The 115,343-nt window shown below is 32.6% G+C and carries 88 protein-coding genes (1 of these 88 only partly in view); 66 read left to right on the top strand and 22 right to left on the bottom strand.

All coding sequences use genetic code 11. The features are described 5' to 3' along the window. The 8 genes from QBK95_RS01090 to QBK95_RS01055 all read left to right on the top strand — a co-directional run. A protein-coding gene (locus QBK95_RS01090) for an MFS transporter (RefSeq protein ID WP_280929642.1) crosses the window boundary here: on the top strand, positions 1–715 show its 3' portion. Its footprint begins 662 nt before the window's first position; 715 of the gene's 1,377 nt are visible here — the last part of the coding sequence; its start codon lies off the left edge, out of view; it ends in the stop codon at positions 713–715. A 1-nt stretch (position 716) separates the two neighbouring features. After that, entirely contained in the window at positions 717–1,382 is a 666-nt protein-coding gene (pgmB, locus tag QBK95_RS01085) for a beta-phosphoglucomutase (RefSeq protein WP_280929640.1), read from the top strand. A gap of 83 nt (positions 1,383–1,465) precedes the next feature. Further along, positions 1,466–3,772, top strand: coding sequence for a maltose phosphorylase MdxK (gene mdxK / locus QBK95_RS01080; RefSeq protein ID WP_280929638.1), 2,307 nt, complete (start codon positions 1,466–1,468; stop codon positions 3,770–3,772). 105 nt (positions 3,773–3,877) lie between these two features. Beyond that, complete coding sequence (locus QBK95_RS01075; RefSeq protein ID WP_280929637.1) at positions 3,878–5,743, top strand: glycoside hydrolase family 13 protein; 1,866 nt, start codon at positions 3,878–3,880, stop codon at positions 5,741–5,743. Positions 5,744–5,768: 25 nt separating this feature from the next. Beyond that, complete coding sequence (locus QBK95_RS01070; protein WP_280929635.1) at positions 5,769–7,154, top strand: alpha-amylase family glycosyl hydrolase; 1,386 nt, start codon at positions 5,769–5,771, stop codon at positions 7,152–7,154. Between the two features lie 254 nt (positions 7,155–7,408). Continuing rightward, complete coding sequence (gene pfkA, locus QBK95_RS01065) at positions 7,409–8,395, top strand: 6-phosphofructokinase (protein WP_280929633.1); 987 nt, start codon at positions 7,409–7,411, stop codon at positions 8,393–8,395. Positions 8,396–8,443: 48 nt separating this feature from the next. Continuing rightward, complete coding sequence (gap, locus tag QBK95_RS01060; protein ID WP_280929631.1) at positions 8,444–9,445, top strand: type I glyceraldehyde-3-phosphate dehydrogenase; 1,002 nt, start codon at positions 8,444–8,446, stop codon at positions 9,443–9,445. Between the two features lie 81 nt (positions 9,446–9,526). Continuing rightward, positions 9,527–10,399: a BadF/BadG/BcrA/BcrD ATPase family protein gene (locus tag QBK95_RS01055; protein ID WP_280929629.1), complete on the top strand. Its 873-nt coding sequence runs from the start codon at positions 9,527–9,529 to the stop codon at positions 10,397–10,399. Between the two features lie 28 nt (positions 10,400–10,427). Here the strand turns inward: QBK95_RS01055 and QBK95_RS01050 are convergent, their stop codons facing one another. The 6 genes from QBK95_RS01050 to QBK95_RS01025 form a co-directional block, all read right to left on the bottom strand. Next, complete coding sequence (locus tag QBK95_RS01050) at positions 10,428–10,769, bottom strand: hypothetical protein (RefSeq protein WP_280929627.1); 342 nt, start codon at positions 10,767–10,769, stop codon at positions 10,428–10,430. Between the two features lie 76 nt (positions 10,770–10,845). Further along, positions 10,846–12,024, bottom strand: coding sequence for a PAS domain-containing sensor histidine kinase (locus tag QBK95_RS01045; protein WP_280929625.1), 1,179 nt, complete (start codon positions 12,022–12,024; stop codon positions 10,846–10,848). A 175-nt stretch (positions 12,025–12,199) separates the two neighbouring features. Beyond that, positions 12,200–12,787: a DUF4202 domain-containing protein gene (locus QBK95_RS01040; RefSeq protein ID WP_280929623.1), complete on the bottom strand. Its 588-nt coding sequence runs from the start codon at positions 12,785–12,787 to the stop codon at positions 12,200–12,202. Between the two features lie 55 nt (positions 12,788–12,842). Next, complete coding sequence (gene nirD / locus QBK95_RS01035; RefSeq protein WP_280929621.1) at positions 12,843–13,220, bottom strand: nitrite reductase small subunit NirD; 378 nt, start codon at positions 13,218–13,220, stop codon at positions 12,843–12,845. Positions 13,221–13,247: 27 nt separating this feature from the next. Next, complete coding sequence (nirB, locus tag QBK95_RS01030) at positions 13,248–15,767, bottom strand: nitrite reductase large subunit NirB (RefSeq protein WP_280929619.1); 2,520 nt, start codon at positions 15,765–15,767, stop codon at positions 13,248–13,250. A gap of 157 nt (positions 15,768–15,924) precedes the next feature. Beyond that, positions 15,925–17,235, bottom strand: coding sequence for an alginate export family protein (locus QBK95_RS01025; protein WP_280929617.1), 1,311 nt, complete (start codon positions 17,233–17,235; stop codon positions 15,925–15,927). 253 nt (positions 17,236–17,488) lie between these two features. Here QBK95_RS01025 and QBK95_RS01020 point away from each other — a divergent pair, with 253 nt between their 5' ends. Beyond that, positions 17,489–18,172: a response regulator transcription factor gene (locus QBK95_RS01020; RefSeq protein WP_280929615.1), complete on the top strand. Its 684-nt coding sequence runs from the start codon at positions 17,489–17,491 to the stop codon at positions 18,170–18,172. Positions 18,173–18,188: 16 nt separating this feature from the next. Here QBK95_RS01020 and QBK95_RS01015 read toward each other — a convergent pair whose 3' ends face one another. After that, complete coding sequence (locus QBK95_RS01015; RefSeq protein WP_280929613.1) at positions 18,189–19,016, bottom strand: type IV pili methyl-accepting chemotaxis transducer N-terminal domain-containing protein; 828 nt, start codon at positions 19,014–19,016, stop codon at positions 18,189–18,191. Positions 19,017–19,472: 456 nt separating this feature from the next. On the opposite strand from QBK95_RS01015, the gene QBK95_RS01010 reads away from it, so the two are divergent. The 9 genes from QBK95_RS01010 (at position 19,473) to QBK95_RS00970 (ending at position 31,650) form a co-directional block, all read left to right on the top strand. After that, positions 19,473–20,882 carry a CmpA/NrtA family ABC transporter substrate-binding protein gene (locus QBK95_RS01010; RefSeq protein ID WP_280929611.1) on the top strand — a complete coding sequence of 470 codons (1,410 nt, stop codon included), beginning with the start codon at positions 19,473–19,475 and terminating at the stop codon, positions 20,880–20,882. Positions 20,883–20,999: 117 nt separating this feature from the next. Next, positions 21,000–22,097, top strand: coding sequence for an ABC transporter permease (locus QBK95_RS01005; protein ID WP_280929609.1), 1,098 nt, complete (start codon positions 21,000–21,002; stop codon positions 22,095–22,097). 12 nt (positions 22,098–22,109) lie between these two features. Next, positions 22,110–22,973, top strand: a complete 864-nt coding sequence (locus tag QBK95_RS01000) for an ABC transporter ATP-binding protein (protein ID WP_280929607.1) — start codon at positions 22,110–22,112, stop codon at positions 22,971–22,973. An 11-nt stretch (positions 22,974–22,984) separates the two neighbouring features. Further along, positions 22,985–23,806: an ABC transporter ATP-binding protein gene (locus tag QBK95_RS00995; RefSeq protein WP_280929605.1), complete on the top strand. Its 822-nt coding sequence runs from the start codon at positions 22,985–22,987 to the stop codon at positions 23,804–23,806. A gap of 24 nt (positions 23,807–23,830) precedes the next feature. After that, entirely contained in the window at positions 23,831–24,163 is a 333-nt protein-coding gene (locus QBK95_RS00990; protein ID WP_280929603.1) for a hypothetical protein, read from the top strand. Positions 24,164–24,420: 257 nt separating this feature from the next. Continuing rightward, a complete protein-coding gene (locus QBK95_RS00985; protein WP_280929601.1) occupies positions 24,421–25,821 on the top strand; it encodes an MFS transporter in 1,401 nt (466 codons plus the stop codon). A gap of 108 nt (positions 25,822–25,929) precedes the next feature. Beyond that, positions 25,930–26,256, top strand: coding sequence for a hypothetical protein (locus QBK95_RS00980; RefSeq protein WP_280929600.1), 327 nt, complete (start codon positions 25,930–25,932; stop codon positions 26,254–26,256). A 433-nt stretch (positions 26,257–26,689) separates the two neighbouring features. Next, complete coding sequence (locus QBK95_RS00975; protein ID WP_280929598.1) at positions 26,690–30,211, top strand: nitrate reductase; 3,522 nt, start codon at positions 26,690–26,692, stop codon at positions 30,209–30,211. Between the two features lie 2 nt (positions 30,212–30,213). Beyond that, positions 30,214–31,650, top strand: coding sequence for a rubredoxin (locus QBK95_RS00970; protein WP_280929596.1), 1,437 nt, complete (start codon positions 30,214–30,216; stop codon positions 31,648–31,650). Between the two features lie 20 nt (positions 31,651–31,670). Here the strand turns inward: QBK95_RS00970 and QBK95_RS00965 are convergent, their stop codons facing one another. Further along, complete coding sequence (locus tag QBK95_RS00965) at positions 31,671–32,189, bottom strand: lipocalin family protein (RefSeq protein WP_280929594.1); 519 nt, start codon at positions 32,187–32,189, stop codon at positions 31,671–31,673. A gap of 421 nt (positions 32,190–32,610) precedes the next feature. Between QBK95_RS00965 and QBK95_RS00960 the strand changes: the two genes are divergently transcribed. Together QBK95_RS00960 and QBK95_RS00955 are read left to right on the top strand one after the other, a co-directional pair. Continuing rightward, the gene (locus tag QBK95_RS00960; RefSeq protein WP_280929592.1) at positions 32,611–33,144 is read left to right on the top strand and encodes a hypothetical protein; all 534 of its coding nucleotides are present in this window, start codon (positions 32,611–32,613) and stop codon (positions 33,142–33,144) included. Between the two features lie 297 nt (positions 33,145–33,441). Continuing rightward, a complete protein-coding gene (locus QBK95_RS00955; RefSeq protein ID WP_280929590.1) occupies positions 33,442–33,915 on the top strand; it encodes a hypothetical protein in 474 nt (157 codons plus the stop codon). A 23-nt stretch (positions 33,916–33,938) separates the two neighbouring features. Here QBK95_RS00955 and QBK95_RS00950 read toward each other — a convergent pair whose 3' ends face one another. From QBK95_RS00950 to QBK95_RS00900, 11 genes are all read right to left on the bottom strand, one after another. Then, positions 33,939–35,393, bottom strand: a complete 1,455-nt coding sequence (locus QBK95_RS00950) for a S41 family peptidase (RefSeq protein ID WP_280929588.1) — start codon at positions 35,391–35,393, stop codon at positions 33,939–33,941. Between the two features lie 183 nt (positions 35,394–35,576). Next, positions 35,577–36,884: a carboxypeptidase-like regulatory domain-containing protein gene (locus tag QBK95_RS00945; RefSeq protein WP_280929586.1), complete on the bottom strand. Its 1,308-nt coding sequence runs from the start codon at positions 36,882–36,884 to the stop codon at positions 35,577–35,579. A 212-nt stretch (positions 36,885–37,096) separates the two neighbouring features. Continuing rightward, positions 37,097–38,500 carry an ATP-binding protein gene (locus QBK95_RS00940; RefSeq protein ID WP_280929584.1) on the bottom strand — a complete coding sequence of 468 codons (1,404 nt, stop codon included), beginning with the start codon at positions 38,498–38,500 and terminating at the stop codon, positions 37,097–37,099. 123 nt (positions 38,501–38,623) lie between these two features. After that, positions 38,624–39,631: a GTP 3',8-cyclase MoaA gene (gene moaA, locus QBK95_RS00935; protein ID WP_280929582.1), complete on the bottom strand. Its 1,008-nt coding sequence runs from the start codon at positions 39,629–39,631 to the stop codon at positions 38,624–38,626. A gap of 10 nt (positions 39,632–39,641) precedes the next feature. Continuing rightward, positions 39,642–40,556, bottom strand: coding sequence for a bifunctional molybdenum cofactor biosynthesis protein MoaC/MoaB (gene moaCB / locus QBK95_RS00930; protein ID WP_280929580.1), 915 nt, complete (start codon positions 40,554–40,556; stop codon positions 39,642–39,644). Between the two features lie 2 nt (positions 40,557–40,558). Beyond that, positions 40,559–40,996, bottom strand: a complete 438-nt coding sequence (locus QBK95_RS00925) for a molybdenum cofactor biosynthesis protein MoaE (RefSeq protein ID WP_280929578.1) — start codon at positions 40,994–40,996, stop codon at positions 40,559–40,561. Positions 40,997–41,008: 12 nt separating this feature from the next. Continuing rightward, positions 41,009–41,248: a MoaD/ThiS family protein gene (locus tag QBK95_RS00920; RefSeq protein WP_280929576.1), complete on the bottom strand. Its 240-nt coding sequence runs from the start codon at positions 41,246–41,248 to the stop codon at positions 41,009–41,011. Further along, on the bottom strand, positions 41,239–41,811 hold the full coding sequence (gene mobA / locus QBK95_RS00915) for a molybdenum cofactor guanylyltransferase (RefSeq protein ID WP_280929574.1): 573 nt from the start codon (positions 41,809–41,811) through the stop codon (positions 41,239–41,241). Before mobA ends, QBK95_RS00920 begins: the two co-directional genes overlap by 10 nt. Then, positions 41,808–42,140, bottom strand: a complete 333-nt coding sequence (locus tag QBK95_RS00910; protein WP_280929572.1) for a winged helix-turn-helix domain-containing protein — start codon at positions 42,138–42,140, stop codon at positions 41,808–41,810. Before QBK95_RS00910 ends, mobA begins: the two co-directional genes overlap by 4 nt. 142 nt (positions 42,141–42,282) lie before the next feature. Further along, positions 42,283–43,461 carry a molybdopterin molybdotransferase MoeA gene (locus QBK95_RS00905; protein WP_280929570.1) on the bottom strand — a complete coding sequence of 393 codons (1,179 nt, stop codon included), beginning with the start codon at positions 43,459–43,461 and terminating at the stop codon, positions 42,283–42,285. 150 nt (positions 43,462–43,611) lie between these two features. Further along, positions 43,612–44,145, bottom strand: a complete 534-nt coding sequence (locus QBK95_RS00900) for a hypothetical protein (protein ID WP_280929568.1) — start codon at positions 44,143–44,145, stop codon at positions 43,612–43,614. Positions 44,146–44,507: 362 nt separating this feature from the next. Between QBK95_RS00900 and QBK95_RS00895 the strand changes: the two genes are divergently transcribed. The 4 genes from QBK95_RS00895 to QBK95_RS00880 all read left to right on the top strand — a co-directional run bounded on the left by QBK95_RS00895 (position 44,508) and on the right by QBK95_RS00880 (position 50,088). Next, positions 44,508–46,829 (top strand): patatin-like phospholipase family protein, encoded by a 2,322-nt coding sequence (locus QBK95_RS00895; protein ID WP_280929567.1) that lies wholly within the window; start codon positions 44,508–44,510, stop codon positions 46,827–46,829. A 53-nt stretch (positions 46,830–46,882) separates the two neighbouring features. Further along, entirely contained in the window at positions 46,883–47,335 is a 453-nt protein-coding gene (locus tag QBK95_RS00890; protein WP_280929565.1) for an Xre family toxin-antitoxin system antitoxin, read from the top strand. After that, the gene (locus QBK95_RS00885; protein ID WP_280929563.1) at positions 47,335–47,790 is read left to right on the top strand and encodes an RES family NAD+ phosphorylase; all 456 of its coding nucleotides are present in this window, start codon (positions 47,335–47,337) and stop codon (positions 47,788–47,790) included. Before QBK95_RS00890 ends, QBK95_RS00885 begins: the two co-directional genes overlap by 1 nt. A gap of 225 nt (positions 47,791–48,015) precedes the next feature. Then, on the top strand, positions 48,016–50,088 hold the full coding sequence (locus QBK95_RS00880; RefSeq protein WP_280929562.1) for a M13 family metallopeptidase: 2,073 nt from the start codon (positions 48,016–48,018) through the stop codon (positions 50,086–50,088). 69 nt (positions 50,089–50,157) lie between these two features. On the opposite strand, the gene QBK95_RS00875 is transcribed toward QBK95_RS00880, so the two are convergent. After that, positions 50,158–50,802, bottom strand: coding sequence for a hypothetical protein (locus QBK95_RS00875; RefSeq protein ID WP_280929559.1), 645 nt, complete (start codon positions 50,800–50,802; stop codon positions 50,158–50,160). Between the two features lie 105 nt (positions 50,803–50,907). Between QBK95_RS00875 and QBK95_RS00870 the strand changes: the two genes are divergently transcribed. The 8 genes from QBK95_RS00870 (at position 50,908) to QBK95_RS00835 (ending at position 65,229) form a co-directional block, all read left to right on the top strand. Then, complete coding sequence (locus tag QBK95_RS00870; protein WP_280929558.1) at positions 50,908–52,245, top strand: aspartate kinase; 1,338 nt, start codon at positions 50,908–50,910, stop codon at positions 52,243–52,245. A 563-nt stretch (positions 52,246–52,808) separates the two neighbouring features. After that, a complete protein-coding gene (locus tag QBK95_RS00865) occupies positions 52,809–54,347 on the top strand; it encodes a YifB family Mg chelatase-like AAA ATPase (protein WP_280929556.1) in 1,539 nt (512 codons plus the stop codon). A gap of 403 nt (positions 54,348–54,750) precedes the next feature. Beyond that, complete coding sequence (locus tag QBK95_RS00860; RefSeq protein WP_280929554.1) at positions 54,751–57,282, top strand: patatin-like phospholipase family protein; 2,532 nt, start codon at positions 54,751–54,753, stop codon at positions 57,280–57,282. Positions 57,283–57,718: 436 nt separating this feature from the next. Next, positions 57,719–59,497, top strand: a complete 1,779-nt coding sequence (locus tag QBK95_RS00855) for a helix-turn-helix domain-containing protein (protein ID WP_280929551.1) — start codon at positions 57,719–57,721, stop codon at positions 59,495–59,497. Positions 59,498–59,584: 87 nt separating this feature from the next. Then, positions 59,585–60,415 carry a T9SS type A sorting domain-containing protein gene (locus QBK95_RS00850; protein ID WP_280929549.1) on the top strand — a complete coding sequence of 277 codons (831 nt, stop codon included), beginning with the start codon at positions 59,585–59,587 and terminating at the stop codon, positions 60,413–60,415. Between the two features lie 815 nt (positions 60,416–61,230). Beyond that, a complete protein-coding gene (locus QBK95_RS00845) occupies positions 61,231–61,380 on the top strand; it encodes a hypothetical protein (RefSeq protein ID WP_280929547.1) in 150 nt (49 codons plus the stop codon). 100 nt (positions 61,381–61,480) lie between these two features. Beyond that, positions 61,481–62,101: a hypothetical protein gene (locus QBK95_RS00840; protein WP_280929545.1), complete on the top strand. Its 621-nt coding sequence runs from the start codon at positions 61,481–61,483 to the stop codon at positions 62,099–62,101. A gap of 254 nt (positions 62,102–62,355) precedes the next feature. After that, positions 62,356–65,229, top strand: coding sequence for a M16 family metallopeptidase (locus tag QBK95_RS00835; RefSeq protein WP_280929543.1), 2,874 nt, complete (start codon positions 62,356–62,358; stop codon positions 65,227–65,229). Positions 65,230–65,294: 65 nt separating this feature from the next. Here QBK95_RS00835 and QBK95_RS00830 read toward each other — a convergent pair whose 3' ends face one another. Together QBK95_RS00830 and QBK95_RS00825 are read right to left on the bottom strand one after the other, a co-directional pair. Continuing rightward, on the bottom strand, positions 65,295–65,651 hold the full coding sequence (locus QBK95_RS00830) for a hypothetical protein (protein WP_280929541.1): 357 nt from the start codon (positions 65,649–65,651) through the stop codon (positions 65,295–65,297). A gap of 23 nt (positions 65,652–65,674) precedes the next feature. Further along, positions 65,675–66,235 carry a toxin-antitoxin system YwqK family antitoxin gene (locus QBK95_RS00825; RefSeq protein ID WP_280929539.1) on the bottom strand — a complete coding sequence of 187 codons (561 nt, stop codon included), beginning with the start codon at positions 66,233–66,235 and terminating at the stop codon, positions 65,675–65,677. A gap of 446 nt (positions 66,236–66,681) precedes the next feature. Here QBK95_RS00825 and QBK95_RS00820 point away from each other — a divergent pair, with 446 nt between their 5' ends. The 34 genes from QBK95_RS00820 (at position 66,682) to QBK95_RS00655 (ending at position 114,679) form a co-directional block, all read left to right on the top strand. Next, positions 66,682–67,278: a Pvc16 family protein gene (locus QBK95_RS00820; RefSeq protein WP_280929537.1), complete on the top strand. Its 597-nt coding sequence runs from the start codon at positions 66,682–66,684 to the stop codon at positions 67,276–67,278. Next, positions 67,279–68,292 (top strand): hypothetical protein, encoded by a 1,014-nt coding sequence (locus QBK95_RS00815; protein WP_280929535.1) that lies wholly within the window; start codon positions 67,279–67,281, stop codon positions 68,290–68,292. It begins immediately after the preceding gene. 15 nt (positions 68,293–68,307) lie between these two features. Continuing rightward, the gene (locus QBK95_RS00810; RefSeq protein WP_280929533.1) at positions 68,308–70,266 is read left to right on the top strand and encodes a phage tail sheath family protein; all 1,959 of its coding nucleotides are present in this window, start codon (positions 68,308–68,310) and stop codon (positions 70,264–70,266) included. 39 nt (positions 70,267–70,305) lie between these two features. Continuing rightward, positions 70,306–70,752, top strand: a complete 447-nt coding sequence (locus QBK95_RS00805; protein ID WP_280929531.1) for a phage tail protein — start codon at positions 70,306–70,308, stop codon at positions 70,750–70,752. Continuing rightward, entirely contained in the window at positions 70,752–71,195 is a 444-nt protein-coding gene (locus QBK95_RS00800) for a phage tail protein (RefSeq protein ID WP_280929528.1), read from the top strand. The genes QBK95_RS00805 and QBK95_RS00800 overlap by 1 nt, the downstream gene beginning before the upstream one ends. Position 71,196: 1 nt before the next feature. After that, the gene (locus tag QBK95_RS00795) at positions 71,197–71,364 is read left to right on the top strand and encodes a DUF5908 family protein (RefSeq protein ID WP_280929526.1); all 168 of its coding nucleotides are present in this window, start codon (positions 71,197–71,199) and stop codon (positions 71,362–71,364) included. 2 nt (positions 71,365–71,366) lie between these two features. Then, positions 71,367–72,092, top strand: coding sequence for a CIS tube protein (locus QBK95_RS00790; protein WP_280929524.1), 726 nt, complete (start codon positions 71,367–71,369; stop codon positions 72,090–72,092). A gap of 2 nt (positions 72,093–72,094) precedes the next feature. After that, positions 72,095–73,840: a type VI secretion system tip protein VgrG gene (gene vgrG / locus QBK95_RS00785; protein WP_280929523.1), complete on the top strand. Its 1,746-nt coding sequence runs from the start codon at positions 72,095–72,097 to the stop codon at positions 73,838–73,840. Positions 73,841–74,019: 179 nt separating this feature from the next. Then, positions 74,020–74,310, top strand: coding sequence for a PAAR domain-containing protein (locus tag QBK95_RS00780; protein ID WP_280929521.1), 291 nt, complete (start codon positions 74,020–74,022; stop codon positions 74,308–74,310). A 2-nt stretch (positions 74,311–74,312) separates the two neighbouring features. Then, positions 74,313–74,732, top strand: a complete 420-nt coding sequence (locus QBK95_RS00775) for a GPW/gp25 family protein (protein ID WP_280929519.1) — start codon at positions 74,313–74,315, stop codon at positions 74,730–74,732. Positions 74,733–74,749: 17 nt separating this feature from the next. Beyond that, a complete protein-coding gene (locus tag QBK95_RS00770) occupies positions 74,750–78,019 on the top strand; it encodes a baseplate J/gp47 family protein (RefSeq protein ID WP_280929518.1) in 3,270 nt (1,089 codons plus the stop codon). 111 nt (positions 78,020–78,130) lie between these two features. After that, complete coding sequence (locus tag QBK95_RS00765; protein ID WP_280929516.1) at positions 78,131–80,944, top strand: baseplate wedge protein; 2,814 nt, start codon at positions 78,131–78,133, stop codon at positions 80,942–80,944. Between the two features lie 15 nt (positions 80,945–80,959). Further along, positions 80,960–84,802 (top strand): PKD domain-containing protein, encoded by a 3,843-nt coding sequence (locus QBK95_RS00760; protein WP_280929514.1) that lies wholly within the window; start codon positions 80,960–80,962, stop codon positions 84,800–84,802. Between the two features lie 3 nt (positions 84,803–84,805). Then, positions 84,806–86,575: a contractile injection system tape measure protein gene (locus tag QBK95_RS00755; RefSeq protein WP_280929512.1), complete on the top strand. Its 1,770-nt coding sequence runs from the start codon at positions 84,806–84,808 to the stop codon at positions 86,573–86,575. A 10-nt stretch (positions 86,576–86,585) separates the two neighbouring features. Beyond that, the gene (locus QBK95_RS00750; RefSeq protein ID WP_280929510.1) at positions 86,586–87,074 is read left to right on the top strand and encodes a hypothetical protein; all 489 of its coding nucleotides are present in this window, start codon (positions 86,586–86,588) and stop codon (positions 87,072–87,074) included. Beyond that, positions 87,071–88,549 carry an eCIS core domain-containing protein gene (locus tag QBK95_RS00745; RefSeq protein WP_280929508.1) on the top strand — a complete coding sequence of 493 codons (1,479 nt, stop codon included), beginning with the start codon at positions 87,071–87,073 and terminating at the stop codon, positions 88,547–88,549. The genes QBK95_RS00750 and QBK95_RS00745 overlap by 4 nt, the downstream gene beginning before the upstream one ends. A gap of 81 nt (positions 88,550–88,630) precedes the next feature. Then, positions 88,631–89,065 (top strand): hypothetical protein, encoded by a 435-nt coding sequence (locus QBK95_RS00740; RefSeq protein WP_280929506.1) that lies wholly within the window; start codon positions 88,631–88,633, stop codon positions 89,063–89,065. Positions 89,066–89,135: 70 nt separating this feature from the next. Beyond that, positions 89,136–89,804 (top strand): hypothetical protein, encoded by a 669-nt coding sequence (locus tag QBK95_RS00735; RefSeq protein WP_280929505.1) that lies wholly within the window; start codon positions 89,136–89,138, stop codon positions 89,802–89,804. A 30-nt stretch (positions 89,805–89,834) separates the two neighbouring features. Then, positions 89,835–94,067: an eCIS core domain-containing protein gene (locus QBK95_RS00730; protein ID WP_280929503.1), complete on the top strand. Its 4,233-nt coding sequence runs from the start codon at positions 89,835–89,837 to the stop codon at positions 94,065–94,067. Positions 94,068–94,121: 54 nt separating this feature from the next. Beyond that, positions 94,122–98,687 carry an eCIS core domain-containing protein gene (locus QBK95_RS00725; protein WP_280929502.1) on the top strand — a complete coding sequence of 1,522 codons (4,566 nt, stop codon included), beginning with the start codon at positions 94,122–94,124 and terminating at the stop codon, positions 98,685–98,687. Further along, entirely contained in the window at positions 98,687–99,148 is a 462-nt protein-coding gene (locus QBK95_RS00720; protein ID WP_280929500.1) for a hypothetical protein, read from the top strand. The genes QBK95_RS00725 and QBK95_RS00720 overlap by 1 nt, the downstream gene beginning before the upstream one ends. A 58-nt stretch (positions 99,149–99,206) precedes the next feature. Then, on the top strand, positions 99,207–100,502 hold the full coding sequence (locus QBK95_RS00715) for a hypothetical protein (RefSeq protein ID WP_280929498.1): 1,296 nt from the start codon (positions 99,207–99,209) through the stop codon (positions 100,500–100,502). Positions 100,503–100,645: 143 nt separating this feature from the next. Continuing rightward, positions 100,646–101,464: a peptidoglycan-binding protein gene (locus tag QBK95_RS00710; protein ID WP_280929496.1), complete on the top strand. Its 819-nt coding sequence runs from the start codon at positions 100,646–100,648 to the stop codon at positions 101,462–101,464. A 38-nt stretch (positions 101,465–101,502) separates the two neighbouring features. Continuing rightward, positions 101,503–102,846 (top strand): ATP-binding protein, encoded by a 1,344-nt coding sequence (locus QBK95_RS00705; protein ID WP_280929493.1) that lies wholly within the window; start codon positions 101,503–101,505, stop codon positions 102,844–102,846. Positions 102,847–102,962: 116 nt separating this feature from the next. Beyond that, positions 102,963–104,102, top strand: coding sequence for a DUF2891 domain-containing protein (locus QBK95_RS00700; RefSeq protein ID WP_280929491.1), 1,140 nt, complete (start codon positions 102,963–102,965; stop codon positions 104,100–104,102). A 67-nt stretch (positions 104,103–104,169) separates the two neighbouring features. Next, positions 104,170–105,390 carry an Nramp family divalent metal transporter gene (locus QBK95_RS00695; protein WP_280929489.1) on the top strand — a complete coding sequence of 407 codons (1,221 nt, stop codon included), beginning with the start codon at positions 104,170–104,172 and terminating at the stop codon, positions 105,388–105,390. Between the two features lie 26 nt (positions 105,391–105,416). Beyond that, positions 105,417–106,148 carry a 5-oxoprolinase subunit PxpA gene (gene pxpA / locus QBK95_RS00690; protein WP_280929486.1) on the top strand — a complete coding sequence of 244 codons (732 nt, stop codon included), beginning with the start codon at positions 105,417–105,419 and terminating at the stop codon, positions 106,146–106,148. After that, positions 106,145–106,879 carry a 5-oxoprolinase subunit PxpB gene (gene pxpB, locus QBK95_RS00685; RefSeq protein ID WP_280929484.1) on the top strand — a complete coding sequence of 245 codons (735 nt, stop codon included), beginning with the start codon at positions 106,145–106,147 and terminating at the stop codon, positions 106,877–106,879. Before pxpA ends, pxpB begins: the two co-directional genes overlap by 4 nt. Continuing rightward, a complete protein-coding gene (locus QBK95_RS00680; protein ID WP_280929482.1) occupies positions 106,876–107,745 on the top strand; it encodes a 5-oxoprolinase subunit C family protein in 870 nt (289 codons plus the stop codon). Before pxpB ends, QBK95_RS00680 begins: the two co-directional genes overlap by 4 nt. A 358-nt stretch (positions 107,746–108,103) precedes the next feature. Next, positions 108,104–108,505 carry a hypothetical protein gene (locus QBK95_RS00675; RefSeq protein WP_280929480.1) on the top strand — a complete coding sequence of 134 codons (402 nt, stop codon included), beginning with the start codon at positions 108,104–108,106 and terminating at the stop codon, positions 108,503–108,505. After that, positions 108,459–109,202: a hypothetical protein gene (locus QBK95_RS00670; protein ID WP_280929478.1), complete on the top strand. Its 744-nt coding sequence runs from the start codon at positions 108,459–108,461 to the stop codon at positions 109,200–109,202. The genes QBK95_RS00675 and QBK95_RS00670 overlap by 47 nt, the downstream gene beginning before the upstream one ends. Positions 109,203–109,231: 29 nt before the next feature. Then, the gene (locus QBK95_RS00665) at positions 109,232–109,960 is read left to right on the top strand and encodes a sensor histidine kinase (protein ID WP_280929476.1); all 729 of its coding nucleotides are present in this window, start codon (positions 109,232–109,234) and stop codon (positions 109,958–109,960) included. Positions 109,961–109,975: 15 nt separating this feature from the next. Then, positions 109,976–110,629 (top strand): response regulator transcription factor, encoded by a 654-nt coding sequence (locus QBK95_RS00660; protein ID WP_280929473.1) that lies wholly within the window; start codon positions 109,976–109,978, stop codon positions 110,627–110,629. Positions 110,630–110,851: 222 nt separating this feature from the next. Beyond that, positions 110,852–114,679 carry a GEVED domain-containing protein gene (locus QBK95_RS00655; RefSeq protein WP_280929471.1) on the top strand — a complete coding sequence of 1,276 codons (3,828 nt, stop codon included), beginning with the start codon at positions 110,852–110,854 and terminating at the stop codon, positions 114,677–114,679. Positions 114,680–115,343: the final 664 nt, after the last annotated feature.

Here is a 115,343-nt window from a genome sequence, read left to right as displayed (position 1 = left end):
CCAATTTATACCTGATATTTTAAATAATATTGGCAGTATGCCTTTAACAATGAAAAAGTTAGGATTGGTTCAGTTTTTTAGTTGGTTCGCCTTTTTTACTATGTGGAGTCTAACAAATCCAGCATTAACAGAGCATGTTTTTAAAACTCCCGTGCCAGTTGAATCTAATTATAATATGGATTCTGAGGTATCAGCTAATGAGTTTCAAATCGCTAATACTGCATTCCAAAAATCATCAAATGAAGTAGGGAAATACATGGGAGTCTATGGGTTATCTTCTATGGCTTTTGCTTTGGTCTTAGCTTTTTATACTTCTCGAAAAAGAATAAATAGAAAGCTGGTGCATTTGTTTTCATTGATCTTAGGAGGTTTTGGTTTTATATCGATGTATTTTATACCATCTCCTTCTTGGTTGATCCTTTCTTTTACTTTGATCGGATTCTCTTGGGGTAGTATTTTATCTATGCCATATGCAATGTTGTCAAGTTCTGTTGATCCTAAAAAAATGGGGGTTATTATGGGGATTTTTAACATGTTTATTGTGATTCCTCAGGTAATAGCTGCTGTAGGAGGAATAAATTTTACATATAAGCTTATAGGAGAAGAAACAATTAACGCAATGATAGTAGCAGGTATTAGTTTGATTATAGCAGGTTTTTGTAACTTGTTGATTACTAACAAAGACGCTATTACTTATAATCCAAAAGAAGTGTAGTATGACAAAAAAAGCATTCATATTTGATCTTGACGGTGTCATTGTGGACACTGCGAAATACCATTTTTTAGCATGGCAAAATTTAGCCAATAGTTTAGGGATATCTTTTTCTTCTGCGCAAAATGAACAACTAAAAGGAGTTAGCCGAATACGATCTTTAGAGAAAATTTTAGAATGGGGAAATAAAACCATTTCGAAAGAAGAATTTACAACATTAATGGCTAAAAAAAATGAAGAGTATCTTAATTACATAGATACTATGGATGTTTCTGAGATTCTTCCTGATGTACCTAGAATTTTAGATTTTCTTTTAACCAAAGAACAGGGTGTAGCATTAGGATCAGCCAGTAAAAATGCAAGAATAATTTTAGATAAGGTTCAACTAAAGGATAAGTTTCATGCCATTGTAGATGGTACTAATGTATCTAAAGCAAAGCCAGATCCCGAAGTATTTTTAATAGGAGCAGAAGAATTAAAAATACAACCCAAAGATTGTATTGTTTTTGAAGATTCCGTTGCAGGTATTCAGGCTGCCAATATAGCCAATATGGTAAGTATAGGTATTGGAGATCCGAAAATATTGCATGAAGCAGATTATGTATTTAAGGACTTTACTGAAATTAAAGAAGAGTTTATTAACCAGTTAGTTACAACCGAAAGAAATTGAGAATAATATGAGGAAGCCTAAGTTAACGTATACTACGTTGCTTAGGTTGTTCCTCAAACAACTAAAAATAAAAGAGATAACCGATGAATCAGGATTATATTAAACCAGATAACTGGTCTATAATTGAAGAAGGATTTGATGCAGAACGAGTTAAATCCTCAGAAAGTCTTTTTAGCATAGGTAATGGTGCAATGGGGCAGCGTGCAAATTTTGAAGAGACATATACAGGCCCTACATTTCAAGGGAGTTATATTGCAGGAGTATATTATCCTGATAAAACTAGAGTAGGCTGGTGGAAAAATGGATACCCAGAATACTTTGCCAAAGTATTGAATGCACCTAACTGGATAGGAATTAATGTAGAAATTAATGGTGAAAAACTAAACCTTCATAAGTGTAAAACTGTTTTAGATTTTCGCAGAGAGCTAAATATGAAAGAAGGTTGGTATCAACGTTCTTTTAAGGCAGTATTGCAAAATAATACGGAGATTATAGTAACATCTACAAGGTTTTTAAGCTTAGACTTAGATGAAGTTGGTGCTATAAAATATGAAGTAACTCCTATCAATAAAGACGTAGTAATTCGTTTTACACCATATATCGATTCTGGGATTACTAATGAGGATACAAATTGGGACGATAAGTTCTGGGATACTTATGAAGTATCTCATAAAGGTAACTCAGCATATATATCCTCAAAAACCATGAAAACTGAATTTCATGTATGTACAGGGATGTTAAATCAATTATTTCTGGATGGAGAACGACAGAATGTATTTCCGACAATAGAAACCAATAAAACCTATGTAGGTCTTGGTTATCAAGTAGAGGTAACAAAAGGTACAACTACTTCTTTACACAAATTTGGAGGATATACTGTTTCGTTAAACCATAAACAAGAAGATATTGCTTCTGCCAGCGCAGCTGTATTGAAACAGGCGTCAGAATCAGGTTTTGATGCTTTATTGGATCTTCAAAAGAAAGCTTGGTCTAAGATATGGGAAATGGCAGATATTGCTATCGATGGAGATGTAAAAGCGCAGCAAGGGATTCGCTTTAATATTTTTCAATTAAATCAAACCTATTTAGGTAAAGATGCTCGATTGAATATTGGACCAAAAGGATTTACAGGAGAGAAATACGGAGGAAGTACTTATTGGGATACTGAGGCGTATTGTATTCCATTTTACATGGCTACAAAAAATCAAAATGTAGCACGAAGCCTATTAGTATATAGATATAATCATCTAGAAAAAGCTATTGAAAACGCCCAAAAACTAGGTTTTGTCAATGGAGCAGCGTTGTATCCAATGGTTACTATGAACGGAGAAGAATGTCATAATGAATGGGAAATCACTTTTGAAGAGATTCATCGTAATGGAGCTATGACATTTGCAATTTATAACTATCTGCGCTATACAGGTGATTATAGTTATATTCCTGAGATGGGATTAGAAGTAATGATTGCTATAGCGCGTTTTTGGCACCAAAGAGCAACATTTTCTGAAGATAAAGAAAAATATGTAATTCTTGGAGTTACTGGACCTAATGAATATGAAAACAATATCAATAATAACTGGTATACTAATTATTTAGCAAAATGGTGTATTGAATATTGTGTCGAGAATATAGCAAAAGTTAAGTCAGAATATAAAGTTGATTACAATAGAATTATTGAAAAGACTAAACTAGATCAGAAAGAAATAGATGCAATGTTAGACGTTGCACAAAAGATGTATTTTCCATACTCAGAAAAACATCAGGTATATTTACAACAAGATGGTTTCTTGGACAAGGAACTTATTACGGTTGATAAACTTGATGCGTCTCAGCGTCCGATTAATCAAAAATGGAGTTGGGATAGAATTCTAAGATCACCATATATTAAACAAGCAGATACATTACAAGGTTTCTACATGTTTGAGGATCAATTTACAAAGGAAGAATTAAAGCGTCATTTTGATTTTTATGAACCATTTACTGTCCATGAATCTTCACTTTCTCCTTGTGTGCATAGTATTCAGGCTGCTACTTTGGATAGAATGGATCAAGCGTATACATTTTATTTGAGAACATCAAGATTGGATCTTGATGATTATAATAAAGAAGTAGAAGAAGGCCTACATATTACTAGTATGGCAGGAACCTGGATGAGTATTGTAGAAGGTTTTGGAGGATTAAGAGTTAAAAATGACACACTATCTTTTACTCCTAAAATTCCAAAAGAATGGAAAGGATATACCTTTAATGTAAACTTCAGAAATAGTATCTTAAAGGTGACTGTTTCTCAGGACGGAACTACTTTTAATCTAGAAGGAGAACACGAGTTATTAATTTATGTAGATGGTAAAGAGTTTACCATCTCTCCTAATAGTTTAATGACCGTTTAACTCAATAATAAACAATATTAAACACCTCAAAAACAGAAGTTTTAAGGTGTTTAATATTGTTTTCTGCAATAACATTCTAATAATAACTTCATAAATTAAAAATCTATGAAAAGTATATTGCCTATGCTGTTTTTCGGGTTATTGGTTTCACTAACCTATGGACAGATAGAAAAAATAGAACCTCCTTTTTGGTGGAGTGGTATGCAATCTAATGAATTACAATTGTTATGCTACGGTAAAGAAATATCTAAGTATGAGACTGAAATAGATGGTATAACCATTACCGATATTACAAAAACAGAGAATCCTAATTATGTTTTTATAACCATTAATACTAAGGATGTTCCAGTAGGAATGATTACTATTAATTTCAAAGAAAACGGGAATACTGTTTTCTCTCAATCCTATGAATTTAAAACAAGAAGAGAAGGTTCTGCTCAACGAAAGGGCTTTGACAGCAGTGATGTAATGTATTTGATCATGCCAGATCGTTTTGCCAATGGTGATACAACTAATGATTCACATAAAGACACTGTAGAAAAAGAAGATCGATCTAATCCAGGAGGACGTCATGGAGGCGATATTCAAGGGGTAATAGATCATCTTGACTATCTAAAGGATTTAGGAGCAACTGCAATTTGGAGTACACCTTTATTAGAAGATAATGAACCAACTTATTCATATCATACCTATGCACAAAGTGATTTGTATAAGATCGATCCTAGATATGGTACTAATGAAGATTATAAGAAATTAGCTTCAGAGATGCATAAACAGGATATGAAACTTATCATGGATTATGTAACGAACCATTGGGGATCTAAACATTGGATGATTAAAGACTTACCAACAAAAGAATGGATACATCAATGGCCAGAAGGTTTTAGGCGTAGTAATTATCGAATGACAACGCAATTTGATATAAATGCTGCAGCTATTGATGCAAAAGGATGCATGGATGGATGGTTTGATACTACAATGCCAGATATGAACCAAAGTAATCCTCTACTTCTTAATTACATTACTCAAAATGCAATTTGGTGGATTGAGTATGCTGATTTAGATGGTTTTAGAGTTGATACGTACTCTTATAATGATAAAGAAGGAATTGCCAAATGGACTAAGGCAATTATGGATGAATATCCAAACTTTAATATTGTAGGTGAGGTTTGGATGCATGATCAGGCGCAAATGGCTTATTGGCAAAAGGACAGTAAAATAGGAGCTATTGATGGATTTAATTCATATTTACCTTCTGTAATGGATTTTACACTCCATGATGCTGTTACCATAATGTTTAATGAAGAAAGTAGCTCATGGGATAAAGGAATGATCAGAGCTTATGATAATTTTACGAATGACTTTTTATATCCAGATATTAATAATATTCTTCTTTTCGTAGGTAATCATGATACGAATAGAATCAATGAAATATATCAAAGTGATATTAATAAGTATAAAATGGCTATGACCTTAATATTTACTACCAGAGGAATTCCTCAAATATATTATGGGGATGAAATTGGAATGTTAGGGAATCGCGATAAAAAAGGAGATGGTGATATCCGTAGAGATTTTCCTGGAGGATGGCCTGATGATAAAAGAAGTGCTTTTCTTGCAGAAGGAAGTTCTGATACATTGATCGGTAGAACTAAGGACGAAGAAGCGTTTCATGCATTCACTAAGAAAGTTTTAAACTGGAGAAAAAGCAGTAATGCTGTTCATAACGGAAAGCTATTACAATATATACCCTTTAATAATGTATATGTATATTTTAGGTATACTGAAAAAGAGAGTGTAATGGTGATTATCAATAATAATTCAGAAAATCAAGAACTTGATATAACTCGTTTTAAAGAAGGGTTAAAGAATTTTAAATCAGGAAAAGATATCATTACCGATCATACAATTGATGTTAGCAAAAATATAGTAATACCTGCCAGAACATCAATGATCATATCATTACAATAAATCTAAAACATTAAATAATAAGATCATGAAGAAAATAATTTTCTGCCTAGCGTTAGTAGGTATTGTCTGTTCATGCGGGAAGACAAAAAAAGAAGAAACAGTTGCAGATTTGAAAACTGTGGTAGAAGAAGTAAAAGAAGAATTGACTCCAGTTAGCAATGCTATGATGGAAAATGCGGTAATTTATGAAGCAAATATTCGTCAGTATTCAGAAGAGGGTTCTTTTAAAGCATTTACGAAAGATATTCCTACTTTAAAAAGTTTGGGAGTAAAAGTGCTTTGGGTAATGCCGATATATCCAATTTCTACAACCAAAAGTAAAGGTTCGTTAGGTAGTTATTATGCAATTTCTGATTATACTAAGGTAAATCCCGAATTTGGAACTCTAGAAGATTTTAGAGCATTGGTAAAAACAGCTCATGATCATGGCATTTATGTGGTTTTGGATTGGGTAGCAAATCATACAGGATGGGATCATGTTTGGCTAAAGGAGCATCCTGAATTCTATACTAAAAATGATGCTGGAGAAATTACGCATACTGTTGGTACAGATTGGACTGATGTAGCAGATCTTAATTATGACAATGCAGATATGAGAAAAGGTATGCTGGATGCAATGAAATATTGGATACAGGAAGAAGGAGTTGATGGATTTCGTTGTGATGTTGCAGGGATGGTTCCTGTTGATTTTTGGGATACTGTTGTGGCTGAGTTAAAAAAAATCAAACCTGTGTTTATGCTAGCAGAAGGTTGGGAACCAGAATTAATGGAGAATGCCTTTGATATGGGGTACGGCTGGGATACACATCATATAATGAACCATATTGCTAAAGGTGAAAATACTGTGGAAGCTTGGGATAAAAGAATGATTCAGGTAGATACCATGTATGCAAATGATGATATCTTAATGAATTTTACATCTAATCATGATGAAAATTCTTGGAACGGAACTGTTGAAGAAAGAATGGGAGATGCTAAAGAAATGTTTGCAGCATTATCTTATGTAGCTCCTGGAATGCCATTGATTTATTCTGGACAAGAATATGATATGGATAAACGCCTACTATTCTTTGAAAAAGATACAATTATAAAAAAGAAAGGGATATTCTTTCCTTTATATGAAAAGCTAGGAAAACTTAAGAATCAAAATCCAGCATTACACGGAGGTAAAAATGCAGCTTCATATACACGTATCAAAACCTCTGCAGATAAAAAGATATTAGCCTTTCAGAGAGAAAAAGAAGGAAACAAATTACTGTTTGTTGCAAATATGACAAAAGAACCAGTGAAGTTTACAGCTTCGTATGAAGGAAAGTTTAAGGACTATCTTTCTGACCAGCTAACAGAAAGAAAAACTGGCCAAGAATATGAGTTAGCACCTTGGCAATATACTATTCTAATTCAGGAATAGTAAATATCATATTTTTATTGGGTTAAAAACGACTTACATCTGTAAGTCGTTTTTTTTGTTTTTTAGATAATAGATAGAGATGTAAAAATGAACAATAGATAGTTTTGGTGTTTTCTTTATTTCTTAACATTATTCATAGAAATCCGTTAAAATGACACTTTTTTTGTCAGTAATTACTGAATTTATTAACCGAAAACGTTTTAGATTTTTGACAAATTAGGTTATTGTGGTCAATAACAATAGATTTGGCTTCAATGATGAAAAAAGTTAAAAATATTGCTGTACTTACCTCAGGAGGAGATGCTCCAGGAATGAATGCTGCTATTAGAGCGGTTGTTCGTGCTTGCAGTTATTATGAAGTACATTGTTTTGGAGTTTATAAAGGATATGAAGGTCTAATTCATAATGAAATCGAAGAGCTCAATGCTCGTTCTGTTAGAAATATAATTAATAAAGGAGGAACTTTTCTTAAATCAGCTCGTTCTAAAGATTTTCGTACAGAAGAAGGAAGAAAGAAAGCTTATGATAATTTGATTAAGAATAATATTGATGCATTGATTGTAATCGGAGGTGATGGTAGTTTTACAGGAGCGTTAAAACTTTCTGAAGAATATAATTTTCCTGTAGTAGGAATTCCTGGGACTATTGACAATGATATTAATGGTACTGATTACACTATTGGTTATGATACTGCATTGAATACAGTAGTAGATGCAATAGATAAGATTAGGGATACCGCAAGTTCGCATAATAGACTATTTCTTATAGAAGTAATGGGGAGAGATGCAGGAGATATTGCTTTAAATTCAGGAATTGGTGCTGGAGCTGAGGAAATATTAATTCCCGAAGAGGATATGGGAGTTGATAGACTTATAGAATCTCTTAAGAAAAGTAAAAAAACTGGCAAAACCTCTAGTATTATTGTTGTTGCAGAAGGAGATAAATCTGGCAAAAACATTTTTGAATTAGGAGAATATGTAGAGGAAAACCTTGAAGATTACGAAGTTAGAGTATCAGTGTTAGGACATATACAAAGAGGAGGAGCTCCAAGTTGCTATGATAGAGTTTTGGCAAGCAAATTAGGTGTTGGAGCAGTAGAGACTCTATTAGACGGTCAAAGTGAGGTCATGATTGGAATCGTTCATAAAACTGTAACTATTGTACCACTTACAACTGCCCTCGAAAAAAGAGAACATAAACATGATCGATTGATCAAAGTTGCTGATATTACTTCAGTATAAATATAACCACGTTTTTAAAAACAAAAAAAAACAACTAAATTATTAATTATGAGCACGTTGAAAATTGGAATTAACGGTTTCGGTAGAATTGGAAGAATTGCTTTTAGAATTGCCGCTAAACGCGAGAATGTAGAAATAGTAGCTATTAATGATTTGTTAGATGTAGATCATTTAGCTTATTTATTAGAGTATGATTCTGTACACGGAAAATATGACGGTACCATTGCCGTAGAAAATGGAAATCTTGTCGTAGACGGTAAGGCAATACGAATTACAGCAGAAAGAAACCCAGAGGAATTAAAATGGGATGCGGCAGGAGTAGATGTTGTGATGGATTGTACTGGTATTTTTACAACCATAGATAAGGCTGGTGCTCATCTTAAAGCTGGTGCCAAAAAAGTTGTAATTTCTGCACCTTCTGCAGATGCTCCAATGTTTGTTATGGGAGTAAATCATAAAGATGCCAAAGCTTCGGATACAATTGTTTCTAATGCTTCTTGTACAACAAATTGTTTAGCTCCTTTAGCTAAGGTAATTAATGATAATTTTGGTATAGAAGAAGGATTAATGACTACGGTTCATGCAGCTACTGCTACCCAAGCGGTAGTAGATGCTCCTTCAAAAAAAGATTTTAGAGGTGGACGTTCTGCTTTAAATAATATAATTCCTTCTTCTACAGGTGCTGCCAAAGCTGTTGGTAAAGTAATCCCAGAATTGAATGGAAAACTTACTGGTATGGCATTTAGAGTACCTACTGCAGATGTTTCTGTTGTAGATCTTACTGTAAAAACTAAGAAATCCGTATCTTATGAAGAGCTTAAATCTGTAGTTAAAAAAGCTTCAGAAAATGAATTAAAAGGAGTGTTGGCCTATACCGATGAGGCTGTAGTATCTCAGGATTTTATAGGAGAAGATCACACATCTACTTTTGATGCAGGTGCGGGAATTGCGTTAAATGATAACTTCTTCAAGCTAGTGTCTTGGTATGATAATGAATATGGATATTCTTCTAAATTAATAGATTTATCATCTTATGTAGGTAACTTATAAGGAGTAATAACTAATATTGCCCCGATAAGAATTTAATCGGGGCATTTTTTGCAAACACACACACAACAAACAAATTTTAAAATGATTTTATTAGCTGACGGTGGTTCTACTAAATGTGATTGGATCCTTCTTGATGAAGAGGGTGATATTGTATTTAAAACCCGTACACAAGGTTTAAACCCTGCTGTATTTAGTAAATCTTTATTAGAAGAAAGACTTAAGGAAAATGAACAACTTGCTTCTCATAGAGATAATATTGATAGGGTTCATTTTTATGGAGCTGGTTGCGGTACGAATAAGCCAACCGAAATGTTAACTAAGATTTTTGAAGATTATTTTGTTAATGCTAAGGAGGTTATTGTACGAGAGGATATGGTTGCAGCAGTATATGCGGCTACTACAGAACCTGGTATTGTGTGCATTTTAGGTACTGGATCCAATAGTTGTTATTTTGACGGCGATGAAATAAAGATGACTGTGGATTCCTTAGGATATATTCTTATGGATGAAGCAAGTGGTAATTATTTTGGAAAGCGATTAATAAGGGATTATTATTATAAGAGAATGCCGCCAGAAGTTGCTGCAGAATTCGAAAAACGTTTTGATCTCTCTTCAGATACAATAAAAGAAAATTTATATAAGAAAGAGAATCCAAATACTTATTTAGCTTCTTTTGCAGAGTTTATTTTTACCAGTGAACGTAACGGTTATTTTTATAAAATTATTACAGAAGGTATTCAGGAATTTGTGGAAACAAGAGTATTATGTTTTCCAGAAGCGCAGAATGTCCCCGTTCATTTTATAGGATCTATAGCACATTTTAGTGAAGACATTATTCGTGCAGCAGTTTGGCCATATCACCTAACCGTTGGTAATATAGTGCGAAGACCAATTGATGGAATTATTGATTATTATAGAAATGATGTATTAAAAAATAAAACGAATAATGTATAAAGCTTAGAGGTGCTTTTTAATTACTAAATCAGTGATAATGTTCTAGTATTATTAAATCACCTCCTTTTTCAGTTTTCCATAAACTGGCTACAAAAAAGTACGCATTTTTAAAATCTTCATAATCACAACCTACGAAATAATCATCATCATCCTTGATGATTTTTTCGCATATATGATGTTCCATTTCTTGATTCCAAAAATCTTCATTTTCTTCTTTATCTAACCAATTTATAATATCTCTTTCAGAGATGACACCCAATTGAGTTTCTTTATCTTTTATCAGTTTATGTACTTCGGTTTCTTTTAAATATTTAATAAATTGTTTACTAATGACTTCTTCTTTCCATACTTTTTTGGAATCCCAGTTCATTACATATTTAATATTATCCTTATCTTTTTTTACTTTTGCTTTTCGGGGAATTTATAATCGACAAAAATATACATTTTTACTTACTTAAAGCATAATTAATGGTGATTCTAGTACCTTCACCAGGTTTAGAACTAATAAATATTCGACCGTTTATATAATTCATACGTTCTTTCATAAAAAATAATCCCATACCACCTTCTGCATTGTTTTGGGGTTTAGAAGGTATTTTATCTATATCAAACCCTTTGCCGTTATCATCTATTATGATACTAAGTATTGATGATGAGTTGTTTATAGAAATTAAAATATAGTCAGATTTAGCATATTTGATTGCGTTATTCACTGCTTCCTGAGTTACTCGGTACAGATTTGTTTCTACCAATGAACTAAAACGTAGTTCAGGACTAGATGTATTTTCAAAAACAATGTTCTTGTTGGTTAATTTTGACAGTTCCTGAGCCATTTTTTGCAACGCAATGCTAATTCCATAATCCTTTAGTTCTGGTGGAGTAAGATTAAAAGTAGCCATTCTAACTCCTTGAATAAGGTCTTTAGATAGCTGTTTGAGTCCTTCAATCTTTTGATTGGTTTTTTCTGTATTATTTGTGTTGATAGATTCGATATTAAACTTGAGCGCTGTAAGCATTTGTCCAATACTATCGTGAATTTCTTTGGCGATCCGTTTTCGTTCTTCTTCTTGAGCTTCAACAATTTGGCTCGCATTTGATTTTTGTATAGCTTCCTTTTCCTTATATGCATCAGCGTTTAATCGTTCAATTTCTTTTTGAGCTTCTTTTCGTTTAGAAATATCAGTACACAAGACAAATCTTTCCATATTTCCAGAAGATTTAAATACCGTAAGAATCGATACATCTAACCATATTTTTGAACCAGATACGGTTTCAAATTCGAATTCTTCATTAAAAACGCCTCCTTTATTTTGAGCAATTAGTAAGAACAACCTGTTTTTTTGAACTTCACTGAGGTTCATAAGGTCTGCCAAGTTTTTATTTTGATAATCCTGATCAACTTTTAGCAATTTAGCAAAGCGTGCTCCCAAGCTAATTACAGTACCATCTTTTGTAATTCTTGCATATAGAACGGTTTGATCCATTGCATAGTTTAAGGCCGATAATTCTTGAATATTTTGATCTTTAGAAATTTGAGATTTCTCTAGTCGTTTTATGTTTTGGATTGCCTGCTCTGTAGTATTTTGTAGCTTGGCGATTACTTTTTGATGTTTATCTATTAGCATATTTGTTAATATGCCTAATGAAACAAATAATATAGCTGATATAATTCCTAAAGTTTTTAGGCTAATCAGTGAAAGGTATACTAAAACTATGCAAGCAGATATAACTATTATACCAATAAGGAATAATAACTTTATCTTTTTGATGTGTTCATACATGTTCATGTAATCTAATAGCTTAGGTAGCTAAGGCTTTCTGAATCAGACTTAGTGCTTTTTTTGAATAGGATATTTTTAATGCAGTTTGATGACCATCTTTGGACATTTTTCTCCACGTTTTTTGTAAAATATCAACCACCTTCTCTGTGGTATGTTTTTCGGAAAACTCTTCATAATAAAATTCGAGAAAAACCAAACATATTACATCTTCTAATATTTGAGTTTCTTCGTCTTTTTTTAGCTTTTTCTTTTGTATTAAAAAGGAAACTCTCTTTATGGTTGCTTCATCATATTCTATATCCTGAAGAATAGCAGAAGCTTTCTTAGCATGAAATTTTTTTAGCTCTTCTCTCCATTTTAGATATCCTACACGATCCATTGGATAACTATTACGAGGAATTTCCCATCTACAAATATGTTGAGCTCTAGCAGCTAGTTGTAAAGCTTCAGATGGTTCTGAGACAAAATTATTAAGCGTCTGACTCATTCGCTGACCATATACTAATTCTTTGGCGATGGATTTTCCATCAACGATCTCAGTATTAGGATCTTTGGCATTTGATTCATCAAAAAGAGAAAATGCTTTGGTTAGTTTTGTAGTTGGCATAAAAGAAAGGGTATTAATATGCCCGCTAAGTTAAGGTTTTTGGTAGTAAATAGTGTTATTCTGTAAAACCAATATACACACTTCCATTTTCTATTTTCACAGGATAGGTCGCAATAGAGGCGAGATCTCCATTTAGATTTTCTCCAGTTTCTAGAGAAAAGGTTTTTTTATGAAGAGGGCAAGCAACCTTGGGGATTCCATTATGATCACCAATCATTCCTCTACTTAATACCATTTCATTTTTTTCAGGTGATAAGTTTTGGCTTGCATACCATGTATTTAGTCTGCTAAAATTGAATACGGCAATTTGTAAATCTTTATATTTTACGCAAGCTCCTCCATCTTTCGGAAAAGCATTAACTGATGCAGCTTTAAACCAAACTTTTACATCTTCTAATTTGGTGGTCTTATATTTTGTTAGAATTTCTTCCATTTTATTTTAAATTATAAGCTGTTTTTATTATTTCCACGGTTCTGGCATTTTTTGTTCTCTCATAGGAACAAAAACAATGTTATCGTCCTCTTCATCACTATTAACAAAATGATTAAAACGTTTCATTATTTCCGGATCATTGATGGCTTGAGTCCACTCACATTCAAACTTGTTAACTAATGTTTTCATTTCTTTCTCTAAATCCTCTGCAATACCTAACTTATCATCAATAATAACTTCTTTTAAATATTCTAATCCACCTTCTAAACGTTCCTGCCAAGCTGCTGTTCTTTGTAATGGTTTTGCTGTACGCATATAGAACATTAAGTAGCGATCTAAGTATTTAATTACAGTTTCATTATCAATTTGTTCGGCAAATAATTCTGCATGTCTCGGTGTTGCGCCACCATTTCCTCCAACATATAGGTTCCATCCACCTTCTACTGCGATTAAACCGAAATCTTTTCCGCGAGCTTCAGCACATTCTCGTATACATCCCGAAACTCCACCTTTAATTTTGTGTGGTGCGCGAATTCCTCGATATCGATTTTCAAGTTCAATACCAAAACTAACGCTCTCATCCATTCCATAACGACACCAGGTTGAACCAACACAGGTCTTTACTGTTCTCAATGATTTGCCATAGGCGTGACCACTTTCAAAACCGTTGTCAATTAGATCTTTCCATATTAAAGGCAATTGATTTAGAGTGGCACCAAATAAATCGATACGGACACCACCAGTTACTTTAGTGTATAAATCGTATTTTTTAGCTATTTCTCCTAGCGCAATAAGTTTTTCGGGAGTAATTTCACCTCCAGGAACTCTAGGGACTACAGAATATGTTCCGTTACGCTGGATATTAGCTAAGAAACGATCATTAGAATCTTGAATAGCATACTCTTTATTAGCGGTATCAGCATGGATAGTTGCCATTAACGAAGCTACAAGTGGTTTACATAATTCGCATCCGTGACCTCCAGTTCCATGATTGTCTAATACTTCATCGAATGTGATGTATCCTTTTACTTGAATAATTTTATATAAATCTTGTCTGCTTAGGTCAAAATGCTCGCAAACTCCATCTTTAATTTCAATACCTAAAGATTTCAGAGTAGCATTCGTTAAATCGGTAACCATAGGCTTACACCCACCGCAACCAGTTCCTGCTTTCGTACATCCAATTACTCCAGCAACATCTGTGGCCTCTCCATTTTCAATAGCTCCGCATATTTGACCTTTGGTTACACTTTCACAGGAACAAATTTGAGCATCTTCTGGAAGATCCATTACATCACCCAGAAGTCCACCGCCATCACCGCCTCGACTACCTAATATAAGATCTTCGGGTTCTTCTGGAAGTTTCATTCCGTTAATGTAGATTTGGAAAAGAGCGTTGTAATCCGAAGAGTCACCTACCAAAATTCCTCCTAATAGCTTTTTGCCATCTTTAGAAACATTTATTTTTTTGTAAACTCCTTTACGTTTATTCTCATAGGTGATTTCATCAACGTCTTCTTTTGCATCATTTAAGGCATCGCCAAAACTAGCTACTTCAGTACCAATTAGTTTAAGCTGTGTAGACATGTCAATATATTCTGGCATGGCACTAGTGCCTCCAGTAATTTGTTCTACAGCAACTTCTGCCATATCATATCCTGGCGCAACCAGACCATAGATCATGTTATTTAGTAAAGCACATTCTCCAATAGCATAAATATTTTTATCAGAAGTTTGCATTTGCTGATTGACTATAATACCGCCTCTAATACCTACTTCTAATCCTGCTTCTCTGGCAACCTCATCTCGTGGTCGTATACCTGCGGATACGACTAACATGTCTACTTTTAATTCAGTACTGTCAATATATTGCAAACCTTCAATAGCTTTATCTCCCTGAATACATTGGGTTTGTTTTGAAAGATGAACCTTAAGACCTAAACTTTCGATTTTAGACTGTAACATATCACTAGCACCTTTGTCTAATTGTCTAGGCATTAGTCTAGGAGCAAATTCCACAACATGGGCGTTTAGCCCTAAATTTTTAACTGCATTTGCGGCTTCAAGTCCTAATAATCCTCCTCCAAGCACGGCAGCTTCTGTTTTTCCTTGTGCTTTTAACTTTTTGGCGTATGCTTCAGTGGCTTCTAAATCCTCGATGGTTCTATATACAAAAACACCTTCTTTATCAACGCCTTGTATAGGAGGCACAAATGCCGAAGAACCTGTTGCTAGTACTAAATAGTCATATGAATACGTCTCTCCACGATGATTAGCTATTGTTTTTAGCTCTCTATTAATTTCTGTAATCATTTCAGAAGTATGAAGGTCGATATTATGATCTTCGTACCAATTAGCTGTAGACATGCTTAAATCTTCTGCTGTTTTGCCATCATAAAACTCGCTTAGATGTACTCTATCATATGCTCGTCTTGGTTCTTCTCCAAAGACTATAAGTTTATAATCAATAAATTTTTCTGAGGCCACAAATTTTTCACAAAACTTATAGCCTACCATTCCGTTACCTATTACTACTACCTTCTTCATGAGTTACGTATTTATAGGTCAAAATTAAGTATTAATACGTATTTAACTAGTGAGAATTACGTAATTATAGGTGTTGTAAATTGAGAATTTCAAAATAATACCTAAAAAAACCTGTGAAACTAATTTTACAGGTTTTAGATTAAATATGATCAAAAAACTATTCCTTTGGTTTAGAGTTCCATTTTAAGAAATTAGGTTTTACTATTAGCATTGCCCATCCCCAGTTTTGTAAACCGCTAGGATTGGTAATTCCTTTAAGAACTTCCATACTGTCACCCGCAAACATTTGTGAGTATCCTATTTTTAAAGTAGCATATGGCAATATTTTTTGTGTAAACACTACGTCTAATTCTGTACCTAAGTATTTATCATTAGTTCCTGCAATGTCTTCTGCTGCAGAGAAATAATGAAGTTTAGCAAGTAAGCTATTAGATGTTCCTGTTTTGACAACTACTTTGGCATATATATCTTGTAGTCCTACATTATTCGCATGATTCCCTACATAAAAATAATCCATATATCCGTTAAACTTATGGTTGGTTCCAAAAATCGGAAAGAATGATTTAATTTCTCCATCACTTCCTCCATTGTCATCACCACTTAGTAATTCTGCTCCAATACCATATAAAGTTTTCCCTGGTTTATATGTAACTTCTAATCCCGCATTGTAGGCAGCGAGATCCACAGTTTCTGTAAATTTTCCTGTCTGAGCATAGAGATTCAGAGCAAACTTTAATCCTTTTGTAGGTTTTGCTACCAAATGTGTTCCGAAAGTCTGTCTGTTTACGGTACCATCAATAGGGGTTTGACCATCTGTATCTAAATTCTGATAAGAATTGTTTGCAAAAAGTAAACTACCTGAAAATGTTTTCCAATCTTTATGCAACCATAAATATGCCATTCCTTTATAATCAAATACAGCTCTTGCATTGCCATTGTTATTGGGATCGAATAATGTATTTACTCTACTCACACCATTTTGATTAAATGAAAAACCAACGTCCAGTTTTAAACCAGTTTCATTTTTATACTGAATAAGAGCTGCATCATGAAACCTTCCTTGCATAGCCCAATCTAATCCTCCTAAGATTCTTTGATCATCATATGAAAGTGCTTGCCTTCCTAATTTGGTAGACCATCCGTTACCAAACTTAAAATCAATCCAGGCTTGCGCCAGTGAGAAACTATTATTGCCATCAGCTGCAGCGATCTGAGGAGTATCTCCCCATACACTTACATCCTGCACACTAATATAGGCACCGAATTTGTCGGCTTTATATCCAAATTTTAATCGGGAGCGTTGTTGCACAAATAAAGCCGCATCTGCCCCAGAAGGAATTAGATTACCAAAACCATGAGAATATTCTAATCGAGGCCTGATATCTGCATCTATACTAAGCTCTTGTGCGTTTCCCTTAAAGACTAATACCAATAATAATATTATGGTAAATTGTAATTTGTTTTTCATCTGTTAAATTTTGTTCTTTATGCGAGCAAACTACTAGCATTGTTCCTATGTTCTTTTTAATAGTTCTATTAGCAAAAATTAATTAACGATTGCAAATCTAAGTATTAATACTTAGATTTGTATTGTTTTTTAAATGAAAATACGTATTTTAAATTCTTATATTATTAAATTTATGAGGCTGTTTTTGAATTATTCATATCTTTGTTAAGTGAATAATTCGCACTGGTAGTAGCTTAATTAAGTATATATAAGTATGGTAAGTATTGTATTGGTAGATGATCATTTTTTGGTTAGAGATGGTATACGTTCACTTCTGGAAGATGAAAATCAATATGAGGTTATCGGAGAAGCTTCTGATGGGCGAGAAGCGATAGATATAGTTCAGTCATTACAACCTGATATTGTAATCTGTGACATAAGAATGCCAGAAATGTCTGGTATTGAAACGGTAGAAAAATTGACCACTTTATCGGTTTCTTCTAAAACTATTATGTTATCAATGCATGATTCTGATGAATATATATTACAATCTATTAATGCAGGAGCAGACGGTTATCTATTGAAGGGTGCGAGTAAGGAGGAGTTTCTGAAAGCACTAGCTACAGTGAGTAAAGGAGATAAATATTTTAGCGGAGACGTATCTTCTATATTGGTGAAAAATATACTTAAAAAGGGAGCTGTTGGGGCTACGTCAATAAAACCTGATAAAGTTCTGATGACAACTGTAGAAGTTCAAAATCCATTTGATCTTACAAAAAGAGAGAATCAAATACTAAAGTTGGCGGTTTCAGGTATGACTAATAAAGATATAGCCGCAGCATTAGATATTAGTAAACGTACTACAGAGGTTCATCGCTTTAATTTGATGAAAAAAATGGGAGTTAAAAATGTGTTGGAGCTAAGTAAAAAGGCTAGAGAATACAATATGATTCCCTAACCCTGTATTTTTAAGACTAATTATTGGCAATACCTTCGTATAAACCAGTAATTTTATTAAAAGATTTGGTTAATTCATTTGTGGTTAAGAATATTTCTTGCAGTGGAAAGTCATTGTTTAACAAGCCTTTTTTGTTCAGTTGAAATTTTTCCCAATATGACATGATTAAGCCTAACTCTTCTTCAATTTCTGTGCTGTTGTAACTGTTAATTAATAGGTTTCCTATCGCATTGTCAAATTCTGTGAATACATCGCTTAGTGTTTTTTTGTATTCTGGTTTGCCTTCTTTAAATATGGTTGTAGCTATGTAGTACAAACATAATCTTTGAGCAAGCATTCGCTGTTTTCCCGATACATTTATGGTGTTTACCAGTTCTTTGTTTTTATTTTGGAAAAATTGATTATTGTAGTTAAAATTATTTTCAATACTAATGACCACTTTATTGCATGCTTTAAGTAAGTCTGTATTCAGTTTCATAACTCTTGTAGAATTTTGAAAATCAGGATTACTAAGGATTACTTCCTTGAATATTTCCCATAGTTGATTAACTTTTTTTAAGGACAATTTAACGGAAGTGCTTGTTGCATTCTTTGTTAGAATTTGAAGCTGCTTTTCAAAAATAAATTTACTTGAGTTTAATTCTTTTTTAATTGCATCGTCATTTATTCCTTTGGCCATTAGTAGATAAGCTTTAGACATTTTTTGGGATAACATTCGTTGTTTTCCAGATATGTTTACCGCTTTTCCGTATGTTATAGTACCATAGTTCTGGGATTGAGAAAAAAGATTTACTTGACATAATATTAATAGTATTGTTGATGCTAGAATGATGCTTTTTTTCATGAGTGGTTATTTTGGGTTAATAAATAAATTATAGTTTGTTTAAAAGGTATGATGAATGTTTTAAGATCATATGCTATACTTACATAAAAAACTACGTAAAAATACTTATTTTTTTGATTATTCCAAATACTCTTGTTTAAAACTTTTAAACCTAAAAAATTGACATTTTTTAGTACCAATAACTTCAGGTGGTTATGAGGTTTTTTTATTTTGATCCTAAAAAAAACTTCTTTATACACCGTTTTTACTGATTTCTTGATGCTTATTGTTTTAAGCATGATAACGTATTGTCAAAATTAGGTACTCTTTTTAATAAAAATTTAATCAAGAATATAAAAATTTTTGGAATACATAATTTATCATAAAAATACGTAGTTTTTAAGATTAAAAACTTTTTAAATAAGTATTTATACTTAGTTTTGTATTGTTCTATTAGCAAATTTTCAAAACTGAATTATGAAAAAATTGAATTTTAAAATATTAATCGTTTTAACCACAATGATAATTATGTCATGTGGTGGGGAAAAGAAAAAGGAAATAGCATCTAACAATGCTGAACAGCAAAAAAAGGAAGGATTAAAATTAACAATAGAAAAACCACAGTTAACTTTTGGTTTTATAAAACTAACGGATATGGCTCCTTTGGCGATAGCTAAGGAGAAAGGTTTTTTTGAAGATGAGGGGCTTTTTGTGTCTGTAGAAGCACAATCAAATTGGAAAAATGTATTGGATCGTGTTATTGATGGTCAACTAGATGGTTCTCATATGTTAGCAGGACAACCTATTGCGGCAGGAGCGGGTTTTGGAAGACAGGCAGAATTGGTTACTCCGTTTTCTATGGATCTTAATGGTAATGGTATTACAGTATCTAATGATGTTTGGTCTAAAATGAAACCGAATGTTCCTAAAGGAGAAGATGGAAAACCAATTCATCCAATATCAGCAGAAGCTCTTAAACCAGTTATAGAGTCATATAAAAATGATGGAAAAGCTTTTAAGATGGGAATGGTATTTCCAGTTTCTACACATAATTATGAAATACGATACTGGTTAGCTGCGGCAGGAATTAATCCTGGAATGTACTCTAAAGATAATATTCAAGGACAGATTGATGCAGATGTATTATTGTCAGTTACTCCTCCACCTCAAATGCCAGCTACACTTGAAGCTGGAACTATATACGGATATTGTGTAGGTGAGCCTTGGAATCAGCAAGCAGTTTTTAAAGGAATAGGTGTTCCAGTGACCACAAATTATGATATATGGAAAAACAATCCAGAAAAAGTGTTTGTAATGACAAAGAAATTTGTGGAGCAATATCCTAATACAGCAACTGCAGTAACAAAGGCATTGATTAGAGCAGGAAAATGGCTAGATACTCCTGGAAACCGTCCTGAAGCTGTAAAAATATTATCCATGCCAGAATATGTTGGAGCTGATGAAGTAGTGATCGCAAATTCCATGACTGGAACTTTTGAATTCGAAAAAGGAGATAAGAGAGAAATGCCTGACTTTAATGTGTTTTATAGACATGACGCGACATATCCTTTCTACTCTGATGGAATCTGGTTTTTAACGCAAATGAGACGTTGGGGACAAATCCCAGAAAGCAAGCCAGCAGCCTGGTATGATGAGACAATAAAAGATATCTATCGTCCTGATATTTGGACAAAAGCCGCAAATCTTTTAGTAAAAGAAGGACATCTCCAAGCTTCAGAATTACCTAAAACAGATGGTTATAAACCAGTAACTACAGATTTTATAGATGGTAATAAATACGATGCTAAAGACCCGATAGGGTATATTAATAGCTTTGGTATAGGTAACAAAGAAAATGTGGAAGGTGTTTCAAGTATAGAGAAGTAGAAAGAGCATTTGCTCTTTCTATTTCCCTTCCTAAATAATAATGTTTAATAATAAGGTGTTCCAATTTTCTTCGAATCAGATAAGTATACAGCAATTCGAAGGCTTAAATAAAAATAAATGAAAGATAGATCAATCCATATTCTCAATTTTGTGGGATTAGGTTTTTTTGAACCAGCTATTAGATTAGCGTCGGGTGAAGAAGTGAAAAAAAATTTGATAGGACTATTCAAGAAGATTTTACTCCCTGTTTTGTCTGTAGGTATGTTTTTATTGCTATGGCATTCTGGAGCTACTTATTTATACAATGTTGAAAAAGATGCCAGAATAGAAAAAGCACTTAGTGATCAAGGCGAAGCTGGAGCACTAGAAATGCGTACCTGTATTGAATCTGGAGATATAAGCTGTCAACCTAATACGCTTCCATCTCCAGTTCAAGTCTGGGTAGCTTATAAATCGTTACTGGCAGATCACGCAATTATATCAGGAAAAAAATCGGCTTTTGCAGATAAAGTAGCTGCTACTAATGCTCAAAGAAAAGAACAGGGTTTAGCTCCGATAACCTATACTGGTAGACCGTCTTTTGTGGATCAGATATTAACCAGTTTAAAAACCGTATTTGCAGGGTTTTTACTAGCGTTATTCATAGCGGTTCCTATAGGAATTATGCTTGGACTAAGCCAGACGTTGAGATCTTCAGTAAATTGGTTAATTCAGATATTTAAACCAGTATCACCTGTGGTTTGGTTGTTATTGGTGTTTATGATTGTTAAAACATTAACTAGGGGATCTGATTCTGATAGTTCCTTTATTATTTCTTTTATAAGCGTTGGATTATGCTCGATGTGGGCAACATTGGTAAATACCAGTATGGGAGTATCGTCTGTTGATAAGGATTATATAAATGTTGCTAAAGTATTGCAGTTAAGTGTTGCGCAAAAAGTGTTCAAAATCATTTTGCCGTCTTCCTTTCCATTAATTTTTACTGGGTTGAGAATTACCTTGTCCGTAGCCTGGATGGTATTAATTGCCATAGAATTATTAGCACAAAGTCCTGGATTAGGTTCCTTTGTTTGGGAAGAGTTTCAAAATGGCGCAAATGATTCTAATTCTAAAATAATTGTAGCAATGTTTATTATCGGTATCATCGGGTTTTTGCTTGATCGTATTATGCTTACCATTCAGAAATTTGTAACGTTTACAGAAGAAACTGTCTAAAAAAATTATAAGATGGCGTATATAGAATTAAGAAACGTATCCAAATCTTTTGGAACAGGAAAAGATCATACTAAGGTGTTATCTAATATTAATTTGGAAATCGAGGAAGGAGAATTTGTAGCAATTGTAGGGTTTACGGGTAGCGGAAAAACAACCTTGATAAACCTGATATCTGGGTTGTTAATGCCAGATGAAGGGCAAGTTTTATTTAAAGGAAAACCTGTAACTGGACCTAGTCATGAAAGAGGAGTGATTTTTCAGAATTATTCATTACTACCATGGTTGAATGTTCGGAATAATGTTGGGATGGCTGTGAAAGAGGCTTTTAAGAAGATGTCTAAAAAAGATAGGAGTAAACGCGTAGAAGATTATGTAGAGATGGTAAACCTTTCTCCAGCTATAGGCAAACTTCCGAAAGAGCTTTCTGGTGGAATGCGACAACGAGTTTCTGTAACCAGAGCCTTATCTATGAGTCCTGATGTTATTTTAATGGATGAACCGCTAAGTGCTTTGGATGCTTTGACCAGAGGAAATTTACAGCAAGAAATATTAAAAATATGGAACAAAGATAAAAAGACAGCTTTATTAATTACCAATGATGTAGATGAAGGTCTCTTGATGGCAGATCGTATTATTCCTTTAAAACCAGGGCCCAAAGCTACCCTTGGTCCAGTGTACAATATTGATCTGGAACGGCCAAGAGATAAAACCGCTCTGAATCATAATGAAGCGTATAAAAAACTTCGTAATGGTATCATGGAATATCTTATTCAGATAGGAGAGCAGAGAGCTTCTAAAAAAGAGAATTCATATGTATTGCCCGATATTAAACCAAGGATCAAACAAGCTCCTTTCAGGAGTATAAGTTTTAGTTAAAAAATAAAGAAATGGAAACATTAGAAGAATCAAAAGTCCGTAGATCTGATAACGGGTTGTTCGAAGATAAATATATGCTGGATATTTCTCAGCTCACTAAAATTTACCCTACACCAAAAGGAGATTATGTTGTCTTAGATGATTTGGATTTAAAAGTTAAGCATGAAGAGTTTATTTCGATTATTGGTCATTCAGGTTGTGGTAAATCTACCTTGCTTACTATGATAGCAGGGCTTAATCCAATTTCAAGAGGAACTATTGTAGCGAATAACCAAACGATAAAAGGACCAGGTCCAGATAGAGGTGTGATATTCCAGTCTCCTAGTCTATTGCCTTGGATGACTGCATATGATAATGTAATGCTGGGAGTAAAGCAGGTGTTTGCTCACGGTACAAAAAAAGATAGAGATGATATTGTGAAATATTATTTATCTAAAGTGGGACTGGAAGAATCTATGCACAAGAAGGCTAAAGAATTGTCTCAGGGAATGCAACAGCGTGTTGGTATAGCCAGAGCCTTTGCTCTCAAACCAAAGGTCTTATTATTAGATGAACCTTTTGGAATGCTAGATTCGCTAACGAGAGGAGAGCTTCAGGATGTACTTATTGAAGTATGGAATCAAGAAAAAATTACAGCAATCATGATTACTCATGACGTAGATGAATCTATATTTTTGGCAGATAGAGTCATCATGATGACTAGCGGTCCCAGAGCTAAAGTTGGAGATATACTGAATATTGATTTTGAACGTCCTCGTCTTAGAAAGGATGTATTAGATCATCCAGACTATTATAAATATAGAGAACATTTGATTAATTTTTTAGAACATTGAATAATAACCCAAAACGAAATGAATATGGTGAATTTAAAAGAGGTGATTAAAGTATCAATTGCCGAATTTTTGGATGTAGAAATACACAGAGATACTGGAAATTTAGATTTTGCTTCTAAAATCGAAATTGTGCAAAAAAGAATAGGAGATAAAATAAAAAATAAGCAAAACTCTTTAGGTGATTTAAATACTCTTAATAAGTACGAATATGAAATGTTTTTTAGTAGTAACCCTAATGATATGATTAAAATAGATGGATGGGTGCCTATAGAAACAAGTAATATAGGAAGAGTAGAAAAAATTTCGGAATATATTGAAATTGGATTGCTAAGAAAAATAAAACCGTTATACAACTAACAAACATTAGTTCTGAAGCTTTGCGAAACGTGTCTAATTAAAGAAAAATGAATTATGATATTTTGATTCTAACAAATGCAATATTTCGTTTTTTTTAAATTACTCATAGTGTATTTGTGAATATCATAATAATATTCTGAGATTGTCAATTATAAGAGTTTTAGAAGTTTTATTTAAGTATTTGTACTTAGTTTTGGTCAGTAATTACGTATTTTATATTGAAATACGGGATGTGTAAAACTAAAAACTAAGTAATAATGACTACTAATAGTAAATCTACAACCTTGAATTTGTTAAATCTAAAAAGTCTACCAATTCGAACTTTTTGGATAACTTCTATAGCGTTTTTCATCTGTTTCTTTTCCTGGTTCGGAATTGTTCCGTTTATGCCAGATGTAGTAAAAGATCTAGGATTGTCACCTGATCAAAAATGGAATTCGATTATTGTTGCAGTATCAGGTACCGTTTTTGCCAGATTATTGATTGGTAAGTTATGTGATAAGTACGGCCCACGAATTTGCTATACTTGGTTATTGATTTTAGGCGCGATTCCTGTAATTCTGTTGGGTTTTGTGCAAACTCCTTTGCAGTTTATTATTTGTAGGTTGTTTATTGGATTTATCGGAGCATCATTTGTAATCACTCAGTTTCACACTTCTATAATGTTTGCACCTAATATCGTAGGTACAGCGAATGCTACTTCAGCGGGATGGGGAAATCTTGGTGGAGGAGCAAATCGTTTAGGAATGCCATTAATTGCTGCAGCTGTGATAAGTTTTGGAGTAGCCGAAACAGAAGCTTGGAGATACTGTATGGTGATTGCGGGTATTGTTTGTTTTCTAATGGGAGTAGTGTATTACTTTTTTACTCAGGATACACCACAAGGGAATTATGCAGCCTTAAAAGCTAAAGGAGAGTTACCACAGTCAAAAAAGGATGAAGTAAGTTTTTTGAGTGCTATTAAGGATTATAGAGTATGGATTTTATTTGTAGTATATGCAGCTTGTTTTGGAATGGAACTCACTGTATACGGAACAATGGATGATTATCTTCAGAATACATTTCAGTTAGAAAGATCTACAGCAGGTAACTTGGTTTTATCATTTGCTTTAATGAATATTTTTGCTAGAACTTTAGGTGGTTTTTTTGGTGATAAGTTTGGTAAACTTAAGGGATTAAGAGGACGCGTACTATTTTTAGCAGCGATACTTGCGGTTGAAGGACTAATGTTATCATTATTTTCAGGAATGACCGGATTAGCTTTTGGTATTGTATTTTTAGTAGGTTTTAGTTTAACAGTTCAAATGGCAGAAGGAGCTACTTTTTCTGTAGTGCCTTTTATTAATAAAAAGGCAATAGGATCAATCTCGGGTATTGTAGGAGCAGGAGGAAATGTTGGTGCATTTGTGGCTGCGATGGTATTAAAATCAAAATCAGCCATTGCAGAAAAAACTGCTATTGCCGAGAATCAAAGTTTAGGTCAGGAAGCGGTAGAAGCCGCACAAGCTTTAGCTTCTTCTGAAGCAGTGTCAAGTGGATATTTTATTATTGGAGTTTTTGTAGTTTTTACTGCAATCGTATCATTGGCAATTAAGTTTTCTACTGAAGATGAAAAAGCTGTAGAAAAAGAAATGAAAGCAGTTCCTGCTTATAATTAATATATCGAAAAATGAATTTTGATACCAGTTATGAGAAATTGTAACTGGTTTTTTTCCTTATAACATTCAGATTTGTTGAGTTATATCTAATACAAAAAAAAAGAGAGTATGAATATAGAAGAATTAATAAGTATATCGATTACGGAGTTTTTGGATGTAGAAATACACAGAGATACTGGAAACCTAGATTTTGCATCCAAAATAGAAATCGTTAAGAAACGCATTTCGGATAAGATAAAAAATAACCCCGATTCGTACGGGATCAATAATCACCTAGAAACCTATGAGTATGAAATGTTTTTTAGTAGCAATCCTAATGATATGATTAAGATTGACGGTTGGATACCTATTGATACTAAGAAAATTGAAAAAATTAATAAAATAAAGGAGTATATAGAAATCGGATTATTAAGAAAAATTGAAAGAGCAGCATGACCTGAAACGTTATAGTTGATAAATTTTTCCAAAAAGACAAGTGTTTTAGAATCTGTTTGAGTAATATTGGTATATTTAAAGTAATATTTCAGTACTTAGTTTTTAAGTGCCAATTTAGAATGCTAATAGAAATTTATATTCAGAAGATACTTTTGAATTCTCCTTATACAACTTAGTGTTTGAAACCTTAAAGAACTAGTAGCTTTAAGTGTTTCTTGTGTTGCCGGTTACAAGAAGTTGTAACCGGCTTTTTTGTATCTATAAGTTAATAAAAGTTATAGCCTTAAAATCCTATAATCATTTTTTAATCATACATATTTTGTCGAATCCGTAATTCTTTTGTGTTTACGCTATAAAAAGGATTTGAAGTTATGATGAATACGTATTAATACTTAGTTTTGAAGAGTAACTTAAGTGTTTTTTAAATCGATATATGACTGCATTTAAATCTTATAAAACTACCTGTTCTTATTGTGGTGTTGGTTGCGGAATCATTGCTAAAAAGGATGCTAAAGGTGCCATTACTGTAGAAGGAGACCCTGATCATCCAGTGAATAAGGGAATGTTGTGTTCTAAAGGAATGAACTTACATCATGTGGTTCAGGACAAAAGTGATAGGGTCCTATATCCCGAAATGAGATGGAGTAAAGGGCACGAACTACAAAGAGTATCATGGGATCAGGCTTTTGATCGAGCAGCAGCAGTTTTTAATTCAATCATTAATAAATATGGTCCAGATAGTGTAGGGTTTTATGTTTCTGGACAATGTCTTACAGAAGAATATTACCTTGTAAATAAACTGACTAAAGGTTTTATAGGTACTAATAATATTGATACCAATTCCAGATTGTGTATGAGCTCTGCTGTTGTTGGATACAAGCAAGCCATAGGAGAAGATAGTGTTCCTATAGCCTATGACGATATAGAACTTGCAGATTGTTTTATGATAGCAGGAGCGAATCCAGCTTGGTGTCATCCAATTTTATATAGAAGAATTGAAGCTCATAAAGAACAAAATCCCGATACCAAAATCATTGTCGTAGATCCTAGAAAAACACAATCTTGTGATATTGCGGATCTGCATTTGCAAATAATTCCTGGTACTGATATAGTATTATATAATGCCATTGCTAAACGATTAATTGATAAAAGAAAAGTTGATAAAAACTTCATCGCAAATCATACTGATAATTATGAGTTATTAAAAGAATCGCTTCAGTCCATGTCATTAACTGAAGCATCTAAAGTTTGTGGAGTAGCAGTAACCGACATCAAAAAAGCTGCTTCATATATCGGTAATGCTAAAGGATTTATAACACTGTGGGCAATGGGACTAAACCAAAGTTCTATAGGAGTATACAAAAATAATGCGTTGTTAAATTTATCGTTACTTACCGGTCATATCGGAAAACCAGGATCTGGACCTTTTTCATTAACGGGCCAACCTAATGCAATGGGTGGCAGAGAAGTAGGAGGAATGGCAAATCTATTGGCAGCACATAAGGATCTAAGTAATGAAAAACACAGACTAGAAGTTGCCAACTTTTGGAGAGGAAAAGAGATTTCGGAAAAACTAGGATTGACGGCTACTGAAATGTTCGACGCATTAGAAAGTGGAAAACTAAAGGCAATATGGATCATTTGTACAAATCCACTAGTTAGTCTTCCTAATGCCAATAAAATTGAAAAAGCACTCCAAAAGGCAAAATTCGTTATAGTGCAAGATATTTCGCATCGGTCAGAAACATTAGAATATGCCGATTTGGTATTACCAGCTGCAGGTTGGGCAGAAAAAGAAGGAACGATGACTAATAGTGAACGTAGGATTACGTACCTCAATAAAGTAATAGATCCACCAGGAGAAGCTATGCCAGATGCCGAGATTCTATGGAAATTTGCACAGCGAATGGATTACAGAGGATTTGATTACACCTCTGTAGAAGAAGTGTATAAGGAACACTGCCAACTTACAAAGGGTACTAATATTGATATTTCAGGTTTAAGTTATGATCGTTTAAAAACAGAAGGTAGTTTTCAATGGCCTGTACCAGAGCAAGGACATATGGGAACCGCTCGTCTATTTCAAGATAAACGTTTCTATACAGATACGGGTAATGCCAAATTTATGATTCCTAGGTTTATTAAGCCTACATCAGAATTATTGACAGAGAAACACCCTTTAATTCTAACAACAGGTAGAGTTCGAGATCAATGGCATACTAGAACAAAGACAGGAAAAGTAAATAGGCTATTAACGCATATACCGCATCCGTTTCTGGAAATGAACCAAGTGGATGCTTTTCTAAGAAAGATTAAAGATGGCGATATTGCTATTGTAGAAAGTAAAAGAGGAAAGGTACAAGTTACTGTAAAAGTATGCGATACCATAGGTAAAGGAGTAGTGTTTTTACCAATGCATTGGGGTAAAGTATTAGGAAATGATTATGGTCGAGCTAATAATCTAACAACTAGTATTATTGACCCAATTTCTAAGGAACCAGACTTTAAATTCTCTGCGGTACAAGTTTCAAAATTTGTGAAGGAGAAACAGAAAATTTGTATCATCGGTGCTGGAACCGCTGCATATCGTTTTATACAAACATATCGAGAACATAATACCGAAGATGATATTATCGTATTTTCTAAAGAACCATACCCTTTTTACAACCGTGTTTTATTACCAGAATATGTAAGCGAGGAATTAACTTGGAAACAGTTGCAAAAAATGCGGGAAGGAAGCATGGAATCTCTTAATGTAACCTTATCTACTAGTAATCCGATTACTGAAATCAATAGGGAAGAAAAATATCTTATTGATAGCAGAGGAGAAAAACATGTTTATGATGTAGTCCTAATGGCAACAGGAAGTAGAGCTTTTGTTCCTAAAGAAGTGCCAATACATCTGCCAGGAAGGTTTACCATGAGAGATAGAGGTGATGCTGATAAGCTAAAAACATTTTTAGAAGAAACAGGATTGCCTGATCATGAACAACATGTTACCATAGTCGGAGGAGGACTATTAGGGTTAGAATTGGCTGCAGCATTGCGAAAGAAAAGAGTGAAGATTACAATTGTACAACGTGGTAATCGATTGATGGAGCGTCAATTAGATATTGTAGCAAGTCGTCTGTTGGCAGAGGATGTTCGTGAAAAAGGAATTCAAATTCATTTTGATAACGAAGTAGATACTGTTTTTAATCAAGATTCTGGTTCATTACTGGTAAATCTAAAATCTGGAAAGTCATTTGCGTGTAATGCAGTAGTATATTCTATTGGTACGATTCCTAATATAGATTTAGCAAAAGCGGTAGGTGTTGATTGTCGAAGAGGAATTTTGGTAAATCAATATTTACAATCTAGTGATCCGAGTATTTTTGCAGTTGGTGAGATTGCCGAATTTGAAGGTAATCTATTTGGTATTACGGCAGCAGCAGAACAACAAGCTGATATCGTAGCAAAATATCTTTTAGGAGATTTTAGCGCCATTTATAAAGGATCTGTATTCATGAATATTTTAAAGTTTGAAGATCTCGATTTATGTAGTATTGGAAATATTGATGTTCCCAAAGAAGATCCATCGTATGAAGAAGTGATTTTTATGGATGTAGGGAAACGTTTTTATAAAAAATGCATCATTAAAAATGATTGGTTGGTCGGAGCAATTTTAATGGGAGATAAGAGTGAGTTTGCCGATTTTAAAAGGTTGATCGAAGAGAAAATAGAATTATCAGAAAAAAGAGATGAGTTGCTAAGGTCGTCACAACCAGATGAACCTGTACTTGGTAAACTAATTTGTTCTTGCAGTCAGGTTGGAGAAGGTAACCTGGAAGAAGCCATAAAATCGGGCTGTGAAGATTTCTCAGAACTTTGCTTACAAACAGGAGCTGGATTAGGTTGCGGAAGTTGTAAGCCAGAAGTAAAAGAAGTGCTAAATAATGTAATGCAATTAGCGTAAGGATGGAAGAATTTATGCATAGAGTAAATATAAAAGGTGGAATTTTATCGCCAAGCGAAATGCAGCGTTTTATTTTGTATGCTGAAACGCTAGGACTAAACACATTTCATTTCGGATCCAGACAAGATATCATATTCCCTTCAAAGGATGAAAAAGGAAATGTGGTTGCAGAACACGAATCATTTGACTCTGATTTTTTTACTCCTGAAACGGAGCAAAATATAAGTTGTTCTTACGTTTCTATAGATATTTTCAATTCTACTGTTTGGTTACGTGGCACAACATATTTATATATTCTTGAACAATTCAGATATAAACCTCAATTAAAAATCAATATAAGTGATCCTCAACAACAGTTGGTTTCGTTGTTTTCGGGAGATCTTAATTTTATCGCTTCAACTCATGAGGATTATTGGTATTTATTTTTAAAGTTACCTGGTTGGGAAGAAGTATTTTATCCAGTACTAATATTTACTTGGGATATTGCTAAAGTTGCTCAAGAAATTGAAAGAGTATACGAAAAAGTAAATACGGTAGATGAACTTTTTCAGTTCCTTAATGAAAGTATTGATACGAATAACCGAATTTTCGAAAAACCATTGCGGGTTAATTTTAAACCATTTCCCTATTATGAAGGCATGAATAAAATGGGAATCAATCAATACTGGTTAGGCTTATATTGGAGGAATAATCAATATGATCTTACATTCCTGAAAGCACTTTGCGAATTTTGTATAGAATATCGAATCGGAAAAATATGTTTAACTCCATGGAAATCATTTATCATTAAAGGGATACCAAAGGAATGTAAACTGGCACTGGAGAAACTTCTGGGCCAATTCGGAATAAATGTACGTCATTCTGCCTTAGAACTAAACTGGCATTTACCTGTAGGTAGTCAGAAAGCATTAGACCTTAAAAAATTTCTGGTTATGAATTTTGATCAGAATGATATTAGTACCTATGGGATGACATTTGCGATAAGCATACGACGTAATCAGAAAAGGTATTTTACATCAGTAGTTATAGAAGAAAATAAGACACCTAGCGCGGTAAAAGATTTTGTGATTAGACCTACGTATAATGTATTGTATGCCAAAAATTTTGATGCTAATACCCGAAGTTACATTGTATATGCGCAAGATATAGATCAAATGGATTTGCCAGCCATATTGTTAGAACTTACTAAAACATATTTCCAAAATTTGGGAAAAAATGATGAAGAAAGTTTTGCAGGAATTACTTCTAAAAAAGAGACTGTAGAAATTGAGGTGTACCAATGCCAGGATTGTCAAACCGTGTATGATCCATCAGTAGGAGATGTTGTATCTGGTATTGCGGAAGGTACAGAATTCATGGAATTACCAGATACCTACGAATGTCCATTATGCGAAGCTTCAAAAGATCAGTTTGAGAAAATGATTCTCGAAGTTATGTAGAGAATAGGATTGTTGTTATGTTACTTATTATGAAAATCTCTGTTAGGTACTAGTACATCTTCTTGTACATAGGTATCTATAATGGTTCTTACTTTGCTCGAAAATTGCGCATGTCTAAACTGTACTTGTAGTGTGTCTTTACTTAGATATGTAATTTGAAAAAACTTATAATTCTTATCTATATTCATTAATTCTGGAAGTTGATCACTTTGTAATTTAATGAAGTAATGTCCTGCTTTATTTTGAATAATTTCCCAGTCTGCTACTAATGAGGGTCCGCAATTGGATGTATCTCCATTATTATCTTTCATAGTCATATTAGAAAAATAAGTAGCCCTATGCGCTAAGAAACATCCAGCCATATTCATTCTATGACCATCATTATATCTTTTTGCAATTTTCCAGGTTTTACTGTTAGCACCTGCAATAAGAGCTGTAGCATTATCTGGAATTTGATAAGGTTCTTTATTACTGTTTGAACAAGAGTATGTTACAATCAGGGCTAAAAATAAAAGTAATACAGCGTAGTGTTTTGTCATAATCTAAAAATTGATAATGTATTCCTATCAAAAACTATTCCTGTTATAAAAATTGGAAGTTGCTTGAATCAATGTCTCGATTGTAACGCTATGTACATTAAGGTTTTTTATGATTTTTTTTAAATATATAGGGTTGCTGTTTTTTTTGTTAACCATGTATTTTGTGATAATGAGTAGCAACTACAAATTATCAAGATGATCATACAGTTTTAGAAACCAATAGTGATGATTTCTTGTTGAGGCTTAACAATGTTATCATACCACTAGTCACAGACTAGCGGTAGCGAATGAAAATTTAGTTCTGAGAGTTTTAGGAAAACCAGAAGATCAAAGAGATGGTTCAGGTAAAGATGGTAAAGCTTTTCATGGAGGTGGAAAAGTTGAAAACTCAAGAACTTTACCTTTATTAAAAAACTAAAGTATGAGTCAATTTAAATCAAGTATTATAGTATTAGCGTTTTTCCTTTTAACTTCATGTAAAGGACAAAATTTAAATGATTTTTTAGAGAAAAGTCAAATTAAAAGTTCTTTAGTTACTAATGAAGTTTTAAGGAAAAAAGGAAATAATAAGAACCCATACTTATTATTTTCTATATCAGATTCATTGTATTTAATAATTGAAAATACAGATTCTAGTTATTTAGAAAAAATAGTTGAATTAACTGATAATGAAGTAGTAAATATTTTATCAGTGAAAAAAAATGAAAAATCAAATTATATTTTGCAAAAAGGATTTAATAAAGAAAATTATTATAAAGAGTTTATAAGTTTTGAATCTGATTTTTACAAAGATGGATATGAAATAGCTCAAGGAAGCAAAACTTATTTTGTCATGGTAGATACATTAGGTTATAAATATGGCGAGTCCATTTTATCAATAATCGTAAGACCAAACCCTATTGATGAAGAACTTTATGGATATTTAGCATCAAAACTTTTAAATTTTAAAAAATAAAACTCCCAATTGCTCGGATATGATCACGCAGATTCGTAATCTGTGCGGCGTATGAGTAAGCGGTACGAGTAAGAAAATAAAGATAAGAACCAGTTACATTGATTTGTAGCTGGTCTTACCATAGAAATCGAAGGTATATCGATCGTAACCTTTATTTTTATAGTAATCTGCAATTCGTTAATACAGAGAACAGTTTTTAACATAAACTACTTTGTACCAAAGTAAGTGAGTAACTTATGCTTTCATCTTGTTTTTTATACCTAAGTTAGCATCAAACGATGAACTTGTTTATCTACTATGAAAGCCGCTACAGTAAGAGAATTAAAACTAGAGTTGAGTGATTGCACGCATCAAGAATTAATAGCTTTTTGTTTGCGATTATCCAGATTTAAAAAAGAAAACAAAGAGTTACTTACCTATCTACTATATCAATCTTCGGATGAGGATGGATATATAGCAGAAGTACAGGAGCAAATAACTCAGGAGTTTGGCCTGATTAATACCAGTAGTTATTACTATATCAAAAAAAGTGTACGTAAAATATTGCGTATTGCTAAAAAATATATCAGATATTCTGGCAAGAAGGAAACAGAAGTGGAGATACTCATCCATTTCTGTACAGAACTAAAAAAGATGCGTCCTTCAATTCGAAATAATAAAGTGCTGTTTGGTATATATGAACGACAGATTCTGAGTATTAAGAAAACGATTCTATCGCTACACGAGGATTTGCAATATGATTATACATTGGCTGTAGAAGCTATAAATTAATACTAAGATGCTATTGAAGTTTTCTAACCTTTTATTAATCGAAGGATATAATCCAGTTGACTATCGACCCCTTTTTTTAGATCTTCTACCGAAAGCAATACCTCTCTATCAGGAAGGACTCCTGTACCTTTGGGTATCGTAGTATCCTTTACGTAATGTGTTAGTTTTTCCATAGACATTAACATCATAATGTTAGAATTTGGAAGCTCATAATATACTGGGAATTGACCTGTATGAGAATAGTAACCACCTCCTGTTTCTTCACCCACTAAAAGAATATCTGGATCGTTTTTTGCCAGTAAAGCAAATGCAGAGCCAGCAGAAAAAGTAGTGCCACCTGCTAACACATATACTTTACCTCGAAATCTATTTCGATCAGGAACCATCATAACTTCGAGATCATCGAAGTTAAGTTTCCATCCATTGTATTGGGGATGATGATAAAACTTATCTTTTAAAAATTCTTTCTCATTAGCATAAGTTCTGGATACATAGTTTCTTTCGGGAATTTCTAAGGATGCTACAAATGCACTTGTTCTCTGTTTAAATAGGGTATTGGTAATAAAAGAAAATAAATGCACAGAATTAGGTCTAAAACCACCATCGTTATTTCTTACATCAATGATCAGATGCTTTATTTTCTTTTTATTAATCTCTTTAAAAAGTTGTACCAAACGTGATTTAAATGCGCGAATATCTATACCAAAAGAGTTTACTACTAGAACTGCCGTCTTTTGATAGTCTTTATAGTATACAAAGGGTTCTTTGGTATTTATATGTTTGGAGAAAAAATCTACCTTGTCTTTTTGGAGGTGATATCTGGAGAAATAAGAATTTCTATTGATATTTCTATGTTTGGCATTAACAAAAGATTCTGCGGGTACAGTGATTGTTTTTTCTATGCCATCAGGAGCTAAATATACAATGGTAAACTCTTTTTCTATGCCATACTCATACATATAAAACAATCCAAATTTTAGCTCAATGTCTCTATATTTTCTGGTAAGGTTGTATCCATCGGTAGGAGCGTATTTTTTTAGGCTTTGAAGTATATGAGAGGTCTCTTTTTTATTTATTTGAAGGATTTTAGATCCTATTGGTATTCCAAAATCATCCGTATCCGTATAGAATTCGGTATGTATGATTTTGAGTATTAATGGAAAATAATATTGAGTAGTATTGAGCGTATTCGGAGCAAAAAGTAATAGATGTCCATCTCTGATTTGATCTGTCACCAACTGCATCTTTTTAAATAATTCAATATCAGTAATTTCTTCTTCAAAAGATGTTTCTGTATCTGTAAAAATCAAATCTAATTCAGTCTCTTCAATATATTCATAAAGCGCGGGATGCCCTTGTAAAAGTATATTTTTGAAAATTTTAAAATCTTCGCGAGCTTCAGTATTACTTATTTTTTTTTGAGCAAGAAGAGTAGTGGATATGGTAATAAAAAGTATGATACATACAATGCGACTCATTCTATACGTTTTGAAAAAAATTATAATTCTTGTAAAAGACTTTTAATAAGAAAAGATGTTACAACCCCTTGTTTTTCTGAAGTGTAAAAATAATAAATTAGATAGGAGTGCTCATCAAAAATATATAAAAAAAACAGGTACTTGTATAAAGTACCTGTGCAGTGTTCGCTTGTAGCAAGTATATTAGTTTAATTTTCTTAACTGCTTTTGTATTTTTCGGATGGCAGATTCGATAGACTTTTCGGGTTCGATAACATTATATTCTCCCCAAAATTTAGGATCTGAGAATCCAGATGCTTCATCACTAATGACTACAGAAGATTTTAATCGATCTCGTGGTCTTAGGTTTTCATTGTCAATATTCTTTTTCCAATCCGTAATTGCCATTTCAATATTTAACTTATACGTAGAGTTAAATAATTTCTTTTTCCAATTTACCTTAAAAACCAGATCGATTCTCCCATATCCATAGTACCACTTTCCATCTTTTTCTCGATAATCAATGTTGTAAGTAGCAACAGTTGGATATACTTTAGCTCTTGCTGGCTTTCTTTTAACAAACAACTTACTTGCTTTATTTTTGTCTTTTAGATTTAAACTAAAAACTGCTTTTGTAAGTGCTAAAGTTTCAGCATCTATATATACTTTTCCATAATAATAAAGATCTTTTATATAGGGGCGTTGTTTAAAGTTTAATACATAGATATGTCGATTATTAATTTTGGTAGATGCGTCAAAACTAAATTGATATATTTTTAAAATATCTTCAGAAAACAGAAGTTCTGGATTTTTCATTACATCAATATACAAGGTACTCGACGGACCTCCTTGAAGTTTTAATGTTAGCGTGTCTAGTTTTTTATAATCCGCACTTTTTCTAGCTCTGTATAACTTAATTACATCGTTTTTATCGGATACATAAGGCTTTTTGTACACATCGACTACAGCTTCAGAAAGCGAGACATATGTTCTTCTTTTTTTTATTGTCTCACGATAAAAAGCAGTCATAATGGTATGATCATTTTGATAATTAGCACCTCTTCGTTTCATAACGGCTTTGATAAGTGCTTCTGGATCTTTAGGATCAATATTAACTTCAGATAGTTCTGTAACCGATATAGCTAATTCGATTTTTATTTTTTGATTGTTAAATGAGGATAGCGAGACTACCTTATCATTATACCCAAGAAAAGAAACAGTTATTTTTCCATTGTTAATATCCTTAGGGACTTTTAATAGAAACTCTCCTTCGTCATTGGTGATTGTAGAAATATTCGTTTCATTTAAAGAAATGGTGGCAGATACCAGCGGTTTATTAGTATCCGCATTAACGACAACACCATTATATTCATCATAATTTATGTTATTTTGTATTTCTGCATTCTGAAAATAACTAAAGGCTTGTACATTGCTAGAATATCCAATACTTATAAGAATGCAAAATAAGATGGTAAAGCGTGTAGTTGCTGGGAAAATATTTTTATAACTCATAACTTATTATTTAAGTTAATAATTGTATCCAAAATTAAATTTGGTAAAGTACTAGTTATACAATATAATAAATTTGCAAAAGAGTTTAATGACAGAATAGTTAAAAGTAAACTAATTCTGTACGGGAGATATATGGTTTTAGAAGATAGAAAAGAGATGTTTTAGTACCAGAAGATCTGTTTTTCGAGAATTCTAAATATTAAAGTATCAAATCAATGATACCCTCTATGATCTGCGAACCAGTTTTTGAGTTTTATATTTAGCACTTCTGTGGTAAAAGGTTTGGTGATATAATCATCAAGGCCTTTGGCAATAAAACGTTCTGCATCTCCAGGAAGTGCATTAGAGGTGATTGCAATTATTGGTGGGATATTTTTATATCCTTGTCTGATGAGTTTACAAGTTTCTACTCCATCTAATTCAGGAAGGTTGATATCCATTAAAATTAGATCGTATACATCTTCTTCAAACATTTCAATCGCCTTTCTCCCTGTTTTTGCTACATCTGCTGTACAACCAAGATATTTAAGAATCTGTTTCGATACTAATATATTGGTGTCTGAATCTTCTACTAATAATACATGAAGATCAAATTTTTGATCATTACTTGTATCAAAAGCCTTATCTGTAGTAGTAATTATTGCATCAGATATTTGCGTATTAAAAGTAAACCAAAAATTACTACCTTTCCCAACTTCACTAGAAACTCCGAGTTTTCCATTCATTAAATCGACTAGTTTTTTACTGATAGTAAGCCCTAATCCACTTCCTTCACCAACTAGAATGGCATCATTGTGTACTTGACTAAATCGATTAAAAAGTGCTTCCTGATCTTTTTTACTAATACCAATACCAGAATCAATCACTTCTACTTTCATGGTAAGGTCATTATTTTTTTTTGAAATTAATGATGTCTTTACTGTGATAGTACCCTGATTAGTAAATTTAATGGCATTTCCGATTAGATTGGATAATATTTGCATCAATCGATTGTCATCTGCATAAATATATTCTGGTAAAGTATCTGGATATTCAGAGATTAATGTAATTCCCTTTGCTTTACTATTAGCTAAAAATAGATCTACGTTTTGAGCTATTAATTTCTTAAGGTTGATTCCTTTAGGAGAAAGTTTGAATTTCCCTGCCTCAATTTTGGATAAATCCAAAATTTGGTTGAGAATATCCAGCAGGTTTAATGATGATTGATGAATGGTGCTAACATATTCTTTTTGTAATTCGTTTAATTTGGTGTTCTTAAAAAGTAAATCAATCATGCCTATCACACCTACCATCGGTGTTCTGATTTCATGACTCATATTCGCCAGAAAATCTTGTTTAAATTTTGAAGCTTGTAAAATTTGTTGATTTTTCTCTTTTAATTTATCCAGATTGCGTCCTCCAAACATTGCAAATAGCCCAAGAAATAGGGGAGCGGTATCGATGATATAATGTATAGGATAGTTTTTTTGTACAAACTTGACAGATTCCCAAGAATACTCCAATCCTAATTTAGCGATATCAATACTTGTAGCCAAAATAGGAAACATCAGCCCAAAAAATACTCCATAGCAAGTATATTTTGCAGCCTCAGATTTTAACCATGATTTTCTATTCATTGATGATGGGTTTGACCAGAATCTTTAGTTAATCATCCAATAAGGTAATTTTGGGGCCTTAAAGGGATATATTGTTAAATATAATGGTTTTTTTAGAAATGTAATATACGAGCTTTTAAGAAATCAACCTCCGATAGCGATCATACTACGGTTTTTAGAATGTAAATCAGGATTTTGTAATTTGTCTGGAGTGTCCATTCCTCCTCGTGTAGCAAATTTATGTTGGAGTGCAGACTTTATAATATTGTTTAAGGGTTGATTAGCTCTTAATGGCTTTAATAGCGAAAATTCTTTGCCAGAGAATAAACAGTTCTTTAGTTTACCATCTGCAGTAAGTCGTATCCGATTGCAAGTATCACAAAAAGGATTTGTTACAGAACTTATAATAGCAAAACTACCTTGATATCCCTCAATTTTATAGTTTCGGGAAGTATCATTTGGTGTATCACTTAGGCGTTTGATTTGTAACGGAAATATGTACGAAACTTTATCTAAAATTTCCTGATGTGTTACCAGTTTATCTATATTCCATTGATTTCCATCAAAAGGCATAAATTCTATAAAGCGTATTATTAAGTCTTTATCTTTGGTTAAGTTAATAAAATCAACAATTTCTTGATCATTAAAACCTTTAATCAAAACGATATTTAATTTTACTTTAAAACCTTCTTTTTGAAAAAGCTGAATCGTATTCCAGACTTTTTCAAATTCATTACGCCTCGTTATTTTCTGAAACTTGTCTTTATGAAGTGAATCAATACTTATGGTGATGGTCTTAATTCCATTCTTTTTCAGAAGCGGTATAAACCGATCTGCCAATACTCCGTTAGTAGTTATTCCTAATTCGACAGGCAAGCTTGCTAATTTTTCTAGTATTAAAGGAAAATCTTTTCTAACCATAGGTTCTCCACCAGTAAGCCTTATTTTATTGACTCCTAGATCTACAAACGTTTTGGCTATAATATAGATTTCATCTGCTGTCATCAAGTGCTCTTTTGGACTTAAAGCAATCCCGTCTGCAGGCATGCAATATGTACATCGTAAGTTACATCGCTCTGTAAGAGAAATACGCAGGTAGTTGTGTTTACGACCAAAAGTATCTGTTAATATGGTATGATTTGTTTTGCTCACATCATTCTATTTAATTGCCCTCATGTTTTGCACCTTTCAAAACTCTAAATGTATGCAGGATTGCAGGAAATATAGCATCCATAGATTCTTTAGCTCCATTGGTAGAACCAGGTAATGCCAGTACTATGGATTCTCCAATAACACCAGCAACACTTCGTGAAAGCATAGCGTAAGGCATTCGATCTTGTCCATAACTACGTATGGCTTCTTCGATTCCTGGTATGCGACGTTCTATTAAAGGTAATATAGTTTCTGGTGTAACATCTCTGGGCGACAATCCAGTGCCACCTGTAAAAATGATAAGATCATTAGCAGCTTCTTTCAATAATTGAATTTGTTGTTGGATTTGATCAGGTTCATCTGGGATAATTGTATATGTTGAGGTTATAACTCCGCATTCTTCTAATTTAGCAATAATTGCTTTTCCAGCTTTATCTTCTTTATGTCCCGCAGAAATTGAATCTGAGCAAACAACTACTCCTGCTGTATACGCATCTCCATTATCTTTATAGGTAGATTTTCCACCTCTTTTACGAAGTAGTTTTATATTTTGTATTTCGACCTGTTTATCTATTGGTTTTAGCATATCATACATAGTAAGCGCAACTACAGATGCACCGTGCATTGCTTCAACCTCTACACCAGTTTTATAAATGGTTTTTACTGTCATCTCAATAGTAATTTCTAACTGATTGATTTTATAATCTATGCTGGTGTATTCGATAGGTAATGGATGACAATCTGGAATCATATCACTGGTTCTTTTTACAGCAAATAATCCTGCGGTTTTGGCCATTTCAAAGACATCACCTTTTGGAATATTTTTAGTTAGAATTGCTTCTATTGTCTCCTGACTACCAACTTTTACAATGGCTTGTGCCACAGCTGTGCGTAGTGTATTATTTTTGTGAGTGATATCAACCATTTCTATCTATTAACTTTCCATACGTGGGTTTCGTCTTCAAGAATTTCTTTACCAAAAACAGGGACATCTTTTTTAATCTCTTCCACCAAAAACTCCAAAGCTTCAAAAGCAACTTTTCTATGCGGAGCAGAAACAAATACAAAAAGACAAATTTCGCCAGTTTTTACTATGCCTAGACTATGATAAATATGCATGCAAGTAAGGTCGAACTTACTAAAAGTAGCTTCTCTGATTTCATGGAATTTATCTTCTGCCATATCTTTGTATGCAGAATAATCGATGGCTTGTACTATTTTTCCATCTATATTATCCGCTCGTACTTGACCTAAAAAAATATCGTGAGCACCAATTGTAGTTTTGGTTTGATGTTTTTCAATTGAGTTAGCTATAAAAGCAGGACTAATGGGTCCGTCGATGAATACTGTTTTCTTTTTTTTCATTATATATTCTCTTTATCCTCCAGCAAATGAAGGTAACAATGCGATCTCAGTGTTAGGGGTTAATAAAATATCATTCTGTAAAATTTCTTTATCAACAGCTATTTTAAATGATATGGGTTGTAAATTTTGATATTTATCCTTTAATAAATTTTCTAACTGGTATATGCTACATCTGTTACCCACAGATATGATCTCTTCACGACAGTTAGTAGCTTCTGCAATCATTCCAAAATACATAACCTTTAGTTCCATTGTATTGCGTTCTTATATTGTTGTTGTGTATTAATATTATGCACAAATGGCACAATCTTTTGATCTACAGGGATACTTTTTACTTTCAATGTTGAAAGCGTTTTTCTAAGACTAAGACGTTTTTTTTCTATACTCTCTAAAAAATTTATAGCTACTGATTTATTATACAATGTGATTAGCGGGATATCTTCATATGTAATTACATTATAATCGGATTCATCATTAGCAATGAGGTTTTTAAGAACTGGTACAGTAATAAATGGAACATCGCAACTCAGAACTAAATTTTTTTCTGTTTGGGTATGTTTTAAACCTGTATAAATACCTCCAATAGGCCCTTGGTTTGGGATAATATCCTGAATGCATGGATATCCAAATTGTGTGTACTCTTTATTACCTGTAATGATTAGAATTTTGCTGGTTACAACCTCTAATGCTTTTATAATATGTTGAATAAATGGAATACCTTTATGAAGCTTCAAACCTTTATCCTGACCCATTCGGCTACTTTTGCCGCCAGCAAGTATAATTCCAGTAATGTTTGAATCGTTTTTTAAAGTCATAACTGATGCTCTTTTAATTGTTGATCCAAAAAATCCCAGCAGTTTTTATTAATATTTTCGAAAGCGCTAATCATTTTAATACCATACTCTGTAATTATAGTACCACCACCTCCATTTCCACCTGTATTGGTTATAACGATTGGATTGGAAGCATTTTTATTGATAGAATCGACTAAATTCCATGCTTTTTTATAGGACATACCTAAAGATTTAGCAGCTTTAGAAAGTGACCCTTCAGTTACAATAGCTTTAAGTATTTTTATTCTTCCTTCACCTAGAAAAACTCCTTCTTCTCCTTCTATCCATATCCTACTTTTTATATGATACATATCGATCGTTATTTCCTGAAAGATATAACGAAAAAAACAAAGGATACATTGTTTTAGAAATTTTTATGATTTATTCAAAATAAAAGGAATTCTTAATAAAAAAGGTAATATAGCATAGGTAATTTTTCGAAGTTTGTTATGATTAATTCGGGAGTAGAATGGTTTCTACGATGCTCCCTTTTGGAATTTGACTCAAATTTTCTGGAATATAAATCAAAGCATTTGCAATTGCATACGTATATAACATGGCAGAACTTTGACCTTCGAGGATTTCGACAGTGTCATTAGTTACCTTTGCTTTAAGAAATTGCGCTCGATCTCCTTTTTTTATAAAATCAGTAGTAATAGATTTCGTGGTTCTGATAAGACCTGTTGCATTATTATTTCCCATCATCTTTTGAATAATGGGTAGTACATAAATATAAAAACAGGTTAATGATGAAGCGGGATTACCAGGTAGTGCAAAAATCAAGGTCTCGTTATTTCTTCCGAAGAATAAGGGCTTCCCAGGTTTTTGCTTTATTTTATAAAATAATTCTTCTGTGCTAAGTTCTGATAAAGCTTCTTTTACAAAATCATAATCCCCTACAGAAATACCTCCACTAATTAAAACTAGGTCATTATACTGTATTGCTTGATCGATGATATCTTTAGTACTTTGATATTCATCTTGAACTACATATTTTGTAATCTCCGTCACTTGTAATTGTTCAAGTGTAGCTTCTAGTTGAATCGAATTACTTTCGTAGATTTTTCCGTCTTTAAGTTTTTCTCCAGGAGTAATTAATTCGTTACCTGTAGTAATAATACCTACACGAGGAGCAGGATATACTTTAATTTTATTGATTCCTAATCCAGCCAGAAATCCTATTGCGGCGGCAGTTAGTTTTGTTCCTTTGTGCAGTGCAATAGCGCCTTTTTGAATTTGTTCGCCAACGGATCTAATATTTTGATTTTCTTGTATTTCACCATCAATTGAGATGGTATCTTTTGATTTGAATACTCTTTCCTGAATAACAACAGTATTGGCATTATCGGGAACTCTTGCTCCGGTAAAAATGCGTACACCTTCTCCTGGTTTTAATGTATAATCATTAGCATCTCCAGCTTTTACCTCGCCAATAATTCGATAAGAATTTGTAGTATTAAGAAGTAACGCATAACCATCCATCGCTGATTGACGAAATGGAGGCATATGTATTGGAGCGATAATATCTTCACTAAGAATGAATCCTCTTGCATCTTTAAGGAATATTTCGGTAGGATTTGGAGTATAGGATATTTGGGAAATTATGGATAGCGCCTGCGAGACAGAAATCATGTGCAATAAATTTATTTCAAAAATATTGCTTTGTGTGGAAGAAACCTAAATTTTTAGATCTCGATGCATAAACTTAAGTTTATAACAAAAGAAAACACGACAATTGCTTGCCGTGTTATCATACATAAAACCTTACTTTTTATGATTGATTTAACCTTTAAAAACGATTTTTCTTAGTTTGTATCCTTCAACTTTAATGAAGTATGTTTTTGGATCTCTATAATTATGAATATAGTCATCCACTTTACCGTTGTCTAATAATCTACCTGTTAAAGTATATAGACTATAATTAAGACCTTGGGGTACGTCTTTTATGTTTTTGAATGTATCAAGACCTGTGCTTTGCTGGCAAGTAGAGTCAGCTAAAAATCGATCTATAAATGTAACTCTTCCTTTTTTCTCACCTTCTAAGGTTACCGTAGCGGATTCATCAATATCAAGAATTCCTGTTCCAGAAATATCTCCAAGAATGATTAAACATGCATTTCTAATTTTTATACGAGCTCCATTTTCTATATGTAAGCTTTCCGTTATAAAAATTACACCTTCTTCAGTATTTTCATCTAAACCGTTAATTACGGTATTTTCCGTCACAGACATTAACTTATAAGAAATGTCAATTTTTACATTTGCAAATGCCACACTTGCAAAAAGTAATGTTAATAGGGGTAGTAGTTTTTTCATAAGGTTCAGTTTTTTGGGTTAAACTGCAATTAAAAAAGTAAGAAATTACTTACTTAAACTAAATTTTTATCGCTATAAAGCGCGTTATTAACGACAAGATACAACTTATTATGTTAAAACCATAACTTTTTGTACTTTAAAATTGTTTTTTTTACATTTTTTTTGACGAATATTCTCGTTACTCCTATAAACACTAGGCTTTAGACAAATGTTAAAATTTATCGTTTCATTAACATATTTTGGTTTAATTCATTGATTTTAAATAAATAATAATGTGGAGTCCAGCATGATGATATTTTAGACTTAATTTTCGGTAGAGTGTATAGTTTTAATAATATTTAGTTCTAAATTTGATAATAGTGATGAAGAATTTATTATTATTTTTTCAGGGTTTTAATATCTGGTTTAAAAGTTTGCTAAGAGAGCTAACCAATAACATTATTAGTGTTTTTTTTATTGTTGCAGTATATATAGCGCTTTGGCATTTTCCTCAAACTGTAGATTTATTGTTAATTCTTAATCAGGCCGATACCTTTTTATTAGAGGTACCATTATATTTTGGATTTCTTTTAGTTTCAGCTTTTTTAATTTGGAACGTCCCTAAATACTTCTATTTTCATAATTATAAGGATATTTCGTTTTCTAATCTTATAGGGTTTATACCGAATCAACATTACAACTTTCAGGATAGAAGTGTCTCGGTTAGTTATTCTTATAAGACACGAATCCATATGAGAAAAACACTACCAAGAATATTGGCTATTCTATTATTAACCATATCTGCTTTAAGTATTTTAAATGCAATGGAGTTATTCGGTTTAGAGAATTCGTATACAAAGCTTTTAAACCCTACAAATACTTTAATATTGATTGTGTTTTTATTATTGCTATTATCAGAACCTAAATTATATAGAATCTTAAGAAGTTTTTTTAATCGAAGCATTAAGACACCAGTCTTTTTTTTCGGTATTTCCATAGGGTTAATACTTTTGATGATATCTCTGGGATCTTTAAATACACAAGCAGAAAAAGACTTAGGCAACCTGTTTCTTTCTAATTGTGCGCTTGTATTAGTTTTTGCTATTTTATCTTTTAATAGCTATAATTTCCTTAAAAAAATCCCTAAAAACCGATTTTATGGAATGATCCTAACATCTGGGTTTCTAATACTGATAGGGTTTTTGATTATGAATATTTATCCAGATTTGGCAACTAGAATTAATCCATTATCGATTTTAATTTTTTCTTTGTTGAGTCTTTTTATGATTAGTTTTATACTAATCTTATTAGGAAAAAAGATAAAACTTCCTCTTTTATCTATTGTTGTAGTATTCTGTGTTTTTTCTGCCAGATTCTTCTCTGATTCATCTACCCATTATCAACTTGATTTAAAACAAACAAATGTAGACAGGCAGCCATTAGAAACATATGTATATTATTGGTTAAAGAGTAGAGAAGATATTATCAAAAATAGAGATAAACCTTTTCCTGTAATTATGGTTTCTGCTGAGGGAGGTGGATCAAGAGCTGGACTCTGGTCATTTTTAATACATAGTTATTTATACGAAAAATCAAATGGATCTTACTTTAAAGAAAACCTACTTTCATTAACAGGTGCATCTGGAGGAAGTGTAGGTAATGCTATGTTTTTTGCTGAAGCTCAAAATGCTGTTTCTAATAATACCATCTCTAATTTTAAAATTGACGATAATACCGAGTATCCTGGTTTACAATATAAAGCAAGCGCAATTTATAAAGAAAATTATTTGTCAATGGCCTTACTCTCTTTGTTAGGAAGAGATTTGTTTAAAGAGCTTACAAGCTTATTTAGTTTTAAAAACAGAGGGCAATTGTTAGAAGAACAATGGATTAAATCCCATGAAAAATATTTTTCAAGCTCAGATAATAAGGGTATGCTTGATAGAGAGTTTTTATCTTTTTATAAAAATATTCCAAGTAAAAATAATTTTGAGCCTAATCAACAAATACCTCCTTTACTATTAATTAATACTACACATACGCAAACAGGGAATTATAATATTATTAGTCCAGTGACATATTCTCATGTAAGGCCTTTAGCAGGGATGAATGATTTTTTGAGTCATATGCAATCTATACATCCTGATAAATCCATAGCACTCTCTACTGCCATGCGTATCAATGCAAGCTTTCCTTTTATAACACCCGTTGGAGAAGTTCGAAGGAACGCAACAACAGGAGAATTCCAATCAGATCAATATGCAGATGCAGGATATTATGATAATATAGGAGGAAGAGTATCAAAAGGTATTGAAGAAGTTTTAAAAATGGTCCTAAAGGATTCCTTTCCAAATTTAAAAGAAAAAGTAAAAATCAAGCATATGATCATTACTAATGAAGATGATAAAATTGCAAAAACTAATACACAGTTAGCCGCACCATTAGTAACATTAAAAAATGTACGATATGGTCATACACAGGAAGCTTTAAAAAGATTGGGAGATGATTGTATAATTAAATTAAAACAAACTAAAATAATACCACCATCTTCAACGTTATTTTTAAAAGATATAGACAATGAAAAATTGGAAATAAAACCAGTTTTACCATTAGGAAGATATCTATCTACAATAGCTATTCGATCCATAGAAGCTAGAATGGATGAAGTTAGCGAAGAATTAGATGCTATTTTAGAAATTAAATAAGACATTTGTCATTATTTTTCGTACTTTTGTCTAAATAAAAAGCTGATTGTACTATGAGCGCAGTATCACCACTAGATTTTGATGAAATAGAAAACAGAGGGTTGTTACGATACCTTAATATAGATATTCCATTACGCAATGTTTATGATTTTATCGAATTATCCCGTAACGGAATAGATAAAAGGGCATTGTTACACCTTGCCAAAACGATTGAATTTGATTTAAGTGAATTGGCACATGTACTGCATTTATCAGAACGTACCATACAACGTTATGAATTGAATAAAAAATTGAGTACTGAAGCAAGTGCTAAAGCTTTACAATTAGCCAAACTTTACGCAAGAGGGGAAAATATTTTTGGGGATTTAGATCGTTTTAAACGATGGATGGAACACCCTAATGTAGCGTTAGCAACTAAAAAACCAAAAGAACTTCTAGATACCACATTTGGATTTCAGTTATTGAACGAAGAATTGGTTCGTATAGAGCATGGAATTTTTGCATAATGCTGGTATATAGAATTGCTAAACAAAAGTATATCAGAGATCTTACTGGTATTGGTGCAAAAACTGTTGGAGGAAGATGGAATCCAAAAGGAGTAGCTGTGTTATATACAAGTACTTCTACGTCACTTTCTGTTTTAGAGGTATTAGCCCATTTACCCGCTGCATATTTTCCCGATAATATGTGTATTGCTACCATAGAAGTACCTGATGAATTAACTACATCTATTGATATCAAAGAATTACCTAAGGATTGGAATAAAACTCCACCATCTACAGGGATTCAGCATTTCACAATGAATTGGATATCAGAGAATAAACATGTAGGGTTAAAAGTCCCTAGTATTATTGTTCCCAGAGAACAAAACCTTCTTATTAATCCTTTACATCCCAATTTTAACTTGGTAAAATTAATAGAAATTGAACCTTTTAGTTTTGATGCACGCCTACTAAAATAAATCTTAACTATTTGTTAAGCTATTTTAGGTTGTTGTTGTAATTAATTCATTATTAGTGTTTAATGTTTTTGGTGGATTTATTTTTTAGTTAAAAATTTGTACAATATTTCTTACATGTTTCCATTTTACATAAATTGCCAATAATAATATGAGTAACGAATCCTCAATTCTAACGTCATATTGTAGATAACTAATCTTAATTTTAATAGTATAATGAGTACAAAAATGAGAAAAGTCTATTTTTTAGCAATATTTGCGATTGCCTTTATCAGTTGTAAAAATGAAGCTAAAAAAGATGATGAAAATCAATCAGAAACAATAGCAGAAGTAGAAAAAGTACCTGGTATTGTTCTGGAGAATATGGATGCTAATATTAGTCCAAAAGAAGATTTTTACAACTATGTAAATGGTAGTTGGATGAAAAATACCGAAATTCCTGAAGATAGAACAAGATGGGGAGGTTTTGGAGTATTAAGAAAAAAGACAGATTATGATGTTCTTGAAATCTTAGCAAAAGCAAAATCTAGCGGTAAATATGCGGCAGGAACGGATCAATATAAGGCATTATTGATTTATGAGTCTATTATGGATACTGTCTCAAGAGATAAAGCAGGCGTTACTCCATTGCAATCTACTTTAGATAAAATTGCAGGAATAAAAAATCTTAGTGATTTGCAAACCGTATTAGCTACAGAAACAGCAGCTTCTGCTCCTTTTGCTGGATTGGTATCTTTTCCAAATCTAAGTAATAGTGAGATAAACGCTCCATATATTTCTACTGGAGGATTAGGGTTACCAGATCGAGATTATTATTTAGATCAAGACGAAAAATCGGTAGAGATAAGAGGTCAATATGTAGATCATATAACTAGAATGCTTCAATATATTGGAGAAACAGAGAAACAGGCTCGTAAGAATGCCGAAACGATTTTATCGATCGAAACTAAACTGGCAGAACCAAGATTAGATAAAGTTGAGAGTAGAGATACTAGAAACTTTAATAACCCAAGATCAATTGAACAACTTACTGAGATGACTTCGGCTATAGATTGGAATCGCTTAATGAAGGATCTAGGAGTTACAAAACAATTAGATTCTGTAATTGTAATGCAACCTAAATACATGAAGGAATTACAAAATGTTCTTACAAGCAGCAGTATCGAAGATCTTAAAACTGTAATGCGCTGGTCAACATTAAATCAAGCATCTGGTTCTCTTTCTACAGAAATAGAGAAAGCCAATTGGGATTTCTATAGTAAAACCCTTAATGGAGCTTTAAAACAAAGACCTATGGAAGAACGTGCGTTGGCAAGAGTAAATGGTTCTGTTGGTGAAGCGATCGGACAATTATATGTAGATGCCAAGTTTCCTCCTGAAGCAAAAGCAAAAGCAGAAAAAATGATTGCCAATGTTATAAAAGCATATCAAAAAAGAATCGAAGTACTAGATTGGATGAGTGATAGTACTAAAACTAAAGCGATTCAGAAACTAGACAAGTTTACAGTAAAAATAGGATACCCTGATGAGTGGGAAGATTATTCTACCTTAGATGTAAAAGATGGAAATTCGTATTTTGAAAATATGATGGCTGTAGCTGAATGGGGATTCAAAAAGAATATCAGTGAAATAGGAGAACCTGTAGATAAGACAGAATGGGGTATGTCTCCACAAACTGTAAATGCATATTTTAACCCATTATTTAATGAAATTGTATTTCCTGCTGCTATACTACAACCACCTTTTTATAACTATACGGCTGATGAAGCTGTAAATTATGGAGGAATTGGAGCAGTAATCGGACATGAAATATCACATGCATTTGATGACTCTGGAGCCCGTTTTGATGCAAATGGTAACCTTTCTAATTGGTGGACAGAAGATGACCTTAAGCAATTTACCGAAAGAGGAGGAGCACTGGCTGAACAATATAGTGCGATTGAAGTTTTAGATAGCGTATTTATCAATGGTAAATTCACTTTAGGTGAAAATATCGGTGACCTTGGTGGAGTACTAGGTGCATATGATGGATTGCAAATGCATTTTGCCGAAAATGGTAGACCAGATGATATTGATGGATTTACTGCAGAGCAGCGATTCTTTATGTCTTGGGCAACTGTATGGAGAACAAAGATTAGAGAAGATGCATTAAGAACTCAGATTAAAACAGATCCTCATTCTCCAGGAACAACTAGAGCTATACAACCTTTGTTAAATGTTCAAGCATTTTATGATGCTTTTGATATAAAAGAAGGTGATAAAATGTATTTAGCTCCAGAAAAACGAGTTAGTATTTGGTAATAATACCAATATCAATATGTAAAAAAAAGCCCTGTTTTTCAGGGCTTTTTATATATATGACTATTTTATTTAGTTTTCTTTAATTTCATTCATTAACAGAAAAGCATCATTTACATATTCTTTTTCTAAGAATAAAGTGAAATAATTAGAGGTAGAAATGATTTCAAAAACAGGAATACCTTCATACGCTAAAAGCTTAAAAATATAAAAGTATAATCCAATAGATCTAGAACTATCATCTGGCAGAGCAATAGACATAGAGGATAAATTATCTGTAACAGAAATACAGGTTTCATGTTTAAAATGATCTTCTACAATTTCTTTTAAAGAAGATGATACCAAAATATTACTTTCCTGAAAGTTACTGGAATATGTAAAATAAGTTTTGGTTTTGTCTTTTACCGTATTTAATAGATTGGATTGACTCGTTAGAATAGTATTAGAGTTTAAAAAAGCATAATCCGTAATACCGGATCTAACAACAATATCTCCTAGACTTCCTAGGTTGTCAGAGTGTTTGATTCGTTTAGGATGATATCGACGCAATGCCATTACAATGGAACCAGCTTTTACTGGTTTTCGCATTTCCTTTTCTATCTGAGGAAGTAAATCTGCCGCGAGAGAACTAAAATTGATGATATCTCTGGATAATGCATCTTCTAAAAAAGGCTGATGCCTAAGGATATTGTGTACACAATCAGTAATGGTTTTCATTTTGTTAGATATTTAACATATTGTGTAAATATATACTTTTTTTATGAAAATATTTATTATTTTACCTCTAATGTCTAATTATGCAGTGTAAAAAAGAATAATGTAATGAAAATTTTGAAGTTCGGAGGAACATCTGTTGGATCGGTAGAGAATTTACACAAAGTAAAAGATATTCTTATAAGTAATGATGATCAAAAAATTGTAGTATGTTCGGCAATGTCTGGAGTTACGGATCAATTGGTAAATCTTATTGAGTTTATTAAACTCAAAGATGGAGAGGCGATCACTAGAAATCTGCATAGATTAGAAAGTAAGCATCATGAGGTTATCGATGCATTGATAGATAAAGATGATGTATTAAAAAATAAACTTAAAGAGGGTGTTTCTGCAATAATTACAGAAATGTTAGAATTATCTAATAAAGAATACTCAGAAGTTTTAGATGCGAAAATTGTAACTTTTGGTGAAACGCTTTTAACATTTATCTTTTCGAATTTTTTGAATTCAGTTGAAATTTCGAATCAGCTGATCAATGCTAAGGACTTTATGTATGTGGATAATGTAGATAATCCTAACATTCAAAAAGTTTCTGAAAAATTGAATAAAGTCTTAGATGAGAACGAACCTTCTCAGATATATATTACTCAGGGTTTTGTTTGTAGAGATCATCTGGATCAAATAAGTACATTAAAACGAGGTGGGAGTGATTATACTGCTACAATTATAGGAGCTGCTTTGTACGCACAAGAAATCCAGATATGGACAGATATCGATGGATTACATAATAATGATCCTAGGTATGTAGAAGGCACAAATCCTATAGCACACCTTACCTATAATGAAGCAGCAGAATTAGCATATTTTGGTGCTAAAATATTGCACCCTCAAACGGTTTCTCCAGTAGTTAACAAGGATATTCCAGTGTTGTTAAAGAATACATTTGATCCCGAAGCTTTGGGTACAATAATCTCTAACAAAACCTATAAAAAGGGATTAAAAGCAATTTCTGCAAAGGATGGTATTACGGCAATCAAAATTAAGTCCAACAGAATGTTGATGGCACACGGATATCTAAGAAGAATTTTTGAGGTTTTCGACAACTATCAGACCTCAATAGATATGATTACTACTTCAGAAATAGCTATTTCATTGACGATTGATGATACCACATATATTGATGAAATCTTACAAGAGATTGAAGGATATGCAGAAGTTACAGTAGAACAAAATCATAGTATTATTTGTATTGTTGGTGAGTCCGTAATTAATGATAAAAATTCGCATAGACTTTTTGAAATTTTAAATTACATTCCAGTTAGAATGATTTCTTATGGAGGTAGTAACAATAATATTTCGATTCTTGTGGATACTAAAGATAAAATACCAACCCTTAGGTTTTTAAATGAAAAACTGTTTCTGACTCATCAAGAAGCAGTGCTTTAAGTTGTTTGTTATGTATTGATGAGTTAAAAAGTAGCGGTAGACTTGCTTGCAATTATCTAGTTTCATATTCAGTCTTATTACTACTTTTTGTTAAAATTATTGTTTTTGCTAAATCCCAATGGTTGATCACCTTGGGATTTTTTATATGCCGATATAGGGTATCTTCACAGTTAACTGTTTTATATGTGTAACCATGATTCTAACAATTGCAATGCTAAAGAAAATAGTAGAAAAATATCGCCTTGAAATTGTCTTATTCGTTTTTTATTCAATTGTAGCAATGACTTTTTTTAAGCTTTTTATGAATTAAATGTAGATCTAATTTCTCACGTACAACATTTTATTTCAAAATCAATTTGTAGTCGTTTTCTTTTCCAGAATGTATTCTCAAGTATCTGAAAAGATATAGTATGACTAGACAGTTTTCTTCCTTTTAGATCAACATTCTTTTTCTAAATCATATTGAAAAATATTAATTTCAGAGGTAACATATGTCTTCCTATAAACACATAGTATTATATATAAAAATATAATACGATTAGGTTAATCAAATAATAGAGCATATGTTAATAAAAGTCTTTGGGAGCGCAGTTTTTGGCGTAGAGGCTACCACAATCACAGTAGAGGTTAATATAGATAAGGGAATAGGATATCATTTGGTTGGATTACCGGATAATGCAATTAAAGAAAGTAGTTTTAGGATTGCTGCAGCATTACAGAATAATGGATATAAACTTCCAGGTAAAAAAATTACTATTAATATGGCTCCTGCTGATCTTAGAAAAGAAGGATCGGCATATGATTTAACTCTTGCACTTGGAATCCTTGCCGCTAGTAATCAAATAAAAGGTGAACATATTTCTGAGTATCTTATTATGGGAGAACTCTCGCTAGACGGAAGTCTCCAACCAATTAAAGGAGCATTACCTATAGCTATTAAAGCTAGAGAAGAGGGATATAAAGGTTTTATTCTTCCAAAACAAAATGCAAAAGAGGCAGCTATTGTTGATAACCTAGATGTATACGGAGTGGAAAACATCAAAGAAGTGATTGATTTTTTTGATGACAAAGGATCTTTAGAACAGACGATTGTGGATACAAGAGAAGAATTTTATAAGGAGTTAGATAATCCTGAGTTTGATTTTGCAGATGTCAAAGGACAGGAAAGTATAAAAAGATGCATGGAGATTGCTGCTGCTGGTGGTCATAATATTATTTTGGTTGGACCTCCAGGTAGTGGTAAAACCATGCTTAGTAAACGATTACCAAGTATTTTACCACCAATGTCTCTTCAAGAAGCATTAGAAACAACAAAAATCCATAGTGTGGTAGGTAGAGTCAAAGATAATATTGGGCTTATGGCGCAGCGTCCATTTCGTAGCCCTCATCATACTATTTCCAATGTTGCACTTGTTGGCGGTGGTAGCTATCCTCAACCAGGTGAAATTTCATTATCTCACAATGGAGTTTTGTTTTTGGATGAACTCCCAGAATTTAAAAGAGAAGTATTAGAAGTGATGAGGCAACCACTAGAAGATCGAGAAGTGACAATTTCCAGAGCTAAATTTACAGTTACGTACCCTTCAAGTTTTATGTTAGTAGCAAGCATGAATCCTAGTCCTGGAGGTTATTTTAATGATCCCGATGCGCCAGTTACTTCATCTCCTGCAGAGATGCAGCGATATCTTAGTAAGATTTCAGGTCCTTTGCTAGATCGTATTGATATCCATATAGAAGTTACACCTGTGCCTTTTGATAAATTGAGTGAAGAAAGAAGAGGAGAGACTAGTGTAGATATCAGAAAAAGAGTAATTACGGCCAGAGATATACAAACCAAACGATTTCAGGAGTTAAAGAATATTCATTATAATGCCCAGATGGGAGTAAAACAATTACGTACATATTGTGAATTGGATGACGTTTCTAAAAAACTGCTAAAAACCGCTATGGAACGATTAAACCTTTCTGCCAGAGCATATGATAGAATTCTAAAAGTATCCAGAACGATCGCAGACCTTGAAGGAACAGCATCTATAAATGGAGATCATATTTCTGAAGCTATACAATATCGCAGTTTAGATCGAGATGGTTGGTTAGGGTAACTACATTAATAATAAACATTTAATAAAAGATTGTTTTTCAAAAACAGTGTTTTTCCCCTGTTAACATCCAGCAAATAGTACTACTTTTATAACGGTTAAATTTTAATCGTTAACTGTTTATAGCATACTGTATTTATATGCAATATATGAAGTAAGTATAGTAACCATCAACAATACTTATATTCAACGCAATTAAAACAAGTATTAAATGACAAAAATACCTGATAATGTGTACTATGTTGGTATCATGTTTTTTGTATATTTAGACTATAGAATCCCCACCAATTGATCACAGATGTTGATTGCAATACTGTGAAAAATACCCCATTATCAATAATTGTATCCTAAAGAAATTTACTTTACTAGTAAGTCAATATTATAGTAAGAATATAAAATTAATACGATGAATATAATACAACAAGTAATGGATTGGTTACATAGTTTTTTTGTTTCATTTAATAAGTTCAGGCGTTCTTCTCTTTTAAGTATTATTGTTTTGATAGTTATTCTATTGATGGTTAAAGGGTTTGATCAATCTTATACATTATTGATAGATATGATAGAAAGAGATCAAGGTTCTTTAATCTTATGCTATGTATTGATTGCTATGTTTGCTTTAGTCCTATCACATTACCCTATTTATGTGTATTATGCTAAAGATATTAATAATAGTAAGGATGATCATTTATGGTATGTACATTTGTGGTTACGCCTGTATCCGATTTATACTTTTCAGAAGAAAACAGGATCTTATACACCTGATTATTTATCAAAGTATTTTAGATATTGTTTGGGGTTAGCTATACTATGTATTTGGCATTTTTATATATATAAATCTTTCTTACCTAAGTTTCTTTTTGTTAAAGAAAATCTAGGATTTATTCAACTTATGAATTGGGTGTTTTGTATTGTACCATTTATTCTTCTAGCCTATGCATTATATCTAAAAGGGTCTCAGAAAAAAGAGTTAAACAAAAAAGGAACACTCTTATTTTTTGTGAATTTTATAGTTGTAATTATACTTTTAATAGCAATCGCTTTTTGTGAATTTAGTTATGCCACCTATTGGTTATTACAGATTACCACATTTATGATATCATTATTGTACGTGCTATTTAGACTTTATAGAGGTGAAATAGCCCGTAATTATAGTATTCCAATATTGCGATATATTAGTGATGTATTTAATTATTTATTAGTGTTTTTTATTTTCTCAATATTTGTTTTTTCATTACTCGTATATTGTAATTTTGCTGTGTCATATGACCTACCCATCGTGAATGCAATGGCTATTTTACTGTCTTATTTTTACATTATATATTACCTGTTAGCCTGTATATTAAAATACGTATTTGTAATAGACGTATTAGGAAAACAACAGGATATAACCATGAGTTTCGAAGAGTATAGAAGTTATGTTGGAGTAGATGTAAATAGAGCAACAAAATTAATAGATTTTGAAGGCCAAAAAAGGATAGTGAAACGAGGAAAAAAAATAATTTCATTATCCATTGTGTTGGTAATAATTTCACTAATTGTATCATTTACAACCGAAAGTAATATTCATAAATTAAACACATCAGATACAACAATATCGGACAAGAAACTATCTTTAAAAACCTTCGAAGATACAATACACAATAAGGTAGATAAACCACTCTTTTTTGTAGCATCTCATGGAGGAGCTTTAAAGGCTAACATATGGACAATGAAGCTGTTAAATACACTTCAAAAAAACACAGATGGTGTTTTTCTTGATCAAACAGTTTCTTTTTCTGGAGCTTCTGGAGGAATGATGGGATTATCTCTCTATTCCGTATTAGCTGGAAAATACAATGATTATAGCATTATAGATGATAGAATAGAAAAAGTAGCTCTGGAAAAATTCGCCTCCAAGGACTTATCATATACCTTTGGGTATGATTTGATACGAAAATTTTGGCCGTTTAAGAAATTCGGAACTTATAGAGACAGAGCATACTATTCTATGGTTAAATATCAGAATTTATTAGAAGCTGATGAGAACAGTACAAACAGGGATCTAACCACAGAATCTTTCCAATCATATTGGTATAATAATATTTTTAATAGTGAAAAAAATGACAAAAAATATTTCCCCGCATTGATTGTAAATACAGCTAAGACTAATGGTAGAAGAGGTGTATTTTGCTCTCTCAATATAGAACCTGAAAAGAAAGTATTTTTTAATGTGGATAATTTATCACAGTTGGAAAATGATAAAGAAGCGGTAGCGTTTTACGAAGCTGTCTCTACAACCAACAGATTTCCGCTTTTCAGTCCTGCTGCAAAGATTTCAGGTCATGGACATTATATAGATGGTGGCGCTATAGATAATAGTGGATTATTAAGTACTTTAGATCTATATAATTACTTAAATCAAAAAGAAAAATTTAAAAATGCACGAAAAGTATTCGTAGAAATTATTAACGGTAAAAGTATATATATCAATCATTTGATTAAAAGATTCAAACAAAATAATCCTGAGGTTCATTTAGAGTTTAACGAAATTGAACAAGACAATATCATAGCCGATGCAAAAACTGGATTTAACCTAGATAAAATACCTAATTATCTTAGTGAGTTCATGCAGGATATGAGTGAAAAAGACCCTACGGTAGAGTATATACCAATTTATTTACCTAGAAAAATTAATATAGATGACTTGCAACAAGTAGTAGGAGGAAAATTTGGTAAAGATTTAAAAGAAAAATTAGAGAAATTTTTAAAAGAAGAAAACAATAAAATTCTGGCATATACAGATCAAGATCCTTCCAACTGGGATACTTACGAACCCACATTGGCTAGACACTTGAGTAAGAGTACTATAAAATATTACGATAAAGTACTTGAAAAAGACAATGAAATAAAAAATAACATAGAGTGTATAAAAGTTTTTTTAGGGATTAATAATTAATCAGTACACTTATTTTATATGCATGAGTTACATACTTTTTTAATACTTTATTAGAAGAAAACCATGGGTAAATAATGCTACTATAATTAGATTCATAATGTATGGGCTAGACAATTTTTAACCTGATAATTAACTTCTGATATAATAAAACGTCTTAAATTGAATGGAGGTTATTGGTTAGAATTGTATTTTAACATGGACTTATGTTAATTTTATATAAAGAGGGGTAATATGTTTTTTTCCCCGACTTACCTTTACTTTTAAAAGATAAAATAGCACTACTTTAACTGAAATTTTCCGCATAAAATTCTTTTTTATGCTCAGTTTTAAGTGTAACAAAATACAATTATAATTGTCTTATTTAGATAGGACGAATGTTTGAAATCCTATACATAATTTCTAACACACATGTCTAATCAATATATACTCACTACCTATGTTTTTTTTAAAGTTAACTCAGATACGATACTTTTGTAAAGTACTTTCCTTTCTTTTTTTTATCAGCTCTTTTGCGCAGAATAAAGAAACAAATCATAAGGATGTAAATCGTATTCCAGATCATATAAAATCGTTCATAAAGAAATCTGATTCGGTTCAAGAAATTAACAGCTTAATTTCTAAAACATTATCAGAGGATAAAGATTCTGCGCTTGCCATCGCATATAGCGAGTTATTTCTTGAACGTGGGAAAAAAGAAAAAGATTACAATATTCAATATTTATCTAGTTATCAATTAGCTTATATCGAATATATTAGGTCCAATTATTTAGCCACAATAAAAAATACATTAATAGCTACAGAAGCTGCAGAAAAATTAAAAGATACCAGCAGAATTATAGATAGCAATGTGCTATTGGGCAGTGCTTATTACTTGATAGGGGCTTACGATAATGCATTGCAACCATATATTCGAGGAAAAGAACTTTCTAAGACTATTGGTAGTTTTTCATATGAGATTATTTGCCTAACCAATATCGCAAATTCTAGAATGAAACTGCATAGATATAAGGATGCATTGACGAGTTTTAATTTAATTTTAGAAACTTTAGAAAACGAAAATGATGATAAATTTATACAGTATAAAGAAACGTATTTAAGTTCTTTATTAGGAAAAGGAAAATGTCTCACAGAGCTAAATGAGTCAGATCGAGCGATAGCGACATATAACCAAGGAGTTCGATTATCCGAAGAAAATAATCTTTTAGAATACAAAAGTTATTTCTATATCAACTTTGGGGATATTTATTTTAAAAAACAAGAATATCATAAAGCGCTGGGTTTTTTAAAAGAAGGGAAAGACATCCTGAATAACATTTCTGGTGGACAACAAACTAATTTGTACATAGCCAATTTTTATATGTCAAGGTGTTATTTTAAGTTAGAGAATTATCAAGAAGCAATTTCTTTGCTGAATGAAAATTTTAGTTTGATTGGTGATCGCATGGAAACCGATAAAATTGAGGATATGTTTCAATTAGCTATTGAAATTTCAAAAGCAACAAGTAATCAGGAACAACAGATATTTTATTATGATAAATTACAAAAAGTTATACAGTACAAAAGCGATAAACAATTAAAAGCAAAGGATATATTGTATGAGGATGACTTAAAAGATTTTCAATTAGAAAATGAGAAACTCGAAAGCGAAAAAACACAAAATGCAACAAGTAAAAAAGTAATACTTTTTATCTCTATAATATCTTTAGGAGTATTATTTTCTGTATTTCTTGGTTACAGAAGAAAAACAAAAATTAAAGAACAAAAGTTTCTTACTATTATTGAAAATATTCACAATAAAAAATCTTTAGATAAACCCAAAGAGGATATTACTAAACCAGAAATTGAAGACGAAAAAGCAAAAGAAATACTGAATAGACTTCAACAAATGGAAGCTACTCATTTTTATTTATCAGAAGATTGTAATCTATATTCAACAGCAAAACTTCTTAATACAAATACCACGTATTTATCTAAAGCATTAAATGAAACAAGAAAGCAATCATTTAATCAATATATTAATGAGTTAAGAGTAAATTATGCACTGTTAAAACTTAGAGATGATTCTGTTTTTAGATCTTATACCATTAGAGCGGTTGCCAAAGAGTTAGGATATAAAAGTCATACTACATTTATAAAAGTATTTAAAGGTAAAACTGGGGTCAATCCAGCATATTATATCAACAAGTTAGAAAGGAGTGTAGACTTAGCCGTTTAAATTTATAAAAATGAACAATTACGTTTATTAAAAAAGCTCAAATAGTGATAATTTGTTTAGGATTATAAATCTAAAAATTAGTGCACTATGAAAACACATCGATTTTTTCTTCTACTATGTTTAATAATTACAAGTATTACCCATGCCCAAAACGAATTGTTTTCAAAAGGAAATCGGATTAATTTGGTTATTTCTGTTACGGATATTCCCAATGACACTTCTGATAAGTCAATTCAAAAACTAGAAATGGTAATACCTGATTCATTGAAGTTCAATAAAAAAAAAGATATAAGGCTAAGAGTTATTTTAGATTATAAGTCTGTTATTGATACAATAAGGTATTTTAGATTATCCAAAACAGTGTTGCCTACTGCACCTTATGGAGCGTCATTACCTGTTATTATTCCTCCTATAAGAAAAAACGATAGTTTATTGGATTCATTTAATAATTCTGATAATTATCCTTATGTTTTTGAAAATCCACTTCACTTTCATTTAAAAAAACATCGGTTGCATCTTAGTTTAAGAGAATATGATAACATTGAAGATTACCTAAATGATGACTTAGGCATTCGAGGAGTTCTTTATGCCGAAAAAATGGTCAATATTAGTTTTATAAATAGAGAATCGGATAGATTAGTGGCACGTAATTCAGAACAAGAAACGTTTCAGGTATATCCAAATCCTTTTGATAATAAAGTTTTTATTGAAGAGGAGAACAAAGGAATTAATGAAACAACAGTGATCGATATTTATAATATAAATGGTGTGAAAGTATTAGAATACAATTCAGGAAATCAAAATCAAATCAGTCAAAAGCAATATAATTTGGATACATCTCATTTAAAAAAAGGAATATATTATTGCTATATAAGGCAAGGGAACAAATCATATAGTAAAACCATTCTTAAAAAATAGAATATACCTTTTTTTAAAATTAAGAAGCCTCTTGAAAATTTATTTTCAAGAGGCTTCTTTTTATGAATCAATATCGATTTTAATTTTTAAAGAGCTGGAAATAAAAATCAAACCACAAGTCTGCTGTAATCGTGGAAATTTTATCAAATCATATTCGTGTCATAACAAAAACTTACAACTGATTTACTTAAATCAAAGTCACCTGAATATGGAATGGTTACAAGTTTTTTTGAGTAACGGAAATTTAAATCACTTATGTTTTATTTGTTAACTATCTGTTAATGTGACTTTTAAATTGTTTTTTCGAAAATCATAAAGCATTAGAATATTTCACTGTACAAATTTATAAATCTGAAAATCAAGTCTTTGTTTTAAAGAAAAATCGCTTCTAATTTTGAGGAAACGCCTTAAAAGAATATCAAAAAACAATCACGAATAAAATACCTAAACAGACACAAAATGTGAGTGTCTTTAAATGTTCACATAATTACAATTCCGTAAAATTTACAGATATGTTAAAACACATTTTAAACTTGAAAGGGGTTCATCACCTAAAGAAAAACGAAAAGATTTTTATTAAAGGAGGAGTACAGATAGATTGTACATCCGACTCAGATTGTTCATTCAGAAATAGAGTATGTGGCAATAATGGTTATTGCATAACACCACAATGTACATCAAACGCTCAATGTGGTCCTGGATACATATGTACAAATTATAGTTGTATAAGTTGTTAGACACATAAATAATTAATCATAAACGGAGCTACCTGAAAATCCTAAACAGAGTAAGGATAATTTATAATTTAATTTAATATGAAAAACTTAAAAGAATGGAACATCAAGGGAGTAAAGATGTTGTCCAGAAAAGAAACAAAGATGATACAAGGAGGACTAGATGAACTGGTTTGCGATTGGGTTGGAGGTGTGTATATCTGTTTTGATGTTATCGATGTTGATGGATAACATGTAATGATCACCATACAACTATTGGATTTTCTAAGTAGATAATCTATTTACAAAATCTGTAACATAAAATTCATTAACAATATAAATTATACAAATCATGAAAACTCTTTTTTTTAAACTACGTTACCTAATAGTATGTTCTATGGTATTAGGGTTATTAATTACTGTTTCTTGTGAAAAAGAAGAAACTCCTATCGAATCTATAGAATCGGTAGATACTGTCAATGATATTCAAGAAAAACGTTTTTCTACACCAGATGATCCTGATTTTAGACCACCAAGAATTCCTCAACCACCACAGTTTGATGCTGTATGTGTGGTGAGATTAGCATACCTGTCATATTTAAGAAGATGTCCTGAAAATCAAAGTGTGGTCAATGGATGGGTAAGTGTATTACTTACCAGAGGTTTTGATGATCTGGCAGCTGGATTCATTACATCTCATGAAGCTAATGTAAAATGGAATTCACAATATCATAGTTTTTTATCCAGAAACCACCTAACAAGTCACCAAGTTGATAAGCAGGTGTATATAGCATATAGAGGTTTGTTACTACGAGAGCCAGATGTTAACGGAGGAATTGGTTGGACTCATAATCTTCGTCAATTTGGTATTAAATTCGTAGCAAATGGAATTGCTAATTCTCAAGAGTTTGCTAATAGGCTAGCCAATATTGCTACAGAATGTACTAATGCTGCCAATCAATGCACATATTAAGAGAAAAATTGTAAACTTAGATAAAGCTATATAGCGTATAATCAACCATAAGACAATATGTATATAGAGTCTTATGGTTGATTTTTTGATTTTATACAATACTTAAAAAATGATAGCAGATTCGTAAAAAAAAACAAAATAATAGTGTGTTGGTTGATAGTTATATATTCTTTTTAACTTTTATTTAATAATATAATAATATAAATACTCATTTGCTTAAACTATTTTTAGCGCTTAAATCAAAAAGTTAAATCATGAAAACTCTGATATCTAGGACGCTCATTGTAGCAATTTCCTTTTTATTTTTTGCAGTAGTTTCTTGTAAGAAAGAAACAGACACTCCATCAGAAAGCGAAGAAGTAGGTAAATTATCTATCGATTTCGAAAAGTATGAATTAGAAAATGGTCTTCAAGTTGTATTACATCAGGATAAATCGGATCCGATTGTTTCTGTTGCAATTCAATATGGTGTAGGATCTAACCGCGAAAAAACTGGTAGAACTGGATTTGCTCACTTATTTGAGCATATGTTATTTCAGGAGTCAGAAAATGTACCTCAAGATCAATTCTTTAAAAAAATCCAAGATGTAGGAGGAACATTGAATGGAGGAACATGGCAGGATGGAACAATATACTACGAAGTAGTTCCTAAAAATGCAATGGAAACAGTAATGTGGCTAGAGTCTGATAGAATGGGATTTTTGATCAATACTGTGACAGAAAGTGCATTTAAAAATCAACAAGAAGTTGTGCAGAATGAAAAAAGACAGCGTGTAGACAATAACCCTTATGGACATACCAGTTGGGTTATTGACAAGAATATATTTCCAGAAGGTCATCCTTATAACTGGCAAGTAATAGGAGAATTAGTAGACCTTCAGAATGCTACCGTTGAAGATGTAAAGGAATTCTATGATAAGTATTATGGACCTAACAATGCTACTTTAGTATTAGCTGGAGATTTTGAAACAGCCGATGCAAAAGCAATGATAGAAAAATACTTCGGTGAGATAAAAAGACGCCAACCAGTAGAAAAGCTTAAAGTACAAAATGTAACTTTATCTGAGACCAAACGATTTATGCACGAAGATAACTTTGCGACTACAGCGCAACTTAATATGGTTTGGCCTACAGTAGAGCAATATACTAAAGACGCCTATGCATTGGACTTTTTAGGAGAATTATTGGCAGAAGGTAAAAAAGCACCGTTGTATAAGGTTTTGGTAAAGGAAAAAGAACTTACTTCGGATACTAATGCCTGGAATAGTTCTATGGAAATAGCTGGAAAATTTAGAGTTAATGTTACTGCTAATGATGGAAAAAGCCTTGCAGATATCGAAGCTGGAGTTTTTGAAGCATTTAAAAAATTCGAAACAGAAGGTATAACAGATACTGATATTGAGCGTATTAAAGCTGGTCTGGAAACACAGTTTTATAATGGAATTAGTAGTGTATTAGGAAAATCGTTTCAGCTAGCACAGTACAATGTATTTGCTGGTGATCCAGCGTTTATAACAGAAGATATAGAAAATATTAAGGCTGTTACAAAAGAAGATGTGGTTAACGTATACAACAAGTATATAAAAGATAAACCATATGTGATTACTAGCTTTGTTCCTAAAGGAAAAGCTGATCTTGCAGCAAAAGATTCTGAAAAAGCTGCGGTTGTAGAAGAAGAAATAAAGGAGAATGTAGAAACTGCTGTAGCGGACACAAAAGAAGAAATCCAAAAAACACCATCAGCGTTTGATCGTTCTGTTGCTCCTAAACAAGGAGAGTCTCCTAAATTAAATATTCCTCAATCATGGAATACCGCGCTATCTAATGGTATGAAAGTATATGGTATTGAGCAAAATGAACTTCCACTAGTGAATTTCAGTTTAGTGATATCGGGAGGACACTTGTTAGATTCTTTTGATAAAGTTGGTGTAGCAAACCTTATGACGGATATTATGATGGAAGGTACTGCAACTAAAACGCCAGAACAATTAGAAGAAGAAATAGAGTTGCTAGGAGCATCGATTAGAATGTTTACCACAAGAGAAGCAATTATCATTAGTGGTAATACTTTGGTTCGTAATCTAGATAAAACGATGGATTTAGTTGGTGAGATATTATTAGAACCAAGATGGGATGAAGAAGAATTCGGAAGAATAAAAACCAGAACCATCAATGGAATTAAAAGATCTTCGGCAAACCCTAATGCAGTAGCCAGAAATGTATATAATAAAGTACTTTATGGAGATAAGCATATGTTTGCTTACCCAACAAGCGGAACAGTAGAATCTGTAGAATCGATTACTATTGATGACTTAAAACAATTTTATGCAAATAACTTTTCTCCTTCTGTAAGTAAATTTCAGATTGTAGGAGATTTAAATCAGGATATGGCTTTGGCTTCTCTTAAAAATATTGAAAGCAAATGGGCAAGCAAAGAAGTTACAATTCCAGAATATGAGATTGTAAATAATAGAGATAAATCTTCATTATATTTTGTAGATATCCCTAATGCGAAACAATCTGTTATTAATATAGGATATCTTTCTATGGCTAGAACAGATGAAGATTATTTCCCAGCTACAGTTATGAACTATAAATTAGGAGGATCTTTCTCAGGAAATGTAAATTTAATTCTTAGAGAAGAAAAAGGATACACCTATGGAGCCAGAACTAGGTTTGGAGGTAGTAAGATTCCAGGAACATTTACAGCATCTTCAAGTGTTCGTACAAATACGACTTTTGAATCTGTGAAGATCTTTAAAGATGAAATTGAAAAGTACAAATCTGGGATTTCTGAAGAAGATTTAGAATTCACTAAAAACGCATTGATTAAATCAAATGCACGTAGATTTGAAACACAAGGAGCTCTATTGGGAATGTTACAAGAGATAGGTAGATATGATTTGTCACCTGATTATATTGCTAAAGAAGAATCGATTATTCAAGGAATGACCCTAGAACAACATAAAGCATTAGCGAATAAATATCTTGATGAGTCTAAAATGGCATATCTAGTCATTGGTGATGCAGCTACACAATTCGAGCAGTTTAAAAATGCAGGATTTGATGAAGTATTAATGTTAGATAAGGATGCTAAAGAAGTGAAATTATCTGATGTAAAAATGTAATTCTTACATTGTTTTTAATAAAAAAGGAAAGGTGAAAATTCAATTTTCACCTTTCCTTTTTTTATTTACGTTACCAAATTATGGTGCTTCGATTTTATTTTACGAACTAACTTACAAACATATTTTTTAAACTCCATATTTCTGATACCATAACCATCTAAACCAATTAATTCAACATTTTTAGAATCTGTTGGTTTCAGTTGAATATAAAATAATGAATATCCGTCGCGCTTAAACCAAATCGCTTTTTCTTTCCTTAAAATTTCATAAGTACTACACTCATCAGAAAACGGAGATTCTTTTATTAATGAATAATTCTCATAATTAATACATTCATAATGCTTCTCAACCTTAGTCCAATAGTATCGATAGTATATTACAATGATTGTAATTAGAATAATACATAGAACAATAACTATCATGATATTTAGAAATTAAGGATTATTTAATAATTACCTATGGATCGATTCACCGAAAAGAAGTTTACATCCATTAAGTTATTTTTTATAATTGTTTCTTTTGTTTTCTTATCGTCTTCAAAAGTTACGATTTTATCCAATTGACCAGTATCTTTATATAACTTCCATTGACCTTGTCTTTTACCTTCGATAAACATTCCTTCAATTTTGATTTTCTGATTGCTATAAAAGGCTTTCCATACTCCTTGTTCTATACCATTGTTGTAATTTTCGATGAATACTAACCTTCCTTCAGTATCATAGATTCTCCAGTTACCATGAACTTTATCATTTTTAAAAGCACCTTCTTTTTTTAATTTTCCATTAGCATAAAAAAGCTTCCATGATCCATGTAAGGTATTATTAAAGGTTTCTCTAATCTCTTTGATAGCACCATTATCATAATAGTATGTATGAATGTTGTTTTCTTGTATAATAGTATCTACAGTAGGGTTTTGATTTTTTACAAGTATGGTTTCCTGTGAATTCAAATGAATGCAGAAAATTAAATGTAAACCGAACAACGATGTATAGAGTATCTTTTTCATTATAATAGTGCTTAAGATTTGTCTCCACAAAGATTTAATTTTAAAAAGTTCCTTATTACACTTCTTTTAGTGAAAATGACTTCACTGTTTTCAGGGAGTTAACCTTAGGTCAACACTAATAATATCATTTTAGCATAGACGATGTTCTTAAAAAGAGTACAATAAAACAGTAACACTTTAGGGACATTTAACCCTTTATATAAAAGTTATTTTCCTATGTCGAATCCGTGTTTTAGCTATACCAAATTATATAGCTAAAACATAATTTTATATCATCTTAATCAAACATATAATTTCCCATTTATCGATTAAGAATAATCAACCCCAAGTATTAGTAGTATTGCCCCTTTTTCTTTGATTTTTTTGATATCACAACAGCTTTTATATACAGTTTTAATATAAAAGACGTGGTTTTGTAACACAGTTAATTCTATAATTAAAAGAATATGATATTTGAAGTACTACAGATTATTACAGAAGAGATTAATAATTTCTTCGATATAGAAATTGAAGAAAAGCCAGTTTCTTTAGATAATATCGCTTTTATAGAATCAGACGGCAATGACTCTTCAAATAGTAACAATAGCAATAATGTGATCCTATCATTATTGCATACAGAAGAAGAGGTCACACTAAAGAATATCCTCAACCATGATATCGAAGGGACCAAAGTTATTTATAAAAATAATAAAGTTCATTTGAACTTATATACGATGTTCTCTGCAAATAGAAGTGATTATACAGAATCTTTAAAAAGTTTGTCCAAAATCATTGAATTTTTTCAGTCTAAAAGAATTTTTACTCAAAGTAATACAAGTTTTGACAGAGGACTGGATGGAATGGATAAAATAAAGGATTTCAGATTCACAGTAGAACTCTTTAGTCCTTCTTTTGAAGAAATGAATTTTATATGGGGAACTCTTGGAGGTAAGCAATATCCATCTGTGATATATAAAGTAAGCGTTCTTGAAATCGAAAGAGATGTCACCCAATCAGAAGGAAGTTTAATTACAGAAATTAATGGAAGTTTAAATCATAAATAGATGGCATTTAGAACACTATATAAAACACTTTTTGAGATAGATGTGCTTCATTCTTATTTCCTTAATGATGGATCAGTGACATATATATCTATGGATGATGATGATAAAAAAATTCAGCATAAGAAATACAATTTTTTGGATTATATAAATGTAGTTCCTTCCTATGCCACTCAGGTAGCCTTAAAAAACCATAAACTGGTTTTAAGGAAAAACTTGCGCAGCTTTACAGTGTTAGCTAATGTGACTGAAGAAAATGACAAGTTTAGATTGCACAGATTTTTAGAAAACGATCAAAAACTGACCTTTCTGATATATGTCAAAGATTACTTATTTGATAATTATACAGAACTGGCTTCAACTAATGATAATAGGCTGTATTATTTCTCAAATATAAAACCTGCAACAGAATCGGATCCCTATTCTTATATACCATTAAATACTTCGAATGATCTTATTACAGAAGATTTCTTGTTAACAGAAGAAAGTACAAGGCAATTATGGTATGATATGGAACAAGATAATATTAGAGCTGAAATAAGACAAAGATTAGATTTAATTGCAGAATTAAAGGAAGAAGATTTAAATACAGATCAAGGACAACAGATTATAGACCAAACCATCCAAAAAGAACAAGGTAAAGGATTACTTGGAGTAATAGAGCTTCAAATGATTGGAGATAATGCTATGGATGTTATAGAAATCGATACATCAGATGTCAATGATGTCAAAAGTTTTTTATTGGATCCAACTCCAGGCTATAAACTTCATTTTGAAAATCGAAAAACTATATGGAAATATATTAAAAAATCAGATGAAAATGAGCTGGAAACTTTATCAGTAAAACCATTAACACGAAATGGCTTTATAGAAATAGATCCAGACACTGATTTTTCTGGACCATTACCATCAGATATAGATAAATATATTTTTCCTAACCCCACAGCGAATATTATCAAACAAATTACTGACGAAAACACAAATATAACAACAACATATTCTGAAATTTTTATTTAAAAAACAATTAAAATTATGGCAACTACGTACAAAACACCAGGGGTCTATATCGAGGAGATTGTAAAATTTCCTCCTTCGGTAGCCCAAGTAGAAACAGCGATTCCAGCATTTATTGGATACACGCAAAAAGCAAGGGAAAAAGAAGAAGATCTTACTGAGACGCTCAATATGGATCCGAAAAGGATTACATCCATGTTAGAGTACGAAGTGCATTTCGGTTTTCCTGAAAAAGAAACAGATTTAGGTATTACCATCACAGAAACTGATGGAGAAAAATCCATAAAAGTTACAGCACCTGAAAAAGCAAATAGATCACAGTTCTTGATGTATTATTCTATGCAAATGTATTTTGCAAATGGAGGAGGACCTTGTTATGTGGTTTCTGTAAATACGTATGCAGATGCTATAGCTAATAACTCTGCAACTCCAGTTCAATTTAATGATCTTACAGATGGACTAGCAACGTTGGAAAAAGAGGATGAACCAACATTATTATTGTTTCCAGATGCAACTTCATTAGCAAATGAAGCAGATTTCTATAACCTGTACAACAATGCATTAACTCAGTGTAAGAAGATGCAGGATAGGTTCAGTATTATAGATACATATACAGATGATGAAGATGTAGAGATGAATGACCCAGAAGGAGTTAGAAATCTTATTAGTTCTGATATTGATGAAAAAAAATATGGAGCCGTATATTTTCCATATCTAAAGACCATTTTAGATTATCATTATGATGAAGATGCGCTCGAGATTGTTCATAACACGGATCAACCACAGCTTTTATCAAATACCAATGACTTATTAGGAAATGTTGCTGATGCACAAGCCGCAATGGCTGGTTTAGTAACTGCACTTACAACAGCAGACACTGCGTTACAAGCAATGACTGCAGGTGATGCATTAACAAATAAATCATCAGTAACAGACGAATTACAACCTGTTGTAGATTCATTGGCAGCAATTGTTAGTGATACTAATAGTATTGTTGGATATGCTAATACAGCTGCAGCAAATTCTAACGAAGATGCAGTAGTATCTGCAGCAGCTACTGCAGCAGCAGATGCTTTAGAAGCAATTGTTGAAGATGGATCAACCATTGCTACTCTGATTGATACATTAAATGGGCATATTACCACAATTACAGATGCAGCAAACGGAACTACTGTTAAAACAGAATCCGCAAATGCTGTATTAGCTCTTGCTACGGTAGATGCTACAATACAGGCGGTAGAAGATTTAATCACACCTCCAGTTGTTACAGCAATAACTAATGCACAATCTGTAGATCCTGATAGTGGAAATCTAGATGGTTTTGTATTAAGTGCGATTAAGGATGTTGATAGTGCAACATATAACAATATAAAAACAGCTATAAATAATTTACCGTTAGAATTACCACCATCTTCTGCTATGGCTGGAGTATATGCAAGAGTTGATAGCGATCGAGGCGTATGGAAAGCACCTGCAAATGTATCGGTGAAATATACAGTAAAACCAAGTCAGAAAATCACTAATGATATTCAGGATCGACTTAATGTGGATACCATAGCAGGTAAATCAATTAATGCTATTAGAACCTTTACAGGAAAAGGAACGTTGGTTTGGGGAGCAAGAACATTAGCAGGTAATGATAAAGAGTGGAGATATGTGCCTGTTAGAAGATTCTTTAATATGGCCGAAGAGTCCATTAAGAAAGCAACAGAACAATTTGTTTTCGAACCTAATGATATGAATACTTGGGTACGGGTAAAAGCAATGATCAATAATTTTTTAACGCTACAGTGGAGAGCAGGAGCTCTTGCAGGACCAACGCCAGATAAAGCATTTTATGTAAATGTTGGTTTAGGTGAAACCATGACTGCCAACGATATATTGGACGGAAATATGATCATCGAAATCGGAATGGCAGTGGTAAGACCAGCAGAGTTTATCATACTTAGATTCTCTCATAAAATGCAAGAAGCTTAATAACTAAATAATATCATAAAAAACTAAAACATAGAAATCATGGCAGAATATCCATTACCAAAGTTCCATTTTAAAGTTACCATTGGAGGAGATACCGAATTAAATTGTACCGAAGTCTCAGGATTAGACTTTGAAACCGAGGTAATCGAATACAGAGGTGGAGCAGACAATGATTATTTTAAGAAAAAACAACCAGGAATGACCAAGTTCGCAAACATCTCTATTAAGAGAGGAACTTTTGTGTCAACAAAAGGGCAGTTTTACGATATGTGGAAGAAAAATGTATTCTTTCAAGAAGGAGAAGAGCAGTTTAGAAGTGATCTTACAATTAGCTTGCTTGATGAAAAACATGAACCAGTTGTTACTTGGGAAGCTGCAGATGCGTGGTTGCTTAAGATTCAATCAACAGATCTAAAAGCTGATGGAAACGAGATAGCAATAGAGTCAGCAGAATTCGTAATTAACAGTCTTAAACTTGCTTCATAATGGCTACCTATTATCCACCCGTTGGTTTTCACTTTAGTGTCGAGTTTACTGGTTTATCAACTGGTGATAAAGATCATCAATTTCAATCCGTTTCTGGATTGACAGTTGATATCGAAACCGAAGAGATTACAGAAGGTGGAGAAAATAGATTCAAGCATAAAATTCCTGTAAGGACTAAGTATCCTAATCTTGTTTTAAAGAGAGGTTTACTGGTCGATTCCGAAGTAGTGGATTGGTGTAAAAAAGCAGTAGAAAACTTTGATTTTGAGCCAATTGACCTGATTGTCAAATTACTCAATGAAAAACACGAACCACTACTATCTTGGAATATCGTACACGCATATCCAATTAAATGGTCCATTGCAGATTTTAATGCAGAAGAAAGTAAGGTAGTTATAGAAACAATTGAACTAGTATACAACTATTATAATACCATCACATAATATGGGGGCAATAGAGATTAAAGAACTACACATCAAAATTAATGTGGATAATGAAAGCAAAAAATCTGGAGCCAATGATTCTAAAAAATCTTCTGGCAATAAAGATATGATTATTGCAGAGTGTGTAGAACAAGTCATGGAAATTATTGCCAAGCAAACTGAAAGATAGTTATGAGCACTGGAGAATTAACAAAACTTAAAATTAAAGCGTATAGTGATCCTCAATTTAGTAATGAGGTAGCTGATGGAGAATTTACCACTTTGGTAAACCCAGAAAAGTACACCTTTAAGTATAAGATCGAACAAAATGAAGATCAAGCTTCTGGTACGAGTGATTTATCACCTAGATTCAATAAAAAACTTCCAGAAGATCTGGAGCTAGAGTTTCTTTTTGATAGAACAGGAGTTATTATTCATTACGGCAGTAATCCAGATGAAAGCTCAGATGATACAGTTTTTAAAGATAAAGGAGAAGGTATTATAGACGATATAGAAAAGTTTAAAAAAGTCATTCTGGATTATAATGGTGATGAGCATAAGCCTAATTATGTAATGATCTATTGGGGAACCTTATTATTTAAAGGAAGCCTTACAGAGATGAGTGTAGAATTTAAACTTTTTAAATCGGATGGTACTCCAATAAGAGCTGTAGCAAAAGCAAAGTTTCAGGGGTTTGTAGAAGATGATCTACGTGTAGCAAAAGAAAATAATCAATCTCCAGATTTAACACATATTCGCCTTGTGAAAGAAGGAGATACATTACCGCTAATGTCTCATCGTATTTATGGAGATTCTAAGTATTATCTGGAGGTAGCTAAAGTAAATGAGCTCACTTCGTTTAGAAAACTCGAAGTAGGAAAAGAAATCTTTTTTCCTCCTATCGAAAAAATATCTTAATCATGGCAGAAGGAAGTGTAATACAAACCTCGAAAAGTGCAGATTTAATTACTCATAAACTTCTCGTGGGTGGACAGGAATTGTCTAAGAAGTATCAAGTTAAGACGATTGCTATAGAAAAAGAGGTAAATAGAATTCCTACGGCAAAGATTATTTTAATGGATGGAGAACCTGCAAAACAGGATTTCGAATTAAGTAACCAGGAATTATTAATTCCTGGAGCAGAGATCCAAATAACAGCAGGATATCACTCTGATGAGGAAACTGTATTTAAAGGTATAGTGATCAAACACAATATCAAAATAAGAACCAATGGCTCTTACCTGATTTTAGAATGCAAGGATGAAACCGTAAAGCTTACCATAGGTAGAAAAAGTAAATATTTCTACGAAAATAAGGATAGTGGAATTATAGAAGAGATTATTGGAGATTATGGAATTGATAATGAAGTAGAAGCAACCAACTATGAGCATAAAGAATTGGTGCAATATAATATTTCTGATTGGGATTTTATTGTGAGCAGAGCACAGGCTAATGGTAAATTATGCTTTGTGGATGATGGAAAATTGAGTATTAAGAAACCTGACTTTAGTACAACAGAAATAGAAACTGTAACCTTTGGAGCCACTCTTCTGGATTTAGACGCAGAAATTGATGCTAGGCACCAGATTGATAAAGTAACATCATATAGTTGGAATTATGCAGATCAAGAGATTGTAGAGATCGAAGCAGCAGATCCTGCTGTTTCACTAAATGGAAATTTAGAATCATCTGATCTTTCTTCTGTGATTGCTTTAGAAAACTTAGAATTAAGACATGGAGGAGCGCTCTCTACTTCAGAAATGCAGGATTGGAGTGATGCTAAGTTAATGTTTCAACAATTATCTAAAATCAGAGGTAGAGTAAAGTTTCAAGGAATACCAGCTGTAAAACCTGGAACAATTATAAAACTTCAAGGTGTTGGAGATCGCTTTAATGGAAAAGTATATATCACTGCAATAAGCCATCATATTTCAGAAGGAAATTGGACTGTAGATGCGCAGTTCGGAATTAACCCGAAGTGGTTCTCTGAAACCTATGATATCAATCCGATGCCAGCATCAGGTTTATTATCAGGTGTATGTGGACTTCAGGTTGGTGTAGTAAGTCAGTTAGAAGAAGATCCAGATGGCGAAAATAGAATATTGGTTCAATTGCCAATAGTTAATAATGAAGAACAAGGTATTTGGTGTCGTATTGCATCATTAGATGCAGGAGAAAATAGAGGAGCTTTCTTCCTTCCCGAAATATCTGATGAGGTGATTGTAGGTTTTATTAACGATGATCCTAATGACCCAATAGTGTTAGGGATGTTACACAGTAGTGCTAAACCAGCTCCACTCACTGCCAGTGATGATAATCATGAAAAAGGTTTTGTGACCAGAAGTGAAATGAAAGTACTGTTTGATGATGATAAAAAATCAATTAGCATAGAAACACCTGCAGGAAAGAAAATAGTGTTGGATGAAGATGCTGGCTCTATAGTCGTAGAAGATGATAATTCTAATGTAATTACAATCGATAGTGCTGGAGTAGCTATAGAAAGTGCCAGTGATATTAATCTGACTGCATCTGGGGATGTTAATATAGAAGGAACCAATGTGAATATTACTGCCAATGCACAGTTTAAAGCAGAAGGATCTGCAGGAGTCGAAATGTCTTCTAGTGCCACGGCAACTCTAAAAGGTTCTTTAGTACAGATTAATTAAAAAGTTTAAATGAACATATAATAATCAAATAATGTGTTAGGGATAGAAACGACATCCTTTTATAATCATACCGACCTTGTCGAAGTATGATGATAAAAGATATAGTGTATAGCCCGACCTAATGAATTTAGAGTTTAACAAACGAAAAAATCATTAGGAACACCAAAAAGCAAAACAAAATGCCACCAGCAGCAAGAATAACAGATATGCATGTATGTCCAATGGTAACAGGAGTAGTACCTCATGTTGGAGGTCCAATACTTCCAGCTGGAGAGCCTACCGTATTAATTGGCGGATTACCAGCTGCAAGAGTAGGAGATATGGCAACTTGTGTTGGACCGCCAGATACTATAATTGTGGGCTCCGGAACCGTAATGATTGGTGGAATGCCAGCAGCAAGAATGGGAGATAGTACAGCGCATGGAGGAACAATAATTTTAGGGTTACCTACAGTATTAATAGGAGGTTAATTATGGAAGGAAATACATCATTTTTAGGAACAGGTTGGGCGTTTCCGCCAGAGTTTAATAAAGAAGGAAAAGAATCTGGAAAAGTAGAAATGCTATCTGATGAGGTAGATATAAAAAGTAGTTTGGAAATTTTGCTTTCTACTCGTTTAGGAGAACGGGTGATGGTTCCAAATTATGGATGTAATCTCGACGAACTGTTGTTCAAGCCTTTAAACCTGACCTTAAAAACATTTGTAAAGGAATTGATCAAGAATGCCATTCTATATTATGAACCAAGGATTGATGTAGAGAAAATACAGATTGATCAAACCAACGAATTAGATGGAGAATTATTAATTCTGATTGATTATCGAATTAGAGTGACCAATGCTAGAAATAATCTGGTGTTTCCATTCTATAAAGAAGAAGGAACTAACATATAACAGAAAAATAAAATACAATGAGTAGCAGTTGCGAACATAACGATCTATTGTTGATGAGAAATGGTACTTCTCAAAATCAACGTTGTATTGATGCACTGGATCCCCAAAGTATACAATTGCACGATCTGAATACAGAAGATTGGATGCGATTTGCACTCAGGTTTTCTGAAAAAGTAAATTATTTTAATACAGAAACAAATACGATTTCTGGAGATTGGAGCAATTTCTTTATTAAAGAAAATGAGATCGCAGATTTCGTAGAAAAACTCAAAAACCTTGAGAAACCTTCTGATACAAGTACATTAGAAAAAAATATAGAACCACATCTTACCCTTTTTGCAGCTTTTCTGAAGTTAACTTCTTTTTCTCAAGAACGATTAAATAGTTTATCAAAAAAGCATCTAGATTTTTATTATAAAGAAGTTTTAAAACTTGATAATAAGGCTCCAGTAGAGGATAAAGTGCATATACTTTTTGAGCTCGCAAAAAACTCAACAGAAGTAAGAATAGAAGAGAAAACTTCCTTAGATGGAGGAAAAGATAAAAACGGAACAAAACGTATTTATAAAACACAGGAAGAGATTATTGTAAATAAAACTTCGGTTGCTTCTTTACGTAATGTGTTTCATGAAGAAGGAGTTGGAATTAAAAGTGCTTTTGTTGCAAATTCCTATGATGGAATTGGAGAAGATTTTCCAGAAGATGAAATTAGATGGTGGCCATTTGGGTATCCAACAGATACTCCAGGAGCAACGCAAGATTCAGAGGCATATCCCGATCTTCCTTTTGCGAAAACAGGATTTGGATTATCCTCACCAGTTTTATTACTAAAAGAAGGAAAAAGAACGATTACATTTACCTGTGAGCTTAGTCCTTTTAAAACTTCTACAATTAATGTTAATGACTTTCCAGATGCTGTAGCTGTTTTTTTTAGTGGAGAAAAAGAATGGATTGAAGGGACAATTTTACCTAGTGATTCTGCTATAGTTTCTGGAGAGCTAAAATTGGTAGTAGAACTTAATGAAGGTTTGGATCCAGTAATTGGATATAATAAAGAAGTACTACTAGAACCTTATGATACAGCGGATCCAGTTGTAAGATTTGTCATTAAAAACAGTACAACCGATGATAAAGGACATAGGTTTCAGCAATTGTTTTCTAATACAGTAGTAGATAATATAACGATAAACGTTTCTATTGATGCTATTCAAGATATCACAGTAGAGAACGATTTGGGAGTTTTAGATGCTTCTAAACCATTTTATCCATTTGGTCCACAGCCTAAAAAAGGATCTAATTTTTTTATAGGGTTACCAGAAGCATTAGATAAGAATTGGACTAAAATAAATATAGATTTTGATTGGAAAGACAAACCAAACTTAGAGGATAATTATACAGCTTATCGCACAGAGTTTGTAAAATCTATAAGTAAAGATCGGTATACTTTAACTCTAAACGAAAATGGAGCTATAGGTAATCCTAAAAATCTAGTTCCAATTGTGGATAACGAAAATCACTTTACTGCCGAAGTACAAGTACTAGATAATGGAGTTTGGGATTCTAAAGATCTTAATCACCTTTTGTTCAGCGCTGCTAACCGTGATACAAGTAGTATTGAAATCACAAAAACTGCAACCACAAAACCTGGAAATAAAGACTTTTTTGACTTTTCTGTCAAACCATTTGGTCAATTTAAACCGTTTAGTCCATTTAGTCAGTTTGGTAGAGATAGTTTTGTGTCTCAAACAAAACAACCTCCTAAAGAAAAATTTACTGCAGCAGTAAAAAAAGGATTTGTAAAACTCATTCTTAATCAATCATTTTTACATGATTTGTTTCCTAGAATTTTTTCTGTAGCATTATCAAAAGAAAATGTATCTAATACATTAATCCCTAATGCACCCTATACACCACAAATAGAAACGATAAAAGTTGGGTATGATGCGCAAGCAAGTACAGAAGACAACAATGTAAAATTGTTTCATGAACATCCATTTGGCGTGTCTGAAGAAGATAAAGAATTAAAGAACACTTCGGTATTAGCAACTACAAATAGAGTAATCAAATTATTACCCACATATAAAAATGGATCTCTATTTATTGCCTTAGAAAATGCAGAAAACCTTCAAAGTGTTTCTTTATTGATTCAAACATTAGAAGGAAGCGAAAACCCAGAAACAACCAATGATTTTATTGAAGGAGAAAAGTTAGAATGGTCAATACTATGTGATAACGAGTGGTTATCCTTAAATGCAGATTATATTTTAGCAAACAATACAGATAACTTTTTGCGATCAGGAATTGTAAAATTTTCTATCCCAAAACAAGCAACTCAGGAAAACACAAAATTACCTTCTGGATATTTCTGGCTTAAAATAGATAATCCAAGAGATTTTGATACAGTAAGTCAACTGATAGACATAAAGTCGCAAGCTGTATTGGCTAGGTTTGAAAATAACGAGAATGATGTAAGCCATCTTCAATATGGTATTCCTGCTGGAACTATTTCAAAATTGGTAGAACGATTAGCGAATGTAAAAGGAGCAACACAAGAATATGGTTCGTTTGACGGAAAACCAGAAGAAACTGATAAAGAGTTTTATCGAAGAATAAGCGAACGATTAAGACACAAACAACGAGCAATTACAATTTGGGATTATGAACATCTTGTTTTACAAGAGTTTCCAGATATCTACAAAGTAAATTGTTTAAATCATACTTCATTAACTTCTTTTCTATCACCAGGAGATGTTACGTTAGTAGTAATTCCTAATATCATAAACCAAAATGTTTATGATCCTTATAAGCCTAGAATAAGTAAAGCAAAGAGAAATGAAATTCAGGACTTTATTAATCAGTTAAACACCCTTCATGTTTCTGCTCAGGTAATCAATCCTATCTATAAAGAGGTAAAAGTAATCCTGAAAGCAAAATTTTATGAAGGAAAAGATGAGAATTTTTACTCAACACAATTGCAGAAGGATATAGCAAAATTACTAGCTCCTTGGGCTTTTGAAGAGACTTCTATTATTGATTTTGGGATAACCTTACATGAAAGTATGGTGATTAACTATATAGAAAAACTGGAGTATGTGGATTACATAGCTGATTTTCAGTTGCAACAAGAAACAGGAGTTACCAATACAGGTATAAAGATATTCTCTTCTGTCAAAAAAGTAATACCATCAAGTGCAAAAGTGATTCTTACTTCGGTGAAGTTTACTAATCATATTATAGATGTGGTTACAGCAGACGAAGGATGTACAGTATTAACATCAGGCGAATAAAAAGAAACAGATGAAACCAATACAATTAAAAAAATCTTTAAGAATAGAGAATAACGATTGTTTTAATTGTCAAAGATTCCATCTAACCTCTAAAACAATAATAAACAACAGATGAAAGAAACGATATCTATACCAAAAAATGTAAATAGAGGAGACGATCTTGATTATGAGTATCTGAGAGAGGTTGGTGTTGACTATATAGAAAAGATTGGAAGTAAACTTTGGACAGACTATAATGTTCATGATCCAGGCGTAACTATATTAGAAATGATATCATATGCTATTACAGACCTTTCGCAACGTATAGAAATGCCAATTCAGAACCTATTGGCATCAAAAGAGAATAATAAGGCTAAAATGCACGAGCAGTTTTTATCTGCAATAAATATTCTTCCTACTAAACCCATAACGGCGCTCGATTATCGAAATCTATTTGTGCACGTACAAGGAGTAAAAAATGCATGGATAAAAGCACATGATCAGTACATACATATTAATTGTAAAACACATCCTGCAGCACTCTCATATACTGCTTTTGATGAAAATCAAACCATTCCTGCTCCTTTTAGATTAAAAGGACTTAATGATATTATTTTAGATATAGAAGAAGAAGTAGTTGATACCAATGAGGTTATTAATACAGTTCGAGATTTGTATCATCAAAACAGAAATCTGTGTGAAGACCTTGTGGATGTTACAGTTGTGCAAGAACACCCAATTGCTATTTGCGCATATATAGATCTTGTGCCAGGAGCAGATGAAGAATACATTTTGGCGCTCATTTATCAAGCCATTGATCATTACTTTTCACCTTCTGTTAGCTTTTATACGCTTCAAGAGATGTTTGATAAAGGATATACTACAGATCAAATTTTTGAAGGTCCAATTCCTTTTAGTGAAGCCTGTGTAGATTTTGATAACGTAAAAGGAGGGTTCATCGATAAAGAAGAACTTATTAATGCCGATTTAAGAAAAGAAGTGCGTCTTTCTGATATTATTCAATTGATTATGAAGATTGAAGGAGTACACGTAATCAAAGATATTTCTATTGGTAATTGTGACGGCACTCTAGGATTAGAAGGGTCATGGAATATTTGTGTCAAAGATTGGCATAAACCAGTGCGTTGTGATAAAAGCACATTCAATTTTACCAAAGGGTTATTACCTATTGGAATTAATGAATCTAAAGTAGCAGCAAATGTTGCAAAATTAAAAGCTGAAGAAAAAGCGAAACAACAAAAAATAAGTATAGAGGATGTAGAAATACCTTTAGGAACGTATCAAACACCAGAAAGTTATACTACAATTCAGAACGACTTTCCAGATACCTATGGAATTTCTCCTTTTGGTCTTCCTGGTAATGCCAAAAAACAGAGAAAAGCAAAGGCAAAACAATTAAAAGCATATCTATTATTCTTTGATCAAATACTAGCTAATTATTTCAAACACTTATCTCAGGTAAAAGATTTATTGTCGGTAGATGAAAATCTTAAAAAACTATATATCGATAATGATATACTTTCTGAAATAGAAGAACTAAAAGCGAAACAAACCTATTACACACAACAGGTAGAAGATATCACAGATATTGAAACCATAATTTCTGACTATGATAATTATGATCAAGATATTATCAATATCATACACGAAGTAAAAGAAGAAAAAACAAGTAATGAAATTTTTTATGAAAGACGAAATAAGCTTCTGGATCATCTAATTAGTAGATTTTCTGAACGTTTTGGTGATTACGTCTTTATTATGAAGTTGCTGTACGGTGACAACGACAATGCAAATGATGAAATTTTAAGAGCAAAACTTAGCTTTTTAAAAGACTACAAGGAAATAAGTTGTGCACGTGGATTAGGATTTAATTATTGCCATCCACAAACTACTACCGATGATAATGGTATCTGGGATACTTCTAACGTTTCAGGAGTACAAAAAAGAATATCAAAGCTTTTAGGAGTACTGGATTATAAAAGAAGGGATCTAGCTACCGAGTTTTTAGAAGTGTATGAAGAATCAGATGACGATGATGTGATTGAGTATCGATGGAGAATAAAAAATGACAATCAGGTATTACTATCATCGAGTAAACATTATCATAATCTGGCGGATGCATTTGAAGAGCTTTTTTTGGCTTATTATCTAGCTAAAAATGCTGACAATTACGATTTCAAATTAACAGAAGATGGTACACAAACGTACTTTAATTTGATTAATCCAAATATTGTAGATCCCGAAAATGAAGATTGGATAATTGCCAGAAGAATTGCTTTTACAGATACAGAAGAAGAAGCTATTGAAGCAAGAAATACTTTAATACAACTTATAAAAGATATTAGTGCTGATGAAGGAATGTATATCATAGAACATATTCTACTACGTCCTGATACTAATAACCTTAATCAATTCGATGCAGAGATCCCTGATCAGTTATTACCTGATGCAGCCCCGCAAGATTTTATGCCCACCTGTTTAGATGCTGAATGTACATCTTGCGATCCCGTAGATCCATACTCTTTTAGAGTTTCGATAATACTACCTGGATGGACTCAAAGATTTGGGAATAAAGATTTTAGAAGATTTGCAGAGCAGCTTATTCGCGAGGAACTTCCAGCGCATGTGTTGGCAAAAATATGTTGGGTAGGATATCCAAAAGGACTAGTTCCCGATGAAGAGAATGATATGCTTAATATACAAGAGAAATACAAAACCTTTTTAGAACAATTGCATTGCGATACTAGTATAAGTAGTAAAGAAGATATAGAAAATTACAGAACAGTAGTAAATGAATTGATTAGATGTATGAATAATGCGCATACTATTTATCATACAGGAAAACTACATGATTGTGATAATGATAATACCGAAGAAACAGGAAACAAAATAATATTAGGAAGAACAAATATTGGCAACCTTTAAAAAAGAAGAAAAGTCATGGCAACAATAAAATTAGAAGAAATCACAACGCAATATCGATCTTTTGTCGATGATCAGGTATTGACGGCAGAACAGCTTAATACAGTTATTGATTATTTCGAAGATCAGAACAGATTAACGCGTATTTGTTTAAGCGGAGTAGGAATCGTATGTGGTCTTAATATAACTTATGAGGAGAATACATCAATTATCGTATCTGATGGATGTGCAGTAACAACAGATGGGGATTTAATTAAGTACCTAACAAAAACGTATACGCATGTTAAATCTTTTAAAGATGTAGATGCCAGTTATAGCAAGTTTACTGGGGTTACTGATATTCAGGAGTTAATAACAACAGAAGAATCTGAATCGACAGAGGCTTTTTTGTTAAATACGGTAACCGATATTGCAGATAGAGTGGTTGTTCTTTATCTGGAAAATTATTCAAAAGAAGAAACGCCATGTACTTCTGCTGATTGCGATACTCAAGGTGAGGAGCAAGTTGCCAAAATAAGAGTTTTATTATTATCCAAAACTGATGTAAAGATCATTAGCAATAAAGCAAATGATCCCATATTTGATAAGCATAACAATACCAAAAAATATATTAATCTTCCTGAAATTTCTGTAAAGCGTGTTATTCTTAAAAACGAATATGAACTAGGTATATCGAGAAATACAATTATTTCACAGAATTCGAACACGGCGGATTATTTTAAACTTAAAAACAGCTATCTGGATGTTATAAAAAATACGACAGTTACCACAGATTTAAAAGCAGGAATCACTAGGTTGTTTACAGACTTTAAAACCTTATTGGATACCGATTCATTAGTTGTAAAAACATCATCTGTTATCAATAATAGAATAGATTCTATATTCAAAATAAGCATTAGAAATATTCCATTAGATATTCAATATAGATATGATGTATTAAAGGATTTAGTAAATACGTATAATGAAATCAAATGCCTTTTGTTTGATTTAAAAGTAATCTGTTGTCCAGATAAAAGTTCATTTCCGAAACATTTATTATTAGGAGAACTTACGCCTGCAGGAGAATATCTGGACTGTAGACATTGTTTTTACCCTTCGCCCATAATTACTAATGGTAAAGAAAAATGGGAAGAAATCAGAAATTTGATAGAGCGTATTCATTATATGTTGTCTGAATATAATATTACACAATCTGCTTTTACGGATATCAAAGTTACTCCATCTATGGATTATAATACATCCTTAAGTAAACGATCAATACCTTACTATTATAGCACCTCTAAAAACCTTATAGAGAATTGGAATTATCAGAAAACTAAAAAATACGAAGAAGATCAGAATTTAGGATATCGTAGTACAAACCTTTCAGGCAGTGATCCAATTCAAAACCCTTTGGATTACAATATTGACGGAAACGATTTCTATAGAATAGAAGGACATTTAGGTAAAGATTATCGAACAGCAATAAAGGACTTAGATACTATCAAAAACGAAAAAGGATTAGCTTTTGATATTAAAGTACTTAGCATTGATGAAACATTAGAAAGCCTTGACTTATCCGAATATAAATGTCAATTCGACGATCTTAATGCGGTATTAAAAGCATGGAGAGCAGAACAAAATTGTTTAAATGCAAACGTGGCTAAGTTTTTCTCTGGATTTAGTGTAAGAGATAAAGGAAGACATAAGTTTTATAAAGTTGATAGTTTTGAAACACCTATTGTATCTGAGGCCGTTTCAGAAGTGCCTTTTGTTTCAGAAAGAGCATTATTATCACCAATAACTTCTATATCTAGTTTAGAAGCCTCTATAGATACTGTGGCATTAGACGCATCATTTAGAGATATAGGTGGTTTCCAGACAGTATATAATGTGGATACTGTAGTAGCCGATAATATAATCAAAGATGAGGATGTATTAGGTAAAGTTATTGACAAGGCTTTTAGAGAAAAACCAGAAGGCTCAGCAGAAGATATTATTGCTGTTATAAAAAAAGATATAGATGAGGATCCGGAGATCTCTACTTGGGAAGATGAAATAAAAGAAGTTGCGATTAATCAACCAGCAGAAATTCTGGCTTTTACTAAAGTGGCAACAAAATTTATCCCTAATAGTGTGGAGGAAATGGAAATCGATAGAATACGGGATTATAAGGTAACCGTAGATAACTTATGCGAGAGAGTAGAAGCCTATAAAAAAAGAACAACAGGTTTACTATATTCAGAAACATCAAATTATAACCGAGCAGGTTTTGAGCAGCAGTACGCTTTATTACTAAATCAATTATCAATCAATTGCTGTGCAGCTGAAAAAATTGAAGTATTACTTGACGAAATTCAAAAACGAAAAGAAGAAGTACTTGCACAAAAGTTATTGTCAAAATTTGTTGAAAAACATAGTGGTTTAGAACATAAAGCAGGAGTAAAACCAGGAGGAACTTTTGTAATGGTGTATAAAGGAAAAAGTAAGTCTACAAGCAGAGTACCTTCTTTATCCCGAAATCCTATTTTATCTACTCCATTAACGATTAGTAATACATCTAGAATTAACCCTTTAGAGATTGTGAATCCTTCGATCAGTCCAGTAGCTTTTGACCCTACTAGAGTTGTAAATCCAGGGATTACTGCAATTAATCCATCGTTGTTTAATGTAAGTAATTTAAATTTTGACCTATTCAGCAATGCAGTGCTACGTCCGTTAGATAATGTAACTGAAAATACAGTGGTGGCAGATTTTGCCTTGCCTTATAATTGTTGTTCTGATTGCGCGCCAGTTTCGTTTATCATACCTAAACAACCTGTTTCTTTACGATTACCAGTAGATTTTGTTTGTCTTGATGATACCACCACACCAATTGCTTTCGAAGTGGTTCCAGGAGATGCTATCGTTGCTGCGGATGTAGAAGAAGGACTTAATGGAGGAGTTGTGCAAGTCGATGGTAAATTCTTATTTGATGCGACACAGATAAGTGAAGAATTAGAAAGTAAAGAGATAAGTTTCACAGCAAATGACCAAATCACAGAAGCCAAAATTGTTGTGTATAGAAAACCAGATTTTGATTTTGTAAATACAGAACCAAAGTATTTTAATGATGACACTGTAGCATCCGTAAACTTTACGGTTCAAGGAGTTGATCTACCAGCAGGAGTCAAGTATTTCTGGGATTTTGGAGATAACACATTACCAGACAATAGAACCGATGAGAATCCACGACACGAGTATAAATTACCAGTAAATGAAGAGAATCTAGTTACTGTAACCTTAACTGTTACGAATGGTAAATGTAGTCATTCGGTTTCTCATGATATACAATTTGAAGTAGAAGTTGTTGATAGGGAATGTATAGAGAATGCTAAAAATACTGTCGAAAAAGGTATGGAAGAATTACCTCAGTTTAGTGATATCTCAGATAATTTAAGACAAGAAGTATTAGAGCCTACACAAGCATTGTATAAGGTTGTTTTAGAACAATTCGAAGAGTTCACTAATGGTGATTTTAATGAAGAGCTGAATGAAAGGTTTGTAGAATTGATAAGAACAACCTTCAAAAACATTTTAACCTTAGATGATCAAGACAGCTTCGAGTTTTTCTCTGTTACAAATATTTTCAGATTACAAATTCAATTGTTCTATAGCATCCTATGTTGTCAGTCTAATGAACTAATAGAGAAGTTTGGTGTAGTAATAGAAGAGGTGCTTACAGAAATCAATCAATCTCTAGAACAATTTGGAGAAAATCGAATAGAAATTGATAAAGAAGGAAGACTGAAAGAGTTCCTACAAATCACTTTTGATAAAGTAGAAGGAATTGAGTTACTGCAAAGGAATATTAAGACACAATTAGAATTTCTTAATTCTTAAATCATGATTGAGCAAAAACATATCATAAATAAGGTTTTCTTTGAGGTACATACGTCAGATACAAAAACGGCGTATGATCTCAAGGATAACCTGGATGTGTTTTTAAAACAAAATCTTTTCCCGACACTACAGGCTTATTTTGATAACATAATCACAGAAAAAGATCAGATAATACGATGTGATAAATTAGAATTAGAACTTAACGCTGCTAACATAAAAGATCAAGTACAATTACAACTTGATATCGTGAAATCGCTTCAGAAACAATTAATACTAAATAAGGAATCATCTTATAGAGATACAATAGAAGATCCATCAGTTTCAATAATTAATAAAGAAAAGAGTGACATCCAAACATTTTTTTATTTTCTGGAAACAGGACAAAATCCTTGGTGGGATTTAGGCAAAAACCTAGAGGATAACCTTTTTATAGAAACCGTTCTTTCGAGTAAGAATTTCTTATCAAAATTTAGAGAGCGTGTTCAAAATAAAGCTATTCGCAAAAGATTAATATATCAGTTTTCAGATAAGGCCTTATCGAAAATGCTTACTCAAGATAAGCCTATTAAGAGTTTTCCGAAAGTGCTTAAAAAAGATGTGAGACGAGAGCAATATTGGGAAATTATAACAAGATTTGTTGCTGATAAAAATCTAAAATTATTAAAAGACAGCCTCACAGTATTAGTGTCAAATCTTAAAAAAGAGACGTGGAAACCTAAAAATTTCACCGAAGTTTTAGATAAAGAAATACAAGAAATAGTTAAATCAGAAAAAAAGCAGAAACCAATAGCATGGCAAAATACTTTAATTGATAACCTCAAAAGAATACTTTCTGAAGAATTAAAGTCAAATAAGATTTTAAAAACTAAGACACTAGCAGAAAAGGTGATTCATAAACTACCTGAAGAGTTAAAAGAACATATTGAAACCAAAGTTTTAAGAAAAATAGTAAAAACAAGTGTTCAAATAATTCATAAAAACCATAGTGGTAAGACTAAAAATATTGAGAAAGAAATTTTGTCTTTTACTTCAGAATTGATTTCTGAGAAACTAGAAATTTTTCAATCTAGAAATGGAGATAGAATAGTTGGGTCTACAAAACAGGATAAAAATGATTTGATAAAACCAACTAACGAACAATTAACTAGGGATTATATTCAGAAACCAAAAACAAATGAACAAGAAAACAAAATCTTAGCTAGAGAACAAATTGGTAAACAATTCATTGAAGAAACTGTTGAAGGAGCTAATGCAGAAGAAGTTGATACAAATACATCATTGTATATCCAGAATGCAGGTTTACTATTATTACATCCATACCTCAATAGATTTTTCGAAACATTAAAATTACTTGATGAGAAAGGTAAAATAAAGCAGGATAAAGCAGAATTAGCTGTTCATTTATTACATTATTTGGCTACAAAAAAAGAAAAACAAGTAGAAAACAAACTAGTTTTTGAAAAATTCTTGTGCGGTTATCCGATTGATAAATCCATTCGTAAAAATATAAGATTACCCCAAAAACTTAAACTTGAGGCAGAACATGTACTCGAAGCTGTATTAAAAAACTGGCAAGCTCTTAAAAATACTTCAGCGGATGGTCTAAGAGAAAATTTCATTAAGAGAGATGGCAAGTTGATACTAAATGAAGAATCAAGATATAGAATCGTTGTAGAACGAAAAACACAGGACATATTGTTGGAAAAATTGCCTTGGAATCTTACGATAATCAGGCTTCCATGGATAGATAAACTAATTTTTGTTGAATGGTAAAATCACACTTATGAAAATAACACTTTATATAATAGCATTATTTGTACTGACCATAGTTCTGTTCTATCAATTTGATATGACTATTTTGGAATTGAAACCAATAAAGGAGATAGATCTAAGTACATTATTAATTTCGTTTCCAATTTTACTTGCCTTGGTTGAACGATTTAATGAGCTTTTCGTAATTAAAAGAATCAATCAGGTTGTGCCAAGTGTGGATGCAAATGGAGACGCTCCAAAGAAAAATTTCAAGAATACGACTTTAACTTCTTTTACGATAGGGTTGTTGATTGCTATTGTGGGCTTTCGAATTTTGGAAACATTTATGAATCCTCCTTCAGAGACCGTATTATTTCAAAATGTAGCATTCAGGAGTCTGGATTGCATACTTACAGCATCTATAATTGCAGGAGGAACAGATGGTTGGCATCAACTAGTGAGTCTTATTAGTGATATTACTAAATCGAAAAGAAAAGAAATAAAAGAAGAAGTATCATGAGGCTAAACAGAAAGAAAAAATCACATATTGGACCTGGAAATACTGGAAGCTTTATTCAACCAAAACTAAAAGTAGGTAAGCCAGGAGATAAATATGAAGTTGAAGCAGATAAAATGGCAGATAAAGTTGTCAATAAAACTTCAACAAGCTCAGAGAGTGCTATCCAAAAAAAAGGAGCTCCAGAAGAAGAAGTGCAACAAAAACCATTGGCATCTTCTATTACTCCACTAGTACAAACCAGTATGTTCAAGGATAGAAAGGAACCTGGAGTTCAGAAGATGGAAGAAGAAGAACCAGTTCAAGCTAAGGAAGAGGAGGAACCAGTTCAGGCTATGGAAGAGGAAGAACCTGTTCAAGCAATGGAAGAAGAAGAACCAGTTCAAGCTATGGAAGAGGAAGAACCAGTTCAAGCTATGGAAGAAGAAGAACCTGTTCAGGCAATGGAAGAGGAAGAACCAGTTCAGGCTATGGAAGAGGAGGAACCAGTTCAGGCTATGGAAGAAGAAGAGCCAGTTCAAGCTATGGAAGAGGAAGAACCAGTTCAAGCTATGGAAGAGGAAGAACCTGTTCAGGCAAAGTGCGCGGAATGTGATAATGAAGGAGAAGTTCAGAAAATGGAAGAAGAAGGTATTCAAACCAAGTCGAAAAACCCTAACAACTCAGGATCAATAGAATCCAAGCTTAATAATAGCACTGGCGGAAGAAAACTGTCTGGCAATACAAAAAATGAAATGGAATCTGGTTTTGGAGCAGATTTTAGTCAAGTAAATATTCATACTGATAGTAATGCAGTACAGATGAGTCAAGAATTAGGTGCGCAAGCATTTACTCATGGTAATAACGTGTATTTTAATGAAGGGAAATATAACCCTAGTTCTAAAGAAGGAAAGCATTTATTAGCGCATGAATTGACACATACCATTCAGCAGAAAGGAATGGTTCAACAAAAAAGGATTGATAGAAAAAGAAGTTCAACAATACAGCGTAAAACAAAATCGAGTTGCGTGCGTCCGATTAAATGGAAACACAGAAATGCCAGAAATCATGGGGCAAATGCAATTAGGATAGATATCAATTGGAAAAGTAGTACAGGTGCTTTGGCAGATCTTTCTAATTGTACGATAAGAGAAGTAGTTAAATATGGAACAATACCGAATCCTCCTTTTACCTGGACTCCACCAAATCCTACAATACTTACTGTGCCTGGAACTAGTGGCGCAGCAATGGATACTCATAGTTATCCTCCTGGAATAGCAAGCCTATCCAAAAAATATGGAAAAATGACTGCATCTCAAGTATATCAATGGAGATGTACTGGACCAAACTGTGATAGTAAATGGCATACTTTTCCTGGTCAGCGATATACAATTAGAAGAACAGTATATCGAATAAAAGGAACAAATAAATGGTTCTATAGAATAGTAAAATATGGAGGTGGTGGTTTTAAAGCTGCGAGAAGAGTGAAAATACCATAAAAAGAGCCCATGTTCAAGAACAAGAAATACAATGTTTTAATAATTACCATTTCTCTTTTAATGATATTAATTCTCATAAGAATGGATAAAACTCAAAAATCAATGTTTGACGGTTCTTTTCAAGTTGAAAAAAACAAATACAGCTTAGAAGAAAATATTTGGTTGGATTTTACAATAGAAAATAAATCCAAAAAAACAGTGTATGTATTTTTTCAAAAAGAAAACCCTGAAAATCTAAATATCAAGATTAAAGAAACCAAAGGGTATATAAAACATTTGGACAAAAAAGAGCTAGGTGTAAGTTTAGTGCCAGAGTATCAATTGAAATACGAAGAGCAAATAAATACTAAATATCTTTTAAATAGTTTTTTAGAATTTAAAAAGAAAGGAATTTATGAAATCATGATCTCCTTAGATGTTGAATATAATCTGGTGAGTATACAAAGTGATCAATCAAAAGAAATAAATAAAATAGAAACTATTACTTCTATTATTTCATTAGAAATAACCGAATAAAACGGAAAGAGAATAAGTAAAAATGAATGAAGAATGAAAGTTTTATATAAATGAAATAAAATTAGAAATCATGCAAAACTTACTAAACGATTTACACCTATATGAACTTGTACTGTTGTTTTTAGGGATATTCTTATTCTTAATATTAAGTGCAGGGCTGCTATACTATATCATTAAAAAGGAGGAAATAAAGAGATTACTGTTGTTTTTTCCGATACCAATTTTAATGATTGGATATCCGAGTGTTCAGGAAATTACTATTTCTAGCGATAAAATTGCATTTTCTAAATATCAAGAAGAATACATTCAGAATCCTAATGACACTGTTGCAAAACAAAAACTGGAACAACTTACAGAAAAACTGGAAGAAAGAGCACAAACGCCAGAGGACATTTTACAGATTAGCAAAGCAAAATTATTATTAGGAAATAATACGGAAGCAATAAAATATGCTGATAAAGCTATAAAAACTGAAAAAGAAAGATCGGAATCGGATAGTGAAACATCTCCCGCAGTTCCAGATACTGATGATATCAACACGGCTCAGCAAAGACCTAAAACTACAAACCAAGCAATTCAATTAAAACAATTAGCACATATCCAGAATATGGAAAGCTTGGATATGGATACCGCTACTTTAAAAGCTAAAATAAAAAATGTCAAAGTAGATGATGAATTAATAGGCGCCAAGCAAATAGTTAAAAGAAAAACTTTAGAAAAACTAAGAACTAATAATTAATAATAAAAGATCCTGATGTTATAAAAAACAATGTTTAGAACGGCAACTGCAAATACTACAGCTAAATCCAGCAATTCAACTCTTTTTCAAAAGAAAAAGAGTGATAATGCTTTTATTCAGCCTAAACTTACTGTAGGTAAACCTGGAGATAAATATGAAGTAGAAGCCGATCGCGTTGCAGATAAGATTGTTGCAAAAGAAAAAGAACAAAACAACACTACCTTTGATAGTACTCCTCCTATTCAAAAACAGAAGGAAGAAGATATTCAAACATCTACGGAAACAGAAAATCAAATTCAAGAGAAACCACTTGCGGATAGTATTACTCCATTAATTCAGAAGCAAACTGAAGAAACATCTATACAGGAAAAAGAAGAGCAAGAAGAAGTACAGAAACTTTCAGAAGAAGAAACACAAAATCAAGAAATAACAGAGGAAACTCAAGTTCATGAAAAAGTATTAGAAGAAAATAACACCTCTTTAATTCAGCAGCAAACAGAAGAAGAACCTATCCAGGAAAAAGAAGAACAAGAAGAAATCCAACAAAAACCTGAAGAAGAAATACAAGCAAAGGTAGAGGATGAAGTACAACAACAGGAAACAATTCCCGAACCTCAAGCTCCTGAAATTATAGAGAATAATAATATTGCGCCCGATATTCAAAATGTAGAAGAAGAAGTTCAGGAAAAAGAAGAAGAGGAAGAAGAGGAAAGTATTCAAGAAAAAAGATTTGTACAAAAAGTAGAAGAACCTGACGGTAATTCAAACTCAGAAACTTCTTCGATAGAATCACAATTGAATAGTAAAAGTGGAGGCGCATCATTACCACAAGAAACTCAATCCCAGATGGAATCTGGCTTTGGAACTGATTTTAGTAATGTAAAAGTGCACACAGATTCTAGCGCTGTACAAATGAATAAAGATTTAGGAGCACAGGCATTTACGCATGGCAACGATATTTATTTTAATGAAGGGAAGTATGATACCACTTCTACTTCTGGTAAACATTTATTAGCGCATGAATTAACTCATACCGTACAGCAAGGAGCTTCTGTTCAGCCTAAAATGATTCAGAAAGCCGATGATGAAAAATCAGAAGAAGAAAGGAATTTTATAAAGACAAAAGATGGTTCTTTAGATCTTAGAAATGGAAAAAAAGAAGTGCATATACATACTTTAAAGATTCCAAGATTTAAAAGAAATAAGAAATTCTATCCAGAACCTCCTTTTAGACTTCCTCCAAAGGCTGAACGAAATTCAGATCAACGACAAAAATGGGATGAGCACGTAAAATCAAACGATACTGGACTGGATAAAAAACTGGAGAACATATACGATAAGCAAATACCAGCAGAAGTAGGTTCAAAAAAAGAACCACGTTACTACTTAAAGGTTCGAAAAGCTCCTTATAATATAATAGGAACAAAAACAGAAATCAAGAATAAGGTATTACGACCATTTTGGGATCATAATGGTACGTTCCAACTATACCATGTAGATCATCAAATAGAACTCCAACTAGGTGGTCCAGAAATGGACGTTGTATCCAATATGTGGTTGTTAGATGCACAATCAAACATAAGTTCTGGAGCAGTTATAAAGGCCAATAAAGATCGAAAGCTAACCAGTATTATTAATAAGGCAAAAGAGTCAGAGAATTTTGATACTACGGTTCCTAATAGTAAAGATGATGTAAGAGGAAGTGATTATAAAGTGTATGTTGACAAGATAGGGAGAGACGGAACCGGTTTTAAAACAAAGACCATTACACTATCAGATGCAACCGCAGGTAAAACGGTAAAAGGATTAGAGGCAATTTCTAGTAAAAAGCTACAAGAATTGAGAGGCTCTCCTAATGAGATTGTTATTTTCTTTAGTCAGTTTGGTGGTGTATCGAGACGAATTCCTTGGGAACCAGGAATGACAAGTAAAACAGATCTTTCTGATATGAAAGGCGGACCAAAAATCGGTGATAACTTTAAACTAACTTCTGTAGATTATACACATGGTGTTGGCGGTACGGTACACGGCAAAGCCTTTGAAAAAAAGAATGAATATGTAAATCAAGCCGATCTTTCTATGAAGATACAAAGCTCTCCAATTGTAGAATATGGTGGAGTGGTACCTAAAAGTAGTTTAAGAGCAGAAGCAAATAAATTAATAGCAAATCATTTCAGTCCGATTACCTTTTCTGAAGTCAGTATTATACCCAAAAAAGGAATTTATGCAAAGGGTAAAATAAAAGCTTCATTGCCAGTAATTAAAGATGTAGAAATTGACATTTTAATCAATGGTAATGAGGTTAGTATTTCTAAAACTTTTAATACTGGAGAATTCAATATGCCTTCTTCAATATTCAAGGTGAATGGCTCATCATTAACAGTATCGGTTGGAACTAAAGGATTAGATGTAAAAGGGCAAGTAGATTTTGAAATAAAAAAAGTAGGAGATGGATATATAGCTGGAGGAGCTTCAACTTCAGGAGGATTTGATTTAGAAGGAGCTTTCAATTTTGATTCAGAACTCTTTGATCCTGCAGAAATTAAAGTAGAATATAAAAATGATATATGGACAATTAGTGGAGAAATTGGTATTCCTGAAGGAAAAGTACCTGGAATTAAAAAGGCGAAGTTAACTGCTAACTATAGCGAAAACAAATTAAAAGCAGAAGGAGAAGCTGATCTAGACATTCCAGGAGTAGAAAGTAGTAGACTATCCGTAGTACATGGAGATGAAGGTTTCTCTGTAGAGGGAGATTTTCAATTGAATGCTGACCTTCCAGGAATAAAAAGTGGAAGTGTACATGCCAAAATAGCAAAAAATGAAGGAGACCAAGCCTACGATATCTTCATTTCTGGTAAAGCCAAACCAGATATTCCAGGAATTGATTCTGAAATTGATATTACCTATGATAATGGAGCTTTACTAATACAAGGAAAAACTAAAGTCAAGTTAGAAAAAAGTAATGCTGATGGAGAAGTTACTGTAGGAGTAACAAATCAAGTAATAGGAGAAGATAATAAACCAACAGGAGAAATCTCAGAATCCTGGAGCATTTTTGGTAGTGGTGATGTTTCGTTTGTACTCACCAAAGGAATTGTAGCAAATGCAAAAGTAGTATTGCAGCCTAATGGAGATATTATAGTCTCTGGCGGTGTTGCTCTTGATCGTTCTGATAAGAAGCCAAAAGAAAAGAAATTTGATAAGAATCTATTTAAGATTGGCCCTCCAGATATTATTTTATTTGCATTGCCAATAGGGGTTTCTTTGACTCTTGGGATCGAAGGACGAGCAGACCTTTATGCATCTTTTATGCCTCCTTATTTTGAAGAACTTCAACTTAGTTTTGACAATTTTAACCTTACCAAACCCGAAGATAATACAGAAATAGCAGGTAAGATTATAGTAGCCATGTCTGGTAAAGCAGGTGTTAAATTGAGTTTAACATTAAGTGCAACATTAAGTGCCTTAATAGCTAAGGTTACGGGATCATTAATAGGAAGTATAGGATTAGAAGCTAATGCCCTTGCAACAGCAGAATTAGGTGCAAAATGGTCGAATGCAAACGGTTTAGAAATAGAAAAAGGAGAAATATCTCTGGAAGCAGATGCTCAGTTTTTAGCAGAATTAAAAGGAAAAATAAGAGTATACCTGGATCTGTGGTTAGCCGAAATTGATATATGGGAAGAAGAACTCGAAATAGCGAAGGTGAAATTTGGAGATTCATTAAAAGTAGGATTTAAACTTCCGCTTTCTACAGAAAATGGAGAACTAAAAGCAGGTGAAATCAATAAAGACTCATTTACATATCCTGACATAAGTAGTGATAGCGAACAACAAAAAATTGTAGAACAAGGAGCAAAAGAGGATGAAAAAGTAAAACCACCTCCACCACCATCCAAAGAAGAAGCAGTAGCTGCAGTGAGAAAATTGGATGAAGGACCTGTTGATTTTTGGAATGTGTTAACCATGGATGCAGATCAGGCGAGAGCATTGGTTGCATTTAACTGGATTACCAGAGATACATATATCATGTGGTTAAAAACGAAACATGCTAAAATAGATTGGAGCGATGCAGTAGCTATGGGAAGAAGAAAGGATAAAGCGGATTTTGAAAACTTTAAAGCAGAAGTTAGAGGGATGGAACAAGGGTTTATGAGAATAATGAAAGTGTCTAAATTTAAAAAAGATCACTTCTTATTTTCACAATCAAAGAAAAACGAAATAATGCAATTGATGACTCCAGAAGAAGAATCAGTGTAGGGTAATAATATATTTCAATAGGTAGAATAATTATAAGAAGAGAATAAAAAAACAATGTTTAAAGGGGCAACTGCAAATACAACTCAAGCTAAATCAAGCAATGCTTCTCTTTTTCAAAAAGAGAAGGGAGACAGTGCTTTTATACAGCCCAAACTTACCATAGGAAAACCTGGTGATAAGTATGAAGTTGAAGCAGATAAGGTTGCAGATGCAGTTGTAGCTAAGAGAAATGATCAAAGTAATTCATTTTTCAGTCCTACGCCACTTGTGCAAAAGCAACAGGAAGAAGAGGTTCAAAAACAGGAAACAACAGAAAACCTTATTCAACAAAAACCTGTGGTAGAACATATTACTCCATTTGTTCAAAAACAATCAGAAGAAGAACCTATACAAGAAAAAGAAGAACAAGAGGTTCAGGAAAAAACTGAAGGAACATTACAAAAAGAAGTAGTAGCTGACGATCATATTCAACAAAAAATAGAAAATAATATCAGCACTCCTGATCTTCAAAAACAGGAAGAAGAGATTCAGGAAAAAGAGGAGGAAGAAGAACCTGCACCAGCCATTCAAAAGGTGCAAAGGAAATCGAACGGAATTCCAAATACAAATTCTTCTATAGAATCCAGATTACACAGTTCTAAAGGAGGTGGCGCTCCATTGCCTAAAGAAACTAAGAATCAAATGGAATCAGGTTTTGGAACTGATTTTAGTAATGTTAGAGTTCATACGGATACCAATGCCAAGCAAATGAGTCAGGATATGGGAGCTCAGGCATTTACACACGGCAATGATATTTATTTTAATGAAGGGAAATTTGATACATCTTCTGATTCTGGACAACATTTATTAGCACACGAATTAACGCATACGGTACAACAAGGAGGAGGAGTTAAACGTAAAGCTCAAGAGGTAACATCTGCTCCAAAAATGATTCAGGGATCATTTCTGGACTGGATACCAGACTGGATTCTTAATAATGCACGTCATATTCCAGGATACCTGTTGTTTACCGTGATTATACAATATGATCCATTATTGGGTCAACGTGTAGAGCCAACACCTATCAATTTGTTACAAGGTTTAATGGGATTAGTTCCTTTTGGAACTGCAATTTTTGATAAACTACAAGAATATGGGATTATCCAGCAGGCATTTGATTGGGTAAGTGGAAGATTAAGAGAACTTAACTTAACCACACAAGGCATATTGGACTTAGTTGAAGAAGCTTGGGACGAATCGTCTCTAACTACATTTATTGGTACGGTTAGAGATAAATTTAATGAATTACTTAGCCGAATTGAATTATTTGCAGCTTCTCTAATTGATCAGATTATTACATGGATTAAAGAAGCATTGATCGGTGTTGCAGAGCCTATATTAGAAGAAAATCGAGCCTGGTCTCTTATTAAAAAGATTATACACTATGATCCACTTAGAGATGAAGAAGTAGCCGCTACTACTGTTGAGATTTTAGAAGATTTCTTAATGTTGATAGGTAAAGAAACCGAGTTGGAGCAAATGCGAGAACGAGGTACTTTGCAGGAAACCGCAGATTGGCTTGATACGCAGGTAGGAACCTTTATGTCTTTATTAGGAGAGCTGCGAGGTTTAATTAGGGCAGCTTGGGATGCAATTCGTCCGGCAAACTTAACAGAGATAACAGCAAACTTAACAGCATTGTCAGGTCGTGTTACAGGTTTTCTGGAGCGAGTATGGGCATTTGCAGCTACCGTGGCGATAGAAGTACTGAAACTCATTAAGAAAGCATTACTCAGCTGGCTTTCTTCTGTAGCAAATGAAACCAGAGGTTTTTCATTAGTAAAAGTTATCATTGGTAAGGATCCCTTTACTGACGAACGAGTACCTAGAACGGTTCCTAATCTTATCCGAGGATTTATGAGTCTTATGGATGGAGGTGAAGAACAATATGCGCAGATGGTAGAAACAGGTGCAATTGCAAGAATCACGGGAGAAATTGAGGCAGCAGTGGAGACATTAAACATGACTCCAGAATATATTGTACAGTTATTTACAGATCTTTGGAATTCTTTCTCTATTGATGATCTTCTTAATCCGATAGATGCATTTATCCGAATTATTGAGCGATTCGGTGAACCAATAGGCAGACTGATTGCTTTTGTAGCAGAAATAGTGAGAATCGTAATTGTTGCAATTCTGGAAATCATGAACTTCCCATTCGAATTAATCGGGAATATCATTACCAGATCACTGCAAGCAATAGAAGATATCAAAAAGGACCCAATAGGCTTCCTGAAAAATGTACTAAGAGCTATCAAAGAAGGTTTTGTAAAGTTCTTTGACAATATCGTAACGCATTTGATCAATGGTGTAATGGGTTGGCTAATGCGAGAATTGAGAGATGCTGGAATCCCTGAACTAACAGATTTTTCTTTACAAGGAGTTATTAGTTGGGTACTAGAAGTGTTAGGCCTTTCTATGGAAAAGATATGGGAGAAACTAGCAGAACATCCACGTATTGGTCCTGAAAGAGTAGCCAGGATACGAGGAGCAATTAATACATTAGAAGGAATTTGGACATTTATCAAAGATGTTCAGGAACGTGGTATAGCGGCAATTTGGGATAAGATTCAGGAACAACTTAGCAATCTCTGGAATATTGTAATAGATGCAGTGAAGAATTTTGTAATGACTAGAATTATTACACAAATCACTACAAAACTATTAAGTATGTTGGATCCAACGGGTATTATGGCCGTGATTAACGGGGCGATTGCTTTCTTTAATGCAGTTCAGAGTTTTATTCAATATTTGAGAGAGATGTTAGAAGTTATCAACTCATTCGTGAATGGTATTGCCGACATTGCTCAAGGAAATGTGGCTACGGCAGCAGATTATCTGGAACGTACTATGGGGCAATCTATGCCAGTAGTTATTGGATTTCTCGCGAATCAAGTTGGGTTAGGAGGAATCGGAGCAAGAATAGCAGAGATCATAGGATCCGTAAGAGCACTGATAGACGAAGCGTTAACGTGGTTAGTAAATAAAGCAGTAGATACTGGTATGGCATTACTAGATCGAGTAATGGGAAGAACTGGAGGTGAAGAAGGAGAAACCGAACAAACAGATGAAAATTTTGGATTGGAATTAGGATCTGTTGAGTCTACTTTTCAGGATGAAGATGAAGAAGATCATCGTTTATATATAACTTTACTAGGAAATAATGCTACCGTAATGATGGCAAGCGATAATCCTGGAGACTTGGAAGTTAAAATTCAAAATGAAAAAACAAATGATGAATCAGATACGCCAGAACAGGAAACACAATTAACAAGAGCTGATCAGTTGAGAGCGCAGTTAGTGCAGTTTATCCAATCACATTTAACAGGTTCAGAAGAACAAAATGTTGATGCCATAAGAGATGATATACAAAGAAGATTAAATGCTATTAGAGATGCAGTAGTAGCTGGAGGTATTGACAGTGACTTAGAAATTCCTCAAACAGAAGTTACTCATGGAATGAATGGAAATAGAGCGGGTTATGTAAGGGCACATCCATTAACAAATCAAAGTGGAAATACAACGGGAGCCTCTCCAGGAGGATTAGAAATTCAAGGTTGGTCATTAGTAAGAGCATTTGATTATATTTTTAGAGAACAAGAGGGAAGATGGGATTCACAGTTTTGGATTAGATTTCATTTACTACATGATGGGATGCATGGTCCAGCTACATTATGGAACTTAATTCCTGCTCATACAAGGGATAATAGAAATAGGTATTTACCACAAATAGAAACTCCAATTCTTAATCAGATAAACGATAATAAAATAATGTTTTTTGAGGTAACAGTTGCAGGATATTATCCAGGTGTACCAAATATTTATGCTAATCATGAAAAGTTTACTTCGTTATCTGAGGATACTCAAAGAGATTATCATGAACTATATGGAAATTTCCCAACAGAATTAACTGTGAATGCAGGTTATTTAGAAAAAAATGGAGAAGGTTACTTAGAAGGAGAAAAAATTCATGATAATGTAACATTTACATTTGAAGAAGCCTTAGATATAGCAAGAGATCCAAACTCTATTAAGATTGTTATAAACAAAGCTTCTGGAGAATTATCAGGTTTGGGAATATCTACTGGAAATCAATCATACCTTACTCAAGCGGGAAGAAGCAAAACAAATATTTCTGATCTAGTAGATGGATATTTTACCGAAGATACCGAGAGAAGTATTGACAGTGTGATCACATATTTAGAGCAAATTATAAGTGCCTTAAATAACAATAGTGAAGCTTATCAAGATGCTACTATTCAATTATTTGAAACGAGTACATCCAAAGAAGCAGATATTTCTGCACTGCAGAGTAAAATAGAAAAATTACAATCGATCAATAATTCCTATACAGCAGCAGCTGTATCTGCTGTTAAGACCCAAAAAGGAATAAGTGCGAGTGCTTTGTCACGTTTGATTTCAGCAGATTTTTCAGATAGTCAAGATATTTCTATAGATGGCATTGATTTTAGATTGGCAAGTAGATCTGAATTTGCATTGAGACAAGGTATAAGCGGAAATAGACCGCAATCAGCACCATATAATTACCAGATAATACAATCTATAGAAAATAATACATAATGGAAAAACGCTTTGATATAATTAATTTAGAAAGGATAGAAATTGATTTAACTTTATATAAGTTTTTTAATGAAAATTATACTCCAATAGATAATATATCAAGTGGATATCACAGGTTATATTATGTTTATGTAGTATTTGACGAGATAGAATGTAATGGAATTGATTGGTTTTTGAATTCAAAAATTGACAAGGATGAGTTTTACAGTTCAATAGATTTTTTTGGTAGTGACTTTCAGAATGAAATTTATAATTTGATTAATACAGATTTATTTCAGGAAAATAACAAGATATCTAAAGAGGATATCCTAGAGAATTTGGTCATTTTTATGGATAAAGTTCAAGATCAAGCGGTTTCTTGGATAAAAAATAATCAACAAGTATTAGATTCTATTATAGACGAGTTGAATAAAATTTATTTAGAATTTACTTTACCTATTATGGAAAAGAGGTCTAGATAAATAAAACTATAAACCATATATAGAAATATCTGAAAGAACATATTATTTAAATAACAGAATGTTTAGAGAAGTAAACAAACATACTACTAATGCTAAAATAGATCAGCAACATCTTTTTCAGAAAAGAGAAGGCGCTACTTCCTTTATCCAACCTAAACTAAACATACAAGAATCTGGAAATACCAATAAACAAGTAGTTACAGATAAGTTTATGGAAAAACAAAGTAATGAAAATAGTATGTTCTCTAGTTCATCAGTAATACAAAAACAACCTATTGAAGGAGTACAGAAAAAGGAAGATGATGAATGGCATACAGATACATTTTCAGGAAACAACTATATGTCTTATGAGATTCAGGTAATTTTTCAAAATCTAGATAAAAATGCTGCGTATGTAATCCCAGAAGAACATAAGGATGTTTTTGACGAATGGAAAAACATCTTAATAGGACAAAAAAATAACCTAAATAACAAAGAAGGTAAAGAACAGATTGTAAACATTTATAAGTTAATTATTGCTGCTATTCGTAATGGCAAGTTTCCAAAAAAAATGATGAAAACGATTAAAAAAGGAGATGTCGTTTTTAAAGCAGCAAGTGATTGGAATAAGGATGCTGAAAAATCATGTCAAACCATTTCGGAAGATGATTTAATAGCAATTTTTAAAGAAGGCGATCTTTTTAAACAATTAGAAACTAATGAACAAGGTCGAGCTTGCACAATGATTGAAAACAATCAGTGTTTAAAGAATAAAGATGAGTACCTTAAGTTTTTGAAAGATAAAAAGATTGTTGGCCGTATCAATGAAGCATTTCGAATCATGGGAATTGATACTATTAAATCACAAGCAGTTTATCTAGCACACTCAGCAGGAGAAAGTAATAATCTAATGAGTCTTACAGAAACCAAAAATAAGTGGATGGATAAGTATAGAGGAGGTGAAAAATATAGAGGAAGAGGAGCTTTTCATACAACCCATAAAGATGGATATATAAAAGTTTTAGCTTATATGGACGCGTTGTTAAGCAACGATGCTATTCCAGAAAAAGACAAAGAAAAAATAAAGAAAGCATCATCTGCCATCAAAAAGGATGTAACTAAGGCTTCAGATCCTGAATTTACGTTTATTTTTTCCGCTGCGTATATGCATATGGCTGGAGGAGTTGCAAAATCAGGTAATGTTTCAGAATCTCCATCATTCTTAGGAACAGGACCAGAATCTAGTTGGGTAGCTGGACAAAATATCAATGAATTAAAGGAAAAAGAGAAATTTAAAGGTAGAGCAAAGTTAAAAGCTGAGGTCTATAAGAGTGCAATAAACATTCTAAACAAAAAAAAGTGTTCCACAGAATAATAAAAATCTGTCTTATTACAACTATAGAGAGTTTTATATAAGTATTCTCAAAAATGTAGGAAAAACCCCCTAAAAATAATAGTTTTTTACCCCATTGAAAACCAGTGAAATAAAGGTAAATTTATATTCTAAAGCGATCAAGGATGAAAAAAATAGCATACCAAAAGGAACTTGTTATCAAATCTACTCAGAAGAGAAAGGGAACGAATAATAACAAAAAAGATGTGATGAAAATTCAGTCTTGGTTGACCTTATTTTCTATTACGAACCCTAGTAGCGGAACTGCAACAGAAATTGATGGAGATTTTGGTCCTGCAACAGAAAGAGCAGTGAAAAACTTTCAGGATTCCAATGGTGTACAAAGAACAGGAATTGTTGATCAGGTACTATTTAATGCACTTTCTTCTGGTTTAAAAGAAGCTTTTGAAAAGCCTTTAGTAAGCAATAATCTAAGAGATTTGATGGTAGAAGTAGCAGAAAATCACCTAAAACAACACCCTTTTGAACTGGATATACAGGGACAATCTAATAGTGGTCCTTGGGTGCGAAGTTATATGGATGGTCATGACGGATCTCCTTGGTTCTGGTGTATGGGATTTGCGCAAGCTATACTAGATCAAGCATCAAGTGCTTTAGGTAAAAATTTTAAAACGTTGATGCCGCTTACCTACAGTTGTGATACAGTAGGTAATACTGGTTTAGAAAAGGGACTGTTATCCAGATACCAAAAAATAAGAAAAGACCCTTCAATTATTAAACCAGGAGATATTTTTCTTATTCAAAAATCACGTTTGGATTGGACTCATACAGGTATTATTACTTCAATAGACGGTGATGTTATAGAAACTATAGAAGGAAATACGAATCATCAAGGCTCTAGAAATGGAATTGCTGTTATGAAAAGAACCAGAAGCTATAGAAGATCCAAAATAGATGTATTTTCTATAGCACCTTTGGTATAAGGTGTTCCAATGTCACCAAAAACAATAAATATAATCGTATGAAACACGTATTAGCTCAAAATACAATACATTTTAATAGTAAATTATCTTTTTTAAGAGAGGTGATCGAATATCGTTTAAAAAGCGAATTTGGAAACGAATCACTTGTTTTTCCAAAGTATGACAATATTGTTTCGGACGATTCCTTATTTTCAATATTTGTTAGAAAAAAACAATTATCCTTAGAAGAAGTAATTACCTTGTTACTAGCTATAGTTCCACATGTAGCACCTAATTTTTTCACAACGATCATATCTGATTTTTTACCCAATGGAGGAGAACTACCTGAATTTGGAGGAGTAAAAGGAAAAAATCATAGAGGAATTATACCTACTGGAGAAACCGTTCAGTTCGTAATTGGCGGAAGTGATGTTCAAAAAAGAATACAGCTTACAGAAATGTTTTATGAAGATCATCTGTTTACTCAAGAAGGTGTGTTATATATGGATGCAGTGCCATCTGGCGAGCCCAGAATGAGTGGGCGTTTAATTATGGATGAAGAGTATATAGAGTTGTTTACAACAGGCAAACTACTAAAACCGACAATGAGTAAAGATTTTCCTGCTGAACGAATCGAAACGCAAATGAATTGGGATGATTTGGTACTACAAAGTAAAACACTGCATCAAGTAAAAGAAATAGAAACCTGGTTAAATTATAACGAAATAGTATTGAATGATTGGAATATGAAATCTAGGATTAAACCTGGGTATCGTATAATGTTTTCAGGCCCTCCAGGAACTGGAAAAACTCTTACTGCTTCACTACTAGGCAAGTATACAGGAAAAGATGTATATCGTATAGATTTGTCTATGATTGTTTCTAAATATATTGGAGAAACAGAAAAAAACTTATCCAAACTCTTTGATAAAGCAAAAAATAAGTCATGGATCCTGTTTTTTGACGAAGCTGACGCCATTTTTGGTAAACGTACGAATGTAAGAGATGCTCACGATAAGTATGCTAATCAAGAAGTTTCATATCTGTTGCAGCGTATAGAAGCACATTCTGGACTGGTTATTTTAGCGTCAAATTTTAAGAACAATATTGATACTGCGTTTACACGTAGGTTTCAATCTATTATTGAATTTGAAAACCCATCGTATAAAGAACGACTAGCACTTTGGAAGAAAAATTTACCAAACAAGATAACTTTGAATCCTAACGTTTCTTTAGAAGAAATATCCAAAAAATATGCACTTACAGGAGCTAATATTATCAATGTAATACAATATATCTGTCTTAAAACCTTAGCGTCCGAGCACGAAGAAATTCAACTTGAAACCATACTCGAAGGAATTAAAAAAGAATACCTTAAAGAGGGTAAAATGGTCACGATTTAGTAGTTTATGAACTATTCATCTATGTTATCAACAATCATATAGATTAACAATAGGAAATCAATATTTTTAAAAAGCAATCATCTTTTTGGTTGGGAAAAGTTTAAAAATATAGATATATGAATCGATTCGCAATACTGTTTTTTTGGATCACAATTGTAGGTTGTAATACATCAGGCACTTCTAATAAGGACCAATCAGAATCATCTTCAGCAATTGAAAAGAATACTTCCGAAATTGTAATAGAAAAACCGTTAGTATTAACAAAAAAGCAAGCTGTTACTTTAGTAGAGTTGCCCTTATCATGTATAGATACAGAGTATCCTAATAAACTAGGGCAGACCATAGGCGGAAAAGAAGATATTGCAGAACCTAAAATTTTGCATCCAGCATTTTATGGGTGTTTTGATTGGCATTCTGCAGTTCATGGGCATTGGTCTTTGGTGAAACTACTAAAATCCTTTCCAGAAATAGAAAAAGCAGCTGAGATAAAAACTATGCTTTTGACTAGTATATCTAAAGAGCACATAGAAGCAGAGGTAGCATACTTTAATGGAGTGCATAATAAATCCTACGAGCGAACATATGGTTGGGCTTGGTTGTTAAAACTTGCCGAAGAAATTCATACTTGGGAAGATCCAATAGCCAAAGAACTGGAACGTAATTTACAACCGCTAACAGATGTAATTGTACAACGTTATATAGAGTTTTTACCAAAATTGAAATATCCAATTCGAGTGGGAGAGCATACCAATACTGCATTTGGATTATCATTTGCTTTTGATTATGCCAATAGTGTTCAAAACGAATCTCTTAAAAACGCGATTTCTACCAGAGCAAAAGCTTTTTATAGTAATGACTTAGGTTGTCCAATTGTATGGGAACCAAGCGGGTATGATTTTTTATCCCCTTGTTTTGAAGAGCTGGATATTATGAGGAGGGTTTTAGATGAATCTTCTTTTAAGAAATGGATTAGTGATTTTATGCCACAGCTTAAGGATCAAAATTTTAACATCGCAGTGGGTGAGGTTTCTGATCGTACCGATGGAAAACTGGTGCATTTAGACGGACTTAATTTTAGTAGAGCATGGGTGTTATATGGATTGGCAAGTCAATATCCAGAATATAAACATCTTATTAATGTTGCCAATCAACATGTAACATATTCATTACCTAATCTTGTTGGTGATAGTTATGAAGGAGGACATTGGTTAGGTTCTTTTGCTATTTATGCACTTGATAATGAGATAGAAAAATGAAATTAAAATGTTTCAAAGAAATCAGAAATAATAAAAGAATACCTATGTATAATCATAATGCGAACATATGAAAAAATGGTTTTCTAATATTGGCCCAGGAACGTTGGTAACTGCAGCGTTTATTGGTCCTGGAACAGTTACAGTATGTACATTGGCTGGTGTTAATTTTGGATACAGTGTGTTATGGGCGTTAGTATTATCAATAATAGCCTGTATCGTGTTGCAGGAAATGGCTGCTAGACTTGGAATAATTACACAGAATGGATTAAGTGAAGTTTTAAAATCACAATTCAGCAATAAAGTAGTTCGATGGGGACTTATTATAATTATTCTTTCAGCTATTTTTATTGGTAATGCGGCATATGAAGCGGGTAATATTAGTGGAGGAGTACTTGGTTTATCAACTATTTTTGGATCACCAACTATAGAGATAGGAACTATTTCTATAAACTATATGAGTATTATTATTGGAGTAATAGCATTTGTTCTTTTGTACATTGGAAATTACAAAATACTAGAGCGAAGCCTTATTGTATTGGTGTTATGTATGAGTGTAGCTTTCATTATAACCGCAATAGTTACTAAACCTGATTTATCTCTTTTATTGAAAGGCTTTATACCTGATTTTTCGGCAGATAAAACATTGACCATTATTGGATTGGTAGGAACAACAGTGGTTCCATATAATTTGTTTTTACATGCTTCTTTGGTGAGTGAAAAGTGGAAATCATCTGATGACCTTTCCTTGGCGCGTAAGGATACCATTGTAGCTATTGTGCTAGGCGGATTGGTATCAATGGCGATTATCATTGCTGGAGCAGCAATACAAACTACAGAAGTCAATAATGCTGCCGATTTGGCAAAAGGGTTGGAACCTGTTTTTGGATCTATGGCTAAATATGTGTTATCGATGGGGTTGTTTGCCGCAGGAATTACCTCTGCGATTACGGCACCTTTAGCCGCTGCTTATGTAGTAAAAGGATGTTTAGGATGGCAAGATGGACTTAAAAGTAAATCCTTTAGATCTGTATGGATATTTATATTATTGATGGGTGTTTTATTCTCTTCTTTGGGAATTAAATCAATTGTAATAATTCGATTTGCGCAAATAGCAAATGGCCTATTATTACCTATAGTAGCAGTCTTTCTTTTATGGGTAATGAATCAGAAGAAAATATTGGGGAATTATACAAATTCATGGAAACAAAATTTGATTGGAATTTTGATTTTAATCATTACTTGTTTTTTAGGAATTAGAGGGGTTTGGAAAGTTCTTGAAAGTATGTAGGAAAAATTAATAATATTTGTAAGAAATTGAAAAGAATTTTGTTAAATGCAGATGTTGGAGAAGAGGCAGGTTTTGATGAACAAATCATGCCCTTTATTTCATGGTGTAATATTGCGTGTGGAGTACATGCTGGAAATGATGAAGTGATCAAAAAAACAATTGAACTAGCATTACAACATCATGTAAAAATAGGAGCACATCCTTCTTATCCTGATCGTGAAAATTTCGGTAGATCTGTCATGGATATTTCGCCCAATGATTTATCGGAAACTTTGATGTATCAAATCCAAAAGGTAAAATCTTTTACAGAAGAACAAGGTGGTAAACTTCATCATGTGAAACCTCATGGAGCATTGTATAACGAAGCAATGAAAAATGAAGTGGTGGCAAAATCAATTATCCAATCAATAATAAATATTGATAAAAGTTTATTATTAATATCGCCTAAAGATTCAATGATTTCATATCTTTGTAGAGGTTTTATTGATGTGAGATTTGAAGTTTTTGCAGATCGGAATTATAACAGTGATTTAACCTTGGTTTCTCGTTCTGAGAAAAATGCTGTGCTGGTAAATCCTAAAAAAATTGTTGATCATATATTAAGGATGATTGTAGAAGGAAAAGTAAAAACAATAAAAGGAGAGGAGCTTTCGATTTTTTTTGACACCATTTGTGTGCACGGAGATAATCCAAAATCTGTTGAGATTTTAGCATATATATATGAAGAGTTTACTAAGCGTAATTTTGTGTTGAAATGAAAAAATCTAAAATTAAATTTCAATATAAACGCTATGGTGAGAGAGCAATTTTAATACAAGGGCCATCAAAAGTTGATGAAATTCTCTTAGAATCTTTGCTTTTTTACAAAAAATCCATAGAAAAATTTTATGATAAAGTAATTATTGAAGTAATTGTATCATATAACTCGTTATTAATTTATTATGTATCTACTATAGAAAATATCTATAACGAGATTTTAACACTAAAATCATTGTTTTTTGAAGACGTTAGTGATTTGGGTTTGAAAAAACGCTTGTGGAAAATACCAGTTTGTTATAGTGTTAATCTTGCTCCAGAGCTTCAGTCTTTTTCGTCGAAAAAATCATTGAACATTGATGAGGTAATCTCGTTACACACTACTCCATTATACACAGTATATTTTATTGGGTTTTTGCCGGGGTTTTTATATTTAGGTGGATTGAATGATCGTTTGGTTACACCTAGGAAATCTGTTCCAAGTTTAAAATTGGAAAAAGGATCTGTTGCAATTGGAGGAAATCAAACAGGAATTTATCCATGTGATAGTCCTGGAGGTTGGCATGTAATTGGTAAGACGCCAGTTCAATTTTTTAATGTAAAAATTGATGATTGTTGTTTTGCTAATCCAGGAGATAAAATTAAATTTATATCGATAAAAGAAAAAGAATATAACGATATAAGATTGTCAAATAATTCTGTATTTTACATTCCTGAATATGATATTTTATGATAGGTGAGTTAGAAATAATATCTTCAGGTTTATATTCTTCTATTCAGGATAAAGGACGTTTTGGTTTTTCGAAATATGGTGTGCCAAAGAGTGGAGCAATGGATATGCGAGCTTTGTATTTGGCTAATGCTATTTTAAATAATAATGAAAATACTGCAGTAATAGAATGGACAATGATTCCTCCTGTATTGAAATTTCATGGCGATACTATTATTTGTATTACGGGAGCTGAATGCACCCCTTTTTTGAATGATGAAATTCAAAAAATGAATTATCAATTTAGGGTTAATAATGGAGATGTTCTGAAGTTGAAAAATATCAAAAAAGGAGTATTTGGATATGTAGGAATAAAGTTTGGTTTTTTGTCAGAATTTATTCTTGATAGTAGATCGCAATATAATCTAATTACTAAAAGTGGATTTCTTAAAAAAGGAGATGTTATTTCATATCGAAGTTGTGCTGATTCTTTAGCGAAAAATGTAGTTATAAAAACATCTTTTTTTTTACATGAAAATAGAAGTATTGAGGTGTATGAAGGTCCAGAATTTGATCAGTTATCAGATAGTCAAATTAAGGATTTGTTAGATATGAAATTTACAATTTCTAATGATCGAAATCGTATGGCAATTCCATTGAATGAATCCTTAAAAAATGATCTTTCTTCTATGTTGACTTCTCCTGTATTACCAGGAACGGTTCAATTAACTCCATCAGGACAATTAATCGTTTTGATGAGGGATTGTCAAACTACAGGTGGTTATCCTAGAATTTTACAATTAACAGAAGATTCCATCAACAGAATTGCGCAAAAGAGAGTTGGGGAGCATATTAATTTTGAAATATATAGTGGCGTGGAGATAGGATAAGTTTCTTGTTTATATGATGCCCTCTAACGGATAAAAACTAGCTAAGCATTGTAAGGCTAGGCTTTCTTGTTTGTTTATAGAAACCACTTATGCTTAATAATTTATTTGTATTCTATAATATGGATTGTAATAAAAATCTATAGATGATTTAGGGGAAATACACCTTGCTGTTATAGGGGGAAAACCCCCTTGAATTATTTTTTTTATTTTTTTTAACATATATTTAAGTTTCTGATAATCAATACTTTGAACATACGGTTTTACCGTAAAAAAAAATCAAAAAAAGGGTATGGCTATTTGTGAGAAATATTATTAATTGGATATATTAGCAACTATAAACCCAAAAAATATTTATGTCATGGCAAAGAAAATACAAAAACCTGAAAAATGTATTAAAGTAGAAGAGGCAAGAGAGCTTCATAATAACTGGTGTAAGAAAAGAGGAAAACGCCTTCAAAAAAAATTAGGATTTGAAGATGCACGAGAATTTCATTGGTCGGTGGCTGAGCTAGAAGAATATTTGGCCTATGTAAAACAAGAATCTGAAGAACAAGGGATTAAGGATCCAGGAATTCGAGTATATTTAGGTTCATATCCTAAATCTAAATGTAAAATGGGCAAAGGGTATTCTACCTTGTTTTTTGCTCCGACAGGTTCTAGACCTGGAGCTTCAGGTAAAGATGGAGGGGATCCTGAAAATAATTATGAGATAGATGCTTTTAATAGGGGTGGAACAGGTCATCCACCAAAGATTTATTAAAATGTTTTTACTGATTATTAATTTTTTCGAAATCGTAACAGCGATTTTTGGAACAGTTTATATTAAAAAGTATCGGGAGGATAAAATCTCTCGGTACTTTGTTTATTTTTTATGGTTTACTGCTTTATTTGATACTTTCTTTGGGTGGATGCCTTCATTAATTGAGAATTATGATCAACTATTTTTCTTAAAAGATACTTTTTTATATAAAAATCATTGGGCTTATAATTCTTATGATATAATAAGTTTTTCTTTTTATCTTTTTTTCTTCTTAAATTTTATTGAATCAACTAAGGCAAAGAAAATAGGTGTTTATTCTATAATTTTATTTATAGTAACTTCTTTATTAAATTTGATCCTTTCTGGTGTTTTCTTTGAGTCTCCTGCTTTGTTTAGTTTGATTTTGGGAACATTATTGTTATTGTTTTTTATTATATATTTTTATTTTCAAGTATTGCAAAGCGACAAAATCTTAGATTTTTATAAAATCCTTGTATTTTATATTTCTGTTGGGGCATTGGTTTTTCATATATTAGTGAATCCAATATTTATTTATGGAGAATACTATAGTAATACTAAAAGCCCAGAATTTGTTGAAATCTATAGGTCAATATTAACTTTCGCCAATATTTTTATGTATACTTGTTATACGATTGGTTTTATAGTATGCTCGAGAAAGAACAGATCTTATTATTAGTTTACTTTACCGTTATTATCTTATTTTTTATGATATTCGGTATCATATTCTTTGTTGCTTTTCAGCGTCGAAAAAACAAATTATTGCTAGAACGATTTAAAGCAAAGCAGCGTTTTGAGGAAGAACTACAAAACTCTAAACTAGAAATTCAGGAACAGACACTTAAGAATGTAAGTTGGGAACTTCACGATAATATAGGGCAATTATTATCTACTGCAGTAATGCAGATTAATATTGCGAGTACTACGCTAGATGCTAAAGGAAAAGAAACAATAAATGATATTAGAGGATTGGTGGGTGATAGTCTTCAAGAGATCCGAAACCTTTCTAAGACCCTAAACCATGAGGTGATTCAAAACATAGGATTAGAGAAATCTATACAAGTAGAATTAGATCGATTTAAAAAACTTAATTTCTTGACTCCTGAGTTTATTGTATCAGGAGATGAAGTGCATATTAATCCTAAAGATGAAATCATTTTATATAGAATTATTCAGGAGTTTTTCTCAAATACTATAAAACATGCCGAGGCATCTAATTTGTTGGTGAAACTTGAGTATACAAATAAAGATCTTATTATAACTGTAAAAGACGATGGCGTAGGATATGATATGGAGTCGGTACAAGCTAATTCTGGATTGTTAAACATGAAAAGTAGGGCAGCGATAGTAAATGCAAAACTGGATTGCGTGGCAGAACCTGGAAAAGGAGTGTTGCTTACATTACGATATCCATTTAAAGAAGAAGATAAGGTATAATAAAATAAAATTAAAATGAAGAAAAAAACAGTTGTTATCGTCGATGATCACCTGCTCTTTGCGCAATCTTTGGAAAGCCTTATTACAAATTTGGAAGGGTATGAAGTATTGGCAATACTTAGAAACGGAAAAGAGCTTACGCAATATTATCTTCATAAAAGGAAAAAACCAGAATTGATTTTATTAGATGTTAAAATGCCAGTTATGGATGGCATCCAGGCAATGCAATGGTTAAAAGAAAATCAACCAGAGCAAAAAGTATTGGCATTAACTATGGAGGATGATGAAGAAACAATTATCAAAATGCTGAGAGCTGGTGCGAGAGGTTATTTGTTAAAAGATATACATCCAGAAAATTTTGAATTTGCCATGAAAATGGTGATCGAACAAGGTTTTTATTACTCTAGTAAAATAGAAACTGCACTAAAATATTCAGATAAAGCAGATGAGGATATTAGTCAGAATCTTGCTGAAAAACTCACGGATAGAGAATGGACTTTTTTAAAGTATACCTGTTCAGAGCTCACCTATAAAAGCATTGCTAACGAAATGTCCTTGAGTCCTAAAACTATTGAAAATTACAGAGAATCGGTTTTTAAAAAACTACAAGTAAAAACCAGAGTTGGATTAGTAATTTATTGTATGAAAAATAACTTGTTTAAGTTATAATGTTTGAAAACGCGTTTATTGATTATTTTTTTAATTAATAAATATATTAACATATTAATTGTTTTTAAGCTTCAAAACATGTGATTTTAACCGTAAAAATGTTAAATTTTTAGAATTTAATCATTATCGGTAATATAGTGTTAGGTATTGTTAGTATAGTACGATTCATGCATAGGTTATAGAACTAAGTTTGTAAAACTAACACAAACTTATACTTTAGCGATGAAAAATCAACTCGTCTTATTTATGGGTTTATTTGTTTTCCATTTTGGGTTTTCACAAACCAATAATTTTTGGAAAAAAAATAATAACCCTATTGAAAGCACAAACATTTCTTCTACTAAGAAGACTTCGAACCAAAACACTTATCACCTTAGTGTAGAGAAATTTAAGGATGTTTTATCTCATTGTCCGAATAGATATAATTATTTTGGTCAATCAAATGTCATTATCACACTTCCTACCGAAGACGGAAAATTTAAAGAATACAGAGTAAAGGAAACAAATGCTTTACATCCTGATTTGGCCAAAAAGTACCCCGATATTAAATCTTATGTGGGTACGCCTGTTAATGGAGAAAACGAAGTTGTACATTTTAGTTTGGGACATAATAGCCTTAGAGGTATGATTATGAAATCGGATACTAAATTAGTACATATAAAGCCTTATGATAGTAATAGTAAAGATTATGTTGTTACTTCAAAAACGGATGGGTCAGAACCGATTAACTGTCAAATAATTGATAATGCAGCCAAAACTTTTTCAGAAAAAAGTACAAAGCAAGCAGAAAAATCAAACAAAGCAAGAAAAGATGCTAATGATGGTCGTGTTAGAGTCTACAGAATGGCTATAGCGGTAACAGGAGAATTGTCTAAAATTTATACTGATAAGGCAGGCGTCACAAATGGTTCGACTCAACAAAGAAAAGCTGCAGTACTTGCCGAGTTGAATGATCTTATGACTAGAGTGAATGCGATTTATGAAAGAGATCTTGGAACGACATTTGAATTAGTGCCTAATATTGAGAATTCCATTTTTCTTAATGGAGCTACTGATGGTATTACACATGGTAATACTTCGATATCGGTAAATGAAGGTCAAGGAGTTCTTGATGCCGCAATTGGTAATGCTAACTATGATATTGGTCATGTTTTAGATTCAGATGGGACTGGACGTGGAGCATTAAGATCTGTATGTGATGATAGTAAAAAAGCCCAAGGAGCCACTGGTGCTCATCCTTTCACATCTGTCGCAGATTATTTCTTTCGCACATTCGTTCATGAAATAGGCCATCAATTCGGTGCTAACCATTCGTTTAACAACTCGTGTGGGGGTAATCGTCTTGACGAAGGTGCCGTTGAACCAGGAGGAGGTAATACGATCATGGCATATACAGGTTGTGATCCTAATACAGAAAATACGCAATATGTTTTTTTTCATGCTAAACAAATAGATGAAATGTGGAATCATATTGTAAGCACAGCAGGTTGCGGTACCACAAGATCAGTCGGTAATAGTGCGCCAGTAGCTAGTGTGGGAGGTAATTATACGATTCCAAGATCTACTCCATTTATATTAGAAGGGTCAGCTACCGATCCTAATACTGCTTCAAACCAACTAACATATACTTGGAACCAAATGGATAAAGAAATAGCTCCTATGCCTCCTCGTGCTACGTCAACTGTCGGTCCTTTATTCCGTTATAAGCCTCCTTCAACATCTCCAAATCGATATATGCCTGACCTTTCGGCTATAAAAGCAGGAGATTCTTCTTCCGAATGGGAGGTAACACCTTCTGTTGCTAGAACTATGAATTTTAGATTCACTGTAAGAGATAATCATCCAGGAGGAGGTAATACAGATTCTGATAATGCTGTTATTACAGTAAGTGGAACTGCTGGTCCCTTTGTGATAACTTCTCAAAACACAAGATTTGATGCACCAGTAGGCTCTACGCATACGGTAACCTGGAATGTAGCAGGAACCACAGGAAATGGAGTAAACGCGGCAACTGTAGATATTTTGTTATCTATAGATGGAGGAAATACATACCCAATAACCTTAGCTTCTGCGGTACCTAATGATGGTTCTCATCAAATTACAATACCAGACAATCAAGGAGGTGTAAATAGAATTATGGTAAGAGGTACGAATAATATCTTTTTCGATATTACAAATGCTAATTTTAGTATAACCGACGGAAATTCTGATCCTATGCCTACAAGTTATTGTGCTGCAGGTAGTCAAGGTACAAATTATATAGACGAAGTTATCTTTGGTGCTATCTCTAATAAAAGTGGAAATAGTTCTTATACTGATTTTACTAACCTGGGAACTAATCTTGTTAAAGGCGAGTCTGTTACTTTAACCGTTAATCCAGGAATCGATTTCCATGATCCTAATTATTTTGGAGCTTGGATTGATTGGAATAAAGATGGAGACTTTACGGATGCAGGTGAAGAGGTTTTATTGAAAACCAATGGTCCTGGTGGTGTAACAACAACCGTTGTAGTTCCTAATACAGCAAAAAATGGTGCCACCAGATTAAGAGTACGTTATAAAATACATACTGCTCCTGAGCCTTGTGGTACAACAGGGACTACTGGTGGTGAAGTAGAAGATTATTTTGTGTTTATTATTGGTGGAAGTGCTAATCCAACCTGTAATGATGGTATTCAGAATGGAAATGAGACTGGAGTAGATTGTGATGGTCCTGATTGTAATCCTTGTACAGTAGATCCAACATGTAATGATGGTATTCAAAATGGAAATGAAACTGGGGTTGATTGTGGTGGTCCCGATTGTACCCCTTGTAATACAAGTGTGACCTATTGTAGTGCTGGACGACAAGGATCAAATTATATAGCAGAAGTAACTTTTGGATCTATTTCTAATACAAGTCAGAATAGTGCTTATACAGATTTCACATCTCAAAGTACTAATGTCGAAAAAGGACAATCCATAACGTTAACGGTTACTCCAGGAATTACTAGTTCAAATTGGAATTCTAATGTAGTTGGAGGTTGGATCGATTGGAATAAAGATGGAGATTTTGAGGATTCTGGAGAAGAGGTTCTGATGAAACCAAGAGGTACAGGATCTGGATCCGCTACCGTTGTAGTACCAAATAATGCTCAGAATGGTTCGACCAGATTACGAGTTCGTTACAGATGGTTTAGTAACCCATCTCCTTGTGGTGTAACAGAAGGTGATGAAGTCGAAGATTATACTGTAATTGTTGGAGGTACATCAGGTCCTACTTGTACAGATGGTATGCAAAATGGAGATGAGACAGGAGTTGATTGTGGAGGTTCTACATGTGACCCTTGTCAAACGAATGTCACTTATTGTGCTGCAACAGGAAACGATGGCCCAGAAGGAGTGACTAATGTTGCTTTTGCGGGGATTAACAACTCCTCGACTAGAAATGCTACTGGATATGATGATTTTACTTCAATATCTGGAAATGTAAATGCTGGAACTAACTATAATCTTCGAGTAAATATTGCTGGATATAATGGAGGAGGAAGTGACGAAATCTATGCATTCTTCGATTGGAATATAGATGGTGATTTTACAGATGCAGGAGAATCTTATACATTAACAAAGACTACAGCATTAATAGGAGATGTTTCTGTTGCAGTGCCGAATACAGCAACAATTGGAACGACAAAAATGCGAATATTAGTTTCGTATTATGACATAGAAAATAACCCCTGTAACACAGGTACAAATGATGTTCGTTATGGAGAATATGAAGATTATTCCGTAGTTATTGGAGAAGCTAATTTGAAATCAAATATAGGAATTGATAATTTTAATGTGTTCCCAAATCCATTTACAGATACATTTAATATTGATGTGTCAAAAATAAAGGATGATTTTATTATTAGTGTATTTGATATTTCAGGTAAGGAACTGATATATCAAAGGTATAATAAAGCAGATAATGTAGTTGCTTTAGGGAGAGAACTTGAGGCTGCAGGAGTGTATTTTGTAAAAATACAAGCCGATAAACATACTAAAATAATTAGGGTTGTTAAACATTAAAAAATAAGTTGAGGATACATTTTATGTAATAAGGAGTTACCATTTTTGGTAACTCCTTAATTGTTAGTTAAAAGAATGTTTTTATAATATTTTGATGTGATTTATATTAAAAATTAATGTATAACCTATTTTTCAAATATATATTTCATTATATTTACACCATCAATGAGAACAAGTAACATCAATATTATTAATGTCATTAGCAACGTCGTGATTATTTCACTGCGATGAAAGGGATATTTGTAATATAGTAACATATAAAAATCCCTTTGCGAAAGTAAAGGGATTTTTTTTTGCATATTTTAAAGAGTAGAATGAGAACAATAAAAAATATTAGTATCAATGTCATTAGTATCGTCGTGATTATTTCACTACGATGAGGGGATATTGAAGTAATGTAAATACTAGACTCCCTTCAGATTTTGAAGGGAGTTTTTTTATGCTTAAAAAAGAATGTATAATAAAAATTAACAAATAGTGATTGTAAATAAGAAGAGTGTAATGTGTTGTAAATCAGTAATTAATAAATATTTAGGAATGGTTGGATGTTGTAAGGATATTGAATAAAATTTAATGATTTAGTCATTACGGGATAATTTTATACTGCGGTTTATTTGGCTATGTAAGGATATGATAAATAAATAGTTAAAATTTTAAATAATTA

The sequence above is a fragment of the Aquimarina mycalae genome (assembly GCF_029906345.1).
Classification (GTDB): Bacteria; Bacteroidota; Bacteroidia; order Flavobacteriales; family Flavobacteriaceae; genus Aquimarina.
The sequence above is the reverse complement of the archived record's forward strand: the minus strand, read 5'-3'. Positions and strand labels throughout refer to the sequence as shown.

Bases quoted from the DNA above. Each gene is read 5' to 3' on its own strand.
- gap (WP_280929631.1), top strand. From the start codon at position 8,444: ATGAGCACGTTGAAAATTGGAATTAACGGTTTCGGTAGAATTGGAAGA.
- QBK95_RS00865 (WP_280929556.1), top strand. From the start codon at position 52,809: ATGTTAATAAAAGTCTTTGGGAGCGCAGTTTTTGGCGTAGAGGCTACC.
- mdxK (WP_280929638.1), top strand. From the start codon at position 1,466: ATGAATCAGGATTATATTAAACCAGATAACTGGTCTATAATTGAAGAA.
- QBK95_RS00655 (WP_280929471.1), top strand. From the start codon at position 110,852: ATGAAAAATCAACTCGTCTTATTTATGGGTTTATTTGTTTTCCATTTT.
- QBK95_RS00725 (WP_280929502.1), top strand. From the start codon at position 94,122: ATGTTTAAAGGGGCAACTGCAAATACAACTCAAGCTAAATCAAGCAAT.
- QBK95_RS00850 (WP_280929549.1), top strand. From the start codon at position 59,585: ATGAAAACACATCGATTTTTTCTTCTACTATGTTTAATAATTACAAGT.
- QBK95_RS00675 (WP_280929480.1), top strand. From the start codon at position 108,104: ATGGCAAAGAAAATACAAAAACCTGAAAAATGTATTAAAGTAGAAGAG.
- QBK95_RS00945 (WP_280929586.1), bottom strand. From the start codon at position 36,884: ATGAGTTATAAAAATATTTTCCCAGCAACTACACGCTTTACCATCTTA.
- QBK95_RS01000 (WP_280929607.1), top strand. From the start codon at position 22,110: ATGGCGTATATAGAATTAAGAAACGTATCCAAATCTTTTGGAACAGGA.
- QBK95_RS00765 (WP_280929516.1), top strand. From the start codon at position 78,131: ATGAAAGAAACGATATCTATACCAAAAAATGTAAATAGAGGAGACGAT.
- QBK95_RS00665 (WP_280929476.1), top strand. From the start codon at position 109,232: ATGATATTCGGTATCATATTCTTTGTTGCTTTTCAGCGTCGAAAAAAC.
- pgmB (WP_280929640.1), top strand. From the start codon at position 717: ATGACAAAAAAAGCATTCATATTTGATCTTGACGGTGTCATTGTGGAC.
- pfkA (WP_280929633.1), top strand. From the start codon at position 7,409: ATGATGAAAAAAGTTAAAAATATTGCTGTACTTACCTCAGGAGGAGAT.
- mobA (WP_280929574.1), bottom strand. From the start codon at position 41,811: ATGACTTTAAAAAACGATTCAAACATTACTGGAATTATACTTGCTGGC.
- QBK95_RS00955 (WP_280929590.1), top strand. From the start codon at position 33,442: ATGAAAGCCGCTACAGTAAGAGAATTAAAACTAGAGTTGAGTGATTGC.
- QBK95_RS00660 (WP_280929473.1), top strand. From the start codon at position 109,976: ATGAAGAAAAAAACAGTTGTTATCGTCGATGATCACCTGCTCTTTGCG.
- QBK95_RS00695 (WP_280929489.1), top strand. From the start codon at position 104,170: ATGAAAAAATGGTTTTCTAATATTGGCCCAGGAACGTTGGTAACTGCA.
- QBK95_RS00905 (WP_280929570.1), bottom strand. From the start codon at position 43,461: ATGATTTCTGTCTCGCAGGCGCTATCCATAATTTCCCAAATATCCTAT.
- QBK95_RS01070 (WP_280929635.1), top strand. From the start codon at position 5,769: ATGAAGAAAATAATTTTCTGCCTAGCGTTAGTAGGTATTGTCTGTTCA.
- moaCB (WP_280929580.1), bottom strand. From the start codon at position 40,556: ATGGTTGATATCACTCACAAAAATAATACACTACGCACAGCTGTGGCA.
- QBK95_RS01025 (WP_280929617.1), bottom strand. From the start codon at position 17,235: ATGAAAAACAAATTACAATTTACCATAATATTATTATTGGTATTAGTC.
- QBK95_RS00940 (WP_280929584.1), bottom strand. From the start codon at position 38,500: ATGAATAGAAAATCATGGTTAAAATCTGAGGCTGCAAAATATACTTGC.
- QBK95_RS01020 (WP_280929615.1), top strand. From the start codon at position 17,489: ATGGTAAGTATTGTATTGGTAGATGATCATTTTTTGGTTAGAGATGGT.
- QBK95_RS00875 (WP_280929559.1), bottom strand. From the start codon at position 50,802: ATGAAAACCATTACTGATTGTGTACACAATATCCTTAGGCATCAGCCT.
- QBK95_RS00795 (WP_280929526.1), top strand. From the start codon at position 71,197: ATGGGGGCAATAGAGATTAAAGAACTACACATCAAAATTAATGTGGAT.
- QBK95_RS01055 (WP_280929629.1), top strand. From the start codon at position 9,527: ATGATTTTATTAGCTGACGGTGGTTCTACTAAATGTGATTGGATCCTT.
- QBK95_RS00860 (WP_280929554.1), top strand. From the start codon at position 54,751: ATGAATATAATACAACAAGTAATGGATTGGTTACATAGTTTTTTTGTT.
- QBK95_RS00960 (WP_280929592.1), top strand. From the start codon at position 32,611: ATGAGTCAATTTAAATCAAGTATTATAGTATTAGCGTTTTTCCTTTTA.
- QBK95_RS00735 (WP_280929505.1), top strand. From the start codon at position 89,136: ATGCAAAACTTACTAAACGATTTACACCTATATGAACTTGTACTGTTG.
- QBK95_RS00820 (WP_280929537.1), top strand. From the start codon at position 66,682: ATGATATTTGAAGTACTACAGATTATTACAGAAGAGATTAATAATTTC.
- QBK95_RS01040 (WP_280929623.1), bottom strand. From the start codon at position 12,787: ATGCCAACTACAAAACTAACCAAAGCATTTTCTCTTTTTGATGAATCA.
- vgrG (WP_280929523.1), top strand. From the start codon at position 72,095: ATGGCAGAAGGAAGTGTAATACAAACCTCGAAAAGTGCAGATTTAATT.
- QBK95_RS00715 (WP_280929498.1), top strand. From the start codon at position 99,207: ATGTTTAGAGAAGTAAACAAACATACTACTAATGCTAAAATAGATCAG.
- QBK95_RS00720 (WP_280929500.1), top strand. From the start codon at position 98,687: ATGGAAAAACGCTTTGATATAATTAATTTAGAAAGGATAGAAATTGAT.
- QBK95_RS00745 (WP_280929508.1), top strand. From the start codon at position 87,071: ATGAGGCTAAACAGAAAGAAAAAATCACATATTGGACCTGGAAATACT.
- QBK95_RS00890 (WP_280929565.1), top strand. From the start codon at position 46,883: ATGAGCGCAGTATCACCACTAGATTTTGATGAAATAGAAAACAGAGGG.
- QBK95_RS00800 (WP_280929528.1), top strand. From the start codon at position 70,752: ATGGCTACCTATTATCCACCCGTTGGTTTTCACTTTAGTGTCGAGTTT.
- pxpB (WP_280929484.1), top strand. From the start codon at position 106,145: ATGAAAAAATCTAAAATTAAATTTCAATATAAACGCTATGGTGAGAGA.
- QBK95_RS00670 (WP_280929478.1), top strand. From the start codon at position 108,459: ATGCTTTTAATAGGGGTGGAACAGGTCATCCACCAAAGATTTATTAAA.
- QBK95_RS00805 (WP_280929531.1), top strand. From the start codon at position 70,306: ATGGCAGAATATCCATTACCAAAGTTCCATTTTAAAGTTACCATTGGA.
- QBK95_RS01050 (WP_280929627.1), bottom strand. From the start codon at position 10,769: ATGAACTGGGATTCCAAAAAAGTATGGAAAGAAGAAGTCATTAGTAAA.
- QBK95_RS00830 (WP_280929541.1), bottom strand. From the start codon at position 65,651: ATGATAGTTATTGTTCTATGTATTATTCTAATTACAATCATTGTAATA.
- QBK95_RS00730 (WP_280929503.1), top strand. From the start codon at position 89,835: ATGTTTAGAACGGCAACTGCAAATACTACAGCTAAATCCAGCAATTCA.
- QBK95_RS01075 (WP_280929637.1), top strand. From the start codon at position 3,878: ATGAAAAGTATATTGCCTATGCTGTTTTTCGGGTTATTGGTTTCACTA.
- QBK95_RS00840 (WP_280929545.1), top strand. From the start codon at position 61,481: ATGAAAACTCTTTTTTTTAAACTACGTTACCTAATAGTATGTTCTATG.
- QBK95_RS00855 (WP_280929551.1), top strand. From the start codon at position 57,719: ATGTTTTTTTTAAAGTTAACTCAGATACGATACTTTTGTAAAGTACTT.
- QBK95_RS00755 (WP_280929512.1), top strand. From the start codon at position 84,806: ATGATTGAGCAAAAACATATCATAAATAAGGTTTTCTTTGAGGTACAT.
- QBK95_RS00835 (WP_280929543.1), top strand. From the start codon at position 62,356: ATGAAAACTCTGATATCTAGGACGCTCATTGTAGCAATTTCCTTTTTA.
- QBK95_RS00775 (WP_280929519.1), top strand. From the start codon at position 74,313: ATGGAAGGAAATACATCATTTTTAGGAACAGGTTGGGCGTTTCCGCCA.
- QBK95_RS00985 (WP_280929601.1), top strand. From the start codon at position 24,421: ATGACTACTAATAGTAAATCTACAACCTTGAATTTGTTAAATCTAAAA.
- QBK95_RS00880 (WP_280929562.1), top strand. From the start codon at position 48,016: ATGAGAAAAGTCTATTTTTTAGCAATATTTGCGATTGCCTTTATCAGT.
- QBK95_RS00705 (WP_280929493.1), top strand. From the start codon at position 101,503: ATGAAACACGTATTAGCTCAAAATACAATACATTTTAATAGTAAATTA.
- QBK95_RS00925 (WP_280929578.1), bottom strand. From the start codon at position 40,996: ATGAAAAAAAAGAAAACAGTATTCATCGACGGACCCATTAGTCCTGCT.
- QBK95_RS00770 (WP_280929518.1), top strand. From the start codon at position 74,750: ATGAGTAGCAGTTGCGAACATAACGATCTATTGTTGATGAGAAATGGT.
- QBK95_RS00825 (WP_280929539.1), bottom strand. From the start codon at position 66,235: ATGAAAAAGATACTCTATACATCGTTGTTCGGTTTACATTTAATTTTC.
- QBK95_RS00970 (WP_280929596.1), top strand. From the start codon at position 30,214: ATGGAAGAATTTATGCATAGAGTAAATATAAAAGGTGGAATTTTATCG.
- QBK95_RS00980 (WP_280929600.1), top strand. From the start codon at position 25,930: ATGAATATAGAAGAATTAATAAGTATATCGATTACGGAGTTTTTGGAT.
- QBK95_RS01010 (WP_280929611.1), top strand. From the start codon at position 19,473: ATGAAAAAATTGAATTTTAAAATATTAATCGTTTTAACCACAATGATA.
- QBK95_RS00810 (WP_280929533.1), top strand. From the start codon at position 68,308: ATGGCAACTACGTACAAAACACCAGGGGTCTATATCGAGGAGATTGTA.
- QBK95_RS00870 (WP_280929558.1), top strand. From the start codon at position 50,908: ATGAAAATTTTGAAGTTCGGAGGAACATCTGTTGGATCGGTAGAGAAT.
- QBK95_RS00700 (WP_280929491.1), top strand. From the start codon at position 102,963: ATGAATCGATTCGCAATACTGTTTTTTTGGATCACAATTGTAGGTTGT.
- QBK95_RS00910 (WP_280929572.1), bottom strand. From the start codon at position 42,140: ATGTATCATATAAAAAGTAGGATATGGATAGAAGGAGAAGAAGGAGTT.
- QBK95_RS00900 (WP_280929568.1), bottom strand. From the start codon at position 44,145: ATGAAAAAACTACTACCCCTATTAACATTACTTTTTGCAAGTGTGGCA.
- QBK95_RS00990 (WP_280929603.1), top strand. From the start codon at position 23,831: ATGGTGAATTTAAAAGAGGTGATTAAAGTATCAATTGCCGAATTTTTG.
- nirD (WP_280929621.1), bottom strand. From the start codon at position 13,220: ATGGAAGAAATTCTAACAAAATATAAGACCACCAAATTAGAAGATGTA.
- QBK95_RS00950 (WP_280929588.1), bottom strand. From the start codon at position 35,393: ATGAGTCGCATTGTATGTATCATACTTTTTATTACCATATCCACTACT.
- QBK95_RS00965 (WP_280929594.1), bottom strand. From the start codon at position 32,189: ATGACAAAACACTACGCTGTATTACTTTTATTTTTAGCCCTGATTGTA.
- QBK95_RS00920 (WP_280929576.1), bottom strand. From the start codon at position 41,248: ATGGAACTAAAGGTTATGTATTTTGGAATGATTGCAGAAGCTACTAAC.
- QBK95_RS00750 (WP_280929510.1), top strand. From the start codon at position 86,586: ATGAAAATAACACTTTATATAATAGCATTATTTGTACTGACCATAGTT.
- QBK95_RS00780 (WP_280929521.1), top strand. From the start codon at position 74,020: ATGCCACCAGCAGCAAGAATAACAGATATGCATGTATGTCCAATGGTA.
- QBK95_RS01015 (WP_280929613.1), bottom strand. From the start codon at position 19,016: ATGAAAAAAAGCATCATTCTAGCATCAACAATACTATTAATATTATGT.
- QBK95_RS01045 (WP_280929625.1), bottom strand. From the start codon at position 12,024: ATGCTAATAGATAAACATCAAAAAGTAATCGCCAAGCTACAAAATACT.
- nirB (WP_280929619.1), bottom strand. From the start codon at position 15,767: ATGAAGAAGGTAGTAGTAATAGGTAACGGAATGGTAGGCTATAAGTTT.
- QBK95_RS00680 (WP_280929482.1), top strand. From the start codon at position 106,876: ATGATAGGTGAGTTAGAAATAATATCTTCAGGTTTATATTCTTCTATT.
- QBK95_RS00845 (WP_280929547.1), top strand. From the start codon at position 61,231: ATGAAAAACTTAAAAGAATGGAACATCAAGGGAGTAAAGATGTTGTCC.
- QBK95_RS00815 (WP_280929535.1), top strand. From the start codon at position 67,279: ATGGCATTTAGAACACTATATAAAACACTTTTTGAGATAGATGTGCTT.
- QBK95_RS00740 (WP_280929506.1), top strand. From the start codon at position 88,631: ATGGATAAAACTCAAAAATCAATGTTTGACGGTTCTTTTCAAGTTGAA.
- QBK95_RS00760 (WP_280929514.1), top strand. From the start codon at position 80,960: ATGGCAACAATAAAATTAGAAGAAATCACAACGCAATATCGATCTTTT.
- QBK95_RS00995 (WP_280929605.1), top strand. From the start codon at position 22,985: ATGGAAACATTAGAAGAATCAAAAGTCCGTAGATCTGATAACGGGTTG.
- QBK95_RS00895 (WP_280929567.1), top strand. From the start codon at position 44,508: ATGAAGAATTTATTATTATTTTTTCAGGGTTTTAATATCTGGTTTAAA.
- QBK95_RS01005 (WP_280929609.1), top strand. From the start codon at position 21,000: ATGAAAGATAGATCAATCCATATTCTCAATTTTGTGGGATTAGGTTTT.
- QBK95_RS00885 (WP_280929563.1), top strand. From the start codon at position 47,335: ATGCTGGTATATAGAATTGCTAAACAAAAGTATATCAGAGATCTTACT.
- QBK95_RS00710 (WP_280929496.1), top strand. From the start codon at position 100,646: ATGAAAAAAATAGCATACCAAAAGGAACTTGTTATCAAATCTACTCAG.
- QBK95_RS00975 (WP_280929598.1), top strand. From the start codon at position 26,690: ATGACTGCATTTAAATCTTATAAAACTACCTGTTCTTATTGTGGTGTT.
- QBK95_RS00790 (WP_280929524.1), top strand. From the start codon at position 71,367: ATGAGCACTGGAGAATTAACAAAACTTAAAATTAAAGCGTATAGTGAT.